Genomic DNA, 113,729 nt, shown 5'->3' on the forward strand with positions numbered 1-113,729 from the left:
CTTGTAACGGCGGGCACCACCGCCTGTGTCAGCGTGTGCACCGTTATGCGATCAACTGCGATGATGAAACTTGTAATGACAACTACCATTAAACATGATGGACGAATCGGTAGCCGATGCTGGCTTTCCGGTTTCGCCTGAAATCACCCAGTGAAATATGGGAGGATTTGACGATGGATGAGCAAAAAATCCGAGAAGCTGCACATCGGCTTTGGGAAAAAGAGGGAAAACCCCAAGGAAAAGACCTGGAGCACTGGTTCACTGCTGAAAACTCAACCGGCGAAGAGGATTCTGATAGTTCCACGGCTGGTTCAAAGCTTGGTAGCGAAAATGCGCCGTCACAAGCCGACTCTACCGCCGAGACGGATAACCAAAACGATGGACGTTAACGCTCGAGCTGAAGATTCAGAGCGATTGGCAGATCTCCATCGATAGCGCGCACGTCCAATGCGCGCTATCACCGTGAGGAAACTATTAATGTAGCCCTTGGCCAGTTCTATCATCCAAGCGGCAATCCCGAAAAGTCGGATGATCATTGCGAATGTTCATCCTTTGTCTAGCGGTCAGCTAAACCCGGCGCGAGCCCCAACAGAGCGCCATGCAATCGTTCCGTCATCTCGTTGGAACACCGTTCGCCCCCAGCCCTCTACCGCTAAACAAACAAAGCGAAAGTCCTGATGACCTTCATAGAAGAGTGGCTGCTTGCAGCGTGTCGGTTCACATGCTGACCCGCTCATCCCGTCAATAACGTATTCGCTAATTGTTAAGTGTCATTCCTCACAGGAGGACTGAGCCATGACCATGCTCTCTTTAGCGTTGAGCGACAATGCCGAGCTTTTTACCGATGTCGAGAGCGAGCATTTCGCCACACTGTTCGATCGCTTTGGCGATGCCAGGGTGGTTCTGATTGGTGAGGCCAGCCACGGCACCCATGAGTTTTATCGCGCGCGCGCCGCGATAACCCGAAGGCTCATTACCCAGCATGGCTTCTCCATCGTGGCACTTGAGGCCGACTGGCCTGACGCGGATCAGATTGATCGTTGTGTCAGACAGCGAGGGAAAGGTGAGTGGCAAGATGCCGCTTTTTCTCGTTTTCCCACTTGGATGTGGCGTAACACCGACGTCCAAGCATTCGCTCGCTGGTTGAGCGACCACAACCAGACACTACCATCGGATAGACGTGTGCAAATCCGAGGCCTGGATGTATATAGCCTGCGCAGTTCAATCCGCGAAGTCGTCGGATATCTGGAAGACATTGATCCATCCATGGCGCGCGAGGCCCGACAACGCTATGCATGCCTAACCCCTTGGCATGACGATCCGGCGCTGTATGGGCACTTCACCGAGCGTGGTGGCATGGCAAATTGTGAGAGGGATGTCCTTGCACAGCTACATGTGCTGTTGAACCAACGCCTGACGTTGATGGCACGAGACGAGGAGGCCTTGTTCAACGCCACGCAGAATGCTCGGGTCATCCAAGCTGCCGAGCAATACTACCGGGCAATGTATCGTGGCAATACGGCCTCGTGGAATCTGCGAGATCGGCACATGTTTGAAACATTGCAGGCTGTACGTACGCGCCTGAATCGCAATGCCAAGGCGGTTGTGTGGGCACACAACTCTCATGTTGGGGATGCAAGGGCCACGCAGATGGGGAATAGCGGCCAATTGACCCTAGGCCAGCTCTGTCGTGAAACTTATGGCGACAACGCAGTGCTAATAGGCATGGGTACCAATGAAGGCACCGTAGCGGCCGCCACCGATTGGGATGGCCCCATGGAAATCAAGAATGTTCTGCCTGCATTGCCCCTCAGTTGGGAGCGTGCTTTTGCCGAGGCAGGCCATCACCAAGCTGTTTATGATTGGCGCGATGACCACAATGATGCATTGCGCTCGGCTTTGTCCGCACGGTTACTGGAGCGCGCCATCGGCGTGATCTACCGGCCGCAAACCGAACGTCAGAGCCACTACTTCGAAGCAACCCTCAGCGAGCAATTCGACGCCTATCTCTGGTTTGCTCACACCCAAGCGATCCTGCCTTTAGCTATCGAACATTCCTCGAGCCACGAATTGGATACTTTTCCTTTCGGCACCTGAATGCCAAGCGTCGCCATGGGCTTACGGTGCTAGCAGGCCGATCCGATCGCCGGCGATCATGATAGGACGCAAAGTCTGCTGTACTGAGAACACAGCTGGCAGCACAAGCTTGAACCAGCCAATCCGGGGGCTTTCCTCTGGGGTAACGGAGATGTTCCACGGGCCATTGATGGCGTCAAAAAACGAGAGGCAGCGATGAACCATGAACTTTGGTTAGACCCGGACGGACGTCGAATGTTCTGTCTTGCCGGCCCTCATGGAGAGGATGCGCGGGCAATGCTTCATGCAGAAGCGAAGCTTATCTGGCAGGTCGACGCGGAAAGCCATTTTGAAGCGATGACTAAATATTATTCTTACATGGCTTGGGGAAAATACCAGACAGACTTTCCTGAACAAGACAAAACCACCTACCGGCAGCTTGGCTGGGATCACCCGCCAGAAATTGACGATCAGCCCAAGCCTCTGAGTTGATCGTCCACAGCAAAGCTGGAAGAAAGTGAACCTAATCTTGAGCTCCACAATCAGCCTGGATTAAATCAGGCAGGCTCTGAATCAACGGAATCGTACCTTCCCACGCCCCTCAACATGCCCTCTGGTTCCCAAGAACCACTATGGGAAGGAACGTGATCCAGCGAGTCTTGATCGTGTAGTCTCCGGGCCCCTGCTTCGAGTTGCTCCCGAGCAAGGTGCCAATAAAAATTCGCGGCCCCCTCTGGCCGACCATCCTTTTCCCACAATGCATACGCTCGTTCCCGGATGGTTGTTTCATCGATCATTGTTGTTCTCCTCCTGAAACCCAAACTGACGCTTCAAGCCACTATTACACCTGAAGTATCGCGCTCCCACCAAAAAAACCGACTAACGCGAGCCCTTGTCTACCGGATTGTCTGAGAATTTGCTGCCCCCCCTGACCCATCAAATCCATACCGTTCTAAAGGCACTAACCATTTATTTCCGGGTCTTATTCATATCGCCTTTATACCGGCTCAGGGGCTGGAAATTTCGATCTCAAGTCGTACCCACCTACGTACGACTGATGCGGCAAAGGTGGGTCACAGTGCAGAGCGTATGCCGTCCACTCTTTGAAGGAGGTTCAGGTGCTTGGAGGTGAAAAGCCAACGCCAAAGCCAAATCGCTCCACTGATATTTTTTCTGCGCCACCCGTGCGAGCGGGAACTACCTTCCGACTCGTTCTGAGCTTCATGGTATTGGTAATCGTTTCATTCTCGGCAGTTGAAGGCTGGCGGGCGTGGCGTGATTATCGCCACGCCTTTGCAATAGCCAGAGACTCGGTGACGAACCTAGCCCGCGCGACAGCACAGCATGCAGAGGATGCCATTCGACAAGTGGATGTACTGACTGCAGCGCTAAATGAGCGTATCGAAGACGACGGTTTGCAAAACATCAATGTCCCACGCATGCACAACCTGCTGGTTCAGCAATCCAAAATCATGCCCCAGCTTCATGGGCTTTTCATCTACGGCGCTGATGGGCAGTGGATAGCCACAGATAAAGAGGTGACGCCGAAACCAGCGAACAATGCCGACCGCGATTACTTTCAATACCATCGGTCACACACTGATCGTAATCTTCGAATCGGTCAGGTGGTGAAGAGCAGATCCACCAACGATCTGATCATTCCCATTTCACGACGACTGAATAATTCCGACGGGTCTTTCGCAGGCGTGTTGCTGGGAACGATCAAGGTCAGCTACTTCGTGGATTATTACGGCGGTTTCAAAATCGACGACAAGGGCATATTGGTACTAGCCCGGCGCGATGGAACGATCTTGGTGCGGCGCCCCTTCATCGCATCAGACCTGGGTAAAAGCCTAGCGAACAGCATAATCTTCAAGCACTACTTACCAACTTCCACTGCAGGGATAGCTGAAGCCAAAGCGGTCATAGACGACACCGAGCGTCTGTATGGCTATAGAGCATTGACGACGTATCCTCTCATTGTGGAAGCAGGGTTATCCCGCGAATCCATCACCACACCTTGGCGACGCGATCTCCTAAAAACCGGGGGCGTACTGGTGGGACTGATTGGCATACTCGCGGTTTTCGGCTTCATGGTTTTAAGTCAGCTAGGGCAAAGAATGCTGATGGAAAGAGAGCTTCGTCATGCACACCAAACCCTGCGTGACATGGCATTGACTGATAGCCTCACGGGACTGGCCAATCGTAGACGTCTGGATATCGCACTGCTGGATGAGATCCGCTTAGCCAGGCGCCAAGGATCATCCCTGTCATTGATCATGATCGATGTCGATCACTTCAAGCGCTACAACGATTGCTATGGCCACGCTGCCGGGGACGATTGCCTAAGTGCGGTTGGGGCCATGATTCAGCAAGCGATCAAAAGGCCTGGAGATCTGGCGGCTAGGTACGGGGGAGAGGAATTTGCCGTGCTGCTTCCGAACACCGATAGCAGGGGCGCGATACAGATCGCCGAAGCTATTCTGGAAGCCATTCGTTCAATGAATATTGCTCACGCCGGCAGCTCATTAGGCAAGGTGACCGCGAGTGCCGGTATCACTTCCAGCCAACCACGCATTGAAGACATGACGCCGAGTGTGTTGCTCAAAGCGGCTGATGTACATCTGTATCTAGCGAAGCAAAAAGGACGGGATCGTTGGTACTGCGTCGATAAGTTCCGGGATGAGATCGACATCAAAAGCTGAGCGTACCTCTATGCCTCCGATCTCCGACGTATGCAATTTCAGCGGGCAATTGGTCACCTCACTTAAGACGCCGGTTTTTTTCCGTGCTCCCTCATCCCTCCTCTGCTGCGAGCGATGACGTAAACCCCAGAAATTTCAAGCCTTCCAAAAAGTCAAGAACTATATATTTCAGTGTGCCCCCTTGAATTCTTTTTTTTGAAACGGAGTGTATATATTGAAATCAAAAAACAGCCTTCTCCAAAATCCTTCTCGAGATCATTTCTAACGCTACTTCAAGCTGATTCTTCGCTTGGATTTCACCACTCAACCCAAGCAACCTTGCTGAGAGACTTCAGGGGAATGGGGGCTTGGCGGCTAGTCGTTGATTCGGCCAAAGGCCGGCTAGCTTTTCCTTTTGGCGCATTTGGACAAATGTGCGGATGGGTTAGGACTCTTGTAGTGGCCAACCAGGTACCGAAGGACGCCGCGCTCGATACACTGCGGCGCATGTTGCTGAGTTCTAGGCTATGAGTCTCAACGATGGCCGGTGGCTTCATGCCAGCACTTCTGAGTCAGATCGAAGACTCGTCGTAGGGCCGCCCTGCCCAATCGCTGACGGGCATGGACTACGGCGCTGGGCGCGACCACCGGACGTTGCCCGGGGGAGATAATATTCATGCGACATCACATGCCGACATGCGCCGATAAAACCCATGGAGATTAGCACCAAAGCGTCATTTCCAGCGGTAAGCGCCACTTGCGCAAGGTGGCGACACCTGCCTGCTCCAAGGCCTGTTCGACCAGAGATGGATCAAGCACGAGTCCAATCCCTCAAGGGAATTGGGAGCCGAGACGAAGTTCTGGTTCAGTTCCAGTACTAGACGCATAAAAATCCGATGCTATTCGCGCATCGGATTTTGAGTTTTTGCCACCAAAGGTCAACCAATGAGGCTTAACTGATCGGCAATACCCTCGAAGGCCCTTTGTATCCAGTCCCGAATCACTTGTTCAGCCAAGACTCAACAGTCGCCGAGCCGTGTTCTGCTTTCCATTCCTTCAGCATTCTGTGATTGCCGCCTTTGGTTTCGACAACTTCACCGGTGTGCGGATTTTTGTAGACCTTCACTTCGCGAGGCTTGCGAGTGCTGGATTGTGGTTGGGTAGCTGGAGCACGACGACCGGCTTGTGGATCAAGCAGATTAACGATGTCTTTCAAGCTGTAACCATACTTGGCAAGCAGGGCACGGAGCTTCGTTTCAAATTCAATTTCCTGCTTCAGGCCAGCGTCTCCCTTGAGGGCTTCAAGTGCTTGAAGCTGTTCAGCGAGGTGTTTTTCGAGCTGGCGGAATTCTGCGAGTTTGGACATGGATTTCTCTCCGTGATTATCATCCTAACGTTACACCAAAAACAGTATTTCCTTTCGAAAAATCGGGGGATTTCCTTGTTCAGTAAGTCGCAAACATTTGAAGCTTCATACTGGCGCTAACGTCCGTCGCAGCTTGCCAGGTTGGCCGAATCTTTTGTGCACCGCTTTGGTCGATAAGCGCGCCACTTTAATCCATACCACCGGCTTCATACCCCACCCTACCCGTCATCAAGTTGAATCACGCAGGCGGCATACGGTCATCTACTAGGAGGACAAGAAGACGACAAAGGAGTGGAGGAATTTATGATCCTTGCCATGACAATCTTCAGCATGATCGCCGCTTGGATGGCGATAGCCCTGGCTATGTTGTGGGGACTGCTGCGAATCGTACGTCGTCACCAGTTGTGTGCCGAGGACATTCCTTCCCCTGATGACAGTAGGAGGCAAACGCCAATGCCTCGTTCATGTCGCTAGTGACTTCGTCAAACTGATGCCGCCCGAGAGATACCGGCGTGTTGAGACGACGGCAGGAGATGACGGCAGGAGATGACGAGCTTTTGGGAGCTTAAGGGATGTACCCGACGACACCTGACGGTCGATACTTTGTAGTCAAAGGAAAATTATGGCGCTGCAGCAATCCTTTGCTGAATGGAGATGTGCGGCAGCTCCTAGTCAAGGACTTGATGACGGCGCGTCGTGAGGTAAAGGCAGCGAAAGCGTCTAGCGATGACTGGGAGCTAACAGTGGCCCGAGAGCATGTTCAAACGGCAAAGGAAGCGCTCGGGGAGCGCGGGCCGGTTTGGTAGAACGATGGCAGTCCGGACTTCAACAGGCACCAGGTGGCCAATACACCTTATGCAGAGTGGTACCGCTCCTTGATCGAAAGCACCAGCCATTGATCCCTCTGCAGGTTTTTCCCTTGCGTTGGGGCCGCTGGGACTGAGAAAACGAGACTAGGGAATCCCGTACAGGTAGGTCGGGGGTTCGCTGCCCTGAATTATTCGTCTTCCGCTGAGAGCGGTGAATTGAGGTCAACTTCGACCTGACCGACCAGCGAAAAGATTCGAGCGCCCAGACGCGTATCTACGGGCTGAATGCGCTCCGGATGCGCATTCATGTCATCCGCCAGAAGCTCGAGCGTTCGGGATACGGAAAGATGAGCTTCCATCGGTTCAATAAGCGTCGGCGCGGTCTCGCTTTCAACGCGGCTCGCAAACGTGAAGTTGTCGATATTAAGTTCATTCATGACCTAACCTTATCTGCAGTTCGACGTTGGAGCAACTGCGGTACTGTCCTGCCCATTTTGCTGACGACGTGTTGCTTCGATGGCCAGACAGTGGCTTTTTGAGCTGATAAATTATGGCTCAGCAATAATTATGGCCGAGCCATAATTTAAGATAATTCAGTTTTGCCGCTTCCCAATCCATGGTGAAACTCGAATCACCTGCAATACACCGTCCATAGCTGATCAACCCGCGTCGTAAAGCTCTGGCTCATCATCTCTCGGCGCATCCCCCATTCAGGATCAGTAGGCACACTCGCCAAGCGCATCGTTCCCCTACCCCACCGACCGTTGATGGCGTCCAGCACCCCCATGACCTTCTCCGTCGCAACTGGCTGGGAGATCGAGAACAGGTCTTCGGTATACTCGCCTTTCTGGCAGAGGTTGACCAAGAGTACCTCAGCTTTGCTGTACTTGAAGCCTGGTCGGAAAACTCGATCCACTGCATCGACCGCAGCCTTTGTCATCAACCGAACATCGTCTGTAGGGTATGGCAGCTCGACCAACACGCCATTGGCGTACTTCGCTTCCTCTGGATTGAACATGCCGGTGCGAATCGATACCCGGATCTTCTTGCACAGCGACTGCTGAGCTCTGAGCTTCTCGGTGGCACGCATCATGTACGTCGCGACAGCCTCTTTGATGGGCGCAATGTCGGTGAGGCGCTTGCCAAACATGCGACTGCAGCAGATCTCCTGCTTGGGTGGATCAGGCTCATCGAGCTCCAGGCATGGAGTGCCAGCGAGCTCACGTGCGGTCTTCTCGATCACCACGCTGAACTTCTTACGGAGCATCCAGGGGTCGGTTTTGGAGAGATCCCAAGCGGTCTTGATGCCCATGCCTTCCAGGTGAAGGGTCATCTTCCGCCCTACTCCCCAAACATCCGAGACCGCGCATTTCTTCAGCACCCAGTCGCGCTTGGTTTGGTCGCGGAGGTCGACGACTCCGCCACTTTGCACTTGCCACTTTTTCGCTGCGTGGTTGGCGAGCTTGCTGAGGGTCTTCGTGCTCGCGATACCAACTCCAACCGGGATGCCGGTGCTCTGGTAAACCTGCGCACGTATGCGGCGTCCGAGCGCTTCAAGATCGCCTGGTACTCCAGCTAAATCAGCGAAGGCTTCGTCGATGCTGTAGATCTCAATGGCGGGCACCAAGGACTCGATCACCGTCATCACGCGCTCGCTCATATCGCCGTATAAGGCATAGTTCGAAGAGAACGCCACGATGCCGTGCTGCTTGAGTTTGTGTTTGATCTGGAAGTACGGCTCTCCCATTTTTACGAACGGCTTGCTGTCCGCACTACGGGCAATCACGCAGCCGTCGTTGTTCGACAGCACCACGATGGGCGTCTTCGCTAGGTCTGGGCGGAAGACTCGCTCACAGCTCGCATAGAAGCTGTTGCAGTCGATCAGGGCGAATACAGGATCAGGCTTTCGGATCATGAGCGCGCACACTGAATGTCACCACACCCCAGATGATCAGTTCATCACCTTCGAGGATGTATCGCGGCGGGTAACCTACATTCTCGGACATTAGGATGATGTCCGAGCCTCGCTTGCACAGGCGCTTGCACACCGGCTCGCAGTTCACTGCCGCAATCACTATGTGGCCGTGTTCAGCGGTGATCGAGCGATCTACCACAGCCATATCACCATCGAAAATACCTGCACCTTCCATGCTGTGCCCTTCGATGCGCACTAGGTAAATATGCGGTGCGCGGATGTCCAGGAGCTCGTCGATGGAGATGTGCTGTTCAAGGTGATCAGCAGCCGGCGACGGGAAGCCCGCTGGGACTTTGAATGAGTAAAACGGGAGCTGGGCGCCCCCTTCTGAAAGCGGGCCAAGGATGGTGACGCTCATGATGAATGCCTTAAACTGCGAACTGTATATTCATACAGTTAACGTCGAAGACGGCTTGCGGTCAATGTCGGGCAAAGAAAATAGCGACCGGTGGATTCGCTGGGTGCAAATTCTGAAGGTTGAACAGGATGTCGGGAGTACTGAGGCTTGACCGCTATTCGTTGTGCCGCCGGCATTCATGCAGTCGCTTCTTCGCGCAAGCGCCTAGCTTTACCATCGTAAACGCACGCGTTCCGGGGATTGGTTTTAGCTGTGAGCCGGCCAGCAACAGGCGATTAGATATGCGCATGATAACCTCGACACAGACATCGCTGTTGTGAGTATCCGCCTTGAGCACACCCAACGAACCTAGCTATTTTGAAACCTTGATCAGCGCTCCGAAATTTTCGGACGACCCTATTGGGCAGCGCCAGAAAAAGCGCTGGCATCTGATTGCTGAAGATATTCACAAAAGCACGACCATCGAAGCACTAGTTGAGGCAAGGGGTAAAGCAGAAGGCTACATCCATGGTTTGGTGGATGCTGGGCACCTTTCAACAAGGGACACCGAGCGTGATTACCTGATTCTGAGTGCCGTGCACAGACGACGTGGCTTTTTACAGAAACTGCTCAACGAATGCGGTTACTGAACAGCGGAACTGGCCAAGAAAACGAGCAACAACGGATGGCTTGCAACCCAGTCATCCAGAGATGGACGGCTAGCTAAGTAAGCGCTGCGGCTACCAGCCCTCCTAGACTTCTAAAAGGCGCTCACCAGGCGCCTTTTTTCATTCCAGCGTACCTCATCTGCCATGGATGACAAACCCTTTTTGTGGGCATCATCACCTACACGTCACCAGGAATCGACCATTTAAGATGTTTCGGCCGGTTTGGAAGCCAGCCTGATAATCCCCAGACCGTCTTCAACACTGATGGAGAGCTGGTCTCCAATTTTCCATCCCAGTTCAGCCAACATGTCTGCTGGCAGGTCGATAACGAGATCTCCTGAACCGTCCTCGGCGTCGTGACAAAATGATGTCCAACGTCTTTGTTCATCCATTTTTCACTCTCAATTTCGTGAGTGTCCACCAACCGCAGCACGGTCGACCACATCATTTTGGACAAGCTGATGATGAAAAGCCTGCTATAGGCACGGCAGGATTTCCTCTGCCAACCATGCAGGCAGTTTCAGTTCGACCCTAGAGTCAGCGCTCCGCAGGGATAATTCGGAGCGCTGCTGATTAAAACCGTAAGCGGGATAGCAAGCGATTTTTCATAGGTCTGACGGAGCTCGAGCAATGAGCTTGTCCTGAATCGACTCCCATTCCACCATTGAAATGAGCACCGCTGTCCTTCGTTCCCCTTCGATGAAAACCGGTTTTCGAGTCATGGTCACCTGGTCGAGCAATTCGTCAAAGTGGGTTGTTGCTCGAACAACTGACCATCGCTCTTCCGCCATGTGCCTGGCCCTATCTCGAGATGAAAAATTGTACATCTCACCATCATTTAGAAATTGTCGGCGGATTCGAGAAGCTTCACAAAAGTCGCTCTGCCGAGGTCTCGCTTAAAGCTGGCGATGACGTAATTACCGTCCTGAGTTTCGAGTAGCCAAAACCGCCCCTCTTTCCTCGCTGACTGAATTTTTCCCGTGCGAATGATCCCGCCATTGGCGGTTCGGTACGCGTCGTCATGCGGAAAGTGGTCGAAGGACACGCCAAGGCACCTGTCCTCGATGATCACCACATCGCTGATAAAAGCCGTTATGGCTACTGTGTATTTCTGAAGACTCGCTTGTACAAGACGGCTCAGCTGGAAGTCACTGAGATACTTACTATGAAATTCGACTTCGATGATTTCAGGCATCCGGCCACCTCCAAATGACTCAAGTAGTATTTTGCGCCAGTCATTGCTCAACTCGCTTTCATCGCAAAAGCGGTACCAATGCTGGCCTCTTTTCTCTGTCCTGGCCCTAGAAGGAGGTAGACCGTACCTTTTGTTTCAAACATGCAGCCTTCGGTGAAAGATTTTCCGAAGTTGCTGCGTACCCACATGCCGGGCTGAAATCGATTTCGACTGTCAAAAACGACCTCATGTGCGAACAAAGTCGCGGGCAGTAGACCTAGCCCAATGACCTTTTCTTTCTCAACTGGATTAACCGTTAGGTCGATAAAAATCCACTGTTTTACTACACAGAACGCTTTGCCGGGGAACGTCTTTGCTGCCAACGAGATCAGGTCTTCTTGTGAACCTTCCCAGCCGGCAACCTCTTCCCCGGCGCCGTAAAAAAGTTGCGAGATTTCATCCAACGTCACCATCAAAAATCCTCCATCTCATGAGCGCGGTCAGCCCCACGAGCTTGCTTATGACTGGTTTCAAGCAATCAAAGCTCGATCAACAAATCAGGATCAAAGCCTGTGTTCTGCCCTGGATAACCACGTGGATTGGAAACTACTCGGCACCCTTCCTTGAAGAAATCCGCTGTAACGTGGGTGTGCCCGTAAATCCAGAGATCCGCCTTCGCCAACAACTCCGACCAATTGTTCGCATAGGCTGCAATCAGATGTCCGGGATGATCGTCACCTACGTAATCCAACGCCGGCGCATGGTGTGTAACTACAACGGTTTTGCCGTCAAATGGCTTGTTCAGTTCCTGTGTGAGCCAGGCATAAGCTGCTTTAGATTTAGCGATCAAATCATCGGGACGAAGGCGCCGGTAGCTCTCATCTGTTCGGATAACGGTGTAGTCGTTCATCCATTCCCAAGCGATGCGTTTTGCTGCAATAACATCTCCGGTCGATGAGAAATCTGTCCACGCTGTCGTGACCAAAAACCTAGTTTGATTCAGGATCAAGGCTTCATTTTCGAGGACATGGACATGTGGCGCTGCGCCGTCCTTCATTTTTCGAAGCGTGTGATCGATGTGGCCGCCGTAGTACTCGTGATTGCCACACACATAGATCACAGGACATTTGAAGACCTCGTTGGCCCATTTCACGCCTCGTGATTTCAGATTGATGTCGCCCGCAAGAATGACCACGTCAGCGTCGCTCGGAGCGGGATCGAACCGAGAGAACTCGTTGTGTAGGTCTGAATAAATTCCGAGTTTCATGGCATTAGTTGTCTTCGTCGCGGCTGTGGCTAACCACCTCATCCACCCTAAACGAATTCTCTAAAGCTGGGAGCATCGAGATCTTGAGCACTATTGGTCATTTCTGAGGCGGTGATGCAGCTTGTTGCTTGGCTTTGTAGATCGTTCGAGGGCTGGTGAGTGATCCGGCGTCGATCGCACTATCAGGAGCGCTACTGTAAACAGTCCCGCTTTCGACCTTATGTAGCATCACGTACTCCCCATTCTGGTCATACCCGACCACAAGATTGATGAGTACCTCCATACGTTCGGAGATGCCACCGTTCATCGATGGCGGAGTCACGACTTGCACCTCTTCAATGACGAAGGTTGGGCTCTGCTTCGCGAGCAGGCCAGCCAACAATGAGAGGTCTGTAGGCATCTTCTTTCTTGTATAAGCCCTAGCTCCTTCGTGATCTCGAACAAGGACGTGATACCAAGGATCTATCGAATTCCTTTCGACCATCCGCCAAGCCGCTAGACCTGCCCCAGAGAAGCCAGGTAGACGCAGCAAACAAGATTCATGTGAAATAAACATTTCGCGTTTTCCTTACCGTCCAAGTCAGTGAATGACCTCAAGTTGTCCCACTGACGATCTTTCATATCCCCGGTTTTTTCCGACGAACCATTGAGACGTCTCCGAGGCTTTGACGCACCCGCTGGCCATCGGTATCTCTTTCAGATCCGATCAAAAAGTGTCTGGCAATACATGTGATATGTTTGGTGCTCAGGTGGCTAAAACTGACAGATGCCCATCTCAAAAAGACTCTGAACCCATGATTGTGCGGCTTAGCTCTGAAAAGGCGTCACCGCATATTTCCTATAATACCACCAAACGTGGTTTATCGGAAGACGCGCGTTATGGCTCTATCCTCGCTTTTGAGGCAGACCATGTCGCTTAAGAATGAGATCGCCGGAACGCTCAGGGCAATCAGGACAATCCGAGGCTTCGACTACGGTGATTTGGCAGACGTCAGTGCAAAAGCAAACATAGGTAAGCTGGAGCAAGGTAAGAGCAATATCACGGTTGCGAAATTGATTGAGCTAGCAGAGGCCCTCCAATTCGATCCTATTGCTCTTATGACCCTCTGCGTCGCCATCCAGAAGGATGAGCCTACCGACACCACTCTGGAGCGAGCACGTGCAGAGCTTGCCTCATTCAAAGCAGGCGGAGGAGAGCAGCTTGCCCGGAGTCAATTTGTGGGCAAAGATCTGAAAAAAAGACCTTCCGGTAAGCCTGGCAAAACCGAGAATGCCGATGCTGTGAGAGAGCTGAAAGCGTTAGGACTGAGTCAGGCTGAGGTGGCGCGGAGGCTTGGATTGGCGAGCTCAACGGTGTATCGGTACTGGCAGAAGGACTAGCGGCGATCAAGGCAATATCGACGGCTTTAGGTCGAGGCGGCGAATTGTCAATTGCAGAAGATCTGAAGCCTTATGATTTGCGCTGGCCTACAAGAGCGAATGGATGCTCAGTTGAGGATGGGGGCTCGATCAAAGAGGCCGGCCATGCAACAGTAACGCGCACTACGGGTAGCAAATAGAAAAATAAGGATGGGTTGAAACGAACAAATACAGCAAGAGAAGCATTGGTTCTTGCCTGAAGCAGGCCAGAAAAACGCCCGAGGTTAAGATCCATCCGCAAGGTGCCTTACGAAGGGAGAGCTACTGAAAGGATGTGTCCCCTGCAGGAATCGAACCTGCATCTAGCCCTTAGGAGGGGCTCGTTCTATCCGTTGAACTAAGAGGACGTAACGTGTACATCTTGGATTTTTTTGCCGCTGGATTCAAGCAAAGAACAGGAAAAACAAGGCGTTAACTCGTAAAGCTTACACCTCTACATCTTTGCCCGCGCACCATAGACCGTGTTCATTCAGTCAGATCTCTTTACACCATTCCCAGTCAACTGCTGAGTCCTTCTCTTTTAAAAGGAAGCTAGGGGGCATTCCAGACAAACTCTTTCTGATGCACCTAGACGCAATGCAAGATAAGAACTGCCAACCTTCCCCTTAGGAGGGGGATGCTCTATCCAATTGAGCTACTGAGACACAAGGTGCCGGCGAAATTCGCGCAGCGATAGACGGCGTGCATGTTAACGGGCGAGCCTGCCTTTGTCATGTCATCCGTGGGCTTTTTAAGTGTAGGCAGATGTCACGCGCGGGCTCGGACTTTTAGCGCACAGGCCAGGCCCTCCCCCTCCCAGGAAGGGACAGCCACAAAAAACTGCCTGCCACCCATCCTAAACGACTCTCGTTACACGCTTGCCACTAGTAAATCGGCCAATTGCCACTATCCTGTACACATAAGGAACAGTGATCGAATACGCATGGGATGCCCCTCGGTTTTTTCCAGAGAACTGGAGGGCAAAGGACGCGGCCAGAGAGACGGACCCGGCAATTTTCAAAACCAGTCCGCATTTCTGATAACTGGTGCTGGCAGAACGCCTTTATCCAGCTCAATATTTGTCACAGAATTGGCGCCAATGATCTGGCGAGCTTGAGGCATGATGCCAGCTTCAATCAATTCAGGTTGAACATTTGGCCAGAGCGCTTGTCCTATCAGACATCCTGCGGCCAATCCCGAGAACCGCTCCCCTGAACTAACCGGTTAAATATATGCGCCCATTGAAACAGGCAATTTATTCCAGCCGTACGGCTGACAAGTTCGTCGTACGTCTGCCAGACGGAATGCGTGAACGCATTGCCGAGGTGGCTCGCAATCATCACCGCAGCATGAACTCCGAAATCATTGCGCGCCTGGAGCAGAGTCTCATTCAGGAAGGCGCACTGGGCGAAGAGCTGAGCATGCGCCTGGACAGCCCGGAGCTGTCATTGCACGAGCGCGAACTGCTGCAACGCTTCCGCCAACTCTCTCACCGTCAGCAAAACGCGCTTGTCTCATTGATCGCCCATGACGCCGAGATGGCTGCAGACGCTTCCTGATTCGTCCCCGCAAGCTCAAGCCAGCGTGATCGCTGGCTTTTTTTTGCCTTAAATTTGGCATCGAGTAGGAGGCGGATTCACATCCGCCGTCCTCTCACACCACCGTACGTACGGTTCCGTATACGGCGGTTCAGGTTACACGGCTAAGCCGGTTTATCGTATCCAGTATCGAGACCAAACCGAGGCGATCCCACACCTTCTTCGGCAGCGCCTGATTCATATGCGACGCTCCCGAGTTCCACCAAGGGCCCTGCCCATTGGACGCCGATCTACGAGCGCGTCCTTCGTCGATCCCCAGACGCATCAGGTTACGCGCCCTGGTTGAGGGCTGCTTCCATTGGCGCCAGAGGATGCAGCGCAGTTTGTGACGCACCCAACCGTCCAACTCCTCAAGGGGTCGCTTGCTTTGACTGAGCTTGAAGTAACCCGCCCAGCCGCGCAGTACAGGGTTAATCCGCTCGATGACGCTCGCCATCTTGCAGCCCTGCGCTCCGCGCAGCAGGTCTCTAAGCCGGTCGCGCAAGCGGCCCAGGCTCATCACAGCTACTCTCAGTCTCGGCTGCTGATGCCAGCTCATCCCGTAACCCAGGTAATCGCACCTCCAGGATCCGGCTACCCGGCTCTTGTCCCGATTCAGCGTCAATTTAAGGCGCTGGTTCAGGAACCGCTCCACGCCGGCCATCACTCGCTCGCCAGCACGGCGACTGCGCACATAAATGTTCGCATCGTCGGCATAGCGCACGAAGCGGTGACCCCGTCGTTCCAATTCGCGATCGAGTTCGTTGAGCAGGATGTTCGACAGCAACGGCGAGAGCGGGCCGCCTTGCGGCGTCCCTTCCTGCCGTCGGCTGGCAAGACCACCTGACATCGTCCCCGCTTCGAGGTAGCGACGGATCAGCGTGAGCACACGTTTGTCTTCGATTTGACGCTCGATGTAGGCCATCAATACATCGTGGTTGACCCGATCAAAGAACTTCTCCAGATCCAGTTCCACGCACCAGCGGTGACCCGCTGCCACGTGGGCACGGGCTGTTTCGATGGCTTGATGAGCGCTTCTGCCCGGACGAAAACCGTAGCTGTAGTCCGAGAACAACGGATCGAAGATCGGCGTGAGCTGTTGCAGCAGGGCCTGTTGGATCAGACGATCCACGACGCAGGGGATTCCCAGCTGTCTTGTTCCGCCTTTGGGTTTGGGGATGTCGACGGCGCGCACACCTTGCGGGTGATACTCGCCGGCCAGCAACCGAGTCTTGAGGATCGGCCAATACTGTTTCACGTAGCCCGCCAATTCGTCGACCGTCATGCCATCGGCACCCGGCGCGCCCTTGTTGCTGACTACGCGTTGATACGCACGTCTGAGGTTGGCCGGTGCAAGCACCCGCGCCATCAGCGTGTCCGGCTCCGCGTTCGTCCACGTCACAGACGCCGTCGATGCTTGCGCCCTGTCAGCCGTCATCCTCGGATACCGTCCGGGACCTGGGGTAACAGTTTCCTCTTGGAGAATATTCTGCGTTTCAGCATTCGACGAGACTCTGACGCCTACTGGCGGCATAACCTGTTCGGCCCTTGGTGGCATGGTTATTTGCCACTTACTACGGCCTCGGCTGACTTCTGCAGGTTCATCCCGTCGCCTCTCGACGCTCGGTAGCACAGTGGCAAACCTACAGATCTCCCAGGGTAATTCGCGCGACCTTCCTGCTTATGCCTGTCGGATATACGTCACAGCGTTCCGTGCAAGTATTGGGCTTTGGCAATTATGGCTACCTTACCCCGCTGCACCGCCTCATCCGCTTCCTGTTCGTCAGGCCAGCATTTTGCCTCGGGCTTCCTTCAGATTCGCAGTCGCCCGCGACACCCTTGCCTCTGGCTAACACTTCCCCTTGCCGGGTGTGTAGAGGACTTTCACCTCCAAGTCACCAGCGAGGCCACCACAGCCAAGCTGGTTGCGCTTGCGCGCAACGCGCCATGCCTGGCGCACCATAAAAAAAGCCCGCCATATGGCGGGCGGGCTTTAAATCAAACATCTCAGAGCAGGAAAATCGTTGCCAGCCCCAGGAAGATAAAGAAGCCGCCACTGTCGGTCATGGCGGTAATCATCACACTGGCGCCCATGGCCGGATCCCGTCCGAGTCGCGCCAGCGTCATCGGGATCAAGACCCCCATCAAAGCTGCAAGCAACAGATTGAGGGTCATGGCAGCGGTCATCACGACACCGAGCGACCAGCTCCCATACAACAGGTAGGCGACCACACCGATCACCCCACCCCAAATCACGCCATTGATCAGGGCTACCGCCAGCTCCTTGCGCATCAGCCGCGAAGTATTGCCGGTGCTCACCTGATCCAGCGCCATGGCCCGGACGATCATGGTGATGGTCTGGTTGCCGGAGTTACCGCCGATACCCGCAACGATCGGCATCAATGCCGCCAGTGCCACCAGCTTCTCGATGGAGCCTTCGAACAGGCCAATCACCCGGGAAGCAACGAATGCAGTGATCAGGTTCACCGCCAGCCAGGCCCAGCGGTTACGCAGGGACTTCCAGACCGACGCAAAAATATCCTCTTCTTCCCGCAGACCCGCCATGTTGAGAACTTCGCTTTCGCTCTCTTCACGAATCAGGTCGACCATTTCATCGATGGTCAAACGGCCGATCAGCTTGCCGTTCTTGTCGACGACGGGCGCCGAGATCAAGTCGTAACGCTCAAACGCCTGGGCAGCATCGTAGGCCTCTTCATCCGGATGGAAACTCACCGGATCGCTGGCCATGACTTCGGAAACCTGCTTGTCCGGATCATTGACCAGCAGGCGCTTGATCGGCAGCACCCCCTTGAGCACACCGTCGTAGTCAACCACGAACAGTTTGTCGGTATGGCCTGGCAGCTCCTTGAGGCGTCGCAGATAGCGCAGAACCACTTCGAGGCTGACATCCTCACGGATGGTAACCATCTCGAAGTCCATCAGTGCGCCGACCTGGTCCTCGTCATAGGACAACGCCGAGCGCACTCGCTCGCGCTGCTGAGCATCGAGGGTTTCCATCAGCTCGTGGACGACATCCCGCGGCAGCTCGGAAGCCAGGTCAGCCAGTTCGTCGGCATCCATGTCCTTGGCCGCGGCCAGGAGCTCGTGATCGTCCATGTCGGCGATCAGGGTTTCACGAACCGAATCGGATACTTCGAGCAGGATGTCGCCGTCGCGATCAGCCTTGACCAATTGCCAAAGCGTCAGGCGGTCATCCAGCGGCAAGGCTTCGAGAATATAGGCGACGTCGGCGGAGTGCAGGTCATCGAGCTTGCGTTGCAGCTCGACCAGATTTTGCCGGTGAACCAGGTTTTCGACGCGATCCTGATTCGGACCTTCCTGGCGATGAGTCAGGTCTTCAACCACTCGCTGACGCTGCAACAGCTCAACGACTTGAGCCAAGCGGTCCTGCAAGCTTTCCTGCGTTTTCTTTACTTCAACTTCAGACATAGGCGAACTCCACTCCCAGCAGCGGGGCGCGCCGGAAGGATCAATCAGTCAATTCATGATTGGAAAAACGGGGTATTGAGTAACTACTGGGTAAGTCCATGGAAGTAATCCAAAAGCCCCGGCGGGGCTGACGGGCGCAATGATACACCGACTGACGGCTTAAAACGTTAAAAAATCATGGCTGAAACAAGCGCTTGCGAAACAATCTTGAGCGCGCGCCTGACACTACAAAGTGCGACGACCCATCTGGAAAAGAAAACACAATGGCGATGGAAAATGCGGGCGCCTACCTTGATCGGTAGCCGTCATGGAGGAAGAGCATCGAGTTCGACGAGAGAGGATGCAGGAAGGGAAAAGCCAAATCCCAGACGGCAAAAAGCCCGCTTAAAAAGCGGGCTTTTTGTTGTATGGTGCACTCGACAGGATTCGAACCTGTGACCGCTCGGTTCGTAGCCGAGTACTCTATCCAGCTGAGCTACGAGTGCATTTTGTGTTTTTATACCAGATCACAACTGGTTGGAGCCAAGTCATTCACATCACTGCAAACAACTCTTAAATGGTGCACTCGACAGGATTCGAACCTGTGACCGCTCGGTTCGTAGCCGAGTACTCTATCCAGCTGAGCTACGAGTGCATTTGTTGCCGCGCATTATAGGCCGTCTAATCTCTATGTCAAGCACTTTTTCTAGTAATTTCAACAACTTACCGAAGAAGCCAGATTACAACGTACTACGCAAATAATGGCGGAGAACGGGGGATTCGAACCCCCGACACCCTTTTGAGGTGTACTCCCTTAGCAGGGGAGCGCCTTCGGCCACTCGGCCAGCTCTCCGCAACACGGGGCGTATCTTAACCAACCTTTTCCCCGTTTGCAAACATAAAAAACGATAAAAATTAATGGCTTGGTTCTTCGTCCTTCTCTTTCTTTATACGCAGGTAAATTTCCTCACGGTGGACCGCAACCTCTTTCGGGGCGTTGACACCGATACGCACTTGATTTCCTTTGACGCCGAGCACGGTCACGGTGATTTCGCCATCACCAATAATCAGGCTTTCTGCGCACCGACGAGTCAGAATCAGCATACCTTTCTCCTCACGCATTACATTTTCAGGGACAACAGTCTGCAAAAAAAAGGCACTCGACCTACAACCAAAATGGTCGTTGGCCTACATGCCTGAGTATTGACCAGCGCGAGCAAAAGAACAGCCTTGGGGTCGCGCCTTGCAAAAAAACAAAGGGCGCGGTCAGACCGCGCCCTTTGGCAAACGCATCACTCGCCCTGGCGGACCGGTGCGTCCAGTTCGAAAGCCGTGTGCAAGGCGCGCACAGCCAGTTCCAGGTATTTCTCTTCGATCACGACGGAGACCTTGATTTCCGACGTGGAGATCATCTGGATGTTGATGGTTTCCTTGGCCAGTGCTTCGAACATGCGGCTGGCGACGCCCGCGTGGGAGCGCATGCCTACGCCGACGATCGACACCTTGGCGATCTTGGTGTCGCCGATGACTTCACGGGCACCCAGCTCACTGGCGGTCTTTTCCAGCACGGTCTGCGCCGCCTGGTAGTCGTTGCGGTGCACGGTGAAGGTGAAGTCGGTGGTGTTATCGTGCGCAACGTTCTGCACGATCATGTCGACTTCGATGTTCGCGGCGCTGATAGGGCCGAGAATCTTGAAGGCAACGCCCGGGATGTCTGGCACGCCACGGATGGTCAGCTTGGCTTCATCGCGGTTGAAAGCGATACCGGAAATGATCGGCTGTTCCATGGTTTCCTCTTCATCAATAGTAATGAGGGTGCCCGGACCCTCCTTGAAGCTGTGCAGTACGCGCAGCGGGACGTTGTACTTGCCGGCGAACTCCACCGCACGGATCTGCAGCACCTTGGAACCGAGGCTGGCCATTTCCAGCATCTCTTCGAAGGTGATCTTGTCCAGGCGCTGGGCCACGGACACGACGCGCGGGTCAGTGGTGTAGACGCCATCGACGTCGGTGTAGATCTGGCACTCGTCAGCCTTCAAGGCTGCCGCCAGGGCCACGCCGGTGGTGTCGGAACCGCCACGACCGAGGGTGGTGATATTGCCGTGCTCGTCGACGCCCTGGAAACCGGCGACAACCACCACGCGACCGGCCTTCAGGTCGCCGCGAATCTTCTGGTCGTCGATCTGCAGGATACGCGCTTTATTGTGCGCGCTATCCGTCAGGATCCGTACCTGGTTGCCGGTGTAGGACACTGCAGGCACACCGCGCTTCATCAGCGCCATGGCCAACAGGGCAATCGTCACCTGCTCACCGGTGGAAACGATCACGTCCAGCTCGCGAGGAACCGGTTGATCGCCGCCACTGATTTGCTTGGCCAGATCGATCAGACGGTTGGTTTCGCCGCTCATTGCAGACAGCACAACCACCAGGTCATCGCCGGCATCGCGGAATTTCTTAACCTTGTCGGCAACCTGCTCGATTCTCTCGACGGTGCCGACCGAGGTGCCTCCAAATTTCTGTACGATCAAAGCCATTTCAAAGCCGCCTCTGCCCATGAAGGGCGCCCAAATAATCACTCAAACAGCGTTGCGACCCGCCACTAGACTGCGGGCCGCAGGCACTGCCTTATAAACCCTGCTCTACAAACGGAACGGTCAGCGCCAGTGCCGCGTCCAGGGCGCCAGCGTCGGTACCGCCGCCTTGCGCCATGTCTGGACGACCACCGCCCTTCCCGCCCACTGCCGCAGCGGCTTGTTTCATCAAATCACCGGCTTTGAGTTGGCCAGTCAGGTCTTTGGTTACGCCTGCAACCAGAACGACCTTCTCCTCATGGACACTGCCGAGCAGGATCACTGCGCGGCCGAGTTTGTTTTTCAGTTGATCGACCAGCGCCAGCAGCGCCTTGCCATCCTGACCGTCCAGACGCACGGCCAGCACTTTCACGCCCTTGACGTCCTGGGCTTGCGCCGACAGGTCATCACCCGCCGCACTGGCGGCCTTGGCTTGCAACTGCTCGAGTTGCTTCTCCAGCAGACGGTTGCGCTCCAGCACAGCCGACAGCTTGTCGATCAGGTTGTCGCGGCTGCCCTTGACCAGGCTGGCCGCTTCCTTGAGTTGCTCTTCCGCCGCGTTCAAGTAGGCCAGTGCCGCAGCACCAGTGACCGCCTCGATACGACGCACACCCGAAGCCACACCGCCTTCGCTAATGATTTTCAGCAGGCCGATGTCGCCGGTGCGATTGGCATGGATACCGCCGCACAGTTCGACGGAGAAGTCGCCCATGCTCAGCACGCGCACGTTGTCGCCGTATTTTTCGCCGAACAGCGCCATGGCGCCTTTCTGCTTGGCGGTTTCGATGTCGGTTTCTTCGGTTTCAACTTCGGAGTTCTTGCGAATTTCGGCGTTGACGATGTCTTCCAGCGCTTTGAGCTGTTCAGGCTTGATGGCTTCGAAGTGGCTGAAGTCGAAGCGCAGGCGCTGACTGTCGACCAGCGAGCCTTTCTGCTGAACGTGATCGCCCAGCACCTGACGCAATGCGGCGTGCAGCAAGTGAGTCGCGGAGTGGTTCAGCGAAGTGGCGTGGCGCACGTCGGCATCCACCTGCGCTTGAACTGGCGAGCCAACGATCAGGCTGCCCGAGTCCAGCACACCGTGGTGCAGGAACGCACCGCCGGTCTTGGTGGTGTCGCGCACGTCGAAACGCGCAGCGCCCGCCTGGAGGAAGCCGCAATCACCAATCTGACCACCGGATTCGGCATAGAACGGCGTCTGATCGAGAACGATCACACCCTCCTGGCCTTCGCTCAGTACGTCGACCGACTGCCCGTCTTTATAGATGGCAACGATCTTGGCCGAACCGCTGTGGGCGGTGTAACCGGTGAATTCGGTATCGACATCAACCTTGACCAGGCTGTTGTAGTCCATGCCGAAGGAACTGGCCGAACGTGCACGTACGCGCTGGGCTTCCATCTCGCGCTCGAAACCGGCTTCGTCGATCGTCAGGCTGCGCTCGCGAGCGATGTCGCCGGTCAGGTCCATCGGGAAACCGTAGGTGTCGTAGAGCTTGAACACGACATCGCCCGGAACCACGTCGCCCTTGAGCTCGGCCAGATCCTGCTCGAGGATTTTCAGGCCCTGCTCCAGGGTCTTGGCGAATTGCTCTTCTTCGGCCTTGAGCACGCGCTCGATGTGCGCCTGCTGGGATTTCAGCTCAGGGAAGGCTTCGCCCATCTCGGCGACCAGGGCCGCGACGATCTGATAGAAGAAGCTGCCCTTGGCGCCCAGCTTGTTGCCGTGACGGCAAGCGCGACGAATGATGCGGCGCAGCACATAGCCACGTCCTTCGTTGGATGGCAGCACGCCATCGGCAATCAGGAAACCGCAGGAACGAATGTGGTCAGCCACGACTTTCAGGGAAGCCTGGTTGTCGTTGGTGCAACCGATGGCCTTGGCCGATGCGCTCAGCAGGCTTTGGAACAGGTCGATTTCATAGTTCGAGTGAACGTGCTGCAGCACGGCACTGATCCGCTCCAGGCCCATGCCGGTGTCCACCGACGGCGCTGGCAGCGGGTGCAACACGCCATCGGCGGTGCGGTTGAACTGCATGAACACGTTGTTCCAGATTTCGATGTAGCGGTCGCCGTCTTCTTCCGGCGAACCCGGTGGACCACCCCAGATGTCGGCGCCGTGATCGTAGAAAATCTCGGTGCAAGGACCGCACGGGCCGGTATCGCCCATGGTCCAGAAGTTGTCGGACGCGTACGGCGCGCCTTTGTTGTCGCCGATGCGCACCATGCGCTCGGCCGGGACCCCGATTTCCTTGGTCCAGATGTCGTACGCTTCGTCATCGCTGGCGTAGACGGTGACCCAGAGCTTTTCCTTCGGCAGGTTCAGCCACTTGTCGGAGGTCAGGAAGTTCCAGGCGTAGGTGATGGCGTCACGCTTGAAGTAGTCACCGAAGCTGAAGTTACCCAGCATTTCGAAGAAGGTGTGGTGACGGGCGGTATAACCGACGTTTTCCAGGTCGTTGTGCTTGCCGCCGGCGCGCACGCATTTCTGGCTGGAAACGGCACGGGTGTACGCGCGCTTTTCCTGGCCCAGGAAGCAGTCCTTGAACTGGTTCATCCCCGCGTTGGTGAACAGCAGGGTTGGGTCGTTGCCCGGAATCAAAGAGCTGGAGGCTACACGGGTGTGGCCTTGCTCTTCGAAGAAGCGAAGGAAGGCTTCACGGATTTCTGCGCTTTTCATTAGGTTCTTCCACGGAGGCTGCGGCCAAAGGCCTGTTCGAAACGTCAACAGACGAAGCGACGGCAAAGGGCCGCATTATATCGGCCCTGCGCGCGGGGTACAGCGTGTTTATACGATAGAAACGGTCAATTGGAGCGCTAACGCTATCACTTACTGGAAAAGTCGACGAATGTCGCGACGACCTGCTCGATTTGCCCGCGGCTGACGTCCATGTGCGTGACCAATCGCAAGCGCGCGGCAGCACTGAGCACGATCCCGCGCTCGGCGGCGAACGCCTTGAGTGCCTCGGCCTTGTCGCCGATTGCAACGTAAACCATATTGGTCTGCACCGGCTCGACCTCGAATCCTGCTGCGCTCAGGCCTTCGGCGAGCAACTGGGCGTTGGCGTGGTCGTCGGCCAGGCGCTGAACGTTATGCTCCAGCGCGTACAGGCCTGCCGCCGCCAGAATCCCGGCCTGGCGCATGCCGCCGCCGACCATCTTGCGCAGGCGCCGGGCCTTGCCAATCAATTCGACCGAGCCACACAGCACCGAACCCACCGGGGCGCCCAGGCCTTTGGACAGGCACACCGAGACTGAATCGAAGTGCCGGGTGATTTCCCGGGCATCGACACCCAGCTTCACCGCTGCGTTGTACAGCCGCGCGCCGTCCAGGTGCAGTTGCAACCCGTGCTCACGGGTAAAGCTGCGGGCCCGGGCCAGGTATTCCAGGGGCAGGACCTTGCCCTGCATAGTGTTTTCCAACGCCAGCAAACGGGTGCGGGCGAAATGGAAATCGTCCGGCTTGATCGCCGCGGCAATCTGGGAAAGGTCCAGCGAGCCATCGGCCTGCACTTCCAGCGGCTGCGGCTGGATCGAGCCGAGTACCGCCGCCCCTCCACCTTCGTACTTATAGGTGTGCGCCTGCTGACCGACGATGTATTCGTCACCGCGCTCGCAATGGGCCATCAAGCCCAGCAGGTTGCTCATGGTGCCCGTCGGGACAAACAGGGCGGCAGCAAACCCCAGGCGGTCTGCCAGTTCGGCTTCCAGGCGGTTGACCGTCGGATCTTCGCCATACACATCGTCACCGGTGGCGGCAGTGGCCATCGCCTCGAGCATGCCGGTGGAGGGTTGGGTGACGGTGTCGCTGCGAAGATCAATCACACTCATGACTCGGGCCTCATAAACAGGAAATCGCGTTCAGGTAGGGATTACTGCGGTCAAGTCGATGAATAATCAACCCTGATGCAACGGAAAACTCGATAACAATCATCCGAAAGCACCGATGCGCGCGTAGGAAATATGTGATAAAAACGCTGCGCTGCCAAACAATCTGGCAGCAAAACGTTCTCAGGGCGGGGTGCAACTCCCCACCGGCGGTAATTGCGTGCAACACGCATAGCCCGCGAGCGCTTGGTGTCAGACACGGCCTTTGCCGTGAGTGGCGACAAGGTCAGCAGACCCGGTGTGATTCCGGGGCCGACGGTCATAGTCCGGATGAAGAGAGAACGGGATTGGCGCAGCCTGGCTCAATACCTAAGCGCCGTCCGTGGGCATTCGTGCCTGCGTACCCTAAAATCCCATTCGATTCATAAGCCCTGTTTTTCACACAAACAGGAATCAGAACATGCAACCCACCGCAATCGACAGCAAAAGCAAACACCATCACGGCGAGCGCGTAGCGTTCATCCAGGCCTGCTGGCACAAGGACATTGTCGACCAGAGCCGTAAAGGCTTCGTCGCCGAAATGATTGCCCAGGGTTATCAGGAATCCGACATCGATTTCTTCGAAGTCGGCGGCGCCTTTGAAATGCCCCTGCACGCCAAGTTGCTGGCCAAGACCGGCCGTTATGCCGGCATCGTCGCCGCAGCCATGGTGGTGGACGGCGGGATCTACCGTCACGAGTTCGTCGCCCAGTCAGTGGTCAGTGGCCTGATGCAGGTGCAACTGGAAACCGAAGTGCCGGTGTTCTCGGTGTCCCTGACCCCGCATCACTTCCATGCGGGTGAAGAACTGCATCATAAGTTCTTCTTCGATCACTTCGTGCACAAAGGTCAGGAAGCGGCGAAGACGTGTGCGGATACGCTGAGCAAGATTCGCGCCCTGCGTCGCACCGAGCCGCGCGCGGTAGCCGTCTAAACACCAAAGAGGTTTGGGTGGGGTCTTGGACTTCACCCACATTTGTCATGTGTTGTGATTAGGCCAGGTTATCGTCGGTGGTCGGCACGATCCGGATGCCGGCGCGCAGGCCGTGTTTCACCTTGGGGTTCGGGAAGATGATCCGGGCGCCCTCCTCCTCGATGATCCAGCGGGTGTTGGCGATGTCTTCCGCCAGCAGGTAACCCACTTCCAGCTCGGAAAAGTTCTCGATGTCCACGGGCAGGTTCAGGCGGAAGCTGTCACTGTGCTTGATGATTTCCCGTGCCACGCTGAACAGCTGCAAACCGTCCAGTGCCTCTTCAGCCATCTCGGGCTCGGTGCCTTCGATGATCTGCTTGAGGCGGGTTTCCAGCCGGGAGACATTCACCCCGTCGTTCTGCCCGAACGGCCGCGCCTTGCCCAGTTCAAGGGTGAAGGCCTCGGCACCGAGCTTGTCGTAGGTGTAGGAACTGAAGACGATGGACGGCTTGTTCTGCAACAGGACCGCCTCCATGCCGGCGGCGCGCAGACGGGCCAGCTCCTGGCGCGAATGCTGGCGATCTTCTTTCCAGGGGTACAAGGCGAACTGTTCGATTTTCGAACCACGAATCGCCGTGTGCAGGTCGTAGTGCAGTCGCTGGCGATCCGGCAGGCTGAAGAAACTCGCCGCCAGGCGTTCCAGCTCACAGGCACGCAGGGCTTCGGAGCCACTGCTTTGCTCGTGACGGCCGTTGAACAGCCGATTGACGTCCTGCTCGACGAAACGCTCACCCTTGCGAATCGCTTCGGGGTTGCCGAACAGGAACAGAATTCGGGCACGCGGCTTCAAGTCGCCGCGGGCGATGTCATGCAACAGGCGATCGAGCAGTTCGATCGGCGCTGTTTCGTTGCCGTGGATACCGGCCGATAACAGCAGGTCCAGGCCGTTGTCGCGTACTTCAGGTGGCCGCACTTCCAGCGCACCTTCGCTCAACCAGCGCATGCGCACGCCTTCGACAGTCAGTTGAGTCTTCTCCGCCGGTTCGCGGCCGGCGAGGGTCAGTTCAAGCAGTTTGCCGAGGGCGAGCATAGAGCGGTTTCCTTAATGGTCGTGATTGCAATCCGGGCCGTGAACGTGGTCCTCGTCGTCGCCCAGGTCAGCCGGTTCCATCTCCAGTTGCAGACTTACCAGATTAGTCGCCAATGGGCGCAACAGCAGGTTGGCGTATTCGGCGTCGCCTTCTTCGACGTCCACGCCGATCAGCAACTGGCCACGGCCGTCCTGCTGGATCCACAGCTCTTTGCCTTGCCACATGACCGCGACGCGGGTGCAGGAGGTTTCCAGTTGCGTGCCGTCGGTGTCTTCAAGGATCAGCTGCAGGGTATCGCTCATGTTTTTACGCTCTCGTTTGAGACTTTCAATTGATCTGAAATGGATAAACCGCGCCCAGTTTAAGGATTTGCGTCAGTTCATCCAGTGCCGTCCGGCACTCAAGCAGCAATTGCGGGTCCGCCAGATCGTTTTCGGTCATGCGGTCGCGGTAATGCTTCTCGACCCATTCGGTCAGAGTGCCGTACAACGGTGCCGTCATGATAACCCCTGGGTTGACCGCCGCCAGTTCGGTTTCGTTGAGCGCGACACGCAACCTCAGGCAAGCCGGGCCACCGCCGTTCTGCATGCTCTGCTTGAGATCGAAGACTTTCACTTCGCGGATCAGACCGCCGGAGCTGGTCAAACCCTGCAGGTATTGCCATACACGCTCGTTGCCACGGCATTCTTCCGGCACGATCAACAGCATGGAGCCGTCAGGACGCGACAGCAGTTGGCTATTGAACAGGTAGGAACGAACCGCGTCTTCGACGCTTACTGCGGAACGCGGAACGCACACTGACTGAAATTTCCCACCGACCCTGGCGAGTTTGCTTTGCAGTTCGGCGAGCATCTTGTCGGTCTCGAGGAAAGCATCCTCGTGATAGAACAGCACTTCGCCATTACCCACGGCAATCACATCATTGTGGAACACGCCCTGGTCGATCACCGACGGGTTCTGCTGGGCGTAGACCACGCCGTCATCGCTCAGGCCGTGCAGGCGAGCGACCGCCTGGGACGCTTCGAGGGTCTGGCGTGCCGGGTACTTCTGCGGTGCCGGGTAACGGGTGTCGAAGGCACTGCGACCAAACACGAAGAACTCGACGCCGGCTTCGCCGTACGCACGGCAGAAACGGGTGTGGTTGGCCGCGCCTTCGTCACCGAACTGCGCCACGGCCGGCAACGCGGCGTGGTGGGCGAAGTGCTTCTGGTCGGCGAACATCGCGCCCAGCACGCGGCTGGTGGTCGGATGCTCGATGCTGCGGTGGTATTTGCAGTTCAGGTTGGCGGCGGTGAAGTGCACGCGGCCATCCGCGGTGTCGGCGCTCGGGCTGACGGTGGCGGCGTTGGCCACCCACATGCTCGATGCCGAGCAACTGGCCACCAGCAATGGCATCGCTTCTTTGGCGGCACGTTCGATCACTTGCGCGTCGGTGCCGCTGAAACCCAGGCGGCGCAAGGCGGCCACGTCCGGGCGTTCCTGCGGGGCCAGGACGCCTTGCTGAAAGCCCATGTCCATCAGCGCTTTCATCTTTGCCAGGCCTTGCAGCGCCGCTTCCTTCGGATTCGAAGACTGCTGGCTGTTGCTCTGGGACGCGACGTTGCCGTAGGACAGGCCGCCGTAGTTATGGGTCGGCCCCACTAGACCGTCAAAATTGACTTCATAGGATTTCATCAGCGAGGCTCCACGAGAATCTGTTGTTTTAGGCTTCTGGTAACTATTCTTTTAGACCGAGTCGCGGCCTTCGCGAGCAAGCCCGCTCCCACATTGGAATGCATTTCCCTTTGTGGGAGCGGGCTTGCTCGCGAATGGGCATCACGCCATTTTCACGCCAGGCGTCAGGGCCGCTGGCAAAGTCAGGCTCGGCGTTTCCAGCGAGGCCACCGGGTACGCGCAGTAATCCGCCGCGTAATAGGCGCTGGCGCGATGGTTGCCCGAGGCGCCGACGCCGCCGAAGGGCGCGCTGCTCGCGGCACCGGTCAGTTGTTTGTTCCAGTTGACGATGCCGGCGCGGCTTTCCAGCCAGAACTGCTGGTAACGCGCCTCGGAATCCGACAACAGGCCAGCGGCCAGACCGTATTCAGTGTCGTTGGCTTCAGCGATCGCCGCTTCAAAATCAACGTAGCGGATCACTTGCAACAGCGGGCCGAACAGCTCTTCGTCCGGGCGATCGGCGACCGCCGTGACATCGAGGATGCCTGGGGTCAGCAAGGCGGCCTGGGCCTGGGGCTGGGTCATTTCCAGCAATGCCACGGCGCCGTTGGCCAGCAGATGTTCCTGGGCATCCATCAAGGCTTTCGCCGCGCCGAGGGAAATCACCGAGCCCATGAACGGCGCCGGCTGCTGATCGAACGCACCGACTTCAATCGACGCACTGACCGCCACCAGGCGCGCCAGCAATGTGTCGCCCCAGGCGCCTTGCGGCACCAGCAAGCGGCGGGCACAGGTGCAGCGCTGGCCGGCAGAGATGAACGCCGACTGGATGATGGTGTAGACAGCAGCATCGAGATCGGCGACCTGATCCACCACCAGCGGGTTGTTACCGCCCATCTCCAGCGCGAGGATCTTGTCCGGACGACCGGCAAATTGCTGGTGCAGGTGATTGCCCGTGCGGCTGGAACCAGTGAAGAACAGGCCGTCGATGCCCGGGTTCGCCGCCAGGGCGATACCGGTTTCGCGCGCGCCCTGCAGCAGGTTCAGCACGCCCGCCGGCAATCCGGCTTCGATCCAGCACTTCACTGTCAGCTCGGCGACTTTCGGCGTCAGTTCACTCGGCTTGAACAGCACGCTGTTACCGGCCAGCAGCGCCGGCACGATATGCCCGTTGGGCAAGTGGCCCGGGAAGTTGTAAGGGCCGAACACTGCCACCACGCCGTGGGGCTTGTGGCGCAGCACCGCGGTGGCGTCGCCCAGCGGGCCGCTCTTCTCGCCAGTGCGCTCGCGGTAGCTCTGCACCGAGATGGCAATCTTGTTGACCATGCTGGTGACTTCGGTGGCCGACTCCCACAGGGGCTTGCCGGTTTCCTCGCCGATGGCGTGGGCCAGTTCGTCTGCATGACTTTTCAGGGATGTGGCAAAGGCTTCCAGCACCGCAATGCGCTCTTCCAGGGTGCGCCGGGCCCAGGTCGGGAACGCCTGGCGTGCAGCCTGCACGGCCGACTCGACCTGATCGACGGTGGCACCGGTGCCGGACCACAACACTTGCTGGGTCACCGGGTTCAGCGACTCAAAGGTTTCGCCCCCACCTGCCAACCATTCACCTGCAATGTATAGCGACTTCATTATTTCGACTCCCGAGCAGCGGACAACGCCACGGCGCGCACTTGATCGCCAGCGTTGAGTTGAAGACGTTTGGCGGTCAGCGGATCGACCACCAGCGTGCCGGCGGCGAGACGTGCCGGAGCAGCGGTGATGCGGCAGTCTTCGCGCTTGCGGTTGTGAATGATGAACGGCGTGGCGTCGTCACCCGGCGTGCCAACGGCCAGCACCAGTGCCTGGCTGTCGCGCACGGCGCGGATCTTGCCGGTTTCGCACTCGATGGCCGGGCCGGCGTCGAAGATGTCGACGTAGCCTTGATAGCTGAAGCCTTCGCTCTTGAGCATCGACAACGCAGGCTCGGTGTCCGGGTGCACCTGGCCGATCACGTTGCGCGCATCCGGCGACAGGAAGCAGGTGTACAGCGGGAACTTCGGCATCAATTCGGCGATGAACGCCTTGTTGCCCACGCCGGTCAGGTAGTCAGCCTGGCTGAATTCCATCTTGAAGAAGTGCCGGCCCAGGCTTTCCCAGAATGGCGAGCGCCCGGCTTCGTCGGAAACACCGCGCATCTCGGCGATGATCTTGTTGCCGAACAGTTGTGGGAATTCGGCGATGAACAGCATCCGCGCCTTGGACAACATGCGGCCGTTGAGGCCACTGCGGTAATCGGCGTGCAGGAACAGCGAGCACAGCTCGGAATTGCCGGTCAGGTCGTTGGCCAGGAACAGGGTCGGGATTTCGCGATAGATGTTCAGCTCTTGCGAAGCGCTGACCGTCAGGCCGACCCGGAAGTTGTACCACGGCTCACGCAGGCCGACGGCGCCAGCGATGGCGGAAATGCCCACCACTCGGCCATTGTCGTCTTCGAGCACGAACAGGTAGTCCGCATCGCCCCGCCCGGCTTCGCCGCGAAAGGTCTTCTCGGCCCAGCCGACCCGGTGGGCCAGACGCTCTTCGTTGGCCGGCAAGGTGGTCAGGCCGGTGCCGGTGCTGCGGGCCAGGTCGATCAGAGCGGGTAAATCGCTGCTGCGTACGGGACGAACGATCATGCTATCTCCTCAATCGGGCCGCTTGCGCCACCCGCGAAACTCGCTACTTTCCAAGCATTCTTTGAAGCAGGTGTTAAACCGCCACCAGGCGCACGCTGGCACCTTCACCGACGCCAAGGGCTTCGGCCGTTTCCAGGTCCAGGGTCACCGGCTTGCCCGGCGCGTAGTCAAGCTCGAGCATGACCGCGCGGTAATCCTGCAACTGGGCGTTGGCCACCAGATACTGGCGACCGACGCCTTTGACCGGCTCGCCGATCTTCACCGGCACCACGCGGCTCTGGGCGATCGAGCGGATCCCCGAGACACGGGCATGCAGGGTCGGGCCGCCGTCGAAGATGTCGATGTAGTGATCGGTTTCGAAGCCTTCGCGCATCAGGATGTCGAAGGTGATCTGCGCCCGCGGGTGCACCTGGCCCATGGCTTCCTGGGCGGAATCCGGCAGCAGCGGCACGTAGATCGGGTAGTGCGGCATCAGTTCGGCGAGGAAGGTCCGGCTCTTCAGGCCACACAGACGCTCGGCTTCGGCGTAGTTGAGGTCGAAGAAGTTGCGACCGATGGCATCCCAGAACGGCGAGTCGCCATTTTCATCGCTGTAACCGACGATCTCGGTCACCACCGAATCGGCGAAACGCTCCGGGTGGCTGGCTACGAACAGCAGGCGGCCACGGGAATTGAGCTCGGCCCAGGGCGAACCCACCAGCTCGCGCTGCACGTAGAAACTGGTCAGCAAACTGTTGCCGGTCAGGTCGTGGCACTGGGAGAGCACGTGGATCTTGTTATGAATCTTCAGCTCGCGGGAGGCGTGCACGAAGGTTTCATTACGGAAACTGTAGAACGGCTCGGAATAACCCGCCGAAGCGACGATGGCCGAACAGCCCACCAACTTGCCGGTGGCCGTGTCTTCGAGCACGAAGAAATAGCTCTCTTCACCGTTGAAGCTGACTTCGGCGGCGAACGAGGCTTCGCTCGCGGCGATCTTGTCGCTCAGGCGTTCAACGTCATCCGGCAAGGAAGTGACACCAATCGGGCTGTCCGCAGCCAGACGCTGTACCTCGCCCAGATCAGCCATTTGCGCGGGGCGCATCACCAGCATGGTGTCACTCCTTTTTAAAAACTCTTTTGAGGAAAATAAGCCGGCCCCTTACTGAAAAAACTCAGTCCAGTGTGGGAGCGGGCTTGCTCGCGAATGCGGTGGGTCAATCAGCCAAAAGTGTCGACTGATGCACCGCTTTCGCGAGCAAGCCCGCTCCCACATTTGATCCGGGCCGGCACAAAAATTGGGTTCGACGCCTGACAGGTCAGGCGTCGAAGGGTCTATCAGGCTTGCGTCAGTTTTGCCGCAGCGCGTTCGAAACGGTCCAGGCCTTCATCGATGTCCGCGTCTTCCACCACCAGGCTCGGGGCGAAACGCACCACGTCCGGGCCAGCTTGCAGCACCATCAGGCCTTCACGCTCGGCGGCGTTGAAGATGTCCTTGGCTTTGCCTTTCCAGGCCTCGCTCAGGACGCAACCGATCAACAGGCCCATGCCACGCACCTGGGTGAACAGGCCGTATTTCTCGCCGATCTGCTCGAGCCGCGCCTTGAACTTGTCGTGCTTGGCGTTGACGCCGGCCAGCACTTCAGGGGTGTTGATCACGTCGATCACCGCTTCGGCGACCGCGCATGCCAGCGGGTTGCCGCCGTAGGTAGTGCCGTGGGTACCGACGACCAGATGTTTGGCCAGGTCTTCGGTGGTCAGCATGGCCGCGATCGGGAAACCGCCGCCCAGGCTCTTGGCGCTGGTCAGGATGTCCGGGGTCACGCCGTAATGCTGGTAGGCGAACAGATGGCCGGTACGGCCCATGCCGGTTTGCACTTCGTCGAAGATCAGCAGCGCGTTGTGCGCGGTGCAGAGCTCGCGGGCACCTTGCAGGTATTCCAGTTCGGCCGGAATCACACCGCTCTCACCCTGGATCGGCTCCAGGACCACAGCGCAGGTCTTGTCGGAAATGGCGGCTTTCAGCGCGGCCAGATCGTTGTACGGCACGTGGGTGATACCGGTGATCTTCGGACCGAAGCCGTCGGAGTACTTCGACTGGCCACCAACGTTGACGGTGAACAGGGTACGACCGTGGAAGCTGTTAAGCGCGGCGATGATTTCGTACTTCTCGCTGCCGAAGCGGTCGAAACCGACACGACGGGCCAGCTTGAAGGCCGCTTCGTTGGCTTCGGCGCCGGAGTTGCAGAAGAAGGCACGCTCGGCAAAGGTGGCATCGACCAGCTTGTGGGCCAGGCGCAGGGCCGGCTCATTGGTGAACACGTTGGACACGTGCCACAGCTTGTTGGCCTGCTCGGTCAAGGCACCGACCAGCGCCGGATGTGCGTGACCCAATACGTTGACGGCAATACCGCCGGCGAAATCGATCAGCTCGCGACCGGACTGGTCCCAGACGCGGGAACCGGCGCCACGCACGGGAATAAAAGCGGCAGGCGCGTAGTTGGGAACCATAACCTGATCGAAATCGGCGCGTTGTACCGCAGCGTGCTCAACGGACATCGGAGTCTCCTGAAGAGAAAACACCCGCCTGAAACTGGCGAGCGATGGGGGGATTGTAAGGACAGTTTTCAGCCCGGCCTTGCCGCCAAGCGACAACTTCTTATAGCGCAAACCCCGGTTTTCCACGGGTTTACGGCAATGCGACATATAGGGTCGCAAAGGCGCAGTTTAAACTGTCGCGAGCGCTTGTAGGAGCTGGCTTGCCAGCGAAGGCGGTGCAGAGCCATGCACTGCCCTTGAGGACGCCTTCGCCGGCAAGCCGGCTCCTACAGGGGGATGGCGCAGGATGAACGGGCGCTGGGGTTAACCGCGCTCGGAAGGTACCGACGACAATTCGAACGGGCTGCTGCTGCGCCGCTGGTTGCGATCTTCGCGCGGCGTGGCGCCGAAGAAATTGCGGTAGGCGCTGGAGAAATGCGGCCCCGAGGAGAAGCCACAGGACAGGCCGATCTGGATGATCGACTTGCTGGTTTGCATCAACATCTGCCGGGCCTTGTTCAGGCGCAGTTCCAGGTAGTACTGGCTCGGTACGCGGTTGAGGTATTGCTTGAAAATCCGCTCCAGCTGCCGGCGGGACACGCACACATGCTGGGCGATTTCGTCGGTGGTCAGCGGCTCTTCGATGTTGGCTTCCATCAGCAACACCGCCTGGGTGAGCTTGGGATGGCTGGAGCCGAGGCGGTTCTGCAGCGGAATGCGCTGGCGCTCACCGCCCTCACGAATACGCTCGACCACCAGCTCTTCCGACACCGCACCGGCCAGTTCGGCGCCGTGATCGCGGGCCAGTACCGCCAGCAGCAGGTCGAGCACCGACATGCCGCCACACGCAGTCAGGCGATCGCGATCCCAATCGAACAGATGGCTGGTGGCGATGACTTTCGGAAAGCGCTCGGCGAAATCATCCTGCCAGCGCCAGTGCACCGCCGCGCGGTAACCGTCGAGCAAGCCCAGTTGCGCCAACGGATAAACACCGGCCGACAGCCCGCCGATCACGCAACCGGCACGCACCAGCTGCTTGAGCGCACTGCTCAACGCCGGCGCGAGACTGGTCGGCGGCTCGTCAGCGAGCAGGAACAGTTTCTGGAAGTTTTCCAGCTTGCCGGTCCAGGCTTCACCGGGCAATTGCCAGGCGCTTTCGCTCGGTGGTTCGGCCTGCAGGAAGGACAGTTCGTAGACCACGTCCGGGTGCACACGCTGGGCAACTCGCAAGGCCTCCTCAGCCAGCGCCAGCGTCAGTGCTTTAGTGCTGGGCCAAATCAGGAAACCAATTCGATGGGCAGTCATGGTGGGCAATCCGAAGCGAAAAACAGTGATGAAGGCATGGGCCAATGCTAGCCCGTAAATGAACGCAAATCTCAAAACCTACACAGATCCCTGTAGGAGCTGGCTTGCCAGCGAAGGCGGTCCTGAGCCATGCATTGCCCTTGAGGACGCCTTCGCCGGCAAGCCGGCTCCTACAGGGGATCGGAGCCAGCCTTCAGGTTGCGAAGCATGCACTATCCCGGTGCACAACGGCAGCCTTGATTATTTCAAGCTGCCCGACAGGAATTGTTGCAAGCGCTCGGACTGTGGATTGACCAGCACCTCACGCGGGTTGCCGCTCTCTTCGACCACACCTTTGTGCAGGAACACCAGCTGGTTCGACACTTCACGGGCGAAGCCCATTTCGTGGGTCACCACGACCATGGTCCGGCCTTCCTGGGCCAGGGCCTGCATGACTTTCAGCACGTCGCCAACCAGCTCCGGGTCGAGTGCCGAGGTCGGTTCGTCGAATAGCATCACCTCAGGCTCCATCGCCAGAGCACGGGCAATCGCCACGCGCTGCTGCTCGCCGCCGGACATGTGGCCCGGGTAGGCATCCTTGCGATGTGCCACGCCAACCTTGTTCAGGTAGTGCTCGGCTTTCTCGCGCGCCTCGGCCTTGGACACGCCCAGTACATGCACCGGCGCTTCCATGATGTTTTCCAGCGCGGTCATGTGCGACCACAGGTTGAAATGCTGGAACACCATCGACAGGCGCGAACGCATGCGTTGCAGCTGTTTCGGGTCGGCGGCTTTCATCGCGCCGTCCTTGTTCGCCACCAGCTTCAGCTCTTCGTTGTTGAGCAGGATCCTGCCCGCGTGCGGCTGCTCCAGCAGGTTGATGCAGCGCAGGAAGGTACTTTTGCCGGAGCCACTGGAGCCGATGATGCTGATCACATCGCCAGCCGCCGCTTTCAGGGACACGCCCTTGAGCACTTCGTGACTGCCATAGCGTTTATGCAGGTCTTGGACTTCAAGCTTGTACATGCGGTCGGTTCTCACAAAAACAGTCAGTCAGTCGTTGAGCAAGCGCCCGTGACGCAGCGCTTCGCGCCCCGCCACCTTGGCCAGCCAGAAACCGGGTTGGGCGTAACGCAGCCGTTCAATGGCAAACAGCACCCCGGACGTACCAGCACACACCGTGCTGACCCGATCCGCCAGCGGATCGATCACTTCGAAAATCTCGTCACCCGCCTCAACCCATTCACCGGGCTGGCGCAGGAAACTCACCACACCAGGGTGCGGCGCGAACAGTAATTCGGTGCCTTCGAACGGCAGGCCTTCGCACGCTTCCTGGGCAGGTTGCGGCCAGTCACCGCTGATCAACCCCTGCTCGGCGAGGAACGCCAGAATGCCTTCGGCGTAAGCCTCGGTCTCAGCGCGGCCGGTGTCGGCCTGACCGCCCAGTTCCAGGGTAGTCGCCAGGCACGCCAAGGGAATTTGCGCATCCGGGAACAGACGCGACAAGCGCAACCACGGCAGCGAACAGGCTTCGTCGAAGGAGCTGCCGCCGGAATCTTCCGCCAGCAAGCCAACCCGGACATTCAGGTGCGCGGCCAGCGAACGCCACTGCGGCCAGTGCTGCGGCAAGGCGTACATGTGCAGCGCCGCTTCGGCATCGCAATGCAGGTCCAGCACCACATCGGCAGTGCAGGCATGGCTGAGCAGGATGCGCTGCATGCCCTGCAACTGGCTGCTGGCCGCTGGCAGTGCGGCCAGATGATCGCTCATTGCCTGACGGATCAACTGGATATTGGCGTGCGGATCATCGCCCAGATGGCCATCGAGTTGTGCAGCCACTGGCGCGCTCAGCTCGACGAAATCACGGTTGAAGTTCTTGCCGCTGCCGGCCTCGAAACGCCCTTGATGATTGCCTTGGAGCAACTGACCGAGGCCCAGTGGATTGGCCACCGGCACCAGTTCGATCACGCCGTTGAGCAAGCCCTGGGCTTCGAGTTCAGCCAGGCGCTTTTTCAGCGCCCAGGCGGTGCGCATGCCCGGCAGTTCATCGGCGTGCAAGCTGGCCTGGATGTAGGCCTTGCGCTCGCCCTGGCCAAAACGGAACACCGAAATCTGGCGTTCGCTGCCCAGATGGCTCCACGGCAAAGCATGATCAATGCGTTCCATATCAGTGCTTCCGCGGGGCCAGGTAGCCCAGCCAGCGGCGCTCGGCCATCTTGAACAGCTTCACCAGGATGAAGGTCAGGCACAGGTAGAACACGCCGGCGGTGATGTACGCCTCGAACGGCAGGTAGTACTGGGCGTTGACCGTGCGCGCGGCACCGGTGATGTCGATCAGGGTCACGATGGACGCCAGACTGGTGGTCTGCAGCATCATGATCACTTCGTTGCTGTACTGCGGCAGTGCCCGGCGCAGGGCCGATGGCAGCAGGATGCGCTTGTACATCTTGAAGCGCGACATGCCCATGGCCTTGGCCGCTTCAATCTCGCCGTTCGGCGTGGCACGCAGGCTGCCGGCGATGATTTCGGCGGTGTAGGCGCTGGTGTTGATGGCAAACGCCAGGCAGGCACAGAAGGTTGCGCTGGACAACCACGGCCAGAGGAAACTTTCGCGTACCGCTTCGAACTGCGCCAGACCGTAGTAGATCAAAAACAGCTGCACCAGCATCGGCGTGCCGCGGATCACGTAGGTGTAGAGCCAGGCCGACATGTTGACGACCGGGTTCTTCGAGACGCGCATCAGGCCCAGCGGCAGCGCACACAACAGGCCGAAAAACAGCGACAGCGCGAGCAATTTGAGGGTGGTCACCAGGCCGCCGAAGTACAGCGGCAAGGCCTCCCAGATGACGTTGTAGTCGAAGATCATAGCTCAGCCGCCCTTACGCCTACCGAGTAGCGCTTCTCGAGGTGACGCAATGCCAGCAACGAGACACTGGTGATCACCAGGTACATCGCCGCCACTGCGAGGAAGAAGGTGAATGGCTCGCGGGTGGCATCTGCCGCCTGCTTGGCCTTGAACATCATGTCTTGCAGGCCGACCACCGAAATCAGCGCGGTGGCCTTGGTCAGTACCAGCCAGTTGTTGGTGAAACCCGGAATCGCCAGGCGAATCATCTGCGGCACCAACACCCGGAAGAACACCTGGAAACTGCTCATGCCGTAGGCCATGCCCGCTTCAGCCTGACCCTTGGGGATCGCCATGAACGCGCCACGGAAGGTTTCCGACAGGTACGCACCGAAGATAAAACCCAGGGTGCCGATACCGGCGGCCAGGGGGTTGAGGTCGATGTATTCGTCAAAGCCGAGCAGCGGCGCGACGCGGTTGAGCAGATCCTGGCCGCCGTAGAAAATCAGCAGAATCAACACCAGGTCGGGAATGCCACGGATCACCGTGGAATACAGGTCGCCCAGCCAGGCCAGCCAGCGCACCGGCGACAGACGCAGTGCCACGCCGATCAGGCCCAGGACAATGGCCAGGGCCATGGACGACAAGGCGAGCTGAAGCGTCAGCCAAGCGCCATCGAGGATGACAGCCCCGTAGCCTTTCAACATGATTCAGGTCCTCGAAAGTTGGGATGAAAAAATGGCGCAAACCTCAGAAAACCTGCTGCTTGCGCCATTTCGGACGTGTCGTGTTACTTGCCGTAGATATCGAAGGCGAAGTACTTGTCCTGGATTTGCTTGTACTTGCCGTTGTCGCGGATGGCAGTGATCGCGGTGTTGATCTTGTCTTTCAGCGCGTCACCCTTGCGAACCGCGATACCCACGCCGTCGCCGAAGTACTTGACGTCGGTGAACGCAGGACCGACGAACGCGAAACCTTTACCGGCGTCGGTTTTCAGGAAACCGTCATCCAGCAGCGTAGCGTCTGCCACGGTGCCGTCGAGGCGGCCGGCGGCCACGTCGAGGTAAATTTCGTTCTGCGAACCGTATGGCTTGATCTCGGCACCCAGCGGGGCCAGGACTTCGCGGGCGAAACGCTCGTGGATCGAACCACGCTGCACGCCGATGTTCTTGCCCTTGAGCTCGGCCAGGCCTTCGCTGACCTGAGTGCCTTCCTTCATGACCAGGCGAGCCGGGGTGTTGTAGTACTTGTTGGTGAAGTCCACGGACTTCTTGCGGTCTTCAGTGATCGACATCGACGACAGGATCGCGTCGATCTTGCGCACTTTCAGTGCCGGGATCAGGCCGTCGAACTCTTGCTCGACCCACACGCACTTGACCTTCATCTCTTCGCACAGGGCGTTACCGATGTCGTAGTCGAAACCGACGATGCTGCCGTCCGGCGCTTTCGAAGCGAACGGAGGGTAAGCCGCTTCGATACCGATCTTCAGGGGTTTTTCATCGGCGAAGGTTGGCAGGGACAGCACGCAGGACATTGCCAGGGCGCCAAGCAGCACGAGTTTCTTCATCTTGGGACTCCATCGGTAAAGGGCTAAAACGGCAGAGTGAGCGACAGCCCAATATGCGAATGAGTGGAACCGGAAAGCGTTGCTGCGTCCTGGGATGCGGGTGTTTAAATTCAACACAGGCAACGACGAGCGAGTGATCGGCATTCTAACGACAGGCCCGGAGCCGATATTTCTTCAATGCGACAACTAGTTACAGATGCACCGAGAAAGCCGTTCGAGCACGTTGACAGCCCTGCAAAATCATGCGAGAGCAAAAGACGGTAAACCGATCTGTATTGCAAGTTGCGGGCCTATTATTGGCAAAGCCTTCTAATCCGGCAAGCGCAGCGTGGCTTCTTATTTTTTGCGGGAGCATCCGAGGGGCCTTGGCGTTTCCCAATGCCCCGAATCGGCGCATGGCGGTTACACATTCAGTAACCTGAAAAGTCGCAGGTAACAGCAGGAAACATCCCACAGGGGAAGCCGATAATTATTGGCTGTTGTTTATGCGGTGGCTGTTCTGGCCCCTTCGCGAGCAAGCCCGCTCCCACAGGTTTCCATGGTGTGACACAGATCGCGAACACTCCATAGCCCCTGTAGGAGCGGCCTTGCCCGCGAAGAGGCCCGCACAGCGACCACAAAAACTCCAGGCAACAAAAAGCCCCACCAGGCTCAACACCTGGCAGGGCCTCGATGCCACTGAACGCTACTTAAGCAACATTCATCGTCCTGTGCGTATCAATCAAATGCTGCACTACACCCGGATCCGCCAGGGTGGAAATATCCCCCAACGCATCGTATTCCGCCGTCGCAATCTTGCGCAGAATCCGCCGCATGATCTTGCCCGAGCGAGTCTTCGGCAGCCCCGGCGCCCACTGGATCACATCCGGCGAAGCAATCGGACCGATCTCCTTGCGCACCCAGTTCTTCAGCTCCAGGCGCAGTTGCTCGCTCGGCTCCTCACCATTTTTCAAGGTGACATAGACATAGATGCCCTGCCCCTTGATGTCGTGCGGCACGCCAACCACCGCCGCTTCGGCGACTTTCGGGTGGGCGACCATCGCGCTTTCGATCTCGGCGGTGCCCATGCGGTGGCCGGACACGTTGAGCACGTCATCCACGCGGCCAGTGATCCAGTAGTAACCATCGGCATCGCGACGGGCGCCGTCACCGGTGAAGTACATGCCACGGAAGGTCTTGAAGTAGGTGTCGACGAAACGGTCGTGATCGCCATACAGGGTACGCGCCTGGCCTGGCCACGAATCGAGAATCACCAGGTTGCCCTCGGCCTCGCCTTCGATGATGTTGCCCAGGTTGTCCACCAACGCCGGCACCACGCCGAAGAACGGACGCGCCGCGGAACCCGGCTTCAAGCCATGGGCGCCTGGCAGCGGGCTCATCAGGGTCGCGCCGGTCTCGGTCTGCCACCAGGTGTCGACGATCGGGCAACGGGATTGGCCGACATTCTTGTAGTACCAGTCCCAGGCTTCCGGGTTGATCGGCTCGCCCACCGAGCCCAGCAGGCGCAGGCTGCTGCCATCGGCGCCTTCAACGGCAGCCGTACCCGCGGCCATCATGGCGCGAATGGCGGTCGGGGCGGTGTAGAGGATGTTGACCTTGTGCTTGTCGACGATCTTCGCCACCCGGGTGATGTCCGGATAGTTCGGCACGCCTTCGAACAGCAACGTGGTCGCGCCATTGGCCAGCGGACCGTAGACGATGTAGGTGTGGCCGGTGACCCAGCCGACGTCGGCGGTGCACCAGTAGACTTCACCCGGGCGGTAGTCGAACACGCGCTCGTGGGTCATGGCCGCGTACAACAGATAGCCGCCAGTGGTGTGCTGCACGCCCTTCGGCTTGCCGGTGGAGCCGGAGGTGTAAAGGATGAACAGCGCCTCTTCAGCACCCATCTCTTTAGGTGCGCAAACGGTGCCCGCCACTTTCATCAGGTCTTCGTACCAGATGTCGCGGTGCTGGTTCCACTTGATGTTGCCACCGGTGCGCTGGCACACGATGACTTTCTGGATGCTGCTGGTTTCCGGGTTGGTCAGGGCGTCGTCGACGTTGGCCTTGAGTGGAATCTTCTTGCCGGCACGAATGCCTTCGTCGGCGGTGATCACCACTTTCGACTTGCAGTCGATGATGCGACCAGCCAGGGCCTCCGGCGAGAAACCACCGAACACCACCGAGTGAATCGCGCCGATCCGGGTACAGGCCAGCATGGCGACCACGGCTTCGGGGATCATCGGCATATAGATGGTCACCACATCGCCGCGGTGCACGTCCTGGCCACGCAAGGCGTTGGCGAACTTGCAGACTTGTTCGTGCAGCTCGCGGTAGGTGATGTTGCGGCTTTCGGAAGGGTCATCGCCTTCCCAGATGATCGCGACCTGATCGCCGCGCTCGGCCAGATGGCGGTCCAGGCAGTTGTAGGAGACGTTCAGAGTGCCGTCGGCGAACCACTTGATGTCGACATGGTGATCGTCGAAGGAAGTCTGTTTCACCGTGGTGAAAGGCTTGATCCAGTCGAGGCGCTTGGCCTGCTCGCGCCAGAATCCGTCCGGGTTGACGACCGACTGCTGGTACATGGCCTTGTAGGTCGCCTCGTCAGTCAGCGTGTTGGCCAGAACCTCGGGACGAACGGGATACAGGGAAGCCGCACTCATCTTTCTTACCTCGGTGGAATAGTTGTTTTTGTATGACCCTGTTGTAGCCCGGGCGGGGCCTATAGAACCATTCGACGATGGTAGTAACAAGCCCACACGAAATGTCCTGATACCAGCACGAATCCCACACAACCCCTGTGGGAGCGAGCCTGCTCGCGAAAAACCCGAGAACACCAAGGGACATCAGACAAAAGGCTATCCACCGATTGTTACAAAATCCGTCAAAGGTGTTTATCAAAACCACGTCTATATGAATGCCACCCCCACGCCTAAAATTCGCTCCGCCAACCCGGCAAACTGAGTTAACCAAGTTACAGCCCCCACGAAGGCAGTTAACCCAACCCCAAGTAGCCCGATCCACACGCAACCCCAAAAAGGTTGCGTGACCCCACTCGACTTGAAAAAGGTAAACACTAGATGAAAGCTTTATTGGTTCTGGCCCTCAGCAGCCTGTGCGCAACCGCCATGGCAGACGAGGCCCAGACTGATGTCGCGCAGCAACAACCGGCCATCGAGGATTACACTTACTCGATGGACCTGGACATCGCCAAAGTTATTTCAATGAGCGAAGTTCCCAATGTGTGTGAAGTTGTCCCGGCAAAAATGGAATATGACGACTCCAAAGGCCAGCGCCATATCCTGCGCTACAGCGTCATGGGTAACGGCTGCTCCAGCGGCTGATCTGACTGCGCCGAATCCGGCCTCTCCAGCGCCTCGCTGAAGGTCGATTCCAGCCCGGCTCGCGCCGGGCTCAGTTGTGTCTTAACTGGTCAAAAATCGCCCACAAACACAAGATGTAGTAAAAAATCCCCTTTTCTGCTCACTTTTTGAGCAAAACCCATTCCCCGCCATTTCCGCGAAAAAAAATCTTCACCCGCCAAAGCCCTGTAAACCCTCGCTCCGACCGAAAAACCTGCCCTCTTGACCGCTCCATGCGCGGATTCGCCCCACCACGACCGTGAAAATTTCCCTATAATGCGGCCTTAAACGGGCCTGCAATATCCCCTTACAGGGATGAATAGCCAGTCTGAAGCCCCGCAACGGCATTCGATGCCGATTGCGCCCATCAGTGGCTCTCGGAACCCCGTACAAATTTATGTTTATTTGCCTGCGTGTACCGCTGCAAAAAACGCTATCCAACGCGGCCAGCACCGCCGTGTGAAAAACCAACCGATCATTTTCACACGGGCACACTGGCCCTCACGCAGGAGACGACACGTCATGCTGAGCTGGGACGAATTCGACAAAGAAGACACGGAAGTAGCAGTCAAGAGCGCCAACGCTGGCCACGCCACCGAAGCCAACATGGACCGTCTCGACAGCGCCGGCGGTGCCGCCGCCCTCGAAGCCCGTGCCGTGACCGCCGCTGACTCTGCCGCCGTTGCCCGCGCCAAAGCCGCCCTGGACTCGCTCGACGTTGCCGAAGGCCTCGCCGAACTCGAAGGCGCCTCCGCCCGTGTCGCTGTCGATGAAAAGCGCATGATCAACTGCCGCGCCGACCTCAACCAGCTCGTACCTTTCAAGTACGACTGGGCCTGGCAGAAGTACCTGGACGGCTGCGCAAACCACTGGATGCCGCAAGAAGTCAACATGACCGCCGACATCGCCCTCTGGAAAAACCCGGAAGGCCTGACCGACGACGAGCGCCGCATCGTGATGCGCAACCTCGGCTTCTTCTCCACCGCCGACTCCCTGGTTGCCAACAACCTGGTCCTGGCCGTGTACCGCCTGATCACCAACCCGGAATGCCGCCAGTACATCCTGCGCCAGGCGTTCGAAGAGGCGATCCACACCCACGCCTACCAGTACTGCATCGAATCGCTGGCCATGGATGAAGGCGAGATCTTCAACATGTACCACGAGATCCCATCGGTCGCGAAAAAAGCCACCTGGGGCCTGAAGTACACCCGCTCGATCTCCGATCCGAAGTTCGAAACCGGCACCGTCGAAACCGACAAAGAGTTGCTGCGCAACCTGATCGCCTACTACTGCGTCCTGGAAGGCATCTTCTTCTACTGCGGCTTCACCCAGATCCTCTCCATGGGCCGCCGCAACAAAATGACCGGTGTCGCCGAGCAGTTCCAATACATCCTGCGCGACGAATCCATGCACCTGAACTTCGGCATCGACGTGATCAACCAGATCAAAATCGAAAACCCACATTTGTGGGATGCTGAAATGAAGGAAGAAGCGACCCAGATGATTCTGCAAGGTACTCAGCTGGAAATCGAATACGCTCGTGACACCATGCCTCGTGGCGTGTTGGGCATGAATGCGGCGATGATGGAGGACTATCTGAAGTTCATCGCTAACCGTCGTCTGTCGCAGATCGGTTTGAAGGAAGAGTATCCAGGGACGACTAACCCGTTCCCTTGGATGAGCGAGATCATGGACTTGAAGAAAGAGAAGAATTTCTTTGAGACTCGCGTAATCGAGTACCAAACCGGTGGTGCGCTTAGCTGGGATTGATTCCTTGGCAAGCCACGATTTAGCGACTTGGAGGGTGTACTGAGGTTTGTGTAAACGGTCATTAGGCGCACACTGCCTACCCCAAGGAGTTTCAAATGACCGAGCCTAAGCGCACCAAGCGAGTCAAACCCGATCCTGAGTTGGTAAAACTGGCCGATAGCCTGTTGGCCAATTACCGAAAGCCAGAGGATCTGATCGGCGAAAACGGTCTGCTCAAACAGCTCACCAAGATGCTCGTCGAACGGGCCCTGGAAGCTGAAATGACCGAACACCTGGGTCATGACAAAAGCGCAGCGGTGACCAATGCCGAAGGAAATGCACGCAACGGCCATAGCGGCAAGACGCTCAAGGGCGACTTTGGCGAGCTACCGCTGGAGATTCCCCGTGACCGCCAGGGCATGTTCGAGCCTCAGCTGATATCCAAGCACCAGACGCGCTGGACCGGCTTTGATGACAAGGTGATTTCACTGTACGCCCGTGGCATGACTGTTCGGGAAATCCAAGGGCACCTGGAGGAAATGTACGGCACTGAGGTCTCTCCAAGCCTCATCTCGGCGATTACCGATGCGGTCAGTGAGGAGGTCAAGGTCTGGCAGTCGCGCCCTCTGGATGAGCTCTATCCGATCCTCTACCTCGACTGCATACACGTCAAAGTGCGTGATAGCGGCGCGGTCAGAACCAAAGCGGTTTACCTGGCCATTGGCGTCAACATGGACGGCCACAAAGAGGTGTTAGGGCTGTGGATCGCGCAGACGGAAGGTGCCAAGTTCTGGCTGCAAGTCGTTACAGAGCTTAGAACCCGCGGGGTAAAAGACATTTTCATTGCCTGTGTAGATGGGCTCAAGGGCTTCCCTGAAGCCATCGAAGTGGTCTATCCGCAAGCTTCGGTTCAACTGTGCATCGTGCACATGGTTCGCAATAGCTTGAAGTTTGTATCGTGGAAATATCAGCGTGAAGCGGCTGCTGATCTCAAGCTTATCTACCGGTCAACAACCGTCGAGATGGCCGAGCAGAAGCTGACCGATTTCGAGGCCAAATGGGATGATCGATACCCTCTGATCAGCCAATCCTGGCGCAAGAACTGGGCGAGGGTCATACCGTTGTTCGATTACCCGCCTGAGATACGGACGGTGATTTACACCACCAACGCCATCGAATCGATCAACATGAGCTTGCGCAAAGTCACTAAAAGCAGAGCCTCATTCCCGACAGACGATGCGGTCATGAAGCTCTTTTATCTCGCGCTGAACAACATCAGCAAGAAGTGGACAATGCCAATCAGAGACTGGGCGGGAGCGTTAAACAGGTTCAGTATCCAGTTCGAAGACAGGCTTGTGCAGGATTAACAGCAACGCCGTTTACACAAAATCCCGTACACCCCCGCGACTTGAATCGCCAAATCGAACATCTAAAAGCCCCGATCTGATCGGGGCTTTTTATTGACAGTAGGAAAACTCCTACCCGCTTACTCAGCAGTCGCAAAACCTCCTACAGCAATTCCAGATACATCCGCATTGATGACCATTCAAAGCGACTTTAATCTCTGCTGCAGGTGCCTAAGAAACGCCCAACGTAGAAGCTAACCTCATCACACAGAACGCATGCTGCTACCAGCATGTAAGCGCATTCGTGTGTGGACGAACAGCTTCGTTGGGATTCTTAAGTCCTCTACGTTGGGCTCCGGCCCTCTTCAAATTCAAACGTAGAGGTAATGGAAATGCCTGCACAAACTCCACACCGATCGGTAATGACCGATCCTCTCAGATCAACAGTCTTCCACCGCCATAACCTCCCACTCCACGCCCTCCTCCTTGAAAACCAACCATGGTTCTGTGCCCGCGATATCGGCCGCTTGATGGGGTTCCACTTGAGTGAGCGCATGCTCAACAAACTGGACAAAGACCAGCACCGCACATTGTGGATTGAGCATTACCACCAAACGCAAAAACAACTGATGCTCAGTGAGTCCGGTGTGTATGCGCTGTTGGTGTATCACTACGCACCCGGAAATCGGTTGTTGCGCGAATGGCTAACCCATCAGGTCGTACCGGCCCTACGAGATGCTGATCAATCGAAGAACTCGGATCGGCCGATGTTGAGCTTGTTGGACTGGCCGGAAATGTCGTTGAGTCTGTTGCATTGGCAGGATGAAGGTTGGATTCGGCTGCGCGACATGCCTTACCTGCTGCACGACCACACGCAGCAGCGAGTAACTGTCGCTAAGCCTTGGTGGCGGAGAGTCGCGCAGGTGTTTGAGTCACCGAAGCATTCGATGACGCGCTTGTAGGACCTTCCTCAAGATCTGTCGCTATTTCTTGTAGGAAATTTCGTAGACAGTCGTAGTGGCCACTCAGTATCGTCCGAGGGTTTTCACCCCTCGGCGATTGTATGAGCGAAAAGATAAAAGACAGCGACTGGAGCGTTTCTGAAATCAAGGCCGCGGTGGATGCCTATCTTAAGATGCTCGCGCTGGAGCTAAGCGGTCAGAAATTCGTGAAGACTGAAGTGAATCTTGCTCTACGCGAAACAGCTTTACCCACCCGCACCAAAGGCTCCGTCGAATTCCGGATGCAGAACATCTCTACGGTTCTGATGAAGATGGATCGGGAGTTCATCAAGGGATACAAGCCTGCCAAGAATGTTGGCTCGAATGTTGAACAGCTAATTCAGGTCGCGCTCACCGAACGAGGCGTTCAGTCTGGCGCCCCCAACGCTCCGACAGCTGATGAGCAAACCCTAGAGCGTCGTGCTGCTGCGCTTCAAAAGCTAAAGATCAAGGAGCCGCCAAAAGGCATTAAGAAACCGAAACGAGCGGCGAGCTCAAGCACAGTTTTTGTCCGTGACCCCGAGGTGCGAGCGTGGGTGCGAAATGAAGCCGAAGGACGATGCGATGGCTGTGGCGAACCTGCCCCATTTCAAAAGCTTGGGTTGCCTTATCTAGAAGTTCACCACGTTAAGCCGCTCGCCGAAAAAGGCTCGGATCAAGTCACCAACGCCGTAGCGCTGTGCCCAAACTGCCATCGTCGCTGTCACCATTCGAGCGACAGTGAGGAGTTCACCGCTTCGCTTTATAAGAAGGTCAGACGGTTGATTCCTGAGTAATCGAACTCTGTGTCGGGACCGCTTACCGACTCAGCGAAGTCCAAAGTAACTGCATGACCAGAAAGCTTGATGCGGACCAGAGACAAATGATGCTCATTGACCTCTATGGTGCCGCGAAAGAGCGTTTGATGGTGAGTGAGTCAGGGGTGTATGCGTTGTTGATTTACCACTACTGCCCCGAGAACAGATTGTTGCGAGAGTGGCTAACGCATCAGGTCGTGCCTGCGCTGCGTGATGCACGGCCATCGCGAATGGTGGAGCGTCCAACGCTGAGCATGCTCGATTGGCCCAAGATGTCGCTCTGTATGTTGCATTGGCAGGATGAACCGTGGATTCGTTTGCGGGATATGCCATGTGTGTTGGCGAATGATCCTTTTAATAGGCGTGAATCCTGGTGGCGGAAAGCAACACGGGTCATGCGCGGATTCTGATTGTGTGCTCCCCGATCCTGAGTTGATGAAGCTGGCCGACAGCCTGTTGGCCAATTTCCAAGAGCCCAAGGATCTGATCGGCAAAAGGTCTGGGAGTGTCTGCACTATTGCAATGGCTCGAGCGCTTGCCGAAGCTTATCTTCCAGCGCCCATATCTCCCGCTTCACTTCCATGCGCCGATCTCGGGCGGCTTGAATGCGAGATTCATCAAGGCCACCGTAACGACGTAACCAATGAACGATCATTTCCTCATCAGGGTAGTAATAGTCCTTCTGGCCTTTACTGCTTCGCGGCGTGTCGTTCATATCGCTGTCGAAGCGTCCAGCGGCGAATTCATCCGGGGGCAACGTACCCCATTCGGCGGCGCAATCCTCGAATATCCAGGCAATTTCATTGAGGTGTTTTTGCGCACCGCGATGCCCGCGTTTGTAGAACACGTACTCGCGGCAACTCTCCTGGAAGCGCTCCATCATCGGCTCATCATCGACCCAGCGAAGGATGTCGTGCTGGCCCGCATGGTGGATCAGGCCGTGTATCCACCGCTCGGCAAAACGATCGACGAAACCTTCGACATCCGCTTTTTTTGCCTCCGCGAAAATCATGCAATACCGGGTTTTCACATGGATGACGAACAGCACATGTTTACGTTGAACGGTGATGGCGTGGACCAGCCACTGTTCGGCTGACACGTCAGGCGTATCGTCCTCAATGATGAGCGACGGCGGTTTCTCCACCGGGGTGATTTTCTTGCCCTTGTGGACACGGCTGAAAAAGTTGCTGGCGGCTTCGGTGCAATTGAAGATCAACATCCTGGTTCTCTGGTAGAAGGTGGCGATAGCGGTTGTCAGTCCTGCCGCACGATCTCGTCAGCCCATTCACTTCATTGTGCGGGAAGCGCCGGGGGTTGGCGTGACGGCTAGCCTTTGGGCAATTGCAGTTTAGCTGCACCACGGTGCTGGTTGACCAGCGAGTACGGCAGCACCGGCCAATCAGGGTTATCGCAATTACGTTGGTAACGGGCGAAGTAAGCTCCCAGATAAATCCCCTTCGGCGTGAAGTGCCAGTTGGAATAACCCCAGACGCTTTCATCGGTGTAATCGCAGTCGCCATCGTCTTCAGCGGGCTTCTTCATTTCATCCGGATACAGTGCGGTGAATTGCTTGACCAGCCACGGCGCCATGACTTTCATCTGATCGTATTCGGTGTTCGCGCTATCGGCTTCACCGATCCACAGCACATCTTTGAGTTTCAGCAACTCACCGGTGTGGACGTCCAGATTGATCGGAGAGCTTCCGAAGTCCGGATGGGCGCCGCCGCAGCTGTAACCGGTGGAGATATCCAGGCTGACCACGTCGGGCGAGAGAAACTTCGGGGCAGCACCTTGATCGAACTCCGCATATTCCCCGCCATCCATCATGCAGCGGTGATAGTCAATGACTTCAGTCCAGAGCCGACCGAACAGGTGGTTGTTGATGCGCTGCTGCTGTTCTTTCGTGTAGCCGGACTCTACGCTGAACAGCGAAATCTTCGACTGAGGCTCTGTCCACCATTGCAGGTCGTAGCCCATGAAGTTTTCTTTCTTCCCCGGTTTGAGCTTGAGCCCCAGTAAGCGCAAATACTCGTAGGGATCGTCCTTCGGCAAGGTGGCTATAAACGGCAGCGTCGTTGAAGTCGGCGCAGGAAGTTTCGCCTCAGTCAGTTGTACCGGCAGCTTCTTGCCCTCGGGATTTTGCCACTCACCCTGCCAGCCATCGGCGGTGGATTTCAGCTTTAAGGATGGCAGCGGTTTGTCGTCACCATAGCGGTTGTTGCCTTCAACAAGGTTCAACGTGCTTTCTTGCAACGAGCCGCTGAGCGCCAAGTCGCGGTGATACTTCTCATAGAAGTAGCGGCCGCTGACTTCGTCTTGCTGTGTGGAGTTGAGCTCCACCACAATCGGCATCTTGCCCAGCGTACCGGTGAACACGCGCCGGCCATCATCGGCTTGCGCGGTAGAAATCAATGTGAACAGCGCCGCAGCGTATGGCGCCAGGCGCAACAGTCCCTTGAGCATGGATCGATCCCTGGATGAGTCGGAGGTTGCGCCGGAGTTTGGCTTCCGGCGCTGGAAAATTCGGGGCGATTTTTTATAAAAAATGTCACCAGCGCTCGCACTGGCTACACCACAATAAGTCGTTCCGCCCATGCCCCACCAACTATCGCGGTTGCTACACCACCTATACATGCTGGGGCTGGCATATCCATCAAGTTAATCAAATTTTACCAAAAAGCATGCAATCACCAGCCAAACTGCACCACCAACCAGTATCACGGCATCAATCTGCAGAAGACGTTTGAGATATGGAGGAAAGTTTTCAATATCGACAGGGTTCAATTCACCGATGCGGATTGACGCTTTTGGCATTATTACCACTCCGGTAATTTTAGTCACTAAGAGAAAGCCCCCAAACCAACCCTGATTCCGCAGCCCTGGCCCCCAAATATTGATACAGCGACTGTTCTTCAGCGCCTCCATCATGGCATCCAGGTGACGCCTCAAGTATAGGGCGTACGCAAAACTCATGAATCCCAGCAGTATTGGCCCGCCATTGACAATCAAAACCGCCCAGGCAGGCCAACTGCTCATCATGGCTGCATGGCCTCATACAGTGCTTCGCCGAATACTTCCCCAACTTCACCACCATCGGTTGAACCCACCCAAGCCGCAACACCTACCAATGTAGCGACGCAGACAACCCCTCCAATACCGGTAGTGACTCCAAGTGCCAGGCAAATCGGACCACTGCTAGCGAGGCCTATCCGTGCGCCCAAAATACCACCACCGGTGGACCCGACAAATTTCCCCCCTTCAGTAAACTTAACCTTCTTGCATGCAGCTCCAGAATCGCCAACACAAACCTCCTGAATGGCCAACAGCGAAGAAACCCCGCCGATTCCAATGCCGATGTAACCACCAGTGCCCATATACTTGGCAGCTCGACTGATTGCATTCACATGGGTCGCATAACCTGGTATCTGGCCCGGCGCACCGGCCTTGTCCCAGTGATGCACCAAACTTCGACTGGAAATGCCAAGGGCCGTCTTCAATTTTGGGTGATCACCCAAGGTCGTCTGGCCGCGAAGGCGAGTGGAGTTCAGCAGGTGGGCATCCAGCTGGGCGAGCAGGCGCTGGCGTTCGGCGAAGAACTGCGGCGACTTTAGGTGGCCATGTTGGCGATAGGTTTCCTGATGCAGGCGTTCCATGGCTTGCAGGGTGTCGCGCAGTCGGCTCAGGTGTTTCTCCATTACCGCCGCGCTGACGCCAAGCACGGTAGAAGTGTCGCCGGTAAAACTGGCGATTTCAGCGCCGTGGCGAAACATGAACTCCGCTTCATCTGGCGTCAGAGGGTCGAGGGCCGCCTTGACCTGTTGCGCGGCCTGCATCAACTGCGCTTCCTGGTAAGTGCAGGAGCTGTTGTACGGATCGCTCAGCACGATCATCGAGCCGGCTTTGACGTCGCCCAGGTTGGGGTTCAGTAGTTTGAATTTGCCCATCACCGCCGGGTCACGCACGATGAACAAGGAGGCTTCAAGCTGTTCGCGGGTGGTGCTTTTAGGCACGATGTAGAAGCCCGGTTCCTGGGCCGCTGCACCGCCCGGGAACACTGGCTTGGGAGTGTTCGATGCAGACGCGAAACCGGCTGATCGTGGCGCTGCCGGATTGCCGGCGAGAGGTGTAGTCGGTTGGGATGCGGCCCTTGTGGTCTGGGGCGCAGCACTGTGGCTCGATTCATACGTGGCGTTGAACACCGACGGGATCAACCTGGCTCTGCACGGGCAGGTGCTGTAGCTGTCCAGCGAGCCCGCCACGATCCTGCCATGACTGTTGATGTAGGAGACGCCTCCCACGATCTTGTAGGTTTCGTCGTTTTTGCCGCAGGAAACGCGGTCGCCTTCACGCGCATGGGCGATACCAAACATCATGACGCGTGTGTCGGCTTCCAACACCTTGCCGCCGCAAGTGGTCTCGTCACCCAGGCGAATGAAATGTCCTTTGGCCATTGCTGATCTCCCTCTCTGCTGGCGCCCCAGTCATGGAAAGCGCACCACTGTTAACCATCGATAAGCCGACTCGGGATGAGTGGCTTAACGCAAAGTACGTGGACAGAGAGGTAATTCAAGATGGTCTAGAAAATCAGGAAAGATCCCACAAGCCATGCAGAAAAAGGCGACGAAAATGGAGATAGGACAAGTACGAATTCATGCTTGGTTCGTAAAAAAATCAAAAAATAAACATCTAAGGCCTGTTGGGTGTGCGTGGCTTGCGAGGGTGGTAGCGATTCAGCATTGATGTAGGCTCGGCTGGCGCTATCGCCAGCAGGCTGGCTGGCTCCCACAGGGGGGTGGCTGGGATATGAGATTGGCCTCGAGTTTTTCGGGGCGTTTTAGTATTTGGGCCGGGGACGGCTTTCGGGTTACAGCCGCATGATCTCATCAGCCCATTCAATCTCATAGAGCTGGCGTACAGCGTCAGCAATCTCTTCCCGCGCCGCTTCACTGAGGACCGACAGCTCTGCATCGGTTAGCAAGTCGTGCTTGACCATCATTCTCAAAGCCATAGTTGCCTTTGAGCGACTGTAATGATCGAAAGTGCGGACGATGTCTTTATCCCGGTCGCGCATCAGCCGATAAAGCATCCCATACCTGGCTTGAGCCGAAAGCGCACCATGTTCAGTGATGGTCCTGGCATCGGCCAACACACCTTGGCAGAAACGATCGAGCGCAACCTTGCGCAGTTTCTTGAACTTCTTCCAGTCGCTTTCGAGGATGGACACGAGCATTACCCCGGCGAATGATCATACAATGCGGTGCAGAGCTACAGGATTCGGTTTGGGAGGCCAGGCTTTCTAGATGTTATTACCTAAGGTTAAAAATTTTCGCAATGCACCACAGCAAGACTAGTGACACTGAAAGTAATAATACGCTGCGCCTCAAAAAAACCAGTTTGCGCTTTATTGGCGCTGGAAGATTCTCTATGTCTTGAGCACTGATACTGCCATTTTCGATACCTCTACGTGGTGACGAGACGTAATCGGCAATGTTGGCGATCATCCTCAACCGCCCCGATAGCCCTGCGTGTCGCCAGAAGGCGAGAACGGTAATCGCCGGGCTGTTTTTCAGGTGCCCAAGGAGTACATCCATCTTGGTATAGGCCATATGAAGTGCTACTACGAGCCAGACGAAGATCAGTAGGAGGATTACCCCACCGAGAGTACCGAATATCATCGATGCTTTACTCATCTCGTTGCCTCGTAGATAAGGTCACCGATCCAATCGCCAAACCCGCTGCCTGCTGCTCCCCCGACCAAAGCCCCTGTTACTACCGCTACAGCGGTGCATATCCCGGTCCCTAAACCACCATTAGGTGCTCCGAGTGCAATACAGAGCCTGCCGGTTGTCTCAACTGACAACGTTGCACCTACGACGGCACCTCCTATGATTCCGCCAGCAAAGCTACCCGCCTCGGTGAATCTAACACGCTCGCAAGCTTCGGTATTTCCCGCCGTACACACATCCTGCACCTTCATGGCAGATGCACCTCCACCGACGGCAGTACCCAGCCAACCGCCGTATTGAACGTATTTAGAAGCCTTCGCCACACCTTCAAGATGGGTGGCATGACCTGGGATTTGCCCCCCAGGACTGGCATGGGTCCAGTGGTGGACCAGGCTTTGGCTGGAAATACCCAACTTTTTTTTCAAGTTGATATGGTCAGGGAATCCAATGCCCTTGCGGGTCAGTGCCGTCATATGGCTGTTCAGTTGTGCGAGCAGACGCTGGCGCTCTGCAAAGAACGCTGGCGAACGCAGATGCCCATCTCTTTGCAGTGTATTCTGTTGCAACGCTTCAATATCCCTCAAGGCATTACCTACGTTATCCAGGTTGTTCTTGAAAATACTCGCGCCAACGCCAATAGCGTTCGAGCCGTAGGTCAGGAAGGCCTGGATGACATCACGGTGTTGCACCATGAAATCCGCTTCTTCCGGGCTAAGCGTTTCAATGATCTGGTTGGTCTTGGCCGCCACGTCCATGAGCAGGGCTTCTTCACGGGTGCACTGGTAGTTGTTGGGGTCACTCAGCACGATCATCGAGCCGGCTTTGACGTCGCCCAGGTTGGGGTTCAGTAGTTTGAATTTGCCCATCACCGCCGGGTCACGCACGATGAACAAGGAGGCTTCAAGCTGTTCGCGGGTGGTGCTTTTAGGCACGATGTAGAAGCCCGGTTCCTGCGCCGCTGCATTGCCCAAGGGCACTGGCTTGGGAGTGTTCGATGCAGACGCGAAACCGGCTGATCGTGGCGCTGCCGGATTGCCGGCGAGAGGTGTAGTCGGTTGGGATGCGGCCCTTGTGGTCTGGGGCGCAGCACTGTGGCTCGATTCATACGTGGCGTTGAACACCGACGGGATCAACCTGGCTCTGCACGGGCAGGTGCTGTAGCTGTCCAGCGAGCCCGCCACGATCCTGCCATGACTGTTGATGTAGGAGACGCCTCCCACGATCTTGTAGGTTTCGTCGTTTTTGCCGCAGGAAACGCGGTCGCCTTCACGCGCATGGGCGATACCAAACATCATGACGCGTGTGTCGGCTTCCAACACCTTGCCGCCGCAAGTGGTCTCGTCACCCAGGCGAATGAAATGTCCTTTGGCCATTGCTGATCTCCCTCTCTGCTGGCGCCCCAGTCATGGAAAGCGCACCACTGTTAACCATCGATAAGCCGACTCGGGATGAGTGGCTTAACGCAAAGTACGTGGACAGAGAGGTAATTCAAGATGGTCTAGAAAATCAGGAAAGATCCCACAAGCCATGCAGAAAAAGGCGACGAAAATGGAGATAGGACAAGTACGAATTCATGCTTGGTTCGTAAAAAAATCAAAAAATAAACATCTAAGGCCTGTTGGGTGTGCGTGGCTTGCGAGGGTGGTAGCGATTCAGCATTGATGTAGGCTCGGCTGGCGCTATCGCCAGCAGGCTGGCTCCCACAGGGGGGTGGCTGGGATATGAGATTGGCCTCGAGTTTTTCGGGGCGTTTTAGTATTTGGGCCGGGGACGGCTTTCGGGTTACAGCCGCATGATCTCATCAGCCCATTCAATCTCATAGAGCTGGCGAACAGCGTCAGCAATCTCTTCCCGCGCCGCTTCACTGGGGACCCCAGCTCAGTATCGGTAAGCCGTCGTGCTTGACCAAGCCATAAGAGCGCAAAAGCGACTGTGATGATCGAAAGTCAGGACTATGTCTTTATCCCGGTCGCGCACAACTATTTTCCGGCCACCAATACTTCCTTTTTCTTCTTGCTGGTAGTAAATAACACAATGGCAGACGCTATTGCCAATGCCCCCCAACCATAAGCAAAGGTTCCTAAGCTGTCTCTCGACAGGCCAATAATTGGAGGTACTAATACGACGGAAATCTGATTAGCCGTCATGGCCATTCCAAGTGCAAAGCCTTTGCGGTCAGCGGGAGCAGTTTCGGCAATATAGGCTACCCAAGGGCCGTACCACCCGTATGCGAAAAATCCTGTTACAGCCATGAAGATACTCACGACAACCAGATTTGTGGTTTTCAAAATTGGCAGCAGTATGAGTACTACAGTGACTGCTGCCAAACAGACCAACACTGGATAGTACCTGCCAGCTTTACAGCGATCGCTCCAAGCTGCAAGTACAATCCTTCCTGCAATGCCTGCCCCAAGCACTACAAAGAACATTGTTGTCGCAACAAAGCCATCAAGTCCAAGTGAATTATGAAGATACAGGACTAGAAATACTGAGATAGCATACTGAGAAGCGGTAAGACTAGCCCCCGACAGCATGATATTTCTCATGGTGGGATCCGTTGCCATCAGTAGCCGAGATGTAATTGCAGACCTTATATCAAGTTGTTTTTTTGGGTTAGATTGTATTTTTACAGGAGACTTGTACAACAGCATAAATACAGCAGCACCAAATACTGCGACTATACCGCCCGCTAAAAAGGCTGCCTGAATCGAATAGCGCGTGGCAATAAATGGGAGCAATAATGCTGCCATTGCACCGCCAAGTGGTAATCCGGCCTGTCGGATTCCCATAGCGAATCCTAACTGATTGCCTGCAAACCAATTGGCTACCGATTTACTTCCCCCAGGCTGGGCCGCACTGTACCCGAGACCTAATATTGCCAGAAGCACCAATAACTCAATGTAGGAATTTGCCAGCGCTGCTCCGCACAATGCGGCTCCAACGATTATGGTCCCTATGCCTACGACAAACCGTTCGCTGTATCTGTCCAGTAACTCGCCAGCAATCAAGAGCCCAATAAGTGGAATTAGCTGCGCCGCCGACACCAGCAAGCCTAGCTGTAAGTTGCTGATATCCATTTCAGCTTGAACCTGCACTGCAATCGATCCAAACCCTTGGACGAAGAAGCAGGCACACGCTTGAGCAAAAGTAGCTACAACTAAAATCACCCAACGATAGTGGCTTCCAAATGTCATATGTGTGCCCCCCAAATATTCGAAAAAACCTGACAACAGGCCAACACCTAAATAAATATATTCCAACTACGATCCTACTCCAGCGCATGCTGCAAGTTGGAATGATCTATACGCGTTTTGGCTGACGGAGCATCGCCCCCATGATCACTACAACCAACCAACAACTTCACCAATGCCACCAAATAAAAAAGGTAGCCCACAAAGAGTTATTATCCCCCTGCGCCAAATTACGCCAGGGGCACTGACTTGGGCGCGCTCGACGCAGACGCGAAAGCAACTGGCCGTTGCGCTGCCGGATTGCCGGCGAGTGTGTTCGGTTGCGCTGCGGCCTTTGTGGTCTGGGGCGCAGCACTGCTACGCGACTCATAAGTGGCGTTAAAAACCGACGGGATCAACCTGGCTCTACACGGGCAGGTGCTGTAGCTGTCCAGCGAGCCCGCCACGATCCTGCCATGACTGTTGATGTAGGAGACGCCTCCCACGATCTTGTAGGTTTCGTCGTTTTTTCCGCAGGAAACGCGGTCGCCTTCACGAGCATGGGCGATGCCAAACATCATGACGCGTGTGTCGGCTTCCAACACCTTGCCGCCGCAAGTGGTCTCGTCACCCAGGCGAATGAAATGTCCTTTGGCCATTGCTGATCTCCCTCTCTGCTAGCGCCCCAGTCACGGAAAGCGCACCACTGTTAACGATCGAAAAGCCGACTCGGGATGAGCGGCTTAACGCAAAGTACGTGGACAGAGAGGTAATTCAAGATGGTCTAGAAAATCAGGAAAGATCCCACAAGCCAGACAGAAGAAGCCGACGAAAATGGAGATAGGTGAAATATCTGCACACCCGCTCGCTCAATCCGCCCGACTCAGTGAGGTCCACAACAACTGCGCCGCATACCCCCGATATGGCCGCCACCCTTCAGCCCGCGCCAACAAATCCCGAGCCGTCACCACCCCACCTTCCAACGCCACCAACGCATTGATCAACCCCACATCCCCATTCGGCAACCCGTCCATCTCCCGCAATTGCCGCAGGGCAATGTACTGCGCCGTCCAGTCACCAACCCCATACAATCCCAGCAACCGCTTCACTCCACCCTGCCGATCAGGCTCAAACAATAGAGGATCATCGACCAACGCCTGGGCCACGCCCGACAGCGTTCGGCCTCGGCTCTTAGGCATCCCCAACGTCGCAAGGTCCGCCGTCGCCAGCACAGCCGCCTCAGGAAACACATGGGTTAACCCTCCATGCGGTGAGGTCAGTGGCGTGCCGTACTGCGCCACCAGTTTCCCAGCCAGTTTGATGGCCGCGCCCACGGTAATCTGCTGCCCCAACACCGCACGAATCGCCAGTTCCAGACCGTCCCACGTCCCCGGCACCCGCAGTCCCGGATGCTGTGAGATCAGGCGTGCCAGCAGTGGATCGACCGACAGGTGCCGTTGCATGGTGATCAGGTCGGCGTCCAGGTCAAACATCCGTCGCAACCTGGCGATGATCTCAGGCACTGCGCTGGTATCGGGAAAGTCGAGGGTCAGTTCCAGTGAGTCTGCGGTCGCAGGCTTGATCGAGAGTGTGCCGTGAACCCCGTTCAAGCCGATGCTGCGCGAGTAAGTGCCGTCGACCACCTGTTCCATTCCGGCAATCGCCCGCGCCGACAGAAACCCCAGCATGGCCGGCCAGTCATAGGGCGGCTCGAACGCCAGCAGCAACTTCACAGCCTCAGCACCCCGCTGTAGAGCCCATACGCCGCCAACCCGGCACCGCAGATGACGCAGGTAAAGATGCCCTTTTCGATGGCGGTGAACAGCGGCTTGCCCTGTTCATGCCTGGCCTTGGCGAACAGGATCACGCCCGGCGCGTAGAGCAACGCCGAGAGCAGCAGGTACTTCAAGCCGCCGGCATACAGCAGCCACACTGCGTAGCACAGGGCGACGCCGCCGATCAGCAGGTCCTTGGTTCGTTCGGCGGAGGCGTGTTCGTAGGTTTCGCCGCGCCCGCTCAACAGCACCGCATAAGCCGCCGACCACAGGTAGGGCACCAGGATCATCGACGAGGCGAGGTAGATCAGGCTGGTGTAGGTGCCGGCGGAGAACAGGGTGATCAGCAAGAACAGCTGGATCATCACGTTGGTCATCCACAGCGCATTGACCGGCACATGGTTGGCGTTTTCCTTGGTCAGAAACGCCGGCATGGTCTTGTCCTTGGCCGTGGCGAAGAGGATTTCGGCGCACAGCAGCGCCCAGGATAGCAAGGCGCCCAGCAGCGAAATCCCCAGGCCGATACTGATCAGCAACGCGCCCCACGGGCCGACGATATGCTCCAGCACCGCGGCCAACGACGGGTTCTGCAAGGTGGCCAGTTCCGGCTGGCTCATGATGCCCAGCGACAGCACGTTGACCAGCACCAGCAGCGCCAGCACCCCGAGAAAGCCGATGACCGTGGCCCGGCCCACGTCCGCACGTTTCTCGGCGCGCGCCGAGTAGACGCTGGCGCCCTCGATGCCGATGAACACGAACACCGTGACCAGCATCATGTTGCGTACCTGGTCCATCACGCCGCCGAAACTCGGGTTGCTGCGTCCCCAGATGTCGCGGGTAAAGACGTCCGCTTTAAAAGCTACGGCGGCGATCACGATGAACATGATCAGCGGCACAATCTTCGCCACGGTCGTCAGCAGGTTAATGAAGGCTGCTTCCTTGATCCCGCGCATCACCACGAAATGCACCGTCCACAGCAGCACCGAGGCACAGGCGATGGCGACCGGGGTGTTGCCTTCGCCGAACACCGGGAAGAAAAAACCCAGGGTGCTGAACAGGAGCACGAAGTAACCGACGTTGCCCAGCCAGGCGCTGATCCAGTAGCCCCAGGCCGAAGAGAAGCCCATGTAGTCGCCAAAACCGGCCTTGGCGTAGGCGTACACCCCCGAATCCAGTTCCGGTTTGCGATTGGCCAGGGTCTGGAACACAAACGCCAGGGTGAGCATGCCGACAGCAGTAATTCCCCAGCCGATCAATATCGCACCGGCGTCGGCCTTGGCCGCCATGTTCTGCGGCAGGGAAAAGATTCCGCCACCAATCATCGACCCCACCACCAGCGCGATCAGTGCGCTGAGGCGTAGCTTTTGCGTCGATTGCGACATGCCTGTGTCTCCGTTTCCCAGGGGCGGCAGTCGCCGCGAAATCGTCACATATCCTGCGTTTACTGAATGGATGAAGCGTAATGACGTTTATTGGATAACGCCAACGAACATCCCTTCAACTGCGGAATATGACCGAAAAGGGTCCCATATAATTTTTCGCTTTATAAATACTTTTTAGTAAGGAAATTCAGTTCTAACAACCCAACACGAAAATTTGCGGATTGCAAAAAACGAACTAGCTTCATAAGTCGCAGGGAATGCGAAAAAGTTTCAACAAAAAATCAACGAGGCCTCTGGAACAAGCATTACAGGCTGTGGCCTTGTGCGAGCTAATCATTCAGTTATTAACAATGGAATGTAGACCTGTACTGATCTAAGTCAGCCCACCGTACGGCTGGCGGACTTAGTCTGCTGTCTCACTTCTCCTGCATGGAGTCACGGAATGTCTGAAGCTCCCGGAAAACTGAAACTCGGCGCACTGGTTGCATTGGTCGTCGGTTCGATGATTGGTGGCGGGATCTTTTCCCTGCCACAGAACATGGCGGCCAGTGCCGATGTCGGCGCCATCCTGATTGGCTGGGCGATCACCGCTGTCGGCATGCTCACTCTCGCCTTTGTGTTCCAGACCCTGGCCAACCGCAAACCCGACCTGGACGGCGGGGTCTACGCCTACGCCAAGGCCGGTTTCGGCGACTACATGGGTTTCTCTTCGGCCTGGGGGTACTGGATCAGTGCCTGGCTGGGCAACGTCGGTTACTTCGTGCTGTTGTTCAGCACCCTCGGCTACTTCTTCCCGGTGTTTGGCGAGGGCAATACCGTCGCCGCCGTGATCGGCGCATCCGTGTTGCTGTGGGCCGTGCATTTGCTTGTATTGCGGGGGATCAAGGAAGCGGCGTTCATCAACCTGGTGACCACGGTCGCCAAGATCGTACCGCTGATACTGTTTGTGTTGATCGCGATTTTCGCCTTCAAGCTGGACATCTTCACCGCCGACATCTGGGGCATGAAGAATCCGGACCTGGGCAGCGTGATGAACCAGGTGCGCAACATGATGCTGGTCACCGTGTGGGTGTTCATCGGCATTGAAGGCGCGAGCATTTTCTCGGCGCGCGCGGAAAAACGCAGCGATGTGGGTAAGGCCACGGTGATCGGCTTTATCACCGTGCTGCTGATCCTGGTGCTGGTGAACGTGCTGTCGCTGGGCATCCTGACCCAGCCGGAACTGGCCAAGCTGCAGAACCCGTCGATGGCCGCCGTGCTGGAACACGTGGTGGGCCAGTGGGGAGCGGTGCTGATCAGCGTCGGCCTGATCATCTCGTTGCTCGGTGCGTTGTTGTCCTGGGTGCTGCTGTGCGCGGAGATCATGTTCGCCGCCGCCAAGGACCACACCATGCCGGCGTTCCTGCGCAAGGAAAACGCCAACCAGGTACCGGTCAACGCCCTGTGGCTGACCAACGCCATGGTGCAGATCTTCCTGGTCATCACGCTGTTTTCCGCCAGTACCTACCTGTCGCTGATCTACCTCGCCACCTCGATGATCCTGGTGCCGTACCTGTGGTCGGCGGCGTACGCCCTGCTGTTGGCCGTGCGCGGCGAAACCTATGAAGGCGCGGCGGGTGAGCGCCAGAAAGACCTGATCATTGGCGCCGTGGCGCTGATCTACGCGGTCTGGCTGCTGTACGCCGGCGGCGTCAAATACCTGCTGCTCTCCGCCCTGCTCTATGCCCCCGGCGTGATCCTGTTCGCCAAGGCCAAGCTGGAACTGAAGAAACCGGTTTTCACCAATGTCGAGAAGCTGATTTTTGCCATGGTGGTCGTCGGCGCCCTGGTGGCGGCCTACGGTCTCTACGACGGCTTCCTGACCCTGTAACACGACTGTCTTGCCATCTGGAGGTTCACTGAAATGACCACGGAAAAAGTTAAGTACGGCGTCCATTCCGAAGCCGGCAAACTGCGCAAAGTCATGGTTTGCTCACCCGGCCTGGCCCATCAGCGGCTGACCCCGAACAACTGCGACGAACTGCTGTTCGATGACGTGCTGTGGGTGGCCCAGGCCAAGCGCGACCATTTCGATTTCGTCACCAAAATGCGCGAACGCGGTGTCGATGTGCTGGAAATGCACAACCTGCTGACCGACATCGTCGCCATCCCCGAAGCGCTGGACTGGATTCTTGAGCGCAAGATCACCGCCGATTCGGTGGGCCTGGGCTTGATCAATGAAACGAGTTCGTGGCTGCGCAGCCTGGAGCCGCGACATATCGCCGAGTTCCTGATTGGCGGTGTTTCTGCCGATGATCTGCCGGACAGTTTCGGCGGCAAGACCATCCAGATGTTCCGTGAATTCCTCGGCCACTCCAGCTTCATCCTGCCGCCACTGCCCAACACTCAATTCACCCGCGACACCACCTGCTGGATCTACGGTGGCGTCACGCTCAACCCGATGTACTGGCCGGCGCGCCGCCAGGAAACCCTGCTGACCACCGCCATCTACAAGTTCCATCCGCAATTCACCAACGCCGAATTCGAAATCTGGTACGGCGACCCGGACAAGGACCACGGCAGCTCCACCCTGGAAGGCGGCGACGTGATGCCGATCGGCAACGGCGTGGTGTTGATCGGCATGGGCGAACGCTCATCGCGCCAGGCCATCGGCCAACTGGCGCTCAATCTGTTCAAGAACAAAGCCGTCGAGAAAGTGATTGTCGCCGGCCTGCCGAAATCCCGCGCGGCGATGCACCTGGACACTGTGTTCAGTTTCTGCGACCGCGATGTGGTGACCATCTTCCCGGAAGTGGTGAACCAGATCGTCGCCTTCACCCTGCGTCCCGATGAAAGCAAACCGGGTGGCATCGACATCCGCCGCGAAGAAACCAACTTCCTCGACACCGTGGCCCAGGCCCTCAACCTCAAGGCCCTGCGCGTCGTCGAAACCGGCGGCAACAGTTTCGCCGCCGAACGCGAGCAATGGGACGACGGCAACAACGTGGTCGCCGTGGAACCCGGCGTGGTGATCGGCTACGACCGCAACACCTACACCAACACCCTGCTGCGCAAGGCCGGGGTGGAGGTCATCACCATCAGCGCCGGCGAACTCGGTCGCGGTCGCGGCGGCGGCCACTGCATGACCTGCCCGATCATCCGCGATCCGATCGACTACTAACCCATCAGCCTTGGCCCGCACTGACCCAGTGCGGGCCAACGGGATACCCAACACCTTAGGAGATCCAAAATGGCGTTCAATATCCATAACCGCAATCTGCTGAGCCTGGAACACCACACGCCTCGCGAATTGCGCTACCTGCTCGACCTGTCCCGCGATCTCAAGCGCGCCAAGTACACCGGCACCGAACAGCAACACCTCAAGGGCAACAACATCGCGCTGATCTTCGAAAAAACCTCGACCCGCACCCGCTGTGCGTTCGAAGTCGCGGCCTATGACCAGGGTGCCAACGTCACCTACATCGACCCGAACTCCTCGCAGATCGGCCACAAGGAAAGCATGAAGGACACCGCCCGCGTGCTCGGGCGCATGTACGACGCCATCGAGTACCGTGGCTTCAAGCAGGAAATCGTCGAGGAGCTGGCCAAGTTTGCCGGCGTCCCAGTGTTCAACGGCCTGACCGACGAATATCACCCGACGCAAATGATCGCCGACGTGCTGACCATGCGTGAACACGCCGACAAGCCGATCCACGAGATCAGCTATGCGTACCTTGGCGATGCGCGTAACAACATGGGCAATTCGCTGCTGCTGATTGGCGCCAAGCTGGGCATGGACGTGCGCATCTGCGCGCCGAAAGCCTTGTGGCCGTTGGACGACCTGGTGGCCCGCTGCAAGAAGTACGGCGAAGAAAGCGGTGCGCGCATCACCCTCACCGAAGACCCGAAAGCGGCGGTCAAGGGCGTGGACTTCATCCACACCGACGTCTGGGTGTCGATGGGCGAGCCGGTCGAAGCCTGGGCCGAGCGCATCCAGCAACTGCTGCCGTATCAGGTGAATGCCGAACTGATGAAAGCCACCGGCAACCCGCGCACCAAGTTCATGCACTGCCTGCCGGCGTTCCACAACAGCGACACCAAGGTCGGCAAGCAGATTGCCGAGCAGTACCCGAACCTGAAGAACGGCATCGAAGTGACCGATGACGTGTTCGAGTCGCCGGCCTGCATCGCCTTCGAGCAAGCGGAGAATCGCATGCACACGATCAAGGCGATTCTGGTGTCGACCCTGGCTGACCTTTAACGGCCGACCCGGCTCCCACACTGGCCCGATTCCAACCGGGAGACCGCGTTGCTTGCAAACTTTTTGTTTAGAAGGACATGCACCATGCGTATCGTCGTTGCTCTGGGCGGTAACGCCCTGCTCCGCCGGGGTGAACCCATGACCGCGGACAACCAGCGCGCCAATATCCGGATCGCCACCGAGCAGATCGCCAAGATCCATGCCGGCAACCAACTGGTCATCGCCCACGGCAATGGCCCGCAAGTCGGCCTGCTGTCGCTGCAGGCGGCGGCCTACACCTCGGTGTCGCCTTACCCGCTGGACGTGCTCGGCGCCGAAACCGAAGGCATGATCGGCTACATCATTGAACAGGAACTGGGCAACCTGCTGGACTTCGAAGTGCCCTTCGCCACCCTGCTGACCCAGGTCGAAGTCGATGCCAACGACCCGGCCTTCCAGAACCCGACCAAACCCATCGGCCCGGTGTACTCCAAGGCCGAGGCAGAAAAACTCGCCGCTGAAAAAGGCTGGGCGATTGCCCCCGATGGCGACAAATACCGCCGCGTGGTTGCCAGCCCCAAACCCAAGCGCATCTTCGAAATCCGCCCGATCAAGTGGCTGCTGGAAAAAAACAGCATCGTGATCTGCGCCGGCGGTGGCGGCATCCCCACCATGTACACCGCACCCGGCAAACTGGAAGGCGTCGAAGCGGTGATCGACAAAGACCTGTGCTCGGCGCTGCTGGCCGAACAGCTTGAGGCCGATCTGCTGGTGATCGCCACGGACGTAAACGCCGCGTTTGTCGACTTCGGCAAACCGACCCAGAAAAGCATCACCCAGGCGCACCCGGACGAAATGGAAAAACTCGGCTTCGCGGCCGGCTCCATGGGACCGAAAGTGCAGGCAGCCTGCGAATTCGCGCGCCATACTGGAAAGGTCGCGGTGATCGGCTCACTCGCGGATATCGAAGCGATCGTCCAGGGCACCGCCGGCACGCGCATCAGCACGGCAACACCTGGTATTACCTACTCGTAAGGAGAGACGCCCATGGCACAGTTTGAGCCAGGTCACTTGCACATTGAGCGTCATGCGCTGACACCGGACGATGTCAGCTACAACGTGCACCTCGACTATGAAGTCAGCAAGAATGACAAAGGTGAAAAAGGCATCCAGTTCACCATGCATGGCAGCCTTCAGGGCAAGGACATGACAGAGACCTTTTTCCTGCCCAAGGAGGAGGCCTACAACTTCGCCCGGGATGTGACGAGAATTGCAGAGAAGTACGGCATTCCGAAAGCTCACAGCCAGATCGGTTCGGTCCACAAGCATTACGATCTGATGTTTGAAGACATCCGGCAGCAGTTGGATATGAAATCCGGCGACCCGGTGAACCTCGAGCACTTCGAATAACCCACGTACCCTTGTGGGAGCGGGCTTGCTCGCGAAGGCGGTGTGTCTGTCACAATCAATGTCGAATGTCAGACCGCTTTCGCGAGCAAGCCCGCTCCCACAGGGATCATCGCTGACCTGAAGTCCTGCGCCGGATTTCACCTTACCCCCTGCTCCAAGGCATACTTGCCACCCTCCGCACGCCAGAACCCAAAACCGCCCCATGCGTATCCACGTCAGCTTCATCGATCGAGTCGGCATCACCCAGGAAGTCCTGGCCCTGCTCGGTGGACGCAACCTCAACCTGGATGCGGTGGAAATGGTCCCGCCCAACGTCTACATCGATGCACCGACCCTGAGCCCGCAAGTGCTCGAGGAACTGCGCGATGCGCTGCTGAGCGTGCGTGGCGTGCAGGCGATGACCGTGGTCGACATTCTTCCCGGACAGCGTCGGCACTTGCAGCTCGATGCGTTGCTCGCGGCGATGACCGACCCGGTACTGGCGCTGGACAGTGCCGGCAAGGTGTTGCTGGCCAACCCGGCGTTGATTGCCCTGTACGGCCGCGAGCCGGCCGGTGAAAGTGTCGCCGAGCTGTTTGCCGACCCGGCACTGCTCGATGCCTTGCTCGAACAGGGCTTTCGCCTGCCGCTGCGGGAAATCACCCTCAACGGCCAGACGTTGTTGCTGGACGCCACGCCCATCACTGACGCTGGCGCCCTGTTGACCCTGTATCAACCGAACCGCATCGGCGAACGCCTCTCGGCATTGCACCACGATCACGCCGAAGGTTTCGATGCGCTGCTGGGCGAGTCGCCGGTGATTCGCACGCTCAAGGTGCGCGCGCAACGGGTCGCGGCCCTCGATGCGCCCCTGTTGATCCAGGGCGAAACCGGCACCGGCAAGGAGCTGGTGGCCCGGGCTTGCCACGCTATCAGTGCACGGCACAGTTCACCGTTCCTGGCCTTGAATTGCGCGGCATTGCCGGAGAACCTCGCCGAAAGCGAGCTGTTCGGCTACGCCCCCGGCGCCTTCACCGGCGCGCAACGGGGCGGCAAGCCGGGGCTGATGGAACTGGCCAACCAGGGCACGGTGTTTCTTGACGAGATCGGCGAGATGTCGCCGTACTTGCAGGCCAAGTTGCTGCGTTTTCTCAACGATGGCAGCTTCCGTCGGGTGGGCGGTGATCGTGAGGTAAAGGTCAATGTGCGGATCCTCAGCGCGACCCACCGCGACCTGGAAAAAATGGTCAGCGAAGGTTTGTTCCGCGAAGACCTGTTTTACCGCCTCAACGTGCTCAATGTCGAAGTCCCGCCCCTGCGCGAACGGGGCCAGGACATTTTGCTGCTGGCCCGTTATTTCATGCAGCAGGCCTGTGCACAGATCCAGCGCCCGGTCTGCCGCCTGGCACCGGGCACTTACCCGGCGTTGCTCGGCAACCGCTGGCCGGGCAACGTGCGGCAACTGCAGAACGTGATCTTCCGTGCCGCGGCCATTTGCGAAAGCAGCCTGGTGGACATTGGCGACCTCGACATCGCCGGCACCTCGGTGGCGCGCCAGAGCGACCACGAAGTCGACAGCCTGGAACAGGCCATGGATGAGTTCGAGAAAACCCTGCTGGAAAAGCTTTACGTCAGCTATCCCTCGACGCGGCAGCTGGCTAATCGGCTGCAAACCTCGCATACCGCCATCGCCCATCGACTGCGCAAGTATGGCATTCCCAATAAGCCCTGACCGCTCGGTCAAATGTGTGCGGGCTTGGTCCGGGCGGCGTTCCGACGAAGGCAGTGTGTCATTCACAGATGAATTGACTGGTCTGGCGCCTTCGCGAGCAAGCCCGCTCCCACAGGTTTTGTGTGGCCCGGAAATCTCACCAAAAGCGACCTCCACCTGTACTGAAAGCGCTACAGCGGAACGATATCGCTACACCCCTCTGCGACCAGCCCTGCGCAAGGCTTTGATCCCCTTCAGCTTTTTTCTTCTGCCGCAGCTGTATCGATTTCGCTACACCCCACGCATTTGGCTGCACCACAAAATAATCTAACTTGTTGATTTATAACAATAAAACAAGATTGGCCGCGTTCTTGCTTAGTAACCCTCCATAAATCAGGGCATTGCCCCAGCATTCAATCGCGTCCACCAGACGAGTCTGGCCCCCTTTAGGAGTTTCCATGAGCGAGTTGCGTTTTACTGAAGATCACGAATGGCTGCGCACCGAAGCTGACGGCAGCGTCACCGTCGGCATCACCGCTTTCGCGCAGAACGCCTTGGGCGACGTGGTTTTCGTACAACTGCCGGAGCTGCAGTCCTACGACAAAGGCGCAGAAGCCGCCACCGTGGAATCGGTAAAAGCCGCCAGCGGCGTGTACATGCCACTGGACGGAGAAGTGCTGGAAGTGAACCCGGCGTTGGACGCCAGCCCTGAGCTGGTCAACGAAGACCCGCTGGGCGAAGGCTGGTTCTTCCGCTTCCAGCCTGCTGACGCTGCCGCTGTCGGCCAACTGCTGGATCAGGACGCCTACGACCGCCTGATCAAAGCCCAAGCCGAAGCCTGAGGAACCCGCCATGACTATCAATCTCAGCACCGCCAACGAATTCATCGCCCGCCACATCGGCCCCCGCGCCGGTGACGAGCAGGCCATGCTCAACACCCTCGGTTTTGACTCCCTCGAAGCCCTGAGCGCCAGCGTCATCCCCGACAGCATCAAGGGCACCAGCGTGCTCGGCCTGGAAGACGGCCTGAGCGAAGCCGATGCCCTGGCGATGATCAAAGGCATCGCCGGCAAGAACCAGCTGTTCAAGACCTTCATCGGCCAGGGTTACTACGGCACCCACACGCCGTCGCCGATCCTGCGCAACCTCTTGGAAAACCCGGCCTGGTACACCGCCTACACCCCATACCAGCCGGAAATTTCCCAGGGCCGCCTCGAAGCCCTGCTGAACTTCCAGACCCTGATCAGCGACCTCACCGGCCTGCCGATCGCCAACGCCTCCCTGCTGGATGAAGCCACCGCCGCCGCCGAAGCCATGACCTTCTGCAAGCGCCTGAGCAAGAACAAGGGCAGCCACCAATTCTTCGCCTCCGTGCATTGCCACCCGCAGACCCTCGACGTGCTGCGCACCCGTGCCGAGCCGCTGGGCATCGAGGTGGTGGTCGGTGACGAGCGTGAACTGAGCGACGTGACGCCGTTCTTCGGCGCCCTGCTGCAGTACCCGGCGAGCAACGGTGACGTGTTCGACTACCGCGAACTGACCGAGCGCCTGCACGCCGCCAACGCCCTGGTGGCCGTGGCCGCCGACCTGCTGGCCCTGACCCTGCTGACCCCGCCGGGCGAATTCGGCGCCGACGTGGCCATCGGCAGCGCGCAACGCTTCGGCGTACCGCTGGGCTTCGGTGGCCCGCACGCGGCCTACTTTTCCACCAAGGATGCGTTCAAGCGCGAGATGCCGGGCCGCCTGGTCGGGGTCTCCGTCGACCGTTTCGGCAAGCCGGCCCTGCGCCTGGCGATGCAGACCCGCGAGCAGCACATCCGCCGCGAGAAGGCCACGTCGAACATCTGCACCGCGCAGGTGCTGCTGGCCAACATCGCCAGCATGTACGCCGTGTACCACGGTCCGAAAGGCCTGACGCAGATTGCCCAGCGTGTGCATCACCTGACTGCGATTCTGGCCCAAGGCCTGAAAGCGATCGGTCTGAACGTCGAGCAAGAAAACTTCTTCGACACCCTGACGGTGAACACCGGCGCGCAAACTGCCGCCCTGCACGACAAGGCCCATGCCCAGCAGATCAACCTGCGCGTGGTGGATGGCGAGCGTCTGGGCCTGTCCCTGGATGAAACCAGCACCCAGGTCGACGTCGAGACCCTGTGGGCTCTGCTGTCCAACGGCAAAACCCTGCCGGACTTCGCCGCCCTCGCCGCTTCCGTCTCCAGCACCATCCCGGCCACCCTGGTGCGCCAATCGCCGATCCTCAGCCACCCGGTGTTCAACCGCTACCACTCGGAAACCGAGCTGATGCGCTACCTGCGCAAGCTGGCCGACAAGGACCTGGCGCTGGACCGCACCATGATCCCGCTGGGTTCGTGCACCATGAAACTCAACGCCGCCAGCGAAATGATCCCGGTGACCTGGGCTGAATTCGGCGCCCTGCACCCGTTCGCCCCGGCCGAACAGAGCGCCGGCTACCAGCAACTGACCGATGAACTGGAAGCGATGCTCTGCGCCGCCACCGGCTACGACTCGATCTCGCTGCAACCGAACGCCGGTTCCCAGGGTGAGTACGCCGGCCTGCTGGCCATCCGTGCCTACCACCAGAGCCGTGGCGAAGACCGTCGCGACATCTGCCTGATCCCGTCCTCGGCCCACGGCACCAACCCGGCCACTGCGCAGATGGCTGGCATGCGTGTCGTGGTCACCGCCTGCGACGCCCGCGGCAACGTCGACATCGAAGACCTGCGCGCCAAGGCCATCGAGCACCGCGAACACCTCGCCGCGCTGATGATCACCTACCCGTCGACCCACGGCGTGTTCGAGGAAGGCATCCGCGAAATCTGCGGCATCATCCACGACCACGGTGGCCAGGTGTACATCGACGGCGCCAACATGAACGCCATGGTCGGCCTCTGCGCCCCGGGCAAGTTCGGCGGCGACGTGTCGCACCTGAACCTGCACAAGACCTTCTGCATTCCTCACGGCGGTGGCGGCCCGGGTGTCGGCCCGATCGGCGTCAAGTCGCACCTGACCCCGTTCCTGCCAGGCCACGCGCAAATGGCCCGCAAGGAGGGCGCGGTCTGCGCTGCACCGTTCGGCAGCGCGAGCATTCTGCCGATCACCTGGATGTACATCCGCATGATGGGCGGCGCGGGTCTGAAGCGTGCTTCGCAGCTGGCAATCCTCAACGCCAACTACATTTCCCGTCGCCTGGAAGAGCACTACCCAGTGCTCTACACCGGCAGCAACGGCCTGGTCGCGCATGAATGCATCCTCGACCTGCGCCCATTGAAAGACAGCAGCGGCATCAGCGTCGATGACGTCGCCAAGCGCCTTATCGATTTTGGCTTCCACGCCCCGACCATGTCCTTCCCGGTGGCCGGCACCCTGATGATCGAGCCGACCGAAAGCGAGTCCAAGGAAGAGCTGGACCGCTTCTGCGACGCCATGATCCGCATCCGCGAAGAAATCCGCGCAGTGGAAAACGGCACGCTGGACAAGGACGACAACCCGCTGAAGAACGCTCCGCACACCGCGGCGGAAATCGTCGGCGAGTGGACGCATCCGTACAGCCGCGAGCAGGCTGTTTACCCGGTAGCGTCGCTGATCGAAGGCAAATACTGGCCGCCGGTCGGTCGTGTGGACAACGTCTTCGGTGATCGCAACCTGGTCTGCGCCTGCCCATCGATCGAAAGCTACGCTTAACGAATGAGGGGCGGATCCACCCGCCCCAATTTCAAGAACACCGCACCCCTCCTGTAGGAGCTGCCGCAGGCTGCGATCTTTTGATCTTGATCCTGAAAAAACAAGATCAAAAGATCGCAGCCTTCGGCAGCTCCTACACAAAGCATTCCCCGTGATACGCCTATAACAAGAAACCGGAGAACAACCATGTCGTTAAGCGTGTTCGACCTGTTCAAGATTGGCATCGGTCCCTCCAGCTCCCACACCGTCGGCCCGATGCGCGCGGCTGCGCGTTTCGCCGAAGGTCTGCGCCGTGAAGGGCTGCTGCAAGCCACCGCCTGCGTCAAGGTCGAGCTGTACGGCTCGCTCGGCGCCACCGGCAAGGGCCACGGCAGTGACAAGGCTGTGCTGCTCGGCCTGGAAGGCGAACACCCGGACACCGTGGATACCGAAACCGTCGCCGCCCGCCTGCAAGCAATTCGCGGCAATGGTCGCTTGAACCTGCTCGGCGAACACAGCATTGCGTTCAATGAGAAAGAACACCTGGCGATGATCCGCAAGCCCTTGGCCTATCACCCCAACGGCATGATCTTTCGCGCGTTCGATGTCGCCGGCCTGCAAATCCGCAGCCGCGAGTACTATTCGGTCGGCGGTGGTTTTGTCGTCGATGAAGACGCCGCTGGCGCCGACCGCATCGTCGAAGACGCTACCCCCCTGACCTTCCCGTTCAAAAGCGCCAAGGACCTGCTCAGCCACTGCACCACCTACGGCCTGTCCATCAGCCAGGTGATGCTGACCAACGAAAGTGCCTGGCGCCCGGAAGCGGAAACCCGCGCCGGCCTGCTGAAAATCTGGCAAGTGATGCAGGACTGCGTCGCCGCCGGTTGCCGCAACGAAGGCATCCTGCCCGGCGGTCTCAAGGTCAAGCGCCGGGCGGCCGCGCTGCATCGGCAACTCTGTAAAAACCCCGAATCGTCACTGCGCGATCCCCTGTCGGTACTGGACTGGGTCAACCTGTACGCCCTGGCGGTCAACGAAGAAAACGCCAACGGCGGGCGCGTGGTGACAGCCCCGACCAACGGCGCGGCCGGAATCATCCCGGCGGTCCTGCATTACTACATGCGCTTCATCCCCGGCGCGACCGATGACGGGGTGGTGCGCTTCCTGCTGACCGCTGCGGCCATCGGCATCCTGTACAAGGAAAACGCCTCGATCTCCGGCGCCGAAGTCGGCTGCCAGGGCGAAGTCGGCGTGGCCTGCTCCATGGCGGCGGGCGCCCTGTGCGAAGTGCTGGGCGGAACCGTGCAGCAAGTGGAAAACGCTGCGGAAATCGGTATGGAACACAACCTCGGGCTGACCTGCGACCCGATCGGCGGGCTGGTGCAAGTCCCTTGCATCGAGCGCAACGCCATGGGATCGGTCAAGGCCATCAATGCCGTGCGCATGGCCCTGCGCGGCGACGGGCAGCACTTCGTGTCCCTCGACAAGGTCATCCGCACCATGCGCCAGACCGGCGCCGACATGAAAAGCAAATACAAGGAAACCGCCCGTGGCGGTTTGGCGGTCAACATTATCGAGTGCTGATGCGCGCTCATCTGCACACTTCTCCAGGAGTTGAATATGTCCACCGAACAACTGTTGAAAACACCGTTGCACGCCCTGCACATCGAACTGGGTGCGCGCATGGTGCCGTTCGCCGGCTATGACATGCCGGTGCAATACCCGCTGGGCGTGATGAAAGAACACCAGCACACCCGCGAGCAGGCCGGCCTGTTCGATGTCTCGCACATGGGCCAGATCCGCCTGACCGGCGCCAATGCCGCCAAGGCCCTGGAAACCCTGGTGCCCGTGGACATCATCGACCTGCCAGTGGGCATGCAGCGCTACGCGATGTTCACCAACGAGAGCGGCGGCATCCTCGACGACCTGATGGTCGCCAACCTGGGCAACGACGAACTGTTCCTGGTGGTCAATGCCGCGTGCAAGGACCAGGACCTGGCCCACCTGCGCAAGCACATCGGCGACCAGTGCACTATCGAGCCGCTGTTCGAAGAACGCGCCCTGCTCGCCCTGCAAGGTCCGGCCGCCGTGACCGTGCTGGCACGTCTGGCGCCGGAAGTGGCAAAGATGACCTTCATGCAGTTCGCCCGCGTGAAACTGCTGGGCGTGGACTGCTTTGTCAGCCGCTCGGGTTACACCGGTGAAGACGGTTTTGAAATCTCGGTTCCTGCCGCCAGCGCCGAAGCCCTGGCCCGAGCCCTGCTGGCCGAGCCTGAAGTGGCGGCCATCGGCCTCGGCGCGCGTGACTCGCTGCGCCTGGAAGCCGGCCTGTGCCTGTACGGCCACGACATGAATACCGAGACCACCCCGATCGAAGCCAGCCTGTTGTGGGCCATCTCCAAGCCACGTCGTGCCGACGGTGCGCGCGCCGGTGGCTTCCCTGGCGCTGAAAATGTATTCGCCCAGCAACAAGGCGGTGTTACCCGCAAGCGCGTTGGCCTGCTACCGCAGGAACGCACCCCGGTGCGCGAAGGCGCGGAAATCGTCAACGAGGCCGGCGAGATCATCGGCAGCGTGTGCAGCGGCGGCTTCGGACCGACCCTGGGCGGCCCGTTGGCCATGGGTTACCTCGACAGCGGCTACATCGCCCTCGACACGCCGGTATGGGCAATCGTCCGTGGGAAAAAGGTGGCTTTGCTCGTAAGCAAAATGCCATTTGTTCCACAACGCTACTATCGCGGCTGATTGACTGTTCCTATAAGTAACGCGGTTGCGCTTACACTGCACTAATGTGTAACGCAACCGCCATAAAATAGTGCATCGTTTGGCTCTAAGCTTCGATTATGAACTTTGCTTATAACGATCGAAAACATTTGAACGCCGCCAGTGCATAAGCCCGGGCTAGTTGTCAGGGGTGGCAGGAACCTGAGCAAATCCGGGGCTTCCAGAGGGCTTGTTTTTTCTCCCGTAGTTGGCGTAGAGTTTGTTCACTGTGTTTGCATGGGTCGCTTGGAATCGTGACCTGGGCAGTAGCCTACAAGTTAGCTACATCCCGTTCGACGTCTTCTTACTCTCCTGCAACCAGCCCCAGTACTCTTTCATGAGAAAGAGACTGTCATTAATTTTTTGCGTCAAAGGAAATAAGAAATGTCCCAACGTCAGAGCGGTACCGTCAAGTGGTTTAACGACGAGAAAGGTTTTGGTTTTATCACTCCTGAAAGCGGTCCGGATCTGTTCGTGCATTTCCGCGCCATCCAGGGCAACGGCTTCAAGAGCCTGAAAGAAGGCCAGAAAGTGACTTTCGTCGCCGTGCAGGGCCAGAAAGGCATGCAGGCTGACGAAGTACAAGCAGAAGCCTAATCTTCTGTAACGAAAAAGCCCCTGATGGTGACATCAGGGGCTTTTTTGTGCGCGTAAATCCGTAAAATGGCTTCTTTTTGTGCCCAGAGGCTGCCATGTCGAAACACCTGCTCAAACCCCAGGGCAACTTCCCCGCCGTCGGCCTGGGTCGTCGCCTGGCAGCGATGTTCTATGACTTCCTGCTGTGCACCGCCCTGCTGATCGTCACCAGCGGTGTCTACAAGATGATCCAGATGGCGATCATCGGCGAAGAGAAAATGCGCACCCTCACCGAAGCGGGCGCGCTGGACGGCGATCCGCTGCTGTCGACGGTGCTGTTGTTCGTGCTGTTCGGCTTCTTCGCCAAGTTCTGGACTTACTCAGGCCAGACCCTGGGCATGCAGGTGTGGGGCGTGCGCGTACAGAATGCCGATGGCTCGTCCATCAGCCTGTGGCAGGCGCTGTTGCGCTTTGTGGTGTCGATCGCATCGTTGCTGTGCGTGGGCCTGGGGTTCTTCTGGTCGCTGTTCGACAAGCAGAAACGCAGCTGGCATGACATGTATTCCAATACGCAGCTGGTGCGGATCCCGAAGAAGACCAAATAATTTCCGGTAAGCACAAACCAATGTGGGAGCGGGCTTGCTCGCGAAGAGGGCGTGTCAGGCAACATCAATGTCGACTGATACGCCCTCTTCGCGAGCAAGCCCGCTCCCACAGTTTTATGCGACCTGCCTGATAGATCTCAGGCGTTCCCGGCCAGCTTCATCCGCGCCGCCTGGGTGAAGTCGAGCATCCGCTTCAACGGCCGAATCGCCTGCGGAATCAACGCTGGATCGACAAAGATCTCGTTCGTCCCCTCCTTCAAGCTCTTGAGCGTGCGCTCAAGGGTGTTCATCGCCATCCAGGGGCAATGCGCGCAACTGCGGCATGCCGCGCCGTTACCGGCCGTTGGCGCCTCGATAAACACCTTGTCCGGGCACAACTGCTGCATCTTGTAGAAGATACCGCGGTCGGTGGCGACAATCAGGGTCTTGTTCGGCAGGCTCTGTGCCGCCGCAATCAACTGACTGGTGGAGCCCACGGCATCGGCCAACTCGATCACCGAGGTCGGCGACTCCGGGTGCACCAGGATCGCCGCATCTGGATACAGCGCCTTCATGTCTTCGAGCTGCTTGGACTTGAACTCTTCGTGAACGATGCAGGCACCGTCCCACAGCAGCATGTCGGCACCGGTCTGACGCTGAATGTAGGTGCCCAGGTGCTTGTCCGGCCCCCAGATGATGGTTTCGCCGTTATCCATCAGGCTTTCGACGATTTCCAGCGCACAGCTCGACGTCACCACCCAGTCCGCGCGGGCTTTGACCGCCGCCGAGGTATTGGCGTAAACCACCACCGTACGCTCCGGATGCTGGTCGCAGAACGCGGAAAACTCATCGACCGGGCACCCGAGGTCAAGCGAGCACGTCGCTTCCAGGGTCGGCATCAGGATGCGTTTTTCGGGGTTGAGGATCTTGGCCGTCTCGCCCATGAACTTCACCCCGGCGACCACCACGGTCTTGGCCGGGTGGGCGTTGCCGAAGCGGGCCATCTCAAGCGAGTCGGAGACACAGCCACCGGTTTCTTCGGCCAGGGCCTGAATAACCGGATCGCAATAGAAGTGAGCCACCAGCACCGCGTCCTGAGCCTTGAGCTCGGCGGCGATGGCAGCACGGTAATAGGCCTCCTCTTCGGCGGTCAGCGGCTTGGGCTGCTTGGCGTCGAGGTGGGCCTGGACCAGAAGGCGTTCGGAAATCTGCGTCATGTTCGCAAGACCTGCAGGCGCTTAAGCGCGAAAGTCGAGTATACACCCCAGCTCTGGACCCTTGAGGGTACCGCCGGGAGAGTGAGTAATCATCAGAGCTTTGAAGAGGCGCAAGGCTACAGAATATCCGCGGGATGCAAAAGATGATTCTGACCTGAGCCACGCAGTGCTGGCCGGATCGGCGAACGCACAAATCGCAGGCAAAAAAAAACCCGGAAATCCTCACTTGCGTGGGCCTTCCGGATTTTCTAAACCGCCAAAAATGGTGGGTCGTGTGGGATTCGAACCTACGACCAATTGGTTAAAAGCCAACTGCTCTACCAACTGAGCTAACGACCCGCTGTGTGGTGGCGCGTATAATACTGATTTTTAAGGACTATTCAACACCTATTTTAAAAAAAATCAAAAATAACGTGTTGGGTCGCTGATTCCGGCCGCCGCGAAGCCTTCCGCTCGCTGGCGGCAGCTGCTGCACTTGCCGCAGGCACGGCCGTCATCGTCGGCCTGATAGCAGGAAACGGTCAGGCCATAATTCACACCAAGCCTGGTACCCGCCTGAACGATCTGTGCCTTGCTGAGATGTTGCAGCGGCGCCTGAATGCGAAAACCCATCCCTTCTACACCGGCCTTGGTCGCCAGATTGGCCATGCGCTCGAAAGCCTCGATGAACTCGGGACGGCAGTCCGGATAACCGGAGTAATCCACCGCGTTGACACCGCTGAAGATGTCACGTGCACCGAGCACTTCCGCCCAGCCCAGCGCCAGGGACAAGAACACCGTGTTACGCGCAGGCACGTAAGTCACCGGAATACCTTCAGCCGCGACTTCCGGGACGTCAATGCTGGTATCGGTCAGTGCCGAGCCGCCCATGCCGTTCAGGTTCAGCCCGATCACCTTGTGTTCAACAACACCCAGGTCTTTGGCCACACGTTCGGCGGCGTGTAACTCAGCGTGAGACCGTTGGCCGTAGTCGAAGCTCATGGTGTAGCAGCTGTAGCCTTCGGCACGCGCCATGGCCACGACGGTTGCCGAGTCCAGGCCACCGGACAAGAGGATCACCGCGCGTTTTTCAGCAGTATTGAGTGGTTCAGTCATTTCAGCGCCCCGGCTCGTCATTCCAAAGATATTTATGCAGCTGCAGTTGCAAACGCACTGGCAGGTTGTCCGCCACCACCCAGTCGGCCAGGTCTCGCGCATTGAGATCATGGTGGCTTGGCGAGAACAGGACTTCACCGGCGCGCTTGTCCAGACCGTACTGGATCAGCTTGGACACGGACCAGTCATAGTCTTCCCGCGAGCAGATGACAAACTTCACCTGATCGTTGGGCGTCAGCAGCTCGATGTTTTCGTAGCGGTTGCGATGCGCTTCCTTCGACCCTGGAGTCTTCAGGTCGACGACGCGACTGACCCGGGAATCTACCGCCGAGATATCGATCGAGCCACTGGTTTCCAGTGACACTTCGTAACCGGCATCGCACAGGCGCTTGAGCAATGGAATGGCATTGGGCTGGGCCAGGGGCTCGCCGCCCGTGACACAGACGTAGCGCGGGCGAAAGCCGGCGACCTGCTCGAGGATATCGTCGAGGGTGCGGATGGTTCCGCCGGTGAAGGCGTAGGCGCTGTCGCAGTATTGGCAACGCAGCGGGCAACCGGTCAGGCGCACAAAAACAGTGGGCAGGCCAGCAGTCCGCGTTTCACCCTGCAACGAATAGAAAACTTCGGTAATTCTCAATGTGTCTTGCATAGTCGCCACGGGCGTAACAGCTAAACAGGCTGTCCGCCTCCGTCAGGCACTTCAAGGAACCCCGGCAATGCGCAGGCCCCAAAAAGCGTGTTTCATAAAAAGGGCGTGAATTCTAACGAAAAAACCCGCGACAAGCGCGGGTTTCTTCGAAAGGGGTCAAGCAGCCCTTACATTTTTTGCAGATCACGCTGGGCCAGCTGAGCGGCAGACGTGCCCGGATACTGGGACACAACCTGTTGCAGAATGCCTTTTACCTTGTCGGGATGACCCAGGCGGCGCTCTACGTCAGCGAGCTTGTACAGCGAGTCAGGCACTTTGGCGTGCTTGGGGTACAGCTGCGAAACCTTGGCAAAGGCCTGACCTGCACCTTGCAGATCGCCTTTGGCCAGGTTCACTTCGCCCAACCAGTACTGGGCATTGCCTGAGTACTGGCTGTTCGGGTACTTGCGCAGGAATGCGGCAAAAGCCTGGCTGGCCTTGTCGAAATCCTTGGCCTTGATCAGGTCGAAGGCAGCATCGTAATAGAGCTTTTCCTTCGCCGGATCCGCCGGCTCGCTACCCGCGGCGGGTGCTTGAGCGGCTGCCGCTCCTGCACCCGCAGCTGCGCCAGCCGCTGCTGCACCGGGGGCGTTCAAGTCGCCACCGGCAGGAGAATTCTCAGGAGTCGCGGCAGGTGCAACGCCGCTTCCTATGCGCCGATCAAGATCCTGGTATCGCTCCAGGCTTTCCTGCTTCATGCGCGCTACATCATTTTGCAGTTCTTCGATCACACCCTGTTGGCGCGAGATCTGATCCTGCATTTGTTGCAGTTGGTTGAACAGCTGGCCCTGTGCCGAGACAGGGGTCGAAACCCCTCCCCCGGCATAGGCGCCGTTCGTACCGTAACCTGCAGGCGGATTACTGCTCCCGCTATTGTTATAGCCGGAGTCGTTGTCGACCACAGGAACCGCAGCCCACGCCGCAAGCGGCGCGAGACTGAGAGCCAGGACAGTTACAGCACGACGGCACGTTCGCATGACGAATTACTTACGCAGTTCGACGCGACGGTTTTGAGCCCAGGACTGCTCGTCGTTGCCGGTAGCAACTGGACGCTCTTCGCCGTAGGAAACCAGTTCCAGCTGAGCTGGGGAAACACCCTGCAGTACCAGGTAGCGCTGAACGGCTTTCGCACGACGCTCGCCCAGTGCCATGTTGTACTCACGAGTACCACGTTCGTCGGTGTTGCCTTCCAGAACAACGCGAGCGCCGTTTGCTTTCAGGTCCTTGGCGTGAACGTCCAGAGCGCGCATGGCTTCTGGCTTCAGGTCCGAGCTGTCGTATTCGAAGTAGAAAGTAGTGATAGCGCGCAGTGCAGCTTCTTCGCTCAGGGAGCCGTCAACTGCACCAGTGTTTGCGCCGTAACCAGCGTTTGGATCTACCGCGCCTTCACCGGCATTGTCGCCGCCTTTGGACGAGCAACCTACAGCTACAGCCATGGCCAGTGCCAGCGCAGCAAATTTACCAAACTTCAGCATTTCCATCGTGAAACTCCTAATGAACCCCAGTGTGTTAAGTACAACGTATAGCGCCGCGTCAGTTCAGGTAAGGGGACCAGGAAGGTTCTCTGACTTCGCCTTGAGCGGTAGGAAGCGGGAGCCTTACGCGTCCATTGATAGACACGAGCATCAAGACTCCCCGGCCCTGCTGGCGGGTGGCGTAGATTACCATGGTGCCGTTGGGCGCAACAGTGGGCGACTCGTCCAGAGTGCTATCAGTGAGGATTTTTACACTGCCGCGCTGCAAATCCTGGGCCGCCACCTTGAAATTGGTGAAGCCATCCTGACGGTGAATCATGACAAGCGTCTTTTCATCAGCCGAAAGTTTAGGGTTGGCGTTGTAGTTACCGACGAAAGTCACGCGCTCGGCACCGCCCCCACCCACACTGGTCTTGTAGATCTGCGGCTTGCCGCCACGATCGGACGTGAAGTAGATGGTCGAGCCATCCTTGCCCCAGAATGGTTCGGTGTTGATGCCAGGACCGTTGGTGACGCGGGTGATCTGACGCGAGCCCAGGTTCATCACATAGATGTCCGGGTTGCCGTCCTTGGACAGTACGAACGCCAGGCGATTGCCATCCGGCGACCAGGCTGGCGCGCCGTTCAGGCCTTCGAAGTTGGTGATCTGCTCACGGCGACCGGTGTCGATGTTCTGCATGAAAATGCGCGGACGCTTCTGCTCGAACGAGACGTAGGCGATACGCTTGCCATCGGGCGCGAAACGCGGCGACAGGATTGGCTCACGCGATTGCAGCAGGGTCACGGCACGGGCACCGTCATAGTCCGAACGCTGCAGCGTGTAACGGGTGTTCTTTTCGGAGAAGCGCTCGGCCGTCACGTACAGCAGGCGAGTCGAGAACGCACCCTTGATGCCGGTGAGTTTTTCGAACGACTGGTCGGCGATGTAGTGCGACATGTCGCGCAACTGATCGACGCTGCCCGACACGCTGCCGGTCAGCACTTGCTGCTCGGTGGCAACGTTGAACAGGGCGTATTGCACCTGCAGGCGACCGCCCGCCGGGGCAATGCTGCCGACCATCACGTACTGGGCGCCCAGCGCCTTGAAGTCACGGAAGATGATTTCGCTGGCCTGGCTAGGCTGGCTGATCATGTTCTGCTTTGGAATCGGCGAGTAGTAACCCGAGTTGCGCAGGTCGTTACCGATGATTTCCGCCATGTCGTCCGGCAGCACGCTGCCGCCCTGGTTGCCGAACGGCACGACCGCGATCGGGGTGGCCCGATCGCTGCCGCTGGTGACCAGAATGTTTTTCTCATCTGCCATCGCCATTCCTGCCATGCAGCAGATAGCGACAAGCATTCCTCGTAGAAGGTTTCTCACGGGGCTAAATCCTCAGGCGTGAATGTCATCTTGAATGAACGATACGGAGCGAAATCGCTCGGCTTCATTCCCTGCATTTCTGTCAAACGTCCAATATTCTTGACCGCCGCTACAGCAGACGCATCAAACGGACCGTCACCGCTGGACTTGGCCACGCTGGCCGAAGTCACCGTACCGTCCGGCAACATGCCGATTTGCAGCACGACCGTCATGCCTTTGCGGGCCGAAGGTGGACGAGCCCAGCCTTCCGCTGCACGAAGACGAATCAAATCATCAAAACTGCCGGCGACTTCGTCACCGCGCTCATCGGCCAAGGCCTGCTGACGCTGCGGCGTATCGGAAAGCAAATCTGCCAGGGCCTGGGCCTTTTTGTCTTCGGCGGATTTACGCGCCGCGTCCTGCGATTTTTTCTTCGCAGCATCGGCAGCAGCTTTCTTCTTCGCTTCCTCGGCGACTTTCTTCTTCGCCTCTTCAGCTTCAGCTTTCTTCTTGGCGTCTTCGGCGGCTTTCTTCTTCGCGTCTTCGACGATCTTTTTCTTCGCTTCTTCAGCAGCCGCTTTCTTGGCCTCTTCTTCAGCAGCCTTCTTGGCTTCTTCTTCCGCTTTCTTCTTGGCTATATCAGCCAATTGTTTCTCTTCTGCCTTCTTGGCTTCGGCGGTCTTCTTCGCTTCGTCGGCTTTCTTGGCTTCATCGGCCTTCTTGGCCTCATCAGCCTTTTTCGCCTCTTCCGCTTTCTTCGACTCGTCGGCCTTCTTGGCTTCCTCGGCCTTTTGAGCCGCGTCTTCTTTCTTTTGTTCCGCAGCCTTTATCGCTTCCTGCTCGACCTTCTTCTGTTCCAACTGCTCGACTTCGGTCTGGCGTGCGGCGGATTTCTTCGCCTCACCCGCAATCTTCTGATTGGTCTGGGTGGTTGCCTGACTTTTCGATTTCAGCTGGTACAGGGTCGCCTGGACAATCGGCTTGGCCGGCGGCAACTCCGGAGTAAAGGCAAAACTGACAAACAGCATGCCGAACACCAGCACGTGCAAGCCAATCGCCCAGACACTAGGCCAGAAGTAGCTTTCCGAGGCGGACGGCTCTCGCTGTTGCTGCATCAGGGCGCCTCGGTAATCAAGCCAACATTACCGACGCCGGCTTTCTGCAACCCGCCCATGGCGCCCATGACGGAGCCGTAGTCGACAGTCTTGTCGCCGCGAATGAAGACCTGGGTGCGCTTGCCGTTATCGTTACCGGCGGCAATGATCTTGGTTACTGCACTGGTCATTTGCGGCAGGGTCATGGCCCTGTCCTGTTGCTTCTCGGTGTCGACTTCGCTGCCAAGGTTCCAGTAATAGGTCTTGTCAGCCTTGATCGAAATGGTCAGGACCTGGGTGTTGTTGTCCTGCGGCAAGGCTTCGCTGGAAACCTTGGGCAGATCAACTTTCACGCCCTGATTGAGCATCGGCGCGGTCACCATGAAGATGACCAGCAGTACCAGCATCACGTCGATGTAAGGCACTACGTTCATCTCGGCAACCGGCTTGCGCTTTTTGCGAGCTCGAGCGATTAAAGCCATCTGGAAATTACCTGCTTATTCTTCGCTGGTGTGCACTTTGCGGTGCAGGATCGCCTGGAATTCATCGGCGAAGGTGTAGTAACGGCCCAGCAAGGTTTCACTGCGAGCAGCAAAACGGTTGTAAGCGATAACGGCTGGAATGGCCGCGAACAGGCCGATCGCGGTGGCGATCAGGGCTTCGGCGATACCCGGGGCAACGGTGGCCAGGGTCGCTTGCTGGGCAGTCGCCAGGCCACGGAAGGAGTTCATGATGCCCCAGACCGTACCGAACAGACCGATATACGGGCTCACGGAACCGACAGTGGCGAGGAACGGCAGGCTCTGCTCGAGCTTTTCTTCTTCACGGGAAATGGCCACGCGCATGGCACGGGCCACGCCTTCCATGACCGCCTCGGGATCGACCCCAGGCTGCTGGCGCAGACGGGAGAATTCCTTGAAGCCGGCGCGGAAGATCTGCTCGACACCGGAATCCGGGTCCGGGTTGCTACCCGCCTGACGGTAGAGTTTGGACAGGTCGATACCCGACCAGAAGCGCTCTTCGAAGCTCTCCAGGGCGCGTCGACCGGCGCGCAGCAGATTGCTGCGCTGAAAGATCATGATCCATGAGGTCACCGATGCGGCTACCAGGGTCAGCATTACCAGTTGCACCACAATACTGGCATTGCTGACCAGGCTCCACATGGAGGAATGGTCGACGACGTTAGCTTCCACGCTTTATCTCCTGCTTTGAGTGTGTACCCGCGCCGCTCACGGCGGCAAAGGCCGCTCGTAGAGCTTCGGGAATGGCCCGGGGTTTCAAACTTTCAGTGCGCACACAGGCCACCAGAAACTGCCCTTCGCAGAGCAGTGCATCATCCGTGGCCCGCCTGACCTGCTGCTTGAAGCGCAGGCTGGCACGGTTCAATTCGATTACTTCAGCGCTTACCAGCAGCTCGTCGTCCAGTCGCGCCGGCGCGTGGTAGCGCGCTTCGCTGGAATGCACGACGAACAACAGGTCCTCCCCGGCAAGCTTGGATTGGGCAAAGCCCAGCTCTCGTAGCCGCTCGGTTCGAGCCCGTTCCATAAACTTGAGGTAATTGACGTAATACACGATGCCGCCCGCATCGGTGTCCTCGTAATAAACGCGACAACGATGTGCGAAAGGCTCAAGCCCGTTTTGCGCGCGCATACTCTAGTGCTTACTCCTCGGGTTGCCAATCCGGCCAGGCAACTGTTTTTCAATGTTCTGCGGCTTTCGCGCAAAAGTACGGTCCTGGGACCACACATTGCCCGAAAAAATCAGCCCGCAAAGTTAATTAATCGTCCACGGCATCAAGGAACTCGTCTACCACGGGCATTTCGCCCAATCGTGACGGAATGTTTAATCCGAAATGCAGGTACGCATGCCGGGTCACTACCCGCCCCCGCGGCGTGCGCATGATGTAGCCCTGCTGGATCAGGTATGGCTCCAGCACGTCTTCAATGGTGTGACGTTCTTCGCTGATCGCCGCGGCCAGACTATCCACCCCCACCGGCCCGCCATCGAACTTCTCGATCATGGTCAGCAGCAGACGTCGGTCCTGGTGATCGAAGCCACGCTCGTCGACATCCAGCAGGTTCAGGGCCAGGTCGGCAATCGGCTTGGTGATGTGGCCTTTGGCGCGCACTTCGGCGAAATCGCGAACCCGGCGCAGCAGACGGTTAGCGATCCGCGGCGTGCCTCGGGCGCGGCGAGCGATTTCGAAGGCACCCTCCGGGTCCAGCGGCAGTCCGAGGATGTTCGCCGAACGACTGACAATCGTCGACAGGTCGGCGGTGCTGTAGAACTCCAGGCGCTGGACGATGCCGAAACGGTCACGCAACGGGTTGGTCAACATGCCCGCCCGGGTGGTCGCACCGACCAGGGTGAACGGTGGCAGATCGAGCTTGATCGACCGCGCGGCCGGCCCTTCGCCGATCATGATGTCGAGTTGGAAATCCTCCATGGCCGGGTACAGCACTTCCTCGACAATCGGCGACAGGCGATGGATTTCATCGATGAACAGCACGTCGTGGGGCTCAAGGTTGGTCAGCAGCGCCGCCAGGTCGCCTGGACGCTCGAGGACCGGCCCCGAGGTGCTCTTGATCGACACGCCCATTTCCTGGGCGATGATATTGGCCAGGGTGGTCTTGCCCAGGCCCGGCGGGCCGAAGATCAACGTGTGGTCCAGGGACTCGTTACGCCCGCGGGCAGCCTGGATGAACAACTCCATTTGCTCGCGAACGGTCGGCTGGCCAATGTACTCGGCCAGGCTGACGGGGCGTATCGCGCGGTCCTGGACTTCCTCGCGATCACGGGGGGCACCCGTGGCGGCGATCAGACGGTCAGCTTCAATCACTTAGATCATTCCCTTCAGGGCACGACGAATCAGGTCTTCGCTGCTCAAGCCTTTCTCCTTGATCGCGGAAATCGCCTTGCTGGCTTCCTGTGGCTTGTAGCCCAGGGAGATCAGCGCGCTGACCGCGTCGTTTTCGGCGCTGTTGGCCGGCGCTGGCCCGCCCGGCTGGTTCGGCACCAGGGCAAACATGGCCGGCACGGTTTCCCAGGCCTTGAAGCGATCCTTGAGCTCAACCAGCAGGCGCTCAGCGGTTTTCTTGCCCACGCCCGGCACCTTGGTCAGCGCCGAGGTATCCTGGGACTGCACGCAACGCACCAGTTCGTCGACTTCCAGGCTCGACATCAGGGCCAGGGCCAGTTTCGGCCCTACACCATTGAGACGGATCAGTTCGCGAAAAAAGTCTCGCTCGCGCTTGCCGACGAAGCCATAGAGTAACTGCGCGTCTTCGCGTACGACCAGATGGGTGTGCAGCGTCAGCGGTTCACCGACCGACGGCAGGCGATAAAGCGTGGTCATGGGCACTTCAAGCTCATACCCCAGGCCATTTACATCCAGAATCAGGTGCGGCGGCTGTTTCTCAGCCAGTGTGCCGCGTAAGCGTCCAATCACGTTACAGATCCTTGAGCGTTGGCCAGCCCTGGGCCAGCGACTGAGAGAACAAGGGTTTTGCGCCGACAACCCAGGCGCATCACCCTCATTCCAGAAAAATGATTGCTGATGCTATCAGAGACGCAGGCGCCCGCCACGACTGCGTGCGGCGCCCAGGCCATGGGGCAACAGGCTGGAGCGGGTGTGCGCATGGCAAATGGCAATGGCCAGGGCGTCGGAGGCATCGATTTGCGGTTTGCTGGTCAGCTTGAGCATGTGCATGACCATCATTTGTACCTGCTCTTTGTTGGCCGCGCCGGTGCCGACGACCGCCTGCTTGACCTGGGTGGCCGTGTATTCGGCGATCTCCAGGCTTTCTTCCGCGCCAGCCACGATGGCCGCGCCACGGGCCTGCCCCAGCTTCAGGGCGGAGTCGGCATTGCGCGCCATAAACACCTTCTCGATGCCCATGGTGACAGGATGGTAGGTCTGAATGATCTCGCGCACGCCGCGGTAGACAATCTGCAGGCGCTCATGCAGCTCGCCGGCACCGGTGCGGATGCAGCCGGAGGCCACGTACTCGCAGCCACGTCCGGTATCGCGTACCACGCCATAACCGGTAATGCGCGAACCGGGGTCGATACCAAGAATTAAAGTCATAACGCCTATAACGCTGATGCGAGTATCCGAGGAAATTGTAGGAGCTGGCTTGCCAGCGAAGGCGGCCTCAAGACTTGCAAAAGTTCAAGGGCCTCTTCGCTGGCAAGCCAGCTCCTACAATGAGGGCGTAGCATTCAGCTTAGTTGTGCGGCGACCGACTCTGGAATGTCCGCATTGGAGTAGACGTTCTGCACATCATCCAGGTCTTCGAGCATGTCGATCAGCTTGAGAACTTTCTCGGCGCCTTCCAGGTCCAGCTCGGCGCTGGTGGTCGGCAGCATGACGATTTCCGCGTCATCACCCTTGAACCCAGCCGCTTCCAGCGCGTTGCGCACCGCGTAGAATCCGGTGAACGAGGTGAACACGTCGATAGAGCCGTCTTCGTGGCTGACCACGTCATCGGCGTCGGCTTCCAGGGCCGCTTCGGTCAAGGCATCTTCATCGACGCCTGGCGCAAAGCTGATTTGCCCCTTGCGCTCGAAAAGATAGGCCACAGAACCGTCGGTGCCGAGGTTGCCGCCGCACTTGCTGAACGCATGGCGAACTGCCGCCGCGGTACGGTTGCGGTTGTCGGTCATGCACTCGACCATCACCGCCACGCCGCCGGGGCCGTAACCTTCGTAGGTCAGCTCTTCGACGTTGTCGGCTTCGGTCGCACCGGCACCACGGGCAATGGCGCGATCGATGATGTCGCGACTCATGTTCGCCCCAAGGGCCTTGTCCAGGGCCAGGCGCAGACGCGGATTCGAGCCCGGCTCGCCACCACCCTGACGGGCCGCGACGGTCAGCTCACGAATCCACTTGGTGAAGATCTTGCCTCTCTTGGCATCCTGACGTTCTTTGCGGTGCTTGATGTTCGCCCACTTGGAATGACCTGCCATAACTCGCTCCGAATTCTCTTTGAAACATTGCCCGCCACGCTGCATCGCGCCGGCCGGCAAACAAAAATCTTGAACTGCTGTAGGTATAAAGAAAGGGCGCATCCGCAGATGCGCCCTCCTGAGCCTTACTCAGCCTTGGGCGTTTCGCGCAAACGAATGTGCAGTTCGCGCAATGCCTTGGCATCGACCTGGCCCGGTGCCTGAGTCATGACGTCCGCCGCGCTCTGGGTTTTCGGGAAGGCGATCACTTCACGGATCGACTGGGCGCCGGTCATCAGCATCACCAGACGGTCGAGGCCGAAGGCCAGGCCACCGTGCGGCGGCGCGCCGTATTTCAGGGCGTCGAGCAGGAAGCCGAATTTCTCTTCCTGTTCCGCTTCGTTGATACCCAACAGACGGAACACCGACTGCTGCATCTCTTTACGGTGGATACGGATCGAACCGCCACCCAGCTCGGTACCGTTCAAGACCATGTCGTACGCACGGGACAGAGCGCCAGCCGGGTTGGCTTCCAGCTCTGCCGGGGTGCACTTCGGCGCGGTGAACGGGTGGTGCAAGGCGGTGAAGCTGCCGTCGTCGTTTTCTTCGAACATCGGGAAGTCGACGACCCACATTGGCGCCCACTTGCAGGTCAGCAGGTCCAGGTCGTGGCCCAGCTTGATCCGCAGCGCGCCCAGGGCTTCGCTGACGATCTTGGCTTTGTCGGCACCGAAGAACACGATATCGCCGTCGACCGCACCGACGCGATCGAGGATCACGTTGAGGTTGGCCTCAGGAATGTTCTTCACGATTGGCGACTGCAGGCCCTCGACGCCCTTGGCGCGCTCGTTGACCTTGATGTACGCCAGGCCCTTGGCACCGTAGATGCCGACGAACTTGGTGTAATCGTCGATCTGCTTGCGCGGCATGCTCGCCCCGCCTGGAACGCGCAGGGCGGCAATGCGGCATTTAGGGTCGTTGGCCGGGCCGCTGAACACCTTGAAGTCGACTTCCTTGAGCTGGTCGGCAACGTCGACCAGTTCCAGCGGGTTACGCAGGTCCGGCTTGTCGGAACCGTAGCGGCGCATGGCCTCTTCGAAGGTCATGTGCGGGAACTCGCCGAATTCCAGGCCCAGCACTTCCTTGAACAGGTTGCGGATCATTTGCTCGGTCAGGCCCATGATCTCTTTTTCATCGAGGAAGCTGGTCTCGATGTCGATCTGGGTGAATTCCGGCTGGCGATCGGCACGCAGGTCTTCGTCGCGGAAGCACTTGGCGATCTGGTAGTAACGGTCGAAACCGGCGACCATCAGCAGTTGCTTGAACAGCTGCGGCGATTGCGGCAAGGCGAAGAACGAGCCGGCGTGGGTACGGCTAGGGACCAGGTAGTCGCGAGCACCTTCAGGGGTGGCACGGGTCAGGATCGGCGTTTCGACGTCGAGGAAGCCGTTCTCGTCGAGGAAGCGACGGATGCTGGTGGTCATGCGCGAACGCAGGCGCAGCTTTTCGGCCATTTCCGGACGACGCAGGTCGAGGAAGCGATAGCGCAGGCGGGTTTCTTCGCCGACGTCGGAGAACTCGTTCAGCGGGAACGGCGGGGTTTCCGACTCGTTCAGCACTTCCAGTTCATAGCCCAGGACTTCGATCATGCCAGACGCCATGTTGGCGTTGGTGGCACCGGCCGGACGCAGGCGAACCTTGCCGGTGATCTTCACGACGTACTCGCTGCGCACGCGATCGGCGGCGGCAAAGGATTCAGCGCGGTCCGGATCGAACACCACCTGGGCCAGACCGTCACGATCACGGATATCGAGGAAAATCACCCCACCGTGGTCACGACGACGGTGGACCCATCCGCAAAGGGTAATTTCCTGGCCTTCCAGGCTTTCGTTCAGTTGGCCGCAATAATGGCTGCGCATCATGGTAGTGGTTTCACTTCTCGTAATTCGACATTCGGTTGGAGAGCTCGCGTCGATCCGCTGACGGATGACGCAAGAACTCGCGCGTGTGGTTCAACTCAGGTCCGCAACCCTAGTCAGCTTTGTCGCCGCCAGCCAGGTTCTTCTTGGAACCGGTCTTGAAATCGGTCTCGTACCAGCCGGTGCCGCTGAGGCGGAAACCTGGCATGGACAGCATCTTCTTAAGCTCTGGCGCCTGGCACGCAGGGCAGTCGACCAACGGTGCATCGCTGATCTTTTGAATGGCTTCCAACTGATGACCACAGGAAGCACATTGGTAATCGTACATCGGCATGGGGGTTGTCTCGGCGATCAGATTGCTACCGCGCACGCTGGGTTTTGCGGCAAAGAGCGGGATTATATCCATTAAATGCAGCCTGTGCAGCCGTAAGACTGCACAGATCGACACGTTGCTCCTTCATTCATCCGGTTCAAGCCATGACCGGGTAACGCCCTTCCTTGCGGCTGTGGACTACACAGACCACCCGCACCAGCCCGCTGAAATTTCTCACCCCACCATGACGCAAATGCACTTCGCGATCGACATGGGACAGCAGCGCGCTGACCGAACAGCAATTGACCCTGGCCATGTCGCCCAAGATATCCCAATACACCTGTTCAAGCCGCAAACAGGTGGCAAAGCCATTCAATCGCACCGATCGCGATTGCGGCCGGGCCAGCCCCATATCGAACTCACTGACAAATGGGTCGATTCTTATATCCCTGGCCGAACCGATCCGCCCCTCGTCTCTTGCGCCTTCATATTGCATATCGCTGACACTCCTTTGCCATGTGCGGTTTCCATAAAAGCAATTGCATGCCTATAAAAACGTGAGGGCAAAGTTATAGCCAGATGACTTTAGGACCGTCCGCGTAGGATAAGCCAACAACTGAAGGCGGATAAGGGAGAGCGTCCTAGTCGAGCGCCTTTCCCACAGCTACAAGCGAAAAATCGCTCAATCGACAGGGTGTCTATCCGAAGAAAGGCAGCGCGCGAACAACAGTGCCATCCACGCGCTGGCGTATCACTGATCCAGCAGTGCGCGGAGCATCCACGCGGTTTTCTCGTGGACCTGCATGCGCTGGGTCAGCAGGTCAGCCGTAGGTTCGTCGCTGACCTTATCCAGCAGCGGGAAGATCCCCCGGGCGGTACGCGTGACAGCCTCCTGGCCCGCCACCAGTTGCCTGATCATGTCTTCGGCAGCAGGCACACCCTCTTCTTCCTTGATTGAGGACAGGCGCGCATAAACGGAATAGGCACCCGGCGCCGGAAATCCGAGCGCGCGAATGCGCTCGGCAATCGAATCGACCGCCAAAGCCAACTCGTTATATTGCTCCTCGAACATCAAATGCAGGGTGCGGAACATGGGACCCGTCACGTTCCAATGGAAGTTATGGGTCTTCAGGTAAAGCACATAGGTGTCCGACAGCAGCCGCGAAAGTCCGTCGACGATGGACTTGCGGTCCTCTTCACTGATACCGATATCGATTGCCATGTTTTTCCCCTAAAGGTGATGAAGTTCATCCAACAGGTGCAGGACCACTCTAGCAAGCCTGTCGCCAGGCTGCAGCCCGGAGGTCCTGCCATACGCCGGCAAGAGGCCCCGATGCACCGCTGGACTCCTTGATTTGAGTAGGCTGCAGCTTTGCTGTTAAATAGGCAGCGTGTCGTCAGTGCCTATTTTTTCGGGCGCGGCGCATAGGCTGATACCGGGTACGTGTCCACCGCCTCTTATTTATTCCGAAGCGAACCGTGCGCCATCAGCTCTTCCTTGTGAGCTGTCTTAACGTGAGTTAATCAAAATGTTGAAAATCGTCCACCTGCTGATAGGCGCAGCGGCTTTGCTGCTGTCCTTCATCCCTAGCCTGCGATCCGAAGCCTTACCGTACCTGCAACAACCCGAAGCGCTTTACCTGGCCTTTTTCGGCCTGCTCAACCTGACGCTTGCCCCGGTTATCCCTTACTGGAACAAAGGCCCGCGCCATCAACTGCAAAATCTGGTCAGCGCCCTGCTGGTGCTGGCTGTCGCCCTGCAAACCGTGACACTGATCGCGGAGATGCCGGTCATTGCCGGTCAGCCTGCCGTGCTGTTCAGCCTGGTCGCAGCCTTTATCGCTGTTGCCCTGCACCTGGCCATCAGCTTCTACAAATCGTCACCGGCCGCCGCTTCGCCAAGCTATGACATGAGCAACCGCGATACCGGGACCGTCAAGTGGTTCAACACCTCCAAAGGCTTCGGCTTTATTTCCCGCGACTCCGGCGATGATATTTTCGTGCACTTCCGGGCCATTCGCGGTGAAGGCCATCGCGTTCTGGTCGAAGGTCAGCGCGTCGAGTTCTCCGTCATGAATCGTGACAAAGGCCTGCAAGCCGAAGACGTCATCGCCGCCCTGCCGCGTCGCTGATAGAAAGGCAATAAAAAAACCGCGAACATGTTCGCGGTTTTTTATTGCCTGCACTTTCAGTTAAAGGGCTGCGGCGCTCAATAATGCGGTGGCGGCGCTTCTTCTTCAAAAGACTCGAACTGGCCGACCATTTCCTCTTGCCGCTTGAGCAGCGCGGCCATCTGCAGCTGCAGGCGTTCGACCACCCGCTGCTGCGCCACCAGGACATCATTCAATGCCTGGATGGTGTCATCCTGAAACGCCAGTCGGCTTTCAAGGTCGGTTACGCGCTCTTCGAGGCTCATGGCTCAACCCTCCAAAAACTTGAAATCATCGGTCAACACCAGGCGCAGCCGTTCGCGAATCGCCGCGACCTGCTCTGCACTGTAGGGCCTGGCCGGATGCTTGCCCCAGACCGGCGCCGGCCAGGCCGCGTCTTCACGCTTGCGCACGATCACATGCATGTGCAACTGGCTGACCACGTTGCCCAGGGCAGCGACGTTCAGCTTGTCCGCGTCGAACGAGTCCTTGAGCAGCTCTGACAACGCGGTCGTTTCCTGCCACAGCTGCTGCTGATCGGCGACACTCAACTGAAATATCTCACTGATATCGTCCCTGCGTGGCACCAGGATGAACCAGGGGTAGTTCGAGTCATTGGACAACAGCAACCGACAAAGCGGGAAATCACCGATCGGTAGTGTGTCTTGTTGAAGTCGTGGATCTAAAGCGAACACTGCGCGTACTCCCGCCAGGTCATCATTTTTCAGCTTAGCGCCCATCCAGAGAGATCGTACGCCAGGCCACCGGACGGCAGCATACCCTGCCGGCTTCACGGTGAACCACTGCCTGGACCACTCGAGGATCTACAAAGGGCTCAACCCCGCCCCGAGATGAGACATTTTCTGCGAAAACGCACCAATACCGAACCAGACAGCTGATAAAAAACGCCGAAATGACCAGAAAACCAAGGCCTGTTCACACCACGCAAAATGCCCGACTGTGTGAATTCAGCACAGTCATAAAAATTTTTTGCACCAAAACCGCACAGCGCGTCTACGCTGAGTGCTTCGCATATCCGCCAATTACTCACTGGCGGGGTGAACCGGTAACGCTTTTGCATGTCAGGCGACTCAACAGGAGGCTGAAACACGATGCCAACCATGGCGTCAAGCCCGAAGAAAAGAAGCATGAACCCCCCGGTTTCATGAGGTTTTTACCGCATCAGGCAGCCTGTCAGAAAAAAACATCGGTGGAGTTCTGATTTGTGCACGCTTGTTGCATTGTTACCCACATCGTCTATAAGGCACCGCGGGAAGCGGGCAGCCTCAAGACCAAAAAAACAGTGGCAGGGTAGCCCGATGGAGATTCAAACGTTTCACCAGGGACTCTTTTTATCGATGCGCCAGCCCAGAAAAACAGCATTAAAAGTTGTCAGTCCGGTTGCATCGGGGCTGTAAATTTGCGACATCTAGCTAGCCGTTTACGACAGGGTCGTAAAGAAGCTGAAAGGTTAGATGCGCAAGTATCGCCAACATTGTCGGCGTGATATAAGTTTGCGCCGACACAAAAAGAAAGAGCCGCCCAGATAATAAAACAGGTGGAGCGGCAGTACTCTTCTAAAAACCAAAGGAGCAAATCACGATGCGCGTGATGAAGTGGAGCATGATCGCACTGGCTGTTGCAGCAGGCACCTCGCAGTTCGCAATGGCGTCTTCCCAGGACGAATCCAAGGGTTTCATCGACGATTCGAGCCTGAAACTCAAAACCCGTTTTGAGTACATGAACCGCGACTTCAAGAATGGTGCAAGCAACCCTAGTTCCGGCACTGCCGGCTATCGTCAGGATTCCGGTCTGAGCCAATTGCTCACCTACGAGTCGGGCTTCACTCAAGGTATCGTTGGTTTCGGCCTCGACGCCATGGCCATGGGTTCGGTCAAGCTGGACGGCGGCTCGGGCAAGCGCGGTAACGGCCTGTTCGCCAACGACAGCGATGGCAACCCGGAAAAATCCCAGGGCAAGGTAGGCGGTGCAGTGAAACTGCGTCTGTCCGACACCACCCTGAAATACGGCCAGCAATTCGTTGCCAGCCCTGTATTCGCCACCGACGACAGCCGTCTGATCCCGGAAGTTGCTACCGGCACCCTGCTGACTTCCAAGGAAATCAAAGGCCTGGAACTGAGCGCTGGTCGCTTCACCGCGCTGAGCAAGCAAACCGGCATGGCCCGTGACAGCATCGGCGGCGTGTCCGATGAAGACGGCAACCACGGCAAAGGCCTGAGCGGCGGCATCAACATCTTCGGTGCCAGCTACGCCTTCACCGACAACTTCACCGCTGCACTGGCTGCATCGGATGCTGAAGAGTACTTCAAGAAGTACTACGCAAACCTGAACCTGACCCTGCCGATCAACGACGAACAGTCACTGAACTTCGACCTCAACGCTTACAAAACCAAAGGCGACAAGCGCGGCGACACCATTGACTTCCTCGGTGACGGCGTTCTGGGCGTGGACAACAACCTGTGGTCCCTGGCAGCGGCATATAGCCTGGGCGCTCACAAGTTCACCCTGGCCTACCAGCAGTCGAGCGGCGACAACGCTTACTACTACGGCGTTGACGGCAACAGCACCATCTTCGTATCCAACTCCATTCAGATCTCCGACTTCGTGGGCCGCGAGGAGAAATCCTACCAAGCTCGCTATGACCTGAACATGGCGACCTACGGCGTACCAGGCCTGAGCTTCATGACCCGTTACGTAATGGGTGACAACATCAAGACCAACGGTCTGGGTGAAGGTAAGGAAAACGAGTGGAACCTGGAGTCCAAGTACGTCGTACAGGAAGGTCCAGCAAAAGACCTGTCGTTCCGTGCTCGTTTCGCCAACTACCGTTCGAACGGTGCATACAGTGCCTATTCGGCTGACAACTATGACACCCGTCTGATCATCGAGTACCCGCTGAGCATCCTGTAATCAGGGTGTAACACCGGAACTCCGTAGATCAAAAACCGCCCACCTCTTCAGGTGGGCGGTTTTTTTATGCCTGCCACACAGCAAACACTGCGGCAAGCAACTTGCGCGCATAACGTTAATACTTTTTTCAATGAACCGATCAATAGTCACAAAAAAACCCAAGAGACCATTAGCCTCTTGGGTTTACGCAGTAACAAACAGACTTACTGTACCGGCGCTTCCTGAACCACGCGAACTACACGCTGGGGAAATGGAATGTCAATACCCGCCGTCTTCAAACGATCACGGGACTGTTCGTTAAACATGAACATCACGTCCCAGTAATCCGCTGTTTTCACCCAGACCCGCAGGGAAACAGTGATCGAACTGTCACCCAGGGTCGAAATCACTGCCTGAGGCTCCGGATCGGCCAGCACCCGCGGATCCTTGGCCAGCTCGAGCAAGACTTCACGGGCCTTTTGCAAATCCGCTTCGTAATCAACACCCACATCGAACACCACCTTGCGGGTCGGTTGACGGTTGGTGTTGGTGATGATGCCGTTAGACAGGTTGCCGTTAGGCACGATGATGGTCTTGTTGTCGCCGGTGCGCAGCACGGTGTGGAAGATCTGGATGCTGTCGACGGTGCCGGCAACCCCCTGGGCTTCGATCCAGTCACCGATACGGAACGGACGGAACAGCAAGATCAGCACACCGCCGGCGAAGTTCGCCAGGCTGCCCTGCAACGCCAGGCCGATGGCCAGGCCCGCCGCACCGATCGCCGCCACGAACGAGGTGGTTTCCACACCGATCATCGACGCCACGCTGACAACCAGCAGGATCTTGAGAATGATGTTCGCCAGGCTGCTGATAAACCCTTGCAGGGCAAGGTCAGCATTACGCAGGGCGATCAGGCCGCCGAGCTTTTGCGTGACCTTGTTGATCAACCACCAGCCGATCGCCAGGGTGATCACCGCCAAGAGCACACGGCTGCCGTATTCCATGATCATCGGGACCCAGGACTGCGACACCCTGACCAGGTTGTCTACTTCAGCATTCAAATCCATCTCGGTTCTCCTGATGTGCGGCTACGCGGCACACGAAAAATAAAGCGGCAGAAAGACCGAACCCTATCCGGATCAATCGTTTCTGCCGTTGCTTGGGCCTCGGACGCCGAAAACGCCAAGAGGTTCCGCCCAAAGTCAGTCGCGGAAGTTGTTGAACTGCAGCGGCATGCCGAATTCCTTGGCGCGCAATACAGCGATGGCTTCCTGCAGGTCGTCACGCTTCTTGCCGGTGATGCGCACTTGCTCGCCCTGGATGGCCGCCTGGACCTTGAGCTTGGCGTCCTTGACGTGAGCGACGATTTTCTTCGCCAGCTCCTTGTCGATGCCTTCCTTGAGCACAGCGTCCTGCTTCATCAGCTTGCCCGATGCGAACGCGTCCTTGACCTCAAGGCACTGCACATCGATCTTGCGCTTGACCAGGGCCAGCTTGAGGATCTCAATCATCGCTTCGAGCTGGAAATCCGCTTCGGCGGTCAGGTTGACGGTCAGGTCCTTTTCCTTGAACTCGAAGCTGCCTTTGCCTTTCAGGTCATAACGACGATCGAGTTCCTTGACGGCGTTCTCGACCGCGTTGGTGACTTCGTGTTTGTCCAGTTCGGATACCACGTCGAACGACGGCATGTAATCTCTCCAATAAATAGGGCACGCTCAATCAAGAGGGAGCACGCCTGGCTTGCGGTTAAAATCCGCGCTGATTATAACGGGTCTTTCCCATCATTCACTGCGAGCCTCCCATGCGCGCCTCAAACAGAGCAAAAAGCTGATGTCCACCACCTGGCATGTTCTAGGCGCCGGTAGCCTCGGTACGTTGTGGGCCACCCGTCTGGCGCGGGCCGCAGTTCCGGTGCGACTGATCCTGCGTGACGCGGCGCGGTTGCAGGCGTACGAGGCGGCAGGCGGCTTGACCCTGGTCGAACAGGGCCAGGCACAGCTCTACCCGGTGAGCGCCGAAACGGCGGACAGTACCACCCCGATCCATCGCCTGCTGGTCGCCTGCAAGGCCTATGACGCGGACCAGGCCGTGGCGCAACTGGCACCGCGCCTGGCGCCCGGCGCAGAGCTGATCCTGTTGCAGAACGGCCTGGGCAGCCAGGACGCCGTGGCGGCGCAAGTGCCGCAGGCGCGCTGCATTTACGCCTCAAGCACGGAAGGCGCCTTTCGCGACGGTGACTGGCGCGTGGTCTTCGCCGGGCACGGGTTCACCTGGCTGGGCGATGCCGGGCATCCCGTCGCACCGATCTGGCTGGACGACCTCGACGCCGCGGGCATTCCCCATGAGTGGAGCACCGAAATCCTCACCCGGTTGTGGCGCAAACTGGCCCTCAACTGCGCGATCAATCCGTTGACGGTCCTGCACGATTGCCGCAATGGCGGGTTGCAGGAGCACCACTGTGAGGTCGCCACCCTGTGTGGCGAACTGATCGAGCTGCTTGAGCGTTGCGGCCAGCCGGCAGCCGCGGAAAACCTGCAACAGGAGGTTGAACGGGTGATTCACGCGACTGCCGCCAACTACTCCTCGATGTACCAGGACGTCAGCAACCGGCGCCGCACCGAAATCAGTTACCTGCTGGGGCACGCCTGTAAAGTCGCCGCCCGGCATCAACTGAACCTGCCGCACCTTAATCAGCTTGAGTCGAGGTTGATCGCACGCCTGCACAGCCTTGGATTGCCCAGCGACTGAGCAGCGGCTACGCTGGCCACTTGTTCCTTTGCAGCGATAAACCTGATGCCATTGCGCCAGCGTCTTGAAAACCTTCCTGTCGGCCAGAAACTGCTGGCCGCCCTGTTGGTGCTGTTGACCACCGTCCTGCTGGTTGCCAACCTGACCTTTATCAGCGCCGCGTACTACATCTCCCAGGAAAGCATGGCGCCCCAGGCTCTGCAGACCATCGGCCGGCTGGTCTCCAACCCGAGCCTGGTGTCCGAAGCGCTGCAGTCACCGCAAAGCGCGCAACGCCTGCTCGATGAACTCGACAGCTATTCCCCGCTGCGGGCCGCGGCCCTGTATGACGGCAAGGGCGAGCGCCTGGCGCAGTTGCAACACGGCGATCACCTGAGCCTGCCCAAGCGTTACCGGCACATCGAATCCTGGCAAGTCACCGAGTTTCGCAGCAACCAGGTCATCACCCTGCCCCGCCCCGGCAGCGCACCCGGCCACCTTTTGCTGGTGGCCAGCAGCGAACTGCCCATGGCGTTCTATACCGGCACCCTGACCGCCAGCCTGGGCATCCTGATTTTCAGTGTGCTGCTGTGGCTGATCATCGCGCGGCAGATCAAACGCCTGATTACCCAGCCGATTCATCAGCTGGAAGAACTGTCACGACAAGTGACCCGGGAAGAGAACTACGCCCTGCGAGCCTCCCGGGGCAACCACGATGAAATCGGCAGCCTGGCCGAAGCGTTCAACACCATGCTCTCGCGGATCGAGGCGCGGGAGCAGCAACTCAAGCGCGCCCGTGACGACTCCCAGGCCGCCTATGACCAGGCCCAGGGCCTGGCGGAAGAAACCCGCCACACCAATCGCAAGCTGGAACTCGAAGTCCAGGTACGCAGCAAGATCGAGAAAAAACTCACGGGGTTCCAGAATTACCTCAACAGCATCATCGACTCCATGCCTTCGGCGCTGATCGCCCTCGACGAACAGCTCTACGTGACGCAGTGGAACCAGGAAGCCAGCGCCCTTTCCGGCACGCGACTGGACGAAGCCTTGAACCAGCCTATCTTCCTCGCCTTTGAACCGCTCAAGCCTTTTCTGCCGCAGCTCAAGCAAACCGTCGAGCAACACACGGTGGCCAAGATCGAGCGCGTGACCTGGGTCAAGGACGATGAACCGCGCCACTACGCCCTGACCTTTTATCCGCTGATGGGGGGTGCCGGGCGAGGCGTGGTGATCCGCATCGACGACATCACCCAGCGCCTGTCCCTTGAGGAAATGATGGTGCAGTCGGAAAAAATGCTTTCCGTCGGTGGCCTCGCCGCCGGCATGGCTCACGAAATCAACAACCCGCTCGGCGCGATTCTGCACAACGTACAGAATATCCGTCGCCGCCTGTCCCCCGAACTGCCGAAGAACCTGGAACAGGCCGAGCAGGTCGGCATCGAGCTGTCGACCGTCAACCAGTACCTGCAAGCGCGGGAAGTACCGCAGCTGCTCGACGGCATCCAGCAGGCCGGTGCACGGGCGGCGAAAATCGTCACGCACATGCTCAGTTTCAGTCGCCGCAGCACCCGACAAATGGCCCCGTGCGACCTGCCGGCGCTGATCGATCAGGCGGTGGAAATCGCCGGAAACGACTTCGACCTGGCCATCGGTTTCGACTTCAAGGGCCAGGCGATCATTCGCCAGTTCGACCCGGCGCTGGGGCCTGTACCCGGTACCGCCAACGAATTGGAACAGGTGCTGCTCAACCTGCTGAAAAACGCCGCGCAAGCCATCCACTTGCGTGAAGACGACCGTGAACCCGGGCGAATCATCCTGCGCACCCGGCTCAATCCACCCTGGGCGGAAATCCAGGTCGAGGACAACGGCATCGGCATGAGCGAAAGCGTGCGCAAGCGCACCTTCGAACCGTTTTTCACCACCAAGGAAATCGGCCAGGGCACCGGCCTCGGCTTGTCGGTCTCGTACTTCATCATCACCAACAACCACAAGGGCCAGATGGAAGTGCAATCGACCCTGGGCCAAGGCACCTGCCTTACCCTGCGCCTGCCATTGGCGAGCACCCCGCTCGTCTCTCATGAACTCAACCAGCTATCGAGGTAACCATGGGCTTTCGCCTGTCGAAGATTTACACCCGCACCGGCGACAAAGGCGAAACCGGCCTGGGCGACGGTCGCCGCGTGCCCAAGGACCACCCACGGATCGAGGCCATTGGCGAGGTGGATACGCTGAACAGTCAGGTCGGCGTATTACTGGCCGGACTGGCGGCAGAAAGTGCCCGGTATCCGGGGTTGCAGGAAGTAATCGAGGTATTGGCGCCTTGTCAGCACCGGTTGTTTGACCTCGGCGGTGAGCTGGCGATGCCGGAGTATCAGGCGTTGAACGCCGGTGAAATCGAGCGCCTGGAGGCGGCGATTGATGTGTGGAATGAAGAGCTGGGGCCGCTGGAGAATTTCATCTTGCCGGGTGGTTCGGCGTTGATTGCCCAGGCCCATGTCTGCCGGAGCCTGGCGCGCGGTGCCGAGCGTCGGTGTCAGCATTTGAATGCGCTTGAGCCGTTGGCCGGGGTGGGTTTGGCGTATATCAATCGGTTGTCGGATTTGTTGTTTGTGGTGGCGCGGGTGATTGCCCGGCGGCAGGGAGTTGCGGAGATTTTGTGGCAGCCAGCGGCTAAACCTGAAGTTTAGTCGGCGTCTGTCAGGCCGCCTTCGCGAGCAAGCCCGCTCCCACACTTAATCTGCGTCGTTCACGGATCAAATGTGGGAGCGGGCTTGCTCGCGAAGAGGCCAGCCGCTTCAGCGCAAAATCAAGCCTCAGGCCAGAACGCCCGAATCCCCGCCACACCTTGGGCACCGGCAGCCCATGCCTTCTGAACTTCCGCCGGACCAACGCCGCCCAGCAGAAACACCGGCTTGCTGAAGCCTTCGATCAAGCTCGAAGCCTGCTCCCAACCCAGCGGCTGCGCGCCTGGATGAGTCAGGGTCGGCTGCACCGGCGACAAGGTCACGAAGTCGACGCCCATCTCCTCGGCCAACGCCAATTCCTCGGCGTTATGACAGGACGCGGCCAACCAGCGCGATGCGGGCAGCGGTCGACCGGCGGCCGCGTACTTGCGCAACTGCGCCGAGGTGATGTGCCAACCGGCGGAAGGAAAATCCCCCAACCACTCGAACGGCCCCTTGATCATCAACTGCGCCTTGCCAGCACACAGCCCTGCCGCATCCACGGCCAGGTCGCGGTACTTGGGGTCATAACCATTCGGCGCGCGCAACTGGATCAGCTTGATGCCGCCCGCGATGGCTTTCTGGATTCCCCGCAGCAAGGCCGGGGTTTCCAGGTCTTCCGGGGTAATCAGGTATTGCTCGGGCAAGCGGGCAGCCGCCACGATTGGCCGGTTGGCTTCAGGGAATTCGTAACCCGACAGGTCACGCGCCGACACCCAGGCCAATGGCTGGCCTTCGGCGCCGTGCGGCTCGCCGGTGAACGCCGAGACTTCCCAGACATCCAGCAACACCTGTTTGTCCGGGTAATCATGGCGGACCTTGATCAGCGGGCGCGCCGCGCCGACCACAATACCCAGTTCTTCCTGCAGCTCACGGGCCAAGGCGCTTTCAACCGACTCGTCGGCCTCGACCTTGCCACCGGGAAACTCCCACAGGCCGCCTTGGTGCTGAGTGTCGGCACGCCGGGCGATAAGGATCTTGCCGCTGTCATCACGGATGACGGCGGCCGCTACGTGTACTCGTTTCACCGCTCGATTTCCTCCAGTCCGGCCTTCTGCCAGGCCTTGAAGGCTGGCCATTGGTAGATGGTTTGAACATAGGCTTCGTCAGCCTCGGGCAGCTTCACCTGATAGGTACGCAGGCGCACGGCAATCGGTGCGAAGAATGCATCGGCCAGGGTTACGCGGCCAAACAGGTACGGACCACTTTCGGTCGCGGCGGCGCGGCACTCGGCCCACAGGGCGGACATGCGCTCGATGTCGGCCTGGACATCCGCCGGTGTCGGTGTCAGCGGTGCATCATGGCTCAAATCAAACGGCATGTTGCCGCGCATCGCGAAGAAACCGCTGTGCATCTGCGCACACGCCGAACGCGCCTGGGCGCGAGCGCCAACGTCCTTGGGCCAGAGGCCAGCGTCGGGAAACTGTTCCGCCAGGTATTCGGCAATCGCCAGGGAATCGGCGATGGTGCCATGCTCGGTCTTCAACAGCGGGACCTTGCCGGTCGGCGAGTGTTTGAGCAGGCGTTCGCGGGTGTCCGGCTGGTTCAGCTTGATCAGTTCTTCGGTGTAGGGGGCGCCGGCCAGATCAAGGGCCAGGGCGCCGCGCAGGGACCAGGAGGAAAGCAGTTTGTCGCCGATGATCAGGTGCAGGCTCATGTTCAAGCGTCCTTAAAGCTAAAGGGATACCTGTAGGAGCTGGCTTGCCAGCGATAACGGTAGCGGCCTCAACACATCTATCGGGGCAGAGGACGCCTTCGCCGGCAAGCCGGCTCCTACAGTTTCTGCAGCGTTACGTACGGTACTCGGCGTTGATCTTCACGTATTCGTGGGACAGGTCGGTGGTCCAGATGGTTTCGCTGCAATCGCCGCGACCCAACTCGATACGGATGGTGATTTCTTCCTGTTGCATCACCGCCGCGCCCTGGGCTTCGGTGTAGGTCGCAGCGCGGGCGCCACGGCTGGCGATGCACACTTCACCGAGGAACACATCGATCTTGCTCACGTCGAGGTTCGGCACGCCGGCACGACCGACAGCCGCGAGGATACGACCCCAGTTCGGGTCGGACGCGAACAGTGCGGTCTTGATCAAGGGCGAGTGGGCCACGGTGTAGCCAACGTCCAGGCATTCCTGGTGATTGCCGCCGCCGTTGACTTCAACGGTAACGAATTTGGTCGCGCCTTCGCCATCGCGAACGATAGCCTGGGCCACTTCCATGCACACTTCGAACACCGCTTGCTTGAGCTTGGCGAACAACTCGCCTTCGGCACGGGTGATTTCCGGCAGTGCCGCCTGACCGGTGGCGATCAGCATGCAGCAGTCGTTGGTCGAGGTGTCGCCGTCGATGGTGATGCGGTTGAACGACTTGTTGGCGCCGTCCAGCATAAGGTTCTGCAACACGTCGCGGGCGACCTTGGCGTCGGTAGCGATGTAACCGAGCATGGTCGCCATGTTGGGACGAATCATGCCCGCACCCTTGCTGATGCCGGTGACGGTGATGGTCACGCCGTCATGCTGGAACTGGCGGCTGGCACCCTTTGGCAGGGTGTCGGTGGTCATGATGCCGGTGGCGGCAGCTTCCCAGTTGTTTTCCGACAGATCGTCGAGGGCGGCTTGCAGTGCGCCTTCGATTTTCTCGACCGGCAGAGGTTCGCCGATTACCCCGGTGGAGTACGGCAGCACCAGGCTGGCATCGACACCGGTCAGCTCGGCCAGTTTGGCGCAAGTACGCTCGGCCGCGGCCAGGCCCGGCTCACCGGTACCGGCGTTGGCATTGCCGGTATTGGTCAGCAGGTAACGCACCGGGCCTTGCACGCGCTGCTTCGCCAGGATCACCGGGGCTGCGCAGAAGGCGTTCAGGGTGAATACGCCCGCCACCGTGGAGCCTTCGGCACAACGCATGACCACAACATCCTTGCGCCCCGGGCGCTTGATACCGGCCGAGGCGATACCGAGTTCAAAACCGGCAACCGGGTGCAACGTTGGCAAAGGACCAAGACCAACAGCCATGAATGCGTTCCTCTATAGATGATGTCTGCACCGCTTCAGCAAAAGCGGGGGGTTGAAATGGCAAAACGCCGCGACGGCATGAGCCGGTCGCGGCGCGGGTATTTCAGCGTATGAAACGGGGGTTACTGGATCTGCCCGTGGCAATGCTTGAATTTCTTGCCCGAACCGCAGTAGCACAGCTCGTTACGGCCCAGCTTCTGCTCGTTGCGAACCGGGGCGGTGGCCAGAGCCACATCGACCTCTTCACCCACCTGCTCCGGCTGCTCCAGGCCAGGGGCCTCTTCATGCAGGAACTGCATGCGAGCGGCCAGTGCTTCGGCTTCCTGGCGCAGGCGCTGCTCTTCTTCGATCGGATCTTCGCGACGAACCTGAACGTGCGACAGCACACGGATCGAGTCGCGCTTGATCGAATCCAGCAGCTCGGAGAACAGCGTGAACGACTCGCGCTTGTACTCCTGCTTCGGGTTCTTCTGCGCATAACCACGCAGGTGGATGCCGTGGCGCAGGTGATCCATGGTCGACAGGTGGTCTTTCCACAGGTCGTCCAGCACGCGCAGAACGATTTGCTTCTCGAAGGTGCGCAGCGCTTCGGCGCCTGCCTGGTCTTCTTTCTCGTTGTACGCGGCGATCAGCTCCTGCATCAGTTTCTCGCGCAGGGTTTCCTCGTACAGGTGATCGTCTTCGTCGAGCCACTGCTGGATCGGCAGTTTCACGCCGAAATCGCTTTCCAGGGCCGCTTCCAGACCCGCCACGTCCCACTGCTCTGGCAGCGATTGCGGTGGAATGTGCGCGCTGACGGTAGCGTTGAGCACGTCCTGACGGAAGTCGGCAATGGTTTCACCGATGTTGTCAGCGGCCAGCAACGTGTTACGCATGTGATAGATCACTTTACGCTGTTCGTTGTTGACGTCGTCGAACTCGAGCAGTTGCTTGCGAATGTCGAAGTTGCGGCCTTCGACCTTGCGCTGGGCCTTTTCGATGGCGTTCGTCACCATGCGGTGCTCGATCGCTTCGCCAGGCTGCATGCCCAGGGCCTTCATGAAGTTCTTCACCCGGTCAGAGGCGAAGATGCGCATCAGGCTGTCTTCCAGCGACAGGTAGAAACGGCTGGAACCGGCGTCGCCCTGACGACCGGCACGACCACGCAACTGGTTGTCGATACGGCGCGATTCGTGACGCTCGGACGCGATCACCTGCAAACCACCCGATTCGAGCACCTGCTGGTGACGTTTCTGCCAGTCGGCCTTGATCTGGGCAATCTGCTCAGGAGTCGGGTTTTCCAGGGTCGCGACTTCCACTTCCCAGTTGCCGCCCAACAGGATGTCGGTACCGCGACCGGCCATGTTGGTGGCGATGGTCAGCGCACCCGGGCGACCGGCCTGGGCAATGATCTCGGCTTCCTTTTCGTGGAACTTGGCGTTCAGGACCTTGTGTTCGATGCCTTCCTTGTTGAGCAGGTCGGACATGCGCTCGGAGGTTTCGATGGTCGCGGTACCCACCAGCACCGGACGGCCCGCGGCCATGCTTTCCTTGATGTCAGTGACGATGGCCGCGTATTTCTCGTCGGCGGTCAGGAACACCAGGTCGTTGTAGTCTTTACGGGCCAGCGGCTTGTTCGTCGGAATGACGATGACCTGCAGGCCATAGATCTGATGGAACTCGAACGCTTCGGTGTCGGCCGTACCGGTCATGCCGGACAGTTTGTTGTACAGACGGAAGTAGTTCTGGAACGTGGTCGATGCCAGGGTCTGGCTTTCGGCCTGGATGTTCAGGTTTTCCTTGGCTTCGATGGCCTGGTGCAGGCCTTCGGACAAACGACGGCCCGGCATGGTACGACCGGTGTGTTCGTCGACCAGTACGACCTGGCCGTCCTGCACGATGTATTCGACGTTGCGATGGAACAGCTTGTGCGCGCGCAGGCCGGCATACACGTGAGTCAGCAGGCTCAGGTTGTGCGCCGAGTACAGGCTTTCGCCTTCGGCCAGCAGGCCAAGGCGGGTCAGCGAATCTTCGACGAACTGGTGACCGGCTTCGTTGAGTTCGACCTGACGGGTCTTCTCGTCCACGGTGTAGTGGCCAGCCTTGGTGACTTCGCCTTCGACTTCTTCGACGTGCAATTCCAGCTGCGGGATCAGTTTGTTGATCTCGATGTACAGCTTGGAGCTGTCCTCGGCCTGACCGGAAATGATCAGCGGGGTACGGGCTTCGTCGATGAGGATGGAGTCGACTTCGTCGATCACGGCAAAATTGAGTTCGCGCTGGAATTTTTCTTCCATGCTGAACGCCATGTTGTCGCGCAGGTAGTCGAAACCGAATTCGTTGTTGGTGCCGTAGGTGATATCGGCGGCATAGGCCACGCGCTTCTCTTCCGGCGGCTGGAATGGCGTGACCACGCCGACCGTCAGGCCGAGGAATTCGTAGAGCGGACGCATCCAGTTGGCGTCACGACGGGCCAGGTAGTCGTTCACCGTCACAACGTGCACGCCCTTGCCGGACAGTGCGTTGAGGTAAACGCCCAGCGTTGCCACCAGGGTCTTGCCTTCACCGGTTCGCATCTCGGCGATCTTGCCTTCATGCAAGGTCATGCCGCCGATCAGCTGGACATCGAAGTGGCGCATGCCCATGACGCGCTTGCCGGCTTCACGGGCGACCGCGAAGGCTTCCGGCAGCAGCTTGTCGAGGGTTTCCCCTTTGGCGAAGCGGGCCTTGAACTCATCTGTCTTGGCACGCAATTGATCGTCCGAAAGGGCCACCATTTGCTCTTCGAAGGCATTGACGAATTGCACCGTCTTGAGCATGCGCTTGACTTCACGCTCGTTCTTGCTTCCAAAAAGTTTCTTTAACAAAGGCGCAAACATATCGGCAGGATCTTCCACACTAAAGGGATGGAGGGCGGCCCCGTGAGTCGCCCGAGCAGCCCTCATGGCCGCATGCGAACGAGCATTCTACCCGGAAACGGTGGTGAGGAAAGTGGCGTTGTTCCACGATGCTGGCACAGCGTTGTAACGGGGCTCACTTAAAATAAGGGCAAATCGCTGAACTTCAAGTCATTCACGGCAGAAGTTACTTGTTGATTTAATGGGTAAAGCGCGCGCAAAGCAATGGGTCGGGCGCATCCGCTGCTTTCTGCTACCATGGCGGCTCTGTTACTTCAGGTGTCTGATCATGGCATTTCGCCCTCTTACGGCCAGAGCACCCGCCGTCCTGCTTCGCGAAGCCAAGCCTCTGAAGGCCATTCTCGGCCACGCTCAACGCCTGGGTCATTTGCAACGTTTGCTCGAAAGCCAGCTGCAACCCGCCGCGCGCGCCCATTGCCACGTGGCGTCCTGGCGTGAAGGCAGTTTGTTGCTGATTGTCACCGACGGTCATTGGGCCACTCGTCTGCGCTACCAGCAAAAGCGCCTGCAACGGCAACTGCAGATGTTCGACGAGTTCGCCAATCTCACGCGAATCCTGTTCAAGGTCCAGCCGCCCACCGTTCAGCAAGGTGCAGCGGGGCATACCATGGATTTGTCCTTTGATGCGGCCGCGACCATCCAGGCCACGGCTGACGGGATCAGCGATCCGAATCTGCGGGCGGCGCTGGAGCGGTTGGCGGCGCACGCCAAGTCCAAGGAATGACATAGAACATATGTGGGAGCGGGGTTGCTCGCGAATGCGGTGTGTCATTCGACGAAAATGTTGACTGGTGCACCGTATTCGCGAGCAAGCCCGCTCCCACATTGATCGTGCCCACTCAAGATGGATTTATCGGCTTTTTTTGCCGCCTAATAATGAACCCATCAGTCCGCGCACCAATTGCCGGCCCAACTGGTTGGCCGCCTGGCGCATCGCCGATTTCAGTGCCTGCCCCGCCGCCGTGCCGAGGAACTCTCCGGCCTGTTCGGTGAAACTCGGCTCCTGGGCCGCCGGTTTACCCGGCGCCGCCTCAGGTTCCGGCGCCAGGCCCTTGCGCCCCATCAACACTTCATAAGCCGATTCGCGATCGATCGGTTTGTCATACCGCCCTTTGAACGGCGAGCCGCCGATCAGCACGGTGCGTTCGGTGTCACTCAATGGCCCGATCCGCGATTGCGGTGGTGCCACCAGCACGCGCTGGACCATCTCCGGTGTGCCCTTGTCCTGCAAGGTGCCCACCAGTGCCTCGCCGATGCCCAGCTCGGTGAGCACCGACAGGGCGTCGAACGCCGGATTGGGTCGGAAGCCGTCGGCCACCGCCCGCAGGGATTTCTGCTCCTTGGCAGTGAACGCGCGCAGGCCGTGCTGGATGCGCAGGCCCAGCTGTGCCAGCACGTCGTCCGGCAAGTCACCGGGTGACTGGGTGACGAAATACACCCCCACGCCTTTGGAGCGAATCAGCCGCACCACTTGCTCCAGACGCTCCTGCAACGCCTTGGGCGTGCCGGCGAACAACAGGTGCGCCTCGTCGAAAAATAGCGCCAGCAGCGGTTTTTCGGCATCGCCGCGCTCCGGCAGTTGCTCGAACAGTTCGGCCAACAGCCACAGCAGGAAGGTCGCGTAGACCTTCGGTGCTTCATGCACCAGGCGACTGGCATCGAGCAAGTGAATGCGTCCGCGGCCATCGGCGGTCGGTTGCAGGATGTCCTCGAGTTGCAGGGCCGGCTCACCGAACAGCGCTTCAGCGCCCTGCTGCTCCAGGGTTGCCAGGCGCCGTAACAGGGCCTGGCTGGAGCCGGTGGTCATCAGCGCCGCGTCATCACCGAGCAGTTCAGGGTTGTCCTTGAGGTGATTGAGCAGCGCCTTGAGGTCCTTCAGGTCCAGCAGCAACAGGCCTTCACGGTCGGCAACCTTGAACGCGGCATACAGCGCCGACTGCTGGCTGTCGGTCAGTTCCAGCAGGCTGCCCAACAGCAGCGGCCCCATTTCGCTCAATGTCGTGCGTAATGGATGACCGGACTGACCATGAATGTCCCACAGGGTCACCGGATACGCCGCAGGCTTGTAGTTCAGCCATGGCATGCCGGTTATCCGCTCGGCGATCTTGCCCTGGGGGTTGCCGGCCGCGCCCAGGCCGCACAGGTCACCCTTGATGTCGGCGGCAAACACCGCCACGCCGGCATCGCTGAAGGCTTCGGCCATACGTTGCAAGGTGACGGTCTTGCCGGTCCCGGTCGCGCCCGCGATCAAGCCGTGGCGGTTCGCCAGGCGCATGGCCTGCGCGATCGGCTGCCCCGCGAGGTCGGCGCCGATAACAAGTTGCAATGAATCAGGCATTTGGTCACCCATGGTTAATCTTTGGTCCTACACGGCCGATAGAAATAACGACAAAGCAGACAGACACAAATTTGTCGGACATTTCCCTTAAGGAGCGACGGAAATATCTCTTGCTTTCAACATTGCCCATCGTGCGTCCCTTTATAAAAGCACGCGCAGGACATTAAGACCTTAGCGGAACCCCAAGCCATGAACAAAAATCTACGCTTCAGCCATAAAATCCTGCTTGCCGCCGCCCTCATCGTCATTGCCACTTTCGCCTCATTCACCCTGTACAACGACTATTTACAGCGCAATGCCATCCGCGAAGACCTGGACAACTATCTCAACGAGATGGGCGACGTCACCGCCAGCAACATCCAGACCTGGCTGACCGGTCGTATCCTGCTGATCGAGAACCTCGCGCAAAACATTGCCATCAACCCGGAACCCGCCAACGTTGCCACCCTGCTGGAACAGAAAGCACTGACATCGACGTTCATGGCGTCCTACCTGGGTGACGCCACCGGACACTTCACCATCCGTCCGGACGCGAAGATGCCGGACGGCTTCGACCCACGGGTTCGCCCTTGGTACAAGGGGGCGCAAAACAGCAGCACGCCGACCCTGACCGAACCCTATGTCGACGCGGCGACCGGTCAGACCATCATTTCCCTGGCCATGCCCTCGACCAAAGCCGGGCAAGGCGTCGGCGTGGTGGGCGGCGACCTGAGCCTGCAAACCTTGATCGACACCCTCAGCGCCCGGGATTTCGACGGCATGGGCTACGCCTTCCTGGTCAGCGCCGACGGCAAGATCCTGGTCCACCCGGACAAGGCCCTGGTCATGAAGTCCCTGGGCGAGGCGTACCCGCAAAACACCCCGCGCATCAGCCGCGACTTCAGTGAAATCGTGGTCGACGGCAAGACCCGCATCGTCACCTTTACCCCGATCAAGGGCCTGCCGTCGGTCAACTGGTACATCGGCCTGTCGGTGGACAAGGACAAGGCCTTCTCAATGCTCAGCGAGTTCCGCGCCTCGGCGGTGGTTGCCACGGTGATCGCCGTTGCCATCATCATTGCCCTGCTGGGCATGTTGATTCGCCTGCTCATTCAGCCGCTGCACGTCATGACCCGGGCCATGGCCGACATCGCCGACGGCGAAGGCGACCTGACCAAGCGCCTGGTGATCCAGAACAACGACGAGTTCGGTAGCCTCGGCACCGCCTTCAACCGTTTCGTGGAACGTATCCACGGTTCGATCCGCGAAGTGTCCTCGGCCACCGGCCAAGTCAACGAAGTGGCGTTGCGCGTGGTCGCCGCCTCGAACTCCTCGATGTACAACTCTGATCAGCAAGCCTCGCGCACCAGCAGCGTGGCCGCGGCGATCAACCAGCTCGGTGCCGCCACCCAGGAGATCGCCCGCAATGCCGCGCACGCGTCGAGCCAGGCCAGCGATGCCCGTAACCTGGCCGAAGATGGCCAGCAAGTGGTGGACCGCAGTATTGCCGCGATGAATAAACTGTCGAACATGCTCAGCGCCTCGAGCAGCAACATCGAATCGCTCAACAGCAAAACCGTGAACATCGGGCAGATTCTCGAAGTGATCACCAGCATTTCCCAGCAGACCAACCTGCTGGCGCTCAACGCCGCCATCGAAGCGGCGCGTGCCGGTGAAGCCGGGCGTGGGTTTGCCGTGGTGGCCGATGAAGTGCGTAACCTGGCGCATCGGACCCAGGAATCGGCGCAGCAGGTGCAGACCATGATCGAAGAACTGCAGGTCGGCGCTCGCGAGTCGGTCAGCACCATGAGCGACAGCCAGCGCCATAGTCAGGACAGCGTGGAAATTGCCAACCTGGCCGGCGAGCGCCTGAGCAGCGTGACCCAACGCATCGGCGAAATCGATGGCATGAACCAGTCGGTGGCAACCGCGACCGAGGAACAGACCGCGGTGGTCGAGTCGATCAACGTCGACATCACCGAAATCAACACGCTGAACCAGGAGGGCGTGGAAAACCTGCAATCGACGTTGCGCGCCTGTTCGGACCTTGAGCAACAGGCCGCACGGTTGAAGCAGTTGGTGGGCAGCTTCCGTATCTAGCGTCTGAAAGGGCCTTTTCGCGGGCAAGCCCGCTCCTACAATATCGCGTGATTCTGTAGGAGCGGGCTTGCCCGCGAAGGCAATCGCCCAAACTCCGCGAATCCTCGCTGACACCCCACCCGCTGAACACCAACCGAACATCTATTCTTCAATAAGGTCAACCAAGGGAGAACAACGGACCGGAGGGATGTTCATCGTGCATATCGCTGACATAACCATGTTCTACGCCCCTGCCAGCGGTGGCGTGCGCACTTATCTGGATGCCAAGCATCATCGCCTGTGCATCCGGCCAGGCATTCGCCACAGCGTGCTGATACCGGGGGCTGTCCTCAGCGAAAAGGATGGCATCTACACGGTTCCGGCACCCGCCCTGCCCTTCGGCAAAGGTTATCGCTTCCCGCTGCGTCTCGCGCCCTGGCGCAATGTCCTGCAGGATCTGCAACCCGAGCTGATTGAAGTCGGCGACCCTTACCTCACCGCATGGGCGGCCTTGGACGCGCGCCGCCAACTGGACGTGCCGGTAATCGGCTTTTATCACTCCGACCTGCCGCTGCTGGCCAGCAATCGCATGGGCAACTGGGTCACGCCAAACGTCGAGGCCTATGTCAGCAAGCTCTACGGCAACTTCGACCGGGTGCTGGCGCCGAGTCAGGTCATGGCCAACAAACTGATCGGGCTGGGGGTGAAGAATGTTTTCGTGCAGCCCCTGGGGGTCGATCTCCAGATGTTTCATCCCAATGCACGGGATACCGGTCTTCGGGCCGAGCTGGGCCTGGACGAAAACACTCATCTTTTGATCTTTGCCGGGCGTGGTTCCAAGGAGAAGAACCTGCCGGTGCTGCTCGAATGCATGAAACGCCTGGGCCGACGCTACCACCTGCTGCTGGTCGGTTCGTCGATGCCGACCTCGGTGCCGGGCAACGTCACGGTTGTCGACGAATTCTGCCCGGCTGCACAAGTTGCCCGTCTGATGGCCAGCGCCGATGCACTGCTGCACGCTGGCGACCAGGAAACCTTTGGCCTGGTGATCCTCGAAGCCATGGCCTGCGGTATCCCGGTGGTGGCGGTGGCAGCCGGCGCGTTCGAGGAAATCATCAACGATCAATGTGGCCTGTTGTGTGCCCCCAACGATCCGTTGGCCATGGCCAACGCAGTGCGCGAGCTGTTCAGCCAAGGCAGCGCAGCCCTCGGCCAGCAAGCCCGTCGCCATGTCGAGCGGCATTACGCATGGGACGCCGTAGTCAACAGTCTGCTCGGTCACTATCACGCCGTCCTCGGCAGCCAATGGCCGCGAGCCGCCAATGCTTGAACCCACGGAGGCACCCGGCCTGCTGTTGGTATTGCACGATGTCGCGCCAACGACCTGGGCTGATTACCAACCCTTTGTCGAAGCCGTCGACGCGCTGGGCAGCGTGCCCATCACCTGGCTGGTGGTGCCGGACTTCCACAAACACAACGACCTGCAAGCCCACCCGGCATTTCGTCGTCAGCTCGGCGCACGGCTCGAGCGCGGCGATGAACTGGTGCTGCACGGTTACTTTCACTGCGATGACGGTCCGAAGGCGAGCAATCCCCGCGATTGGTTCATGCGCCGGATCTACACCCACGAAGGCGAGTTCTACAGTTTGTCTCGCGAGGCCGCCCTCACCCGCCTGCACGCCGGCATTGAAATGTTCCAGCGATACGATTGGCCACTGCAGGGTTTCGTCGCGCCGGCCTGGCTGATGAGCGAAGGCACGCGCCAGGCCTTGGGTCAATTACCACTGAAGTACACCAGCGACGCGCAGCACCTTTATCGCTTGCCGGAATTCGCTGCGATCGATGCCCCCGGTCTGGTCTGGAGTGCACGCAGTGCCTGGCGTCGTGGCGTGTCGAAACTGCTCAGCCAGCAACTCGAACAACGCTGGCGAACCGCGCCGGTGATTCGCCTGGGCCTGCACCCGGTGGACATGCGTCATGCGTTCTCACGGACGTACTGGTTGCAAACCCTCAAGCGCCTGCTCGATGAGGGCCGCGCGCCCATGACCAAGGCCCGTTGGCTGGCCTTGCAGAGCCAGCGCATGGGGCGCGCGGCATGAGTCGCTCGATTCTGCTGTGCATCGGCCTGCTCGCCGCGGTGCTGATTCCCTGGCTGCTGGGCGGCAGCGAAACCTGGTCGCGGCTCAATGACTTTCCGCTGAGCAGCTTGCTGGTCATGCTCGGCATGATCCTGCTGTGTTGGCTGGTCAATACGATGCGCCTGCGCCTGTTGCTGGGGGATCAGCGCAACAGGGTCGGCACGCTAAAAAGCCTCGGCGTGGTGATGGCCGCCGAATTCGCCTATTGCGCCACGCCGGGTGGCAGCGGCGGGCCACTGACCATCATGGCGTTGCTGGCGCGCAACGGCGTGCGACCGGCCAGGGGCAGCGCGGTATTTGCCATGGATCAACTGAGCGATCTGTTGTTTTTCCTCTGCGCATTGAGCGCAATCCTGATTTACGCCCTGTTCCAGCATCTCAGCCAGCACATGGCGTGGTTGCTGACCGTCAGTGCCCTGTCGATGTTCGGTGGCCTGGTCAGTTGCGTGGTGGTGGCGCGCTATCATCGCCTGCTGATTCGTTTGGGCGGCCGACTGCTGGCGCGCCTCAACGTCGAGCCCTCGAGCCGTATGCGCTGGGCACGAAAACTCCTGCACTTCCTGGCGGCGTTCACCGACACCCTGAAGCTGCCCCTGCAGACGCTGGTCATTGTGTTTGGCTTGACGTGCGTGCATTGGATCCTGCGTTACAGCGTGTTGTACCTGGCACTGCGCGGGCTCGGCGCTGAATTGCAGTGGGCCTGGAGTTTTCTGATCCAGATGGTTTCATTGAGTGCAGGCCAGTTCAGCCTGTTGCCAGGCGGTGCGGGGGCTGCTGAATTGACGTCGGCGGCACTGTTGGCGCCCATGGTCGGCAAATCCACGGCGGCGGCGGCCATTCTGATCTGGCGGGCGGTGACGTTTTACTTCTATCTGCTGGCCGGCGGGCCGGTATTTCTGTTGATGCTCGGACGCCCGCTGCTCAAGAAGCTGATGAAGGGCGTGTATCTGTAGGAGCCGGCTTGCCGGCGAAGGCGTCCTCAAGCGTTGCGTTGGTCTTTCTGGCGCCTTCGCTGGCAAGCCAGCTCCTACATGCCATCTTCCGGGCTCATCTCATCGGGGTCGTAACGGCTCAAACAACCCTCGCCCAAAGTGGCGGGTGCCTTGGAAGTGGCTTTGTCCAGTGGATCGGCCATGGTCATGTCCTCGGTTCAAAAACGGCGAAGGGCCTGCAGCGATTGAACGCCCAGGCCCTTCGAATTTCAACCGTGACGAGCGCTGATCAGAACACCACGGTTTTGTTGCCGTGTACCAGCACCCGGTCTTCCAGGTGGTAGCGAAGGCCACGGGCCAGCACCATTTTCTCGACGTCACGGCCGAAACGCACCATGTCTTCGATGCTGTCGCTGTGGCTGACGCGCACCACGTCCTGCTCGATGATCGGGCCGGCGTCCAGTTCTTCGGTCACATAGTGGCAGGTAGCACCGATCAGCTTCACCCCGCGCAGGGAAGCCTGGTGGTACGGCTTGGCACCGACGAACGACGGCAGGAAGCTGTGGTGGATGTTGATGACCTTGTGCGCATATTCACGGCACAGCTCAGGCGGCAGGATCTGCATGTAGCGGGCCAGTACAACCACTTCGGCATCGTGCTGCTTGACCAGGCGCGAGACCTCGGCGAATGCCGGCTCCTTGTCCTGGGGATTGACCGGTACGTGGAAGTACGGGATGCCGTGCCATTCGACCATGCTGCGCAGGTCGTCATGGTTGGAAATCACGCAGGCGATTTCACAATCCAGTTCATCGCTGTGCCAGCGATGCAGC

At 58.4% G+C, this 113,729-nt stretch carries 105 protein-coding genes, 5 tRNA genes, 4 pseudogenes and 1 riboswitch (1 of these 115 cut by a window edge); of the genes and pseudogenes, 38 read left to right on the forward strand and 76 right to left on the reverse strand.

Features of this window, described 5'->3' with window-relative positions:
• Positions 1 to 173 precede the first annotated feature (173 nt).
• The 3 genes from DKB71_RS26705 to DKB71_RS26715 all read left to right on the forward strand — a co-directional run bounded on the left by DKB71_RS26705 (position 174) and on the right by DKB71_RS26715 (position 2,568).
• Positions 174 to 389, forward strand: a complete 216-nt coding sequence (locus DKB71_RS26705; protein WP_408598519.1) for a DUF2934 domain-containing protein — start codon at positions 174 to 176, stop codon at positions 387 to 389.
• Between the two features lie 406 nt (positions 390 to 795).
• On the forward strand, positions 796 to 2,097 hold the full coding sequence (locus tag DKB71_RS26710; RefSeq protein ID WP_408598521.1) for an erythromycin esterase family protein: 1,302 nt from the start codon (positions 796 to 798) through the stop codon (positions 2,095 to 2,097).
• 195 nt (positions 2,098 to 2,292) lie between these two features.
• Positions 2,293 to 2,568 carry a hypothetical protein gene (locus DKB71_RS26715; RefSeq protein WP_408598523.1) on the forward strand — a complete coding sequence of 92 codons (276 nt, stop codon included), beginning with the start codon at positions 2,293 to 2,295 and terminating at the stop codon, positions 2,566 to 2,568.
• Between the two features lie 65 nt (positions 2,569 to 2,633).
• Here DKB71_RS26715 and DKB71_RS26720 read toward each other — a convergent pair whose 3' ends face one another.
• On the reverse strand, positions 2,634 to 2,873 hold the full coding sequence (locus tag DKB71_RS26720) for a DUF2934 domain-containing protein (protein WP_408598525.1): 240 nt from the start codon (positions 2,871 to 2,873) through the stop codon (positions 2,634 to 2,636).
• A gap of 321 nt (positions 2,874 to 3,194) precedes the next feature.
• On the opposite strand from DKB71_RS26720, the gene DKB71_RS26725 reads away from it, so the two are divergent.
• Positions 3,195 to 4,781, forward strand: coding sequence for a diguanylate cyclase (locus DKB71_RS26725; RefSeq protein ID WP_408598527.1), 1,587 nt, complete (start codon positions 3,195 to 3,197; stop codon positions 4,779 to 4,781).
• A 513-nt stretch (positions 4,782 to 5,294) separates the two neighbouring features.
• Here DKB71_RS26725 and DKB71_RS26730 read toward each other — a convergent pair.
• A pseudogene (locus tag DKB71_RS26730) lies at positions 5,295 to 5,579 on the reverse strand (transposase domain-containing protein).
• 181 nt (positions 5,580 to 5,760) lie between these two features.
• Complete coding sequence (locus tag DKB71_RS26735) at positions 5,761 to 6,126, reverse strand: histone-like nucleoid-structuring protein, MvaT/MvaU family (protein ID WP_408598529.1); 366 nt, start codon at positions 6,124 to 6,126, stop codon at positions 5,761 to 5,763.
• A 572-nt stretch (positions 6,127 to 6,698) separates the two neighbouring features.
• Between DKB71_RS26735 and DKB71_RS26740 the strand changes: the two are divergent.
• Positions 6,699 to 7,025, forward strand: a pseudogene (locus DKB71_RS26740) (hypothetical protein).
• 98 nt (positions 7,026 to 7,123) lie between these two features.
• Here the strand turns inward: DKB71_RS26740 and DKB71_RS26745 are convergent.
• The 3 genes from DKB71_RS26745 to DKB71_RS26755 form a co-directional block, all read right to left on the reverse strand.
• Entirely contained in the window at positions 7,124 to 7,372 is a 249-nt protein-coding gene (locus DKB71_RS26745; protein WP_408598530.1) for a type II toxin-antitoxin system PrlF family antitoxin, read from the reverse strand.
• 194 nt (positions 7,373 to 7,566) lie between these two features.
• Positions 7,567 to 8,847: a translesion error-prone DNA polymerase V subunit UmuC gene (umuC, locus tag DKB71_RS26750; protein ID WP_408601160.1), complete on the reverse strand. Its 1,281-nt coding sequence runs from the start codon at positions 8,845 to 8,847 to the stop codon at positions 7,567 to 7,569.
• On the reverse strand, positions 8,834 to 9,268 hold the full coding sequence (locus DKB71_RS26755; protein ID WP_408598532.1) for a LexA family protein: 435 nt from the start codon (positions 9,266 to 9,268) through the stop codon (positions 8,834 to 8,836). The genes umuC and DKB71_RS26755 overlap by 14 nt, the downstream gene beginning before the upstream one ends.
• Before the next feature lie 329 nt (positions 9,269 to 9,597).
• Between DKB71_RS26755 and DKB71_RS26760 the strand changes: the two genes are divergently transcribed.
• Positions 9,598 to 9,897, forward strand: coding sequence for a hypothetical protein (locus DKB71_RS26760; protein WP_408598534.1), 300 nt, complete (start codon positions 9,598 to 9,600; stop codon positions 9,895 to 9,897).
• A 221-nt stretch (positions 9,898 to 10,118) separates the two neighbouring features.
• Here the strand turns inward: DKB71_RS26760 and DKB71_RS26765 are convergent, their stop codons facing one another.
• The 5 genes from DKB71_RS26765 to DKB71_RS26785 form a co-directional block, all read right to left on the reverse strand.
• Complete coding sequence (locus DKB71_RS26765) at positions 10,119 to 10,307, reverse strand: AbrB/MazE/SpoVT family DNA-binding domain-containing protein (protein WP_408598536.1); 189 nt, start codon at positions 10,305 to 10,307, stop codon at positions 10,119 to 10,121.
• 446 nt (positions 10,308 to 10,753) lie between these two features.
• Positions 10,754 to 11,110 (reverse strand): hypothetical protein, encoded by a 357-nt coding sequence (locus tag DKB71_RS26770; protein ID WP_408598538.1) that lies wholly within the window; start codon positions 11,108 to 11,110, stop codon positions 10,754 to 10,756.
• A 47-nt stretch (positions 11,111 to 11,157) separates the two neighbouring features.
• Positions 11,158 to 11,562, reverse strand: a complete 405-nt coding sequence (locus tag DKB71_RS26775) for a DUF6957 family protein (RefSeq protein WP_408598540.1) — start codon at positions 11,560 to 11,562, stop codon at positions 11,158 to 11,160.
• A gap of 65 nt (positions 11,563 to 11,627) precedes the next feature.
• The gene (locus tag DKB71_RS26780; RefSeq protein ID WP_408598542.1) at positions 11,628 to 12,356 is read right to left on the reverse strand and encodes a metallophosphoesterase family protein; all 729 of its coding nucleotides are present in this window, start codon (positions 12,354 to 12,356) and stop codon (positions 11,628 to 11,630) included.
• A 97-nt stretch (positions 12,357 to 12,453) separates the two neighbouring features.
• Positions 12,454 to 12,912, reverse strand: a complete 459-nt coding sequence (locus DKB71_RS26785) for a hypothetical protein (RefSeq protein ID WP_408598544.1) — start codon at positions 12,910 to 12,912, stop codon at positions 12,454 to 12,456.
• A 353-nt stretch (positions 12,913 to 13,265) separates the two neighbouring features.
• Here DKB71_RS26785 and DKB71_RS26790 point away from each other — a divergent pair, with 353 nt between their 5' ends.
• Positions 13,266 to 13,736 (forward strand): helix-turn-helix domain-containing protein, encoded by a 471-nt coding sequence (locus tag DKB71_RS26790; RefSeq protein WP_408598546.1) that lies wholly within the window; start codon positions 13,266 to 13,268, stop codon positions 13,734 to 13,736.
• A gap of 314 nt (positions 13,737 to 14,050) precedes the next feature.
• Here the strand turns inward: DKB71_RS26790 and DKB71_RS26795 are convergent.
• Positions 14,051 to 14,122: transfer RNA gene (locus DKB71_RS26795), tRNA-Arg, on the reverse strand.
• A gap of 864 nt (positions 14,123 to 14,986) precedes the next feature.
• On the opposite strand from DKB71_RS26795, the gene DKB71_RS26800 reads away from it, so the two are divergent.
• Positions 14,987 to 15,313 (forward strand): Arc family DNA-binding protein, encoded by a 327-nt coding sequence (locus tag DKB71_RS26800; protein ID WP_003178899.1) that lies wholly within the window; start codon positions 14,987 to 14,989, stop codon positions 15,311 to 15,313.
• A 130-nt stretch (positions 15,314 to 15,443) separates the two neighbouring features.
• Here the strand turns inward: DKB71_RS26800 and ltrA are convergent, their stop codons facing one another.
• From ltrA to ltaE, 9 genes are all read right to left on the reverse strand, one after another.
• Positions 15,444 to 16,865 carry a group II intron reverse transcriptase/maturase gene (gene ltrA, locus DKB71_RS26805; protein ID WP_408598548.1) on the reverse strand — a complete coding sequence of 474 codons (1,422 nt, stop codon included), beginning with the start codon at positions 16,863 to 16,865 and terminating at the stop codon, positions 15,444 to 15,446.
• Positions 16,866 to 17,338: 473 nt separating this feature from the next.
• A complete protein-coding gene (gene mgtE, locus DKB71_RS26810; RefSeq protein WP_274077900.1) occupies positions 17,339 to 18,781 on the reverse strand; it encodes a magnesium transporter in 1,443 nt (480 codons plus the stop codon).
• Between the two features lie 408 nt (positions 18,782 to 19,189).
• Positions 19,190 to 19,266, reverse strand: a tRNA-Arg gene (locus DKB71_RS26815).
• Between the two features lie 72 nt (positions 19,267 to 19,338).
• Positions 19,339 to 19,415, reverse strand: a tRNA-Arg gene (locus DKB71_RS26820).
• Positions 19,416 to 19,522: 107 nt separating this feature from the next.
• Positions 19,523 to 19,613, reverse strand: a tRNA-Ser gene (locus tag DKB71_RS26825).
• A 62-nt stretch (positions 19,614 to 19,675) separates the two neighbouring features.
• Positions 19,676 to 19,864, reverse strand: coding sequence for a carbon storage regulator CsrA (gene csrA / locus DKB71_RS26830; protein ID WP_002554426.1), 189 nt, complete (start codon positions 19,862 to 19,864; stop codon positions 19,676 to 19,678).
• Between the two features lie 188 nt (positions 19,865 to 20,052).
• Positions 20,053 to 21,294, reverse strand: a complete 1,242-nt coding sequence (locus DKB71_RS26835) for an aspartate kinase (RefSeq protein WP_274077899.1) — start codon at positions 21,292 to 21,294, stop codon at positions 20,053 to 20,055.
• A gap of 91 nt (positions 21,295 to 21,385) precedes the next feature.
• A complete protein-coding gene (gene alaS, locus DKB71_RS26840; RefSeq protein ID WP_408598551.1) occupies positions 21,386 to 24,007 on the reverse strand; it encodes an alanine--tRNA ligase in 2,622 nt (873 codons plus the stop codon).
• Positions 24,008 to 24,153: 146 nt separating this feature from the next.
• The gene (ltaE, locus tag DKB71_RS26845; protein WP_408598553.1) at positions 24,154 to 25,158 is read right to left on the reverse strand and encodes a low-specificity L-threonine aldolase; all 1,005 of its coding nucleotides are present in this window, start codon (positions 25,156 to 25,158) and stop codon (positions 24,154 to 24,156) included.
• A 172-nt stretch (positions 25,159 to 25,330) separates the two neighbouring features.
• A riboswitch (FMN riboswitch) is annotated at positions 25,331 to 25,502 on the forward strand.
• A 113-nt stretch (positions 25,503 to 25,615) separates the two neighbouring features.
• On the opposite strand from ltaE, the gene DKB71_RS26850 reads away from it, so the two are divergent.
• Positions 25,616 to 26,128, forward strand: a complete 513-nt coding sequence (locus tag DKB71_RS26850) for a 6,7-dimethyl-8-ribityllumazine synthase (RefSeq protein ID WP_408598555.1) — start codon at positions 25,616 to 25,618, stop codon at positions 26,126 to 26,128.
• Between the two features lie 58 nt (positions 26,129 to 26,186).
• Here the strand turns inward: DKB71_RS26850 and astE are convergent, their stop codons facing one another.
• From astE to acs, 14 genes are all read right to left on the reverse strand, one after another.
• Positions 26,187 to 27,197 carry a succinylglutamate desuccinylase gene (gene astE / locus DKB71_RS26855; protein ID WP_408598557.1) on the reverse strand — a complete coding sequence of 337 codons (1,011 nt, stop codon included), beginning with the start codon at positions 27,195 to 27,197 and terminating at the stop codon, positions 26,187 to 26,189.
• Between the two features lie 12 nt (positions 27,198 to 27,209).
• A complete protein-coding gene (locus tag DKB71_RS26860) occupies positions 27,210 to 27,500 on the reverse strand; it encodes a hypothetical protein (RefSeq protein ID WP_018926388.1) in 291 nt (96 codons plus the stop codon).
• A 25-nt stretch (positions 27,501 to 27,525) separates the two neighbouring features.
• Positions 27,526 to 28,872, reverse strand: a complete 1,347-nt coding sequence (gene astB, locus DKB71_RS26865) for an N-succinylarginine dihydrolase (RefSeq protein WP_323629112.1) — start codon at positions 28,870 to 28,872, stop codon at positions 27,526 to 27,528.
• A gap of 141 nt (positions 28,873 to 29,013) precedes the next feature.
• Complete coding sequence (gene astD / locus DKB71_RS26870) at positions 29,014 to 30,483, reverse strand: succinylglutamate-semialdehyde dehydrogenase (RefSeq protein ID WP_408601161.1); 1,470 nt, start codon at positions 30,481 to 30,483, stop codon at positions 29,014 to 29,016.
• Complete coding sequence (gene astA / locus DKB71_RS26875) at positions 30,480 to 31,505, reverse strand: arginine N-succinyltransferase (RefSeq protein ID WP_274077893.1); 1,026 nt, start codon at positions 31,503 to 31,505, stop codon at positions 30,480 to 30,482. Before astA ends, astD begins: the two co-directional genes overlap by 4 nt.
• A 73-nt stretch (positions 31,506 to 31,578) precedes the next feature.
• Entirely contained in the window at positions 31,579 to 32,598 is a 1,020-nt protein-coding gene (aruF, locus tag DKB71_RS26880) for an arginine/ornithine succinyltransferase subunit alpha (protein WP_046819614.1), read from the reverse strand.
• Between the two features lie 224 nt (positions 32,599 to 32,822).
• A complete protein-coding gene (locus tag DKB71_RS26885; protein WP_274077892.1) occupies positions 32,823 to 34,043 on the reverse strand; it encodes an aspartate aminotransferase family protein in 1,221 nt (406 codons plus the stop codon).
• A gap of 303 nt (positions 34,044 to 34,346) precedes the next feature.
• A complete protein-coding gene (argR, locus tag DKB71_RS26890; RefSeq protein WP_323629177.1) occupies positions 34,347 to 35,327 on the reverse strand; it encodes a transcriptional regulator ArgR in 981 nt (326 codons plus the stop codon).
• Between the two features lie 240 nt (positions 35,328 to 35,567).
• Positions 35,568 to 36,332 carry an ABC transporter ATP-binding protein gene (locus DKB71_RS26895; RefSeq protein WP_034151461.1) on the reverse strand — a complete coding sequence of 255 codons (765 nt, stop codon included), beginning with the start codon at positions 36,330 to 36,332 and terminating at the stop codon, positions 35,568 to 35,570.
• Positions 36,333 to 36,359: 27 nt separating this feature from the next.
• Positions 36,360 to 37,472, reverse strand: coding sequence for a M14 family metallopeptidase (locus tag DKB71_RS26900; protein ID WP_408598562.1), 1,113 nt, complete (start codon positions 37,470 to 37,472; stop codon positions 36,360 to 36,362).
• 1 nt (position 37,473) lies between these two features.
• Complete coding sequence (locus DKB71_RS26905; protein WP_274077889.1) at positions 37,474 to 38,172, reverse strand: ABC transporter permease; 699 nt, start codon at positions 38,170 to 38,172, stop codon at positions 37,474 to 37,476.
• Complete coding sequence (locus DKB71_RS26910) at positions 38,169 to 38,858, reverse strand: ABC transporter permease (protein ID WP_323609284.1); 690 nt, start codon at positions 38,856 to 38,858, stop codon at positions 38,169 to 38,171. Before DKB71_RS26910 ends, DKB71_RS26905 begins: the two co-directional genes overlap by 4 nt.
• An 83-nt stretch (positions 38,859 to 38,941) precedes the next feature.
• The gene (locus tag DKB71_RS26915; protein ID WP_274077887.1) at positions 38,942 to 39,718 is read right to left on the reverse strand and encodes an ABC transporter substrate-binding protein; all 777 of its coding nucleotides are present in this window, start codon (positions 39,716 to 39,718) and stop codon (positions 38,942 to 38,944) included.
• Positions 39,719 to 40,407: 689 nt separating this feature from the next.
• Entirely contained in the window at positions 40,408 to 42,363 is a 1,956-nt protein-coding gene (gene acs, locus DKB71_RS26920; RefSeq protein WP_274077886.1) for an acetate--CoA ligase, read from the reverse strand.
• 417 nt (positions 42,364 to 42,780) lie between these two features.
• On the opposite strand from acs, the gene DKB71_RS26925 reads away from it, so the two are divergent.
• The 6 genes and pseudogenes from DKB71_RS26925 to DKB71_RS26950 all read left to right on the forward strand — a co-directional run.
• Entirely contained in the window at positions 42,781 to 43,044 is a 264-nt protein-coding gene (locus tag DKB71_RS26925; RefSeq protein WP_274077885.1) for a DUF2790 domain-containing protein, read from the forward strand.
• A gap of 540 nt (positions 43,045 to 43,584) precedes the next feature.
• A complete protein-coding gene (locus DKB71_RS26930) occupies positions 43,585 to 44,832 on the forward strand; it encodes a ribonucleotide-diphosphate reductase subunit beta (RefSeq protein WP_075945352.1) in 1,248 nt (415 codons plus the stop codon).
• Between the two features lie 95 nt (positions 44,833 to 44,927).
• Entirely contained in the window at positions 44,928 to 46,178 is a 1,251-nt protein-coding gene (locus tag DKB71_RS26935) for an IS256 family transposase (RefSeq protein ID WP_408597974.1), read from the forward strand.
• Positions 46,179 to 46,579: 401 nt separating this feature from the next.
• A complete protein-coding gene (locus tag DKB71_RS26940) occupies positions 46,580 to 47,119 on the forward strand; it encodes a Bro-N domain-containing protein (protein ID WP_323629179.1) in 540 nt (179 codons plus the stop codon).
• Between the two features lie 101 nt (positions 47,120 to 47,220).
• Complete coding sequence (locus tag DKB71_RS26945; protein ID WP_274077883.1) at positions 47,221 to 47,934, forward strand: HNH endonuclease signature motif containing protein; 714 nt, start codon at positions 47,221 to 47,223, stop codon at positions 47,932 to 47,934.
• A 53-nt stretch (positions 47,935 to 47,987) separates the two neighbouring features.
• Positions 47,988 to 48,365, forward strand: a pseudogene (locus tag DKB71_RS26950) (phage antirepressor protein); the annotation flags it as partial.
• 104 nt (positions 48,366 to 48,469) lie between these two features.
• Here DKB71_RS26950 and DKB71_RS26955 read toward each other — a convergent pair.
• The 11 genes from DKB71_RS26955 to arcD (DKB71_RS27005) form a co-directional block, all read right to left on the reverse strand.
• On the reverse strand, positions 48,470 to 49,174 hold the full coding sequence (locus tag DKB71_RS26955; RefSeq protein WP_408598567.1) for a DUF6933 domain-containing protein: 705 nt from the start codon (positions 49,172 to 49,174) through the stop codon (positions 48,470 to 48,472).
• 107 nt (positions 49,175 to 49,281) lie between these two features.
• Positions 49,282 to 50,418: a hypothetical protein gene (locus DKB71_RS26960; RefSeq protein ID WP_323629183.1), complete on the reverse strand. Its 1,137-nt coding sequence runs from the start codon at positions 50,416 to 50,418 to the stop codon at positions 49,282 to 49,284.
• A 195-nt stretch (positions 50,419 to 50,613) separates the two neighbouring features.
• Positions 50,614 to 50,994: a hypothetical protein gene (locus DKB71_RS26965; RefSeq protein WP_408598569.1), complete on the reverse strand. Its 381-nt coding sequence runs from the start codon at positions 50,992 to 50,994 to the stop codon at positions 50,614 to 50,616.
• Positions 50,991 to 52,406, reverse strand: coding sequence for a PAAR domain-containing protein (locus DKB71_RS26970; protein ID WP_408598571.1), 1,416 nt, complete (start codon positions 52,404 to 52,406; stop codon positions 50,991 to 50,993). The genes DKB71_RS26965 and DKB71_RS26970 overlap by 4 nt, the downstream gene beginning before the upstream one ends.
• A gap of 413 nt (positions 52,407 to 52,819) precedes the next feature.
• On the reverse strand, positions 52,820 to 53,179 hold the full coding sequence (locus tag DKB71_RS26975) for a hypothetical protein (RefSeq protein WP_408598573.1): 360 nt from the start codon (positions 53,177 to 53,179) through the stop codon (positions 52,820 to 52,822).
• 82 nt (positions 53,180 to 53,261) lie between these two features.
• On the reverse strand, positions 53,262 to 53,645 hold the full coding sequence (locus DKB71_RS26980; RefSeq protein WP_274077881.1) for a hypothetical protein: 384 nt from the start codon (positions 53,643 to 53,645) through the stop codon (positions 53,262 to 53,264).
• Entirely contained in the window at positions 53,642 to 55,054 is a 1,413-nt protein-coding gene (locus DKB71_RS26985) for a PAAR domain-containing protein (RefSeq protein ID WP_408598575.1), read from the reverse strand. Before DKB71_RS26985 ends, DKB71_RS26980 begins: the two co-directional genes overlap by 4 nt.
• Positions 55,055 to 55,660: 606 nt before the next feature.
• On the reverse strand, positions 55,661 to 56,875 hold the full coding sequence (locus DKB71_RS26990; protein WP_408601162.1) for an MFS transporter: 1,215 nt from the start codon (positions 56,873 to 56,875) through the stop codon (positions 55,661 to 55,663).
• Between the two features lie 227 nt (positions 56,876 to 57,102).
• The gene (locus DKB71_RS26995) at positions 57,103 to 57,510 is read right to left on the reverse strand and encodes a PAAR domain-containing protein (RefSeq protein WP_408598577.1); all 408 of its coding nucleotides are present in this window, start codon (positions 57,508 to 57,510) and stop codon (positions 57,103 to 57,105) included.
• 210 nt (positions 57,511 to 57,720) lie between these two features.
• A complete protein-coding gene (locus tag DKB71_RS27000; protein ID WP_408598579.1) occupies positions 57,721 to 58,584 on the reverse strand; it encodes a DNA-3-methyladenine glycosylase family protein in 864 nt (287 codons plus the stop codon).
• Complete coding sequence (arcD, locus tag DKB71_RS27005) at positions 58,581 to 60,008, reverse strand: arginine-ornithine antiporter (RefSeq protein ID WP_408598581.1); 1,428 nt, start codon at positions 60,006 to 60,008, stop codon at positions 58,581 to 58,583. The genes DKB71_RS27000 and arcD (DKB71_RS27005) overlap by 4 nt, the downstream gene beginning before the upstream one ends.
• A 442-nt stretch (positions 60,009 to 60,450) precedes the next feature.
• Between arcD (DKB71_RS27005) and arcD (DKB71_RS27010) the strand changes: the two genes are divergently transcribed.
• The 12 genes from arcD (DKB71_RS27010) (at position 60,451) to DKB71_RS27065 (ending at position 74,952) form a co-directional block, all read left to right on the forward strand.
• Entirely contained in the window at positions 60,451 to 61,878 is a 1,428-nt protein-coding gene (gene arcD, locus DKB71_RS27010) for an arginine-ornithine antiporter (RefSeq protein ID WP_323629243.1), read from the forward strand.
• Positions 61,879 to 61,911: 33 nt separating this feature from the next.
• Positions 61,912 to 63,168, forward strand: a complete 1,257-nt coding sequence (gene arcA / locus DKB71_RS27015; protein ID WP_408598584.1) for an arginine deiminase — start codon at positions 61,912 to 61,914, stop codon at positions 63,166 to 63,168.
• Between the two features lie 69 nt (positions 63,169 to 63,237).
• A complete protein-coding gene (locus tag DKB71_RS27020) occupies positions 63,238 to 64,248 on the forward strand; it encodes an ornithine carbamoyltransferase (RefSeq protein ID WP_274078117.1) in 1,011 nt (336 codons plus the stop codon).
• 84 nt (positions 64,249 to 64,332) lie between these two features.
• Entirely contained in the window at positions 64,333 to 65,262 is a 930-nt protein-coding gene (arcC, locus tag DKB71_RS27025) for a carbamate kinase (protein ID WP_274078116.1), read from the forward strand.
• A gap of 12 nt (positions 65,263 to 65,274) precedes the next feature.
• Positions 65,275 to 65,637 (forward strand): DUF5064 family protein, encoded by a 363-nt coding sequence (locus DKB71_RS27030; RefSeq protein WP_408598587.1) that lies wholly within the window; start codon positions 65,275 to 65,277, stop codon positions 65,635 to 65,637.
• A gap of 202 nt (positions 65,638 to 65,839) precedes the next feature.
• On the forward strand, positions 65,840 to 67,348 hold the full coding sequence (locus DKB71_RS27035; protein ID WP_408598589.1) for a sigma-54-dependent transcriptional regulator: 1,509 nt from the start codon (positions 65,840 to 65,842) through the stop codon (positions 67,346 to 67,348).
• A gap of 437 nt (positions 67,349 to 67,785) precedes the next feature.
• Positions 67,786 to 68,169 carry a glycine cleavage system protein GcvH gene (gene gcvH, locus DKB71_RS27040; protein ID WP_180204325.1) on the forward strand — a complete coding sequence of 128 codons (384 nt, stop codon included), beginning with the start codon at positions 67,786 to 67,788 and terminating at the stop codon, positions 68,167 to 68,169.
• Between the two features lie 10 nt (positions 68,170 to 68,179).
• Positions 68,180 to 71,029 (forward strand): aminomethyl-transferring glycine dehydrogenase, encoded by a 2,850-nt coding sequence (gcvP, locus tag DKB71_RS27045; protein WP_408598591.1) that lies wholly within the window; start codon positions 68,180 to 68,182, stop codon positions 71,027 to 71,029.
• 186 nt (positions 71,030 to 71,215) lie between these two features.
• Positions 71,216 to 72,592 (forward strand): L-serine ammonia-lyase, encoded by a 1,377-nt coding sequence (locus DKB71_RS27050; RefSeq protein ID WP_408598593.1) that lies wholly within the window; start codon positions 71,216 to 71,218, stop codon positions 72,590 to 72,592.
• Positions 72,593 to 72,628: 36 nt separating this feature from the next.
• On the forward strand, positions 72,629 to 73,753 hold the full coding sequence (gene gcvT / locus DKB71_RS27055; RefSeq protein WP_408598595.1) for a glycine cleavage system aminomethyltransferase GcvT: 1,125 nt from the start codon (positions 72,629 to 72,631) through the stop codon (positions 73,751 to 73,753).
• 402 nt (positions 73,754 to 74,155) lie between these two features.
• Positions 74,156 to 74,368 (forward strand): cold-shock protein, encoded by a 213-nt coding sequence (locus DKB71_RS27060; protein ID WP_003175786.1) that lies wholly within the window; start codon positions 74,156 to 74,158, stop codon positions 74,366 to 74,368.
• 95 nt (positions 74,369 to 74,463) lie between these two features.
• Complete coding sequence (locus DKB71_RS27065; RefSeq protein ID WP_323607804.1) at positions 74,464 to 74,952, forward strand: RDD family protein; 489 nt, start codon at positions 74,464 to 74,466, stop codon at positions 74,950 to 74,952.
• Positions 74,953 to 75,089: 137 nt separating this feature from the next.
• Here the strand turns inward: DKB71_RS27065 and nadA are convergent, their stop codons facing one another.
• The 19 genes from nadA to DKB71_RS27160 all read right to left on the reverse strand — a co-directional run bounded on the left by nadA (position 75,090) and on the right by DKB71_RS27160 (position 90,240).
• Positions 75,090 to 76,148: a quinolinate synthase NadA gene (nadA, locus tag DKB71_RS27070; protein WP_192410366.1), complete on the reverse strand. Its 1,059-nt coding sequence runs from the start codon at positions 76,146 to 76,148 to the stop codon at positions 75,090 to 75,092.
• Between the two features lie 263 nt (positions 76,149 to 76,411).
• Positions 76,412 to 76,487 (reverse strand) — tRNA-Lys (locus tag DKB71_RS27075).
• Positions 76,488 to 76,550: 63 nt separating this feature from the next.
• Positions 76,551 to 77,243, reverse strand: a complete 693-nt coding sequence (gene queC, locus DKB71_RS27080; protein WP_274074370.1) for a 7-cyano-7-deazaguanine synthase QueC — start codon at positions 77,241 to 77,243, stop codon at positions 76,551 to 76,553.
• A gap of 1 nt (position 77,244) precedes the next feature.
• Positions 77,245 to 77,892, reverse strand: coding sequence for a 7-carboxy-7-deazaguanine synthase QueE (gene queE / locus DKB71_RS27085; RefSeq protein ID WP_056726033.1), 648 nt, complete (start codon positions 77,890 to 77,892; stop codon positions 77,245 to 77,247).
• Positions 77,893 to 78,059: 167 nt separating this feature from the next.
• Complete coding sequence (ybgF, locus tag DKB71_RS27090; RefSeq protein ID WP_274074368.1) at positions 78,060 to 78,908, reverse strand: tol-pal system protein YbgF; 849 nt, start codon at positions 78,906 to 78,908, stop codon at positions 78,060 to 78,062.
• A gap of 6 nt (positions 78,909 to 78,914) precedes the next feature.
• On the reverse strand, positions 78,915 to 79,412 hold the full coding sequence (gene pal / locus DKB71_RS27095; RefSeq protein ID WP_003178634.1) for a peptidoglycan-associated lipoprotein Pal: 498 nt from the start codon (positions 79,410 to 79,412) through the stop codon (positions 78,915 to 78,917).
• Positions 79,413 to 79,464: 52 nt separating this feature from the next.
• Positions 79,465 to 80,745: a Tol-Pal system beta propeller repeat protein TolB gene (gene tolB, locus DKB71_RS27100; RefSeq protein WP_406592123.1), complete on the reverse strand. Its 1,281-nt coding sequence runs from the start codon at positions 80,743 to 80,745 to the stop codon at positions 79,465 to 79,467.
• Positions 80,746 to 80,762: 17 nt separating this feature from the next.
• Positions 80,763 to 81,860: a cell envelope integrity protein TolA gene (tolA, locus tag DKB71_RS27105; protein WP_274074366.1), complete on the reverse strand. Its 1,098-nt coding sequence runs from the start codon at positions 81,858 to 81,860 to the stop codon at positions 80,763 to 80,765.
• Positions 81,860 to 82,312 carry a protein TolR gene (gene tolR / locus DKB71_RS27110; protein ID WP_162279067.1) on the reverse strand — a complete coding sequence of 151 codons (453 nt, stop codon included), beginning with the start codon at positions 82,310 to 82,312 and terminating at the stop codon, positions 81,860 to 81,862. The genes tolA and tolR overlap by 1 nt, the downstream gene beginning before the upstream one ends.
• A 24-nt stretch (positions 82,313 to 82,336) precedes the next feature.
• Positions 82,337 to 83,032, reverse strand: coding sequence for a protein TolQ (tolQ, locus tag DKB71_RS27115; protein WP_007995636.1), 696 nt, complete (start codon positions 83,030 to 83,032; stop codon positions 82,337 to 82,339).
• Positions 83,022 to 83,489, reverse strand: coding sequence for a tol-pal system-associated acyl-CoA thioesterase (gene ybgC / locus DKB71_RS27120; RefSeq protein ID WP_274074365.1), 468 nt, complete (start codon positions 83,487 to 83,489; stop codon positions 83,022 to 83,024). The genes tolQ and ybgC overlap by 11 nt, the downstream gene beginning before the upstream one ends.
• 127 nt (positions 83,490 to 83,616) lie before the next feature.
• A complete protein-coding gene (gene ruvB / locus DKB71_RS27125; RefSeq protein ID WP_046818807.1) occupies positions 83,617 to 84,678 on the reverse strand; it encodes a Holliday junction branch migration DNA helicase RuvB in 1,062 nt (353 codons plus the stop codon).
• Positions 84,679 to 85,287 (reverse strand): Holliday junction branch migration protein RuvA, encoded by a 609-nt coding sequence (gene ruvA, locus DKB71_RS27130; protein ID WP_408598601.1) that lies wholly within the window; start codon positions 85,285 to 85,287, stop codon positions 84,679 to 84,681.
• A 114-nt stretch (positions 85,288 to 85,401) separates the two neighbouring features.
• Positions 85,402 to 85,926 carry a crossover junction endodeoxyribonuclease RuvC gene (gene ruvC, locus DKB71_RS27135; RefSeq protein ID WP_008015799.1) on the reverse strand — a complete coding sequence of 175 codons (525 nt, stop codon included), beginning with the start codon at positions 85,924 to 85,926 and terminating at the stop codon, positions 85,402 to 85,404.
• A gap of 134 nt (positions 85,927 to 86,060) precedes the next feature.
• A complete protein-coding gene (locus DKB71_RS27140) occupies positions 86,061 to 86,807 on the reverse strand; it encodes a YebC/PmpR family DNA-binding transcriptional regulator (RefSeq protein ID WP_323607805.1) in 747 nt (248 codons plus the stop codon).
• Between the two features lie 125 nt (positions 86,808 to 86,932).
• Positions 86,933 to 88,708 (reverse strand): aspartate--tRNA ligase, encoded by a 1,776-nt coding sequence (aspS, locus tag DKB71_RS27145; protein WP_408598603.1) that lies wholly within the window; start codon positions 88,706 to 88,708, stop codon positions 86,933 to 86,935.
• Between the two features lie 109 nt (positions 88,709 to 88,817).
• The gene (locus tag DKB71_RS27150) at positions 88,818 to 89,039 is read right to left on the reverse strand and encodes an FmdB family zinc ribbon protein (protein WP_007977333.1); all 222 of its coding nucleotides are present in this window, start codon (positions 89,037 to 89,039) and stop codon (positions 88,818 to 88,820) included.
• A gap of 136 nt (positions 89,040 to 89,175) precedes the next feature.
• Positions 89,176 to 89,514, reverse strand: coding sequence for a ribbon-helix-helix domain-containing protein (locus DKB71_RS27155; protein WP_274074362.1), 339 nt, complete (start codon positions 89,512 to 89,514; stop codon positions 89,176 to 89,178).
• Between the two features lie 255 nt (positions 89,515 to 89,769).
• On the reverse strand, positions 89,770 to 90,240 hold the full coding sequence (locus DKB71_RS27160; protein ID WP_180205182.1) for a Dps family protein: 471 nt from the start codon (positions 90,238 to 90,240) through the stop codon (positions 89,770 to 89,772).
• Between the two features lie 307 nt (positions 90,241 to 90,547).
• Here DKB71_RS27160 and DKB71_RS27165 point away from each other — a divergent pair, with 307 nt between their 5' ends.
• Positions 90,548 to 91,150 carry a cold-shock protein gene (locus DKB71_RS27165; RefSeq protein WP_274074361.1) on the forward strand — a complete coding sequence of 201 codons (603 nt, stop codon included), beginning with the start codon at positions 90,548 to 90,550 and terminating at the stop codon, positions 91,148 to 91,150.
• Positions 91,151 to 91,227: 77 nt separating this feature from the next.
• On the opposite strand, the gene DKB71_RS27170 is transcribed toward DKB71_RS27165, so the two are convergent.
• The 3 genes from DKB71_RS27170 to DKB71_RS27180 all read right to left on the reverse strand — a co-directional run bounded on the left by DKB71_RS27170 (position 91,228) and on the right by DKB71_RS27180 (position 92,318).
• Positions 91,228 to 91,434, reverse strand: coding sequence for a SlyX family protein (locus DKB71_RS27170; RefSeq protein WP_007977339.1), 207 nt, complete (start codon positions 91,432 to 91,434; stop codon positions 91,228 to 91,230).
• Between the two features lie 3 nt (positions 91,435 to 91,437).
• Entirely contained in the window at positions 91,438 to 91,863 is a 426-nt protein-coding gene (locus DKB71_RS27175) for an HIT domain-containing protein (RefSeq protein WP_323607807.1), read from the reverse strand.
• A 140-nt stretch (positions 91,864 to 92,003) separates the two neighbouring features.
• Positions 92,004 to 92,318 carry a hypothetical protein gene (locus DKB71_RS27180; protein WP_406592112.1) on the reverse strand — a complete coding sequence of 105 codons (315 nt, stop codon included), beginning with the start codon at positions 92,316 to 92,318 and terminating at the stop codon, positions 92,004 to 92,006.
• A gap of 452 nt (positions 92,319 to 92,770) precedes the next feature.
• Between DKB71_RS27180 and DKB71_RS27185 the strand changes: the two genes are divergently transcribed.
• The gene (locus DKB71_RS27185; protein ID WP_323626957.1) at positions 92,771 to 94,099 is read left to right on the forward strand and encodes an OprD family porin; all 1,329 of its coding nucleotides are present in this window, start codon (positions 92,771 to 92,773) and stop codon (positions 94,097 to 94,099) included.
• Between the two features lie 203 nt (positions 94,100 to 94,302).
• On the opposite strand, the gene DKB71_RS27190 is transcribed toward DKB71_RS27185, so the two are convergent.
• Both DKB71_RS27190 and DKB71_RS27195 read right to left on the reverse strand, forming a co-directional pair.
• Positions 94,303 to 95,145, reverse strand: a complete 843-nt coding sequence (locus DKB71_RS27190; protein ID WP_408598608.1) for a mechanosensitive ion channel family protein — start codon at positions 95,143 to 95,145, stop codon at positions 94,303 to 94,305.
• 135 nt (positions 95,146 to 95,280) lie between these two features.
• Positions 95,281 to 95,766 (reverse strand): YajQ family cyclic di-GMP-binding protein, encoded by a 486-nt coding sequence (locus DKB71_RS27195; protein WP_007990750.1) that lies wholly within the window; start codon positions 95,764 to 95,766, stop codon positions 95,281 to 95,283.
• 142 nt (positions 95,767 to 95,908) lie between these two features.
• On the opposite strand from DKB71_RS27195, the gene DKB71_RS27200 reads away from it, so the two are divergent.
• Genes DKB71_RS27200 through DKB71_RS27210 form a run of 3 tightly spaced genes read left to right on the forward strand, consistent with a single transcriptional unit; the run spans position 95,909 to position 99,492 of the window.
• Entirely contained in the window at positions 95,909 to 96,826 is a 918-nt protein-coding gene (locus tag DKB71_RS27200; RefSeq protein ID WP_323607811.1) for a putative 2-dehydropantoate 2-reductase, read from the forward strand.
• A 45-nt stretch (positions 96,827 to 96,871) separates the two neighbouring features.
• Positions 96,872 to 98,908 (forward strand): ATP-binding protein, encoded by a 2,037-nt coding sequence (locus tag DKB71_RS27205; protein WP_408598610.1) that lies wholly within the window; start codon positions 96,872 to 96,874, stop codon positions 98,906 to 98,908.
• Between the two features lie 2 nt (positions 98,909 to 98,910).
• Positions 98,911 to 99,492, forward strand: a complete 582-nt coding sequence (locus tag DKB71_RS27210) for a cob(I)yrinic acid a,c-diamide adenosyltransferase (RefSeq protein WP_274074354.1) — start codon at positions 98,911 to 98,913, stop codon at positions 99,490 to 99,492.
• 119 nt (positions 99,493 to 99,611) lie between these two features.
• On the opposite strand, the gene DKB71_RS27215 is transcribed toward DKB71_RS27210, so the two are convergent.
• From DKB71_RS27215 to secA, 4 genes are all read right to left on the reverse strand, one after another.
• A complete protein-coding gene (locus tag DKB71_RS27215; protein ID WP_408598612.1) occupies positions 99,612 to 100,556 on the reverse strand; it encodes a Nudix family hydrolase in 945 nt (314 codons plus the stop codon).
• On the reverse strand, positions 100,553 to 101,185 hold the full coding sequence (locus DKB71_RS27220; protein ID WP_323607814.1) for a glutathione S-transferase family protein: 633 nt from the start codon (positions 101,183 to 101,185) through the stop codon (positions 100,553 to 100,555). The genes DKB71_RS27215 and DKB71_RS27220 overlap by 4 nt, the downstream gene beginning before the upstream one ends.
• A 133-nt stretch (positions 101,186 to 101,318) precedes the next feature.
• Positions 101,319 to 102,536: a bifunctional glutamate N-acetyltransferase/amino-acid acetyltransferase ArgJ gene (gene argJ / locus DKB71_RS27225; RefSeq protein WP_323607815.1), complete on the reverse strand. Its 1,218-nt coding sequence runs from the start codon at positions 102,534 to 102,536 to the stop codon at positions 101,319 to 101,321.
• A 122-nt stretch (positions 102,537 to 102,658) separates the two neighbouring features.
• Positions 102,659 to 105,394: a preprotein translocase subunit SecA gene (gene secA, locus DKB71_RS27230; RefSeq protein ID WP_274074350.1), complete on the reverse strand. Its 2,736-nt coding sequence runs from the start codon at positions 105,392 to 105,394 to the stop codon at positions 102,659 to 102,661.
• Between the two features lie 307 nt (positions 105,395 to 105,701).
• On the opposite strand from secA, the gene DKB71_RS27235 reads away from it, so the two are divergent.
• The gene (locus tag DKB71_RS27235) at positions 105,702 to 106,157 is read left to right on the forward strand and encodes a DUF721 domain-containing protein (RefSeq protein ID WP_274074349.1); all 456 of its coding nucleotides are present in this window, start codon (positions 105,702 to 105,704) and stop codon (positions 106,155 to 106,157) included.
• Between the two features lie 126 nt (positions 106,158 to 106,283).
• On the opposite strand, the gene DKB71_RS27240 is transcribed toward DKB71_RS27235, so the two are convergent.
• Positions 106,284 to 107,771 carry a helicase HerA-like domain-containing protein gene (locus DKB71_RS27240; RefSeq protein ID WP_274074348.1) on the reverse strand — a complete coding sequence of 496 codons (1,488 nt, stop codon included), beginning with the start codon at positions 107,769 to 107,771 and terminating at the stop codon, positions 106,284 to 106,286.
• Between the two features lie 189 nt (positions 107,772 to 107,960).
• Here DKB71_RS27240 and DKB71_RS27245 point away from each other — a divergent pair.
• From DKB71_RS27245 to DKB71_RS27265, 5 genes and pseudogenes are all read left to right on the forward strand, one after another.
• Positions 107,961 to 108,992, forward strand: a pseudogene (locus DKB71_RS27245) (cache domain-containing protein); the annotation flags it as partial.
• Between the two features lie 93 nt (positions 108,993 to 109,085).
• A complete protein-coding gene (locus tag DKB71_RS27250) occupies positions 109,086 to 109,850 on the forward strand; it encodes a methyl-accepting chemotaxis protein (protein WP_406592124.1) in 765 nt (254 codons plus the stop codon).
• Positions 109,851 to 110,037: 187 nt separating this feature from the next.
• Positions 110,038 to 111,159, forward strand: coding sequence for a glycosyltransferase family 4 protein (locus DKB71_RS27255; RefSeq protein ID WP_408598615.1), 1,122 nt, complete (start codon positions 110,038 to 110,040; stop codon positions 111,157 to 111,159).
• The gene (locus DKB71_RS27260; RefSeq protein ID WP_408598617.1) at positions 111,152 to 111,928 is read left to right on the forward strand and encodes a DUF2334 domain-containing protein; all 777 of its coding nucleotides are present in this window, start codon (positions 111,152 to 111,154) and stop codon (positions 111,926 to 111,928) included. The genes DKB71_RS27255 and DKB71_RS27260 overlap by 8 nt, the downstream gene beginning before the upstream one ends.
• Positions 111,925 to 112,920: a YbhN family protein gene (locus tag DKB71_RS27265; RefSeq protein ID WP_408598619.1), complete on the forward strand. Its 996-nt coding sequence runs from the start codon at positions 111,925 to 111,927 to the stop codon at positions 112,918 to 112,920. Before DKB71_RS27260 ends, DKB71_RS27265 begins: the two co-directional genes overlap by 4 nt.
• A 268-nt stretch (positions 112,921 to 113,188) precedes the next feature.
• On the opposite strand, the gene purU is transcribed toward DKB71_RS27265, so the two are convergent.
• Positions 113,189 to 113,729 carry the 3' portion of a formyltetrahydrofolate deformylase gene (gene purU, locus DKB71_RS27270; protein ID WP_323626967.1) on the reverse strand. It continues 308 nt past the right edge of the window, so only the last 541 of its 849 coding nucleotides appear in the window; its start codon lies off the right edge, out of view — the gene reads right to left on this strand; it ends in the stop codon at positions 113,189 to 113,191.

The sequence above is a fragment of the Pseudomonas sp. PLMAX genome (assembly GCF_046042685.1).
Classification (GTDB): Bacteria; Pseudomonadota; Gammaproteobacteria; order Pseudomonadales; family Pseudomonadaceae; genus Aquipseudomonas; species Aquipseudomonas putida_AE.

What these genes read in the sequence shown, in the direction of transcription:
- DKB71_RS26705 (WP_408598519.1), top strand. Translation starts at nt 174, where the DNA reads ATGGATGAGCAAAAAATCCGAGAAGCTGCACATCGGCTTTGGGAAAAA.
- DKB71_RS26710 (WP_408598521.1), top strand. Translation starts at nt 796, where the DNA reads ATGACCATGCTCTCTTTAGCGTTGAGCGACAATGCCGAGCTTTTTACC.
- DKB71_RS26715 (WP_408598523.1), top strand. Translation starts at nt 2,293, where the DNA reads ATGAACCATGAACTTTGGTTAGACCCGGACGGACGTCGAATGTTCTGT.
- DKB71_RS26720 (WP_408598525.1), bottom strand. Translation starts at nt 2,873, where the DNA reads ATGATCGATGAAACAACCATCCGGGAACGAGCGTATGCATTGTGGGAA.
- DKB71_RS26735 (WP_408598529.1), bottom strand. Translation starts at nt 6,126, where the DNA reads ATGTCCAAACTCGCAGAATTCCGCCAGCTCGAAAAACACCTCGCTGAA.
- DKB71_RS26745 (WP_408598530.1), bottom strand. Translation starts at nt 7,372, where the DNA reads ATGAATGAACTTAATATCGACAACTTCACGTTTGCGAGCCGCGTTGAA.
- DKB71_RS26755 (WP_408598532.1), bottom strand. Translation starts at nt 9,268, where the DNA reads ATGAGCGTCACCATCCTTGGCCCGCTTTCAGAAGGGGGCGCCCAGCTC.
- DKB71_RS26765 (WP_408598536.1), bottom strand. Translation starts at nt 10,307, where the DNA reads ATGGATGAACAAAGACGTTGGACATCATTTTGTCACGACGCCGAGGAC.
- DKB71_RS26770 (WP_408598538.1), bottom strand. Translation starts at nt 11,110, where the DNA reads ATGCCTGAAATCATCGAAGTCGAATTTCATAGTAAGTATCTCAGTGAC.
- DKB71_RS26775 (WP_408598540.1), bottom strand. Translation starts at nt 11,562, where the DNA reads ATGGTGACGTTGGATGAAATCTCGCAACTTTTTTACGGCGCCGGGGAA.
- DKB71_RS26780 (WP_408598542.1), bottom strand. Translation starts at nt 12,356, where the DNA reads ATGAAACTCGGAATTTATTCAGACCTACACAACGAGTTCTCTCGGTTC.
- DKB71_RS26785 (WP_408598544.1), bottom strand. Translation starts at nt 12,912, where the DNA reads ATGTTTATTTCACATGAATCTTGTTTGCTGCGTCTACCTGGCTTCTCT.
- DKB71_RS26790 (WP_408598546.1), top strand. Translation starts at nt 13,266, where the DNA reads ATGTCGCTTAAGAATGAGATCGCCGGAACGCTCAGGGCAATCAGGACA.
- DKB71_RS26800 (WP_003178899.1), top strand. Translation starts at nt 14,987, where the DNA reads ATGCGCCCATTGAAACAGGCAATTTATTCCAGCCGTACGGCTGACAAG.
- ltrA (WP_408598548.1), bottom strand. Translation starts at nt 16,865, where the DNA reads ATGCCGCCAGTAGGCGTCAGAGTCTCGTCGAATGCTGAAACGCAGAAT.
- mgtE (WP_274077900.1), bottom strand. Translation starts at nt 18,781, where the DNA reads ATGTCTGAAGTTGAAGTAAAGAAAACGCAGGAAAGCTTGCAGGACCGC.
- csrA (WP_002554426.1), bottom strand. Translation starts at nt 19,864, where the DNA reads ATGCTGATTCTGACTCGTCGGTGCGCAGAAAGCCTGATTATTGGTGAT.
- DKB71_RS26835 (WP_274077899.1), bottom strand. Translation starts at nt 21,294, where the DNA reads ATGGCTTTGATCGTACAGAAATTTGGAGGCACCTCGGTCGGCACCGTC.
- alaS (WP_408598551.1), bottom strand. Translation starts at nt 24,007, where the DNA reads ATGAAAAGCGCAGAAATCCGTGAAGCCTTCCTTCGCTTCTTCGAAGAG.
- ltaE (WP_408598553.1), bottom strand. Translation starts at nt 25,158, where the DNA reads ATGAGTGTGATTGATCTTCGCAGCGACACCGTCACCCAACCCTCCACC.
- DKB71_RS26850 (WP_408598555.1), top strand. Translation starts at nt 25,616, where the DNA reads ATGCAACCCACCGCAATCGACAGCAAAAGCAAACACCATCACGGCGAG.
- astE (WP_408598557.1), bottom strand. Translation starts at nt 27,197, where the DNA reads ATGCTCGCCCTCGGCAAACTGCTTGAACTGACCCTCGCCGGCCGCGAA.
- DKB71_RS26860 (WP_018926388.1), bottom strand. Translation starts at nt 27,500, where the DNA reads ATGAGCGATACCCTGCAGCTGATCCTTGAAGACACCGACGGCACGCAA.
- astB (WP_323629112.1), bottom strand. Translation starts at nt 28,872, where the DNA reads ATGAAATCCTATGAAGTCAATTTTGACGGTCTAGTGGGGCCGACCCAT.
- astA (WP_274077893.1), bottom strand. Translation starts at nt 31,505, where the DNA reads ATGATCGTTCGTCCCGTACGCAGCAGCGATTTACCCGCTCTGATCGAC.
- aruF (WP_046819614.1), bottom strand. Translation starts at nt 32,598, where the DNA reads ATGCTGGTGATGCGCCCCGCGCAAATGGCTGATCTGGGCGAGGTACAG.
- DKB71_RS26885 (WP_274077892.1), bottom strand. Translation starts at nt 34,043, where the DNA reads ATGTCCGTTGAGCACGCTGCGGTACAACGCGCCGATTTCGATCAGGTT.
- argR (WP_323629177.1), bottom strand. Translation starts at nt 35,327, where the DNA reads ATGACTGCCCATCGAATTGGTTTCCTGATTTGGCCCAGCACTAAAGCA.
- DKB71_RS26895 (WP_034151461.1), bottom strand. Translation starts at nt 36,332, where the DNA reads ATGTACAAGCTTGAAGTCCAAGACCTGCATAAACGCTATGGCAGTCAC.
- DKB71_RS26900 (WP_408598562.1), bottom strand. Translation starts at nt 37,472, where the DNA reads ATGGAACGCATTGATCATGCTTTGCCGTGGAGCCATCTGGGCAGCGAA.
- DKB71_RS26905 (WP_274077889.1), bottom strand. Translation starts at nt 38,172, where the DNA reads ATGATCTTCGACTACAACGTCATCTGGGAGGCCTTGCCGCTGTACTTC.
- DKB71_RS26910 (WP_323609284.1), bottom strand. Translation starts at nt 38,858, where the DNA reads ATGTTGAAAGGCTACGGGGCTGTCATCCTCGATGGCGCTTGGCTGACG.
- DKB71_RS26915 (WP_274077887.1), bottom strand. Translation starts at nt 39,718, where the DNA reads ATGAAGAAACTCGTGCTGCTTGGCGCCCTGGCAATGTCCTGCGTGCTG.
- acs (WP_274077886.1), bottom strand. Translation starts at nt 42,363, where the DNA reads ATGAGTGCGGCTTCCCTGTATCCCGTTCGTCCCGAGGTTCTGGCCAAC.
- DKB71_RS26925 (WP_274077885.1), top strand. Translation starts at nt 42,781, where the DNA reads ATGAAAGCTTTATTGGTTCTGGCCCTCAGCAGCCTGTGCGCAACCGCC.
- DKB71_RS26930 (WP_075945352.1), top strand. Translation starts at nt 43,585, where the DNA reads ATGCTGAGCTGGGACGAATTCGACAAAGAAGACACGGAAGTAGCAGTC.
- DKB71_RS26935 (WP_408597974.1), top strand. Translation starts at nt 44,928, where the DNA reads ATGACCGAGCCTAAGCGCACCAAGCGAGTCAAACCCGATCCTGAGTTG.
- DKB71_RS26940 (WP_323629179.1), top strand. Translation starts at nt 46,580, where the DNA reads ATGACCGATCCTCTCAGATCAACAGTCTTCCACCGCCATAACCTCCCA.
- DKB71_RS26945 (WP_274077883.1), top strand. Translation starts at nt 47,221, where the DNA reads ATGAGCGAAAAGATAAAAGACAGCGACTGGAGCGTTTCTGAAATCAAG.
- DKB71_RS26955 (WP_408598567.1), bottom strand. Translation starts at nt 49,174, where the DNA reads ATGTTGATCTTCAATTGCACCGAAGCCGCCAGCAACTTTTTCAGCCGT.
- DKB71_RS26960 (WP_323629183.1), bottom strand. Translation starts at nt 50,418, where the DNA reads ATGCTCAAGGGACTGTTGCGCCTGGCGCCATACGCTGCGGCGCTGTTC.
- DKB71_RS26965 (WP_408598569.1), bottom strand. Translation starts at nt 50,994, where the DNA reads ATGATGAGCAGTTGGCCTGCCTGGGCGGTTTTGATTGTCAATGGCGGG.
- DKB71_RS26970 (WP_408598571.1), bottom strand. Translation starts at nt 52,406, where the DNA reads ATGGCCAAAGGACATTTCATTCGCCTGGGTGACGAGACCACTTGCGGC.
- DKB71_RS26980 (WP_274077881.1), bottom strand. Translation starts at nt 53,645, where the DNA reads ATGAGTAAAGCATCGATGATATTCGGTACTCTCGGTGGGGTAATCCTC.
- DKB71_RS26985 (WP_408598575.1), bottom strand. Translation starts at nt 55,054, where the DNA reads ATGGCCAAAGGACATTTCATTCGCCTGGGTGACGAGACCACTTGCGGC.
- DKB71_RS26990 (WP_408601162.1), bottom strand. Translation starts at nt 56,875, where the DNA reads ATGACATTTGGAAGCCACTATCGTTGGGTGATTTTAGTTGTAGCTACT.
- DKB71_RS26995 (WP_408598577.1), bottom strand. Translation starts at nt 57,510, where the DNA reads ATGGCCAAAGGACATTTCATTCGCCTGGGTGACGAGACCACTTGCGGC.
- arcD (WP_408598581.1), bottom strand. Translation starts at nt 60,008, where the DNA reads ATGTCGCAATCGACGCAAAAGCTACGCCTCAGCGCACTGATCGCGCTG.
- arcD (WP_323629243.1), top strand. Translation starts at nt 60,451, where the DNA reads ATGTCTGAAGCTCCCGGAAAACTGAAACTCGGCGCACTGGTTGCATTG.
- arcA (WP_408598584.1), top strand. Translation starts at nt 61,912, where the DNA reads ATGACCACGGAAAAAGTTAAGTACGGCGTCCATTCCGAAGCCGGCAAA.
- DKB71_RS27020 (WP_274078117.1), top strand. Translation starts at nt 63,238, where the DNA reads ATGGCGTTCAATATCCATAACCGCAATCTGCTGAGCCTGGAACACCAC.
- arcC (WP_274078116.1), top strand. Translation starts at nt 64,333, where the DNA reads ATGCGTATCGTCGTTGCTCTGGGCGGTAACGCCCTGCTCCGCCGGGGT.
- DKB71_RS27030 (WP_408598587.1), top strand. Translation starts at nt 65,275, where the DNA reads ATGGCACAGTTTGAGCCAGGTCACTTGCACATTGAGCGTCATGCGCTG.
- DKB71_RS27035 (WP_408598589.1), top strand. Translation starts at nt 65,840, where the DNA reads ATGCGTATCCACGTCAGCTTCATCGATCGAGTCGGCATCACCCAGGAA.
- gcvH (WP_180204325.1), top strand. Translation starts at nt 67,786, where the DNA reads ATGAGCGAGTTGCGTTTTACTGAAGATCACGAATGGCTGCGCACCGAA.
- gcvP (WP_408598591.1), top strand. Translation starts at nt 68,180, where the DNA reads ATGACTATCAATCTCAGCACCGCCAACGAATTCATCGCCCGCCACATC.
- DKB71_RS27050 (WP_408598593.1), top strand. Translation starts at nt 71,216, where the DNA reads ATGTCGTTAAGCGTGTTCGACCTGTTCAAGATTGGCATCGGTCCCTCC.
- gcvT (WP_408598595.1), top strand. Translation starts at nt 72,629, where the DNA reads ATGTCCACCGAACAACTGTTGAAAACACCGTTGCACGCCCTGCACATC.
- DKB71_RS27060 (WP_003175786.1), top strand. Translation starts at nt 74,156, where the DNA reads ATGTCCCAACGTCAGAGCGGTACCGTCAAGTGGTTTAACGACGAGAAA.
- DKB71_RS27065 (WP_323607804.1), top strand. Translation starts at nt 74,464, where the DNA reads ATGTCGAAACACCTGCTCAAACCCCAGGGCAACTTCCCCGCCGTCGGC.
- nadA (WP_192410366.1), bottom strand. Translation starts at nt 76,148, where the DNA reads ATGACGCAGATTTCCGAACGCCTTCTGGTCCAGGCCCACCTCGACGCC.
- queC (WP_274074370.1), bottom strand. Translation starts at nt 77,243, where the DNA reads ATGACTGAACCACTCAATACTGCTGAAAAACGCGCGGTGATCCTCTTG.
- queE (WP_056726033.1), bottom strand. Translation starts at nt 77,892, where the DNA reads ATGCAAGACACATTGAGAATTACCGAAGTTTTCTATTCGTTGCAGGGT.
- ybgF (WP_274074368.1), bottom strand. Translation starts at nt 78,908, where the DNA reads ATGCGAACGTGCCGTCGTGCTGTAACTGTCCTGGCTCTCAGTCTCGCG.
- pal (WP_003178634.1), bottom strand. Translation starts at nt 79,412, where the DNA reads ATGGAAATGCTGAAGTTTGGTAAATTTGCTGCGCTGGCACTGGCCATG.
- tolB (WP_406592123.1), bottom strand. Translation starts at nt 80,745, where the DNA reads ATGCTTGTCGCTATCTGCTGCATGGCAGGAATGGCGATGGCAGATGAG.
- tolA (WP_274074366.1), bottom strand. Translation starts at nt 81,860, where the DNA reads ATGCAGCAACAGCGAGAGCCGTCCGCCTCGGAAAGCTACTTCTGGCCT.
- ybgC (WP_274074365.1), bottom strand. Translation starts at nt 83,489, where the DNA reads ATGCGCGCGCAAAACGGGCTTGAGCCTTTCGCACATCGTTGTCGCGTT.
- ruvC (WP_008015799.1), bottom strand. Translation starts at nt 85,926, where the DNA reads ATGACTTTAATTCTTGGTATCGACCCCGGTTCGCGCATTACCGGTTAT.
- DKB71_RS27140 (WP_323607805.1), bottom strand. Translation starts at nt 86,807, where the DNA reads ATGGCAGGTCATTCCAAGTGGGCGAACATCAAGCACCGCAAAGAACGT.
- aspS (WP_408598603.1), bottom strand. Translation starts at nt 88,708, where the DNA reads ATGATGCGCAGCCATTATTGCGGCCAACTGAACGAAAGCCTGGAAGGC.
- DKB71_RS27150 (WP_007977333.1), bottom strand. Translation starts at nt 89,039, where the DNA reads ATGCCGATGTACGATTACCAATGTGCTTCCTGTGGTCATCAGTTGGAA.
- DKB71_RS27155 (WP_274074362.1), bottom strand. Translation starts at nt 89,514, where the DNA reads ATGCAATATGAAGGCGCAAGAGACGAGGGGCGGATCGGTTCGGCCAGG.
- DKB71_RS27160 (WP_180205182.1), bottom strand. Translation starts at nt 90,240, where the DNA reads ATGGCAATCGATATCGGTATCAGTGAAGAGGACCGCAAGTCCATCGTC.
- DKB71_RS27165 (WP_274074361.1), top strand. Translation starts at nt 90,548, where the DNA reads ATGTTGAAAATCGTCCACCTGCTGATAGGCGCAGCGGCTTTGCTGCTG.
- DKB71_RS27170 (WP_007977339.1), bottom strand. Translation starts at nt 91,434, where the DNA reads ATGAGCCTCGAAGAGCGCGTAACCGACCTTGAAAGCCGACTGGCGTTT.
- DKB71_RS27180 (WP_406592112.1), bottom strand. Translation starts at nt 92,318, where the DNA reads ATGCTTCTTTTCTTCGGGCTTGACGCCATGGTTGGCATCGTGTTTCAG.
- DKB71_RS27185 (WP_323626957.1), top strand. Translation starts at nt 92,771, where the DNA reads ATGCGCGTGATGAAGTGGAGCATGATCGCACTGGCTGTTGCAGCAGGC.
- DKB71_RS27190 (WP_408598608.1), bottom strand. Translation starts at nt 95,145, where the DNA reads ATGGATTTGAATGCTGAAGTAGACAACCTGGTCAGGGTGTCGCAGTCC.
- DKB71_RS27195 (WP_007990750.1), bottom strand. Translation starts at nt 95,766, where the DNA reads ATGCCGTCGTTCGACGTGGTATCCGAACTGGACAAACACGAAGTCACC.
- DKB71_RS27200 (WP_323607811.1), top strand. Translation starts at nt 95,909, where the DNA reads ATGTCCACCACCTGGCATGTTCTAGGCGCCGGTAGCCTCGGTACGTTG.
- DKB71_RS27205 (WP_408598610.1), top strand. Translation starts at nt 96,872, where the DNA reads ATGCCATTGCGCCAGCGTCTTGAAAACCTTCCTGTCGGCCAGAAACTG.
- DKB71_RS27210 (WP_274074354.1), top strand. Translation starts at nt 98,911, where the DNA reads ATGGGCTTTCGCCTGTCGAAGATTTACACCCGCACCGGCGACAAAGGC.
- DKB71_RS27220 (WP_323607814.1), bottom strand. Translation starts at nt 101,185, where the DNA reads ATGAGCCTGCACCTGATCATCGGCGACAAACTGCTTTCCTCCTGGTCC.
- argJ (WP_323607815.1), bottom strand. Translation starts at nt 102,536, where the DNA reads ATGGCTGTTGGTCTTGGTCCTTTGCCAACGTTGCACCCGGTTGCCGGT.
- secA (WP_274074350.1), bottom strand. Translation starts at nt 105,394, where the DNA reads ATGTTTGCGCCTTTGTTAAAGAAACTTTTTGGAAGCAAGAACGAGCGT.
- DKB71_RS27235 (WP_274074349.1), top strand. Translation starts at nt 105,702, where the DNA reads ATGGCATTTCGCCCTCTTACGGCCAGAGCACCCGCCGTCCTGCTTCGC.
- DKB71_RS27240 (WP_274074348.1), bottom strand. Translation starts at nt 107,771, where the DNA reads ATGCCTGATTCATTGCAACTTGTTATCGGCGCCGACCTCGCGGGGCAG.
- DKB71_RS27250 (WP_406592124.1), top strand. Translation starts at nt 109,086, where the DNA reads ATGTACAACTCTGATCAGCAAGCCTCGCGCACCAGCAGCGTGGCCGCG.
- DKB71_RS27255 (WP_408598615.1), top strand. Translation starts at nt 110,038, where the DNA reads ATGTTCATCGTGCATATCGCTGACATAACCATGTTCTACGCCCCTGCC.
- DKB71_RS27260 (WP_408598617.1), top strand. Translation starts at nt 111,152, where the DNA reads ATGCTTGAACCCACGGAGGCACCCGGCCTGCTGTTGGTATTGCACGAT.
- DKB71_RS27265 (WP_408598619.1), top strand. Translation starts at nt 111,925, where the DNA reads ATGAGTCGCTCGATTCTGCTGTGCATCGGCCTGCTCGCCGCGGTGCTG.